Below are 109,897 nucleotides of genomic sequence, written 5' to 3' on the forward strand. Positions count from 1 at the left end.
AGGGCGAGGCTGAGCCCGACATGCAGATCGGCGGCCGGCCCGAGATGCAGGGCGCGACGAAAGGCGGTCTCGGCTTCGGTACCCGCGCCGGCGGCCAGGAGCAGGTGCGCCGCCTGGCCGATCGCGCCGATCACCTCGGCCGGCGCCGTGATCGCGAGGTCGTGGGCGACGGCGACCGCTTCCTCGCGCCGGCCCAGCGCGAGCAGGCGCTGGGCGCGATCGGCCCGCGCGCGCGCCCGTTCCTGGGCAAGGATCACATCGGGAATGCGCAGCGCGCGGGCGCGGTGCCACAGCGTCTCGGCCAGGGTGGCATGGCCGTGGCCATAGGCGGCGCGACCCATCAGCCGGAACCAATGGCCGGACCGGGCGCGGCGTTCGCGCAACAGGCCGCGCATCGCGGCGACATCGCCATCCAGGGCCGGTCCGAGCAGCTCGCCCAGCGCCTCGGCGCCGGTGACGAGCCAGATCGCCGAATGCCCGGCATGCGGGGTGCGCAGCAGATGGACGGGCCCGGCCTCGGCGGCGAGGCGCGCATGGTCCCAGTCGACCGCGTCATAGGGGTCGACCAGCACCGTCGCGAAGGGTGCCAGATCCTCCGGCGCCACGCGCATCCCGCGGTGCAGGGCCGGGCGGAAGAACCGATGGAAGCGGGGATCGGCCGGCACGTCGGCCGGCGCGATGCTGACCTGGGGGGCGACCGCGATGGCCGCATCCAGCCCGAGGCGCCGCCCGTGCTTCAGCGCGGCGTAGGCACCCATGCTGTAGCCATAGGCGACGCCCTGCGGCTTCAGCACGGCCCGCACCGCCGCCGCGGCGGCGTCGACCGAGGCCGTCGGGTACCAGTTCTCGCGCTTCGCGATGAAGCCGACCGCATCCAGGCCGAGGCGGTCGGCCGCCTCCCGCCCCCAGAAGGCGTCCCCCTTGGGCCGGAAGGTCAGGTCGGCGAAGGTCACGAGGCTGTGGGCGGACCGCCCCGGGCGGTGCAGGACGAGGATCTCGCGATCCTCGAAGATGATGCGCGTCGGCGCCTGGGGCATCAGGCCCGCGCCGCTTCCTCGGGCGTCAGCAGGCGCAGGGCGAGGGCGTGCAGGCCGCCCTGGAACTCGACATCGAGCACGGCATGGACGGCGCGCGACCGGGCGACGCGCGACTGCCCCGCGAAGGCGGGCGAGACGACGACGACGCTGTAATGCGTCTCCCCGCCCGGACGCGCGCCGGCATGGCCGGCATGCTTCGCGCTGTCGTCCTCGACGACGACCTGCGCGGGGGCGAAGGCGGTTTCCAGGGCGGTGCGGATGCGATCGGCGCGGGAGAGGGCCATGCGCGCTTTTCCGGCCTTTGGACGGGCCTGCCAAGGGGTGTTACGCGCCTTGCGGGATGCCCCCTCGACGCCCATAAACATCCGATGCCCCGATCTGGCAGCAAGGCCGCGCCGGAGGACGACAGCGACGGCGCGCCGGCCCGTCCCTGCGATCATCCGGGCTGCGCCGAACCCGGCGTGTTCCGCGCCCCGCGGGACCGCAGCCTCAAGGAATTCCTGTGGTTCTGCCTGCCGCATGTGCGCGACTACAACAAGGCGTGGGATTTCTACAAAGGCATGAGCGCGCATGAGATCGAAGCCGCGCTGCGTGCCGACACGTCCTGGCAGCGGCCGTCCTGGCCGCTCGGCCGGCTCGGCGGTGCGGGGCGGTTCGACCCGGAACTGCTGCGCGACCCCTTCAGCGTCCTGGGGCAGGAGGCGCCGACGCCGCGCCGGCGCCCGCGCAACGAGAACCAGGCGCCGCCGGAACTGCGCGCGGCCCTGGACCTGCTCGGCCTTGGCTGGCCGATCGACCAGGTGGAGCTGCGCGGCCGCTACAAGGACCTCGCCAAGCGCTATCACCCCGACGTCACCGGCGGCGATCGCGGGGCGGAAGAAAAGCTCAAGGACATCAATCGGGCCTACAGCCTGCTCAAGCGCCGGGTTCCGGCGCGCGGGCCGGCACGGGCCGAACCGGAAGCCGCCGCCGCCGGGTAGCCGGATCGGCGGTCCGGGCCTAGAATGATCAAGACAGTCACGGAACCGGACTTGCGATGAACAAGGTTGCCCAGATCTCCGAAATCCGCCCGACCTCGGCCATCGAGGCCCCGGACCTCAAGGTGAACGCGCGCGAAGTCTTCGGCGTGGACATCGACATGGAGGTGCCGGCCTTCTCGGTGCGCACCGAGCACGTCCCGGAGATCGACAACACCTACCGCTTCGACAAGGAGACGACGCTCGCCATCCTCGCGGGCTTCGCCTTCAACCGCCGCGTCATGATCCAGGGCTACCACGGCACCGGCAAGTCCACGCACATCGAGCAGGTGGCCGCGCGGCTCAACTGGCCGTGCATCCGCGTGAACCTCGACAGCCACATCTCGCGCATCGACCTGATCGGCAAGGACGCGATCGTCCTCAAGGACGGCAAGCAGGTCACCGAGTTCCGCGAAGGCATCCTCCCCTGGGCGCTGCAGCACCCCTGCGCGCTGGTGTTCGACGAATACGACGCCGGCCGTCCGGACGTGATGTTCGTGATCCAGCGCGTGCTGGAAGTCGAAGGCAAGCTGACGCTGCTCGACCAGAACAAGGTGATCCGGCCGAACCCCTGGTTCCGCCTGTTCTCGACGGCGAACACCGTCGGCCTCGGCGACACCACGGGCCTCTATCACGGCACGCAGCAGATCAATCAGGGCCAGATGGACCGCTGGTCGATCGTCGCGACGCTGAACTACCTGCCGCACAAGCAGGAGACGGACATCGTGCTCGCGAAGCTGAACGCCGAGAGCGACCCGAAGATCCGCAAGCAGGTCGAGGCGATGGTGGCACTGGCCGACCTGACCCGCGCCGGCTTCATCGCGGGCGACATCTCGACCGTCATGTCGCCGCGCACGGTCATCACCTGGGCCGACAATGCGCGCATCTTCGGCGATGTCGGCTTCGCCTTCCGGCTGACCTTCCTCAACAAGTGCGACGAGGCCGAGCGTTCGACGGTCGCCGAGTACTACCAGCGCTGCTTCAACGAGGAAGTCTCGACGGGGCTGCTGCGCAAGGCTGGGTGAGGCATGGCCTCGTCCCCACGCTTCCTGCTGCACCACGCCCCGCGATCGCGATCCGTCAGCGCCCTGTGGATGCTGGAGGAGGCCGGCGCGGCCTATGAGCTGCGCTGGCACGATCTGCAGGCAGGCACGCAGAAGGACCCGGCCTTCCTTGCGGTGAACCCCGCCGGCAAGTTGCCGGCGCTGGTGGATCGCGGGCCGGACGGGTCGTGGAGCGCGGTGGTGACGGAGGTGGCAGCGATCGCGGCCTATCTCGCGGACCTCCATCCCGGCGCCGACCTGGCGCCGCCGATCGGCACGCAGGACCGCGCGGACTACTGCTTCTGGATGGCCTACGGACCAGCCGTGGTGGAACCCGCCTTCGCCGATGCCGTCTTCCCGCGCGCGGCGGCCGCACCGGCCTCGGCGCTCGGCTGGCCATCGATGGACGACGTCGTCGCCCGGATCGAGGCCAGGCTGGCGGGCAGGAGCTGGCTGCTCGGCGAGCGCTTCAGCGCCGCCGATCTCGTGGTGGGCGGTCTGCTCGCCTTCATCAACCAGTTCGGCCGGCTGAAGGCCGGCTCCGAGGTCGCGCGCTACGTCGCCGCGATCGAGGCCCGGCCCGCGCGCCAGCGCGCCGCGGCCACCGAAGGACCCAAGCCATGAGCGGCAAGCAGGACCTCACCCGCCAGGAAGAATTCAAGCGCGCCACCGCGGGCGCGCTGCGCGCCATCGCGCATGCCGACCCCGAGGTGCAGGTCGCCTTCCAGCCCGGGCCCTCCGGCGTCGCCGGCAAGCGCGTGCGCCTGCCGCTGCCGACGCGCGCCCTGCCGGCGGCCGAGATGGCGAAACTGCGCGGCGCGGCCGACGCGGCGGCGCTGCGCCTGCGCCACCACGACGAATCGCTGCACGCCCAGCGCGTGCCCGGACGGCGCGAGGCGCGCGAGGTGTTCGACGCGCTGGAGCAGGTGCGCGTCGAGACGGTCGGGTCGAAGCACATGACTGGCGTGGCCGCGAACCTGCGCGCCAAGCTCGCCGAGGAATGCGAGGCCGAGGGCTACGACCGCATGACGCGCAAGGACCAGCTGCCGCTGACCGCGGCGCTGGGCCTGATCGCGCGCGAACGCATGACCGGCCAGCCGGCGCCCGAGATCGCGCATCGCGTGCTCGATCTCTGGCGCGACACGCTCGGCCCCGAGGCCGATGCCGCGCTGGCCGAGATGGCCGATGCCACCGACGACCAGGCCGCCTTCGCCAAGGCCGCGCGCAAGCTGCTGACCGCGCTCGACCTCGCGGAAGCCGAGGTCGAGGCGGAATCCGAGCAGCAGGACGAGGAAGGCGAGGAGGGCGGCGAGAGCAGCCCGCAGCAGGACCAGTCCGGCGAGGGCCAGTCACAGTCCGAGCAGGAAGAGCAGATGCTCGGCGCCCAGCCCGAGCAGATGCAGGGCGAGGCCTCGGACGAGGAAGGCGAGGAGACCGAGGAGGACGGCGCGGCTGCCGATGGCGACGACAAGCCGGGCGGACCGCAGCAGCGCCGCGAGGTGCCGCAGGTCGATGACACCACCCGCTACCATGCCTTCACGACCCAGTTCGACGAGATCGTGGAGGCCGAGGAGCTCTGCGACCCGGATGAGCTGACACGGCTGCGCCAGCAGCTCGACCAGCAACTGTCGCACCTGCAGGGCGTCGTCTCCAAGCTCGCGAACCGGCTGCAGCGGCGGCTGCTGGCGCAGCAGCAGCGCGCCTGGGAGTTCGACCTCGAGGAAGGCATCCTCGATGCCGCGCGGCTGACGCGCGTCATCACCAACCCGATGCATGCGCTGTCGTACAAGCACGAACGCGACACCGACTTCCGCGACACCGTGGTGTCGCTGCTGATCGACAATTCGGGCTCGATGCGCGGGCGGCCGATCACGGTGGCCGCGATGTGCTGCGATATCCTCGCGCGCACGCTGGAACGCTGCTCGGTGAAGACCGAGATCCTCGGCTTCACGACGCGGGCCTGGAAGGGCGGACAGTCGCGCGAGCGCTGGGTGCAGGACGGCAAGCCGCGCAACCCGGGGCGCCTCAACGACCTGCGCCACGTCGTCTACAAGGCGGCGGATGCCCCCTGGCGCCGCGCGCGCAAGAACCTCGGGCTGATGCTGCGCGAGGGGCTGCTCAAGGAGAACATCGACGGCGAGGCGCTGGAATGGGCCTACAAGCGGCTGCTGCCGCGGCCCGAGCATCGTCGCATCCTGATGGTGATCAGCGACGGCGCGCCGGTCGATGACAGCACGCTGTCGGTGAACCCCGGCAACTACCTCGAGCGCCACCTGCGCAAGGTGATCCACGAGATCGAGAACCGGAACCAGGTGGAACTGATCGCCATCGGCATCGGCCACGACGTCACGCGGTACTACCGTCGCGCGGTGACCATCGTGGATGCCGAGGAACTCGGCGGGACGATGATGAAGAAGCTCGCCGAGCTGTTCGACGAGGATGCGGCCGAGGCGTGGCAGCGCGCGGCGGCGGAACGCGGGCCGGTTCTCGTCTGACCACCCGGCGCGGTCTACTTGCCGCAGGGGCGCTGCTTGCCTCCTGCGGCAATGCGCCGCGGCCGGCGAGCGGTGCCGGCACGCCGTTGCCCCCGATGCCGCTGGACGGGCCGCTGCGCAGTCTCGGCGGTTTCGAGATCGATGCGCGGCGCCTCGGGGCGGGGAGCCTCTCAGGCATCCATCTCGATGGCGACCTCGTCGCCACCATGGTCGACGACCGGTCGCGCTGGGCGCGGGCGCGGATCGTGCTGCGCGACGGCGTCGCACAGGCGCTGGAACCGATCGCCTCAGGGCCGCTCGGGGACGGCGCCGGGCGGCCCCTGCCGCGGGGCTATGCCGGGGATGCGGAAGCCATCGCGCGGCTGCCGGACGGCACCTGGCTCGTCGCCTACGAACGCTGGCACCGCATCCGCGCCTATCGGCGGCTGGACGGTCCGGGCGCGTATGTCGAGGCGCCCCCCGGCCTCGATCGTGCGCCGGGCAATGGGGGGCTCGAAGCCCTCACCGTGCTGGCGGATGGCCGGCTGCTCGCGATCACGGAGGATCTGCAGGTGTCGGGCCGGCCGGAACTGCGGCGCGCCTGGATCGGGCGTCCCGGCGCCTGGCTGCCGATCGCCTGGCGGCCGGCGCAGCCCTACGTGCCGGTGGATGCCGCCGGCTTGCCGGATGGCGGGGCACTCGTGCTGGAACGCCGCTTCAGCCTTCTCGGCGGCTTCGGCGCGCGTCTGGTGCGGGTCACCCCGGCCGCGATCGCGGCGATCGGGCGGGAGGGCGTGCTGGAGGGGGCGGAGATCCTCCGCCTCGACGGCGCGCCGCTGCCCGCCGAGAACTGGGAAGGCGTCGGCGTGGCGCGGCATGAAGGGCGCACCATCGTCGCCCTCGTCACCGACGACAACGAGAGCGTGCTCCAGCGCCTGCTGATGCTGCTGTTCGAGCTGCGCGACTGACCGCGGCTCAGGCCGGCTCGCCTTCCACCGGCTGGCCGCCGCAGGCGCGCATGAAGACCAGCACCTCGCGGGCTGCCTGCTTCACCGCGTCCCCGTCCGTGCCCTTGGCGACGACCGCCACGCCACCGCCGCCGGCCCGGTAATAGGGGTAGGAGCCGATGTCGAGCTGCGGGTAGCGCTGCTGGATGTCCGCGAGGCCCTCGGCGATGCGGCCTTCCATCAGGCCGTTCGCGTGCACGGCGGCGGACACGATCGGCGGCCCGCCCTGCAGCGAGGGCGCCAGTGCTTCGAACATCGCCTGCATGATGCGCGGCACGCCGGCCATGACATGGACGTTGCCGATGGTGAAGCCGGGGGCGATGGAGATGATGTTGTCGATCAGTTCCGCCCCGCGCGGCATGGTCGCCATGCGCTGGCGCGCCGGGTTGAAGTCGCCGGGCGGATCCTGGCGCGCGTAGTGGGATTCGAGGCGTCGCCAGGCTTCGGGATGCGGTTCCCAGGGCACGCCGAAGGCCGCGGCGACGCATTCGCTGGTGATGTCGTCATGCGTCGGCCCGATGCCACCGGTGGTGAAGACGTGGTCGTACTTCGCCCGCACTTCGTTGACCGTGTCGATGATGGTCTCGGGCACGTCGGGGATGACGCGGACCTCGCGCAGCGGGATGCCGATCTCGCCAAGGCGCGTAGCGATGAACTTCAGGTTGGCGTCCTGGGTGCGGCCCGACAGCACCTCGTTGCCGATGATGAGCAGGCAGGCAGTCGGGTTGGGCATGGCGGCATCCTCCGGCGCCAGGATAGGCGGCCCGCGGGAAGGCACAATTGCCCGGGCGGAGAAACCTTCGGCTCGACGCGCTGGTGTGCGCATTCGGACCACCCGGGCATGACGGCGATGCGGCCCAAGGCTGGCCTTGGGCCGGGAGCGCAAAGCGCGACCGCGCCCAGACCATCAGCCGCCCCAGGCGCACCAGTCCACGGCGCGCGAGCCAAGCCCGCGGATGCGGGCGCCGGCGCCTGAGGCCTATGAAAGGCCTAAAGAAAATCCCTCAACAACGCGACGAGCGGCACGTCCGCCGGTGGCATCGCGTAGTCCGCCAGGCGCTGCGGCCGCACCCAGGCCAGCGCCTGGCCTTCCAGCGCCGTCACCTGCCCCTGCCAGCGGCGGCAGAGGAACAGCGGCATCAGCAGGTGGAAGGCCTCGTAGCCATGGGAGGCGAAGGCGAAGGGGGCGAGGCAGGCCTCGGTCACGTCGATGCCGAGTTCTTCCTTCAGCTCGCGGATCAGCGCGACTTCGGGGGTCTCCCCCGCGCGGACCTTGCCGCCGGGGAACTCCCAAAGGCCGGCGAGCGGCTTGCCCTCGGGTCGCCGGGCCAGGAGGACGCGGTTGTCCGGGTCGATCAGCCCCACCGCGGCGACGAGGAGGATCGGCTTGCCGCCGGCCACGGCGGCTTCGGGCGCAGGCGCGGGCGGCGCGACGGGCGGGGCGAGGTCGGCGCGCCCGGCCTCGAACAGCAGCACGGGCATGCCGCCGCCGCGCGAGAGGAAATCCCGCTGCCCCTTGCCCGCGTCGCGGAAGCCGATGCGCCGCAGCACGGCGGCCGAACGCGCGTTGTCGGTCAGCGCGCTGGCGGTGATGCGGTCGATGTTGAGATTGGCGATCGCCCAGCGCGCGAGGCGGCCCGCCGCCTCCGGCGCGATCCCCTGCCCCCAGTGGCGCCGCGCGACCCAGTAGCCGAGTTCGGCGGCCCGCTCGTCACGCTCGATCGTCAGGCCGACGCAGCCGAGCATGGCCCCGCCCTCGGCCTCGGGCTTGGCGATGGCGAGGTGATAGGCGGTGCCTTCGGCGATCTGCTCGAGCGTCGAGGCGATCCATTCGTCGGCCAGATGGCGCGGGTAGGGAAAGGGTACGCGCGCGAGCGTCTTGGCGACTTCCCAATCGTTCACCAGGCGATGCAGTTCGGCGGCGTCCTCGGCGCGCAGGGGGCGCAGGACGAAGCGCTCGGTGGCGAGCGGCGCGAAGGCGGGGGTGGAGTCGGGCATCCGGGGTTCAGGAACGGCCAGCACCGGCGCAGCGTCAAGGCTTCCGGGCGATCAGCATCACGAACATGGGGGCGGCGTTGCGCGGGAGTGGCAGCAGGACGGCCGCAAGGCGCCCCAGCAGGTAGGACAGCGCTAGCGAGGCGTACCAGGACCGCCGTGCCGCGAACCACGGCCCCCCGGGCGGCGCCTTGATCGGCGCGAGGCGGCCCATCCAGTGGATCAACGGCTGGGCGGCAACGGGCGGCAGCAGCCGGATCTCCTCGACGGCGAGGCCGAGGCGTCCGGCGAGCGCCGCCATCGCGGCCTCGCTCCACCAGGACAGGTGGTGCGGTGGGGCGTTGAAGGCGAAGTCCGGAATCGCCGTCATGGCCGAGGGCCAGACCGGCGCGCCCAGCATCAGCAGCCCGCCCGGCTTCAGGCAGCGCGCCATGTCGGCGGCCAGGCGCAGCGGATCGGCGACATGCTCGATGACCTGGAAGGCGCAGGCGGCGTCATAGGTGCCGGCATGGGCCTCGGCATGGGTAGCGAGGTCCTCGGCGCGGACGGTGCCGCTGGCCTCGGCGTAGGCGCCGGGATTGGGGTCGAGGCCGACATGGCGCGCGTCGGGGATGACCCGCGCGAAGGCACCGGCCCCGGCGCCGACCTCGAGCACCGCATCCCCGGAGTGGATGCGCGACGCGGCATGAGGATATTCGGCGCGGTCGCGGCCAGCCGCTCGCACCCGTCCACCCGCATCGAGCCGCCGGTAGAGCGCCTCGTAGAAGGCGCCGTCGCCTTCCTGCGCCGGCGCGAAGAAGATCAGGCCGCAAGGCGACCGCCAGACGCCGATCGGCACATCGGGCAAGGGCGACGGATCGACGCCGAAGGCTCGGCGCCAGAGGCCGCGGAGCAGACGTGGCGGGATCTCCTGCACCAGCGCGGCCGGCGCGCCGGTGATGGGGCAGATGCCCGGCGTCACGCCGTGGCGCCGGGGGTATGGCGGCGCAGCACGCGGACCTCGTCGGGGCCGAGCACCTCGTATTCCACGTGGCGCCAGCGGATGACGCGCGTGCGCGCGCTGGTCCAGAACAGCGCCGCGACGGTGGCGGCGGTCAGCGGCACGCAGGTGCCGATGGCGATCTGGAGCATCCGCGCGGGGGCGCCTTCCGCGATGCCGATCCGACGCGTGACATGGTCCTGCAGCACCGCGCGCGCGAAGCCCATCGCCATCAGCAGGGCAACGAAGCCCGCCGCGACGGCGTCGCCGGTCATCGCCAGCAATGCCAGCGGCAACGCCAGCGCCTCGGCATGCAGCACGGCGCCGAGCCAGGCCCAGAGGCGCGGGACATAGACATGCACGATCTGCAGCTGCCGCCTCTTGAAGGCGATGGCCTCGCGGTCGCCGCCCTCGGGTGGCGTCGGCAGCAGCACGGCGCGGCGCGTCAGCACGCGCAGCCCGAGCTGCCGCGCACGGCGGCTGATCGCGCCATCGGTCGAGAATGTGTGCGCCAGCGCGCCGGGCAGGTCCATGCGTGCCAGGGCATCCCGCGCGATCGCGACCGATCCGCCCCAGACCAGCCCCGAGGCGACGAAACGCGGCCCGAGCGCGAGCGCGCGATCGAGCCAGGCCACCACGTGCCGCGCCGGCCCCGCCCCGTCGAGCGCATGCCAGCGATACCCCGTCACGAGATCCGCCGCGCCGTTCAGCGCCGGGGTGGCGAGCCAGGACAGCCAGGTCGCCTGCGGCAGGATGTCGGCGTCGAGCAGCACCAGCGCGTCGTCATCCGCATCCACGCGCGCCAGCGCCGCGATCATGTTGGTCGCCTTCTGGCTACGCGTGGCGTCGAGGCCGGCGACGACGATCTCGACCGGGAAGGGCAGCAGGCGTTCGAGCTCACGGACCTGCGCGAAGGCGGGGTCCGCCTCCGCTTCCACGGCGACGAGCATGCGGCGCGGTTGCAGCGTCTGGGCGGCGAGCGCCGCGAAGAGGCGCGGCAGGCCGTCGGTGCGCCCCGTGACGGCCAGCAGCAACGTCACGCGCCCTTCGGCGGCGACGGCGGGCGGGCGGAAGTAGCGGAGGAACCAAAGCACGCCGAACAGCCAGGCGAGCGAGCCCGATAGCGCGAGGACGCCGAGAAGAAGGGTCACGCGGCGCCGCGGAGAGGGGCGCCGCCCCTCTCCGGACCTCTCCCCGCCAAAGGCCGAAAGGCCTTTGGAAACCAGGAACGGGTTGCGAGGGCCTTGAGCCCTCGGCGGGTGGGGTCCGGGGAGGGCAGCGCCCTCCCCGTCGTCACCTCAGCTCCGGTACGACCCGTTGATGTCGATGTAGCCATGCGTCAGGTCGCAGGTCCAAACCGTCGCCTTGCCCTTGCCGAGGCCGATGTCGACCGTGATCTCGACCTCGCGCCCCTTCATGTGCGCGACGACCGGCGTCTCGTCGTAGCCGTCGACCACGCCGCCGTCGCGCGCCATCCAGGTGCCGCCGACGGCGATCGAGAGCTTGTCGCGGTCGGCCGGCTCGCCCGCCTTGCCCACCGCCATGACGATGCGGCCCCAATTCGCGTCCTCGCCGGCGATGGCGGTCTTCACCAGCGGCGAGTTCGCGATGCACATGCCGATCCTGTGCGCCGAGCGCGCCGTGACGGCGCCGGTGACGTCGATGCGGATCAGCTTCTGCGCGCCCTCGCCATCCCGCGCGACCATCAGGGCGAGGTCCATCAGCACCTCGTTCACCGCGCGGGCGAAGTCCTTGAGCATCGGCCCGCCCTCGGCCGGCACGCGCGGATGCTTCGCGACGCCGGTGGCGAACAGCAGCACCGTGTCCGAGGTTGAGGTGTCGGAATCGACAGTGACGCAGTTGAACGACTTGTCGCAGCCCTTCTTGAGCAGCGCCTGCAGCGCGCCGGCCGGGACCTTCGCGTCGGTCGCGAGGAAGGACAGCATCGTCGCCATGTCGGGCGCGATCATGCCCGAGCCCTTGGCGATGCCCGCGACGGTCACGGTCGCATCGCCGATCTTCGCCGTCCGCACCGACGCCTTGGGGAAGGTGTCGGTGGTCATGATGGCGCGGGCGGCGGCGGCGAAGCCGGCCTCGGTGACGGCGTCGAAGACCTTGGGCAGGGCGCCGACCAGCTTCTCGGTCGGCAGGCGTTCCCCGATGACGCCGGTGGAGGCGAGGAAGATCTCCTTCGGCTTGCAGCCGAGGATCTTCGCGGCCGCCTCGGCGGTCTTGGTGCAGGTCTCCCGCCCGGCCTTGCCGGTGAAGACATTGGAATTGCCCGAGGTGACGACCAGGCCGCGCGCCTTCCCACCTTTCAGCGCGGCGCGGGACCATTCGACCGGCGCGCCGGGGCAGCGGTTCTTGGTGAAGACGCCCGCGACGGTGGTGCCGGCCGGGAAGGCCATGGCCATCACGTCCTCCCGCGCGCGGTAGCGGATCTCGGCCATGCCCGTGGCGACGCGCACGCCGGGCACCGGCGGCAGTTCGGGCATCGGCAGCGCGAGGGGGGAAACCGGATGGGCCATGGGCGTATCCCTGTTCTTGCTTGGAGTCAGATCAGCGCCGGATCGGCGCGCCGGGGCGAGCGGGCGGGGCGGCCGGAGCCGGCGGCTCGGCCGTGTCGGTCGGACGCGGCGCCGACCCGTCGAGGTTGAAGCGTTCGACCTGCGCGGCGCCACGGGCGCGCTCGACCGCTGCTTGGACCTCGGCCTCGAGAAGCTGCTGGCGGATCGCCTGGGCGACTTCCTCGAAGCGCGGGGCGGCGGCCTGGCGGCGCTCCTCGACCTTGATGACATGCCAGCCGAAGGGCGAGCGGACCGGGTTCTCGCTCACTTGCCCGGGCTGCAGGGCGAAGGCGGCCTCGGCGAATTCGGGGACCATGTCGCCGCGGCGGAAGAAGCCGAGGTCGCCGCCTTCCCGCGCACCGGGGCCGGAGGAACGGCGCTGCGCGACCGCGGTGAAGTCCGCGCCGCCGCGGACCTCGGCGAGCGCGGCCCGGGCCTCCGATTCGGTCGGCACCAGGATGTGGCGGGCGCGGACCTCCTCCTCGGCCGGGCGGTTCGCGATGTCGCGATCGTAGCGGGCGCGGATCGTCGCGTCCGTGATGCGGGACGCGATCTCACGCGACAGCCAGGCCTGCTGGAGTTCCTGCTCCTCGGCGCGGCGGATGCGGGCGCGGACCTCGGGTTCCTGGTCGAGCCGGGCGCGGCGGGCCGCGGCGGTCACGGCGCGGCCCGCGATCATCTGGTCGAGGATCAGCGGGTAGAGCATCTGCGGGGGTGCGCCGCGCAGTTCCTCCGGCAGGTCCTGCGCCGCGGCGGCCAGGTCGGACAGCAGGATCGGCTCCCCGTCCACCCGGGCGACCACCGGGTCCCCCGGCGGGGTGGCGGGGGCCGGGGCCTGGGCGCGCACGGCATCGGCACCGGCCAGGCAGAGCACAAGGGCGAGGCCCGCGCGGGAGGGAAGCGCGGGGCGGGGGCGGAGAATCATGGGGCCTCGGGGGCGGGAACCCGCGGAAGATGGCCGATGCGCGGGGGCCGGACAAGGCGAGGGCGGAGTCCCGTGGCGGGTCATTGCGCCAGGCCGGGCGGCAAACCGCCGGACGCGCCTCGGAAGCCAAGGTCCGGTCCGCGCCAAGCCCCGGGCGGCAAAGGGTTTTCGGGGGTGATCCGCGCCGATGATGGCCCCGGTTCGTTGACCCGCCCTCCCCGCCCGCCTATCTGTGCCTCGGCCGCGCCGCCTCCCGCCCGAACCGGGCCGGGTGCGGCGCGATCCGTGTCGCATGGCGGCACGCTCGACCGGGCCGCCCGCCCGACGGAGACTGAAGCCCCCGATGTTCGCCCGCCTCGCCGCCGCCATTTTCGGCACCTCGAACGACCGCGCCCTGAAGCGCTACCAGGGGCGCGTGCCCGCCATCAGCGCGCTCGAGCCAAAGATGGAGGCGCTGTCGGACGAGGCGCTGGCGAACCAGACCGTCCTGTTCCGCGAGCGGCTGGCCAAGGGCGAGGATCTCGACGACATCCTCCCCGAAGCCTTCGCCACGGTGCGCGAGGCCGCGCGCCGCGTGCTCGGCCTGCGCCACTTCGACGTGCAGATGATCGGCGGCATGGTCCTGCACGACGGCAAGATCGCCGAGATGAAGACCGGCGAAGGCAAGACGCTGGTCGCCACCCTGCCGGTCTACCTCAACGCCCTGCCCGCCAAGGGCGTGCATGTCGTGACGGTGAACGACTATCTCGCCCGCCGCGACGCGGAATGGATGGGCCGGCTCTACAGGTTCCTGGGCCTTTCGGTCGGCGTAATCGTGCATGGGCTGACCGACGACGAGCGCCGCGACGCCTATGCCTGCGACATCACCTACGGCACCAACAACGAGTTCGGCTTCGACTACCTGCGCGACAACATGAAGTACCGGCTGGACGACATGGTCCAGCGCGACTTCGCCTACGCCATCGTCGACGAGGTGGACTCCATCCTGGTCGACGAGGCGCGCACGCCGCTCATCATCTCCGGCCCGTCCGAGGATTCCTCCGACCTCTACCGCCGCGTGGACGAGGTGGTGAAGGAGCTCGTGAAGGACGCCGCGGTCTACGAGAAGGACGAGAAGCAGCGCACCGTCACGCTGACCGAGGACGGCGGCGAGCGCATCGAGCAGATGCTGAAGGAATCGGGGCTGCTCACCGAGGGCAACCTCTACGACATCCACAACGTCACGCTGGTGCACCACGTCAACCAGTCGGTGCGCGCGCACACGCTGTTCAAGCGCGACGTCGAATACGTCGTGCGCAACGACAAGATCGTCATCATCGACGAGTTCACCGGCCGCATGATGGAAGGCCGGCGCTACTCGGACGGGCTGCACCAGGCGCTCGAGGCGAAGGAACACGTCACCGTCCAGCCCGAGAACCAGACGCTGGCGTCCATCACCTTCCAGAACTACTTCCGCCTCTATCCCAAGCTGTCCGGCATGACCGGCACCGCGGCGACCGAGGCCGACGAGTTCGCCGAGATCTACAAGCTCGAGGTCGTGGAGATCCCGACCAACGTCCCCGTCGCGCGCAAGGACGAGGATGACGAGGTCTATCTCTCGGCCGCCGAGAAGTACGAGGCCGTCGCCGCGCTGATCGACGAAGCCCGCACCCGCGGCCAGCCCTGCCTGGTCGGCACGACGAGCATCGAGAAGTCGGAACTGATCTCCTCCCTGCTGCAGCGGAAGAAGATCCCGCACCAGGTGCTGAACGCCCGCTACCACGAGCAGGAGGCCGGCATCGTCGCCCAGGCCGGCCGCCCCGGCGCGGTGACCATCGCGACCAACATGGCCGGCCGCGGCACCGACATCCAGCTCGGCGGCAACTACGAGATGCTGGCGCGCCAGGAAGCCGGCACCAACGAGGGCGAGGCCTACGAGGCCGCGGTCGCGAAGCACAAGGCGGAGGTCGAGGCGCTGCGCCCGGCGGTGAAGGAGGCCGGCGGCCTTTTCGTCATCGGCACCGAGCGCCATGAATCGCGGCGCATCGACAACCAGCTGCGCGGCCGTTCGGGCCGCCAGGGCGACCCCGGCGCCTCGCGCTTCTTCCTCTCGCTCGAAGACGACCTGATGCGCATCTTCGGGTCGGACCGCATGGGCGGGATGCTGCAGAAGCTCGGCCTCAAGGAAGGCGAGGCGATCGTCCATCCCTGGATCAACAAGGCGCTGGAGAAGGCACAGAAGAAGGTCGAGGCGCGCAACTTCGACATGCGCAAGAACCTTCTCAAGTACGACGACGTCATGAACGACCAGCGCAAGGAAGTGTATTCCCAGCGCCGCGCCTTCATGATCGCCGACGACGTCGCCGAGACCATCCAGGAGATGCGCCGCGAGACCATCGCCGAGCTCGTCGCCCGCTGCATTCCCGAGAACGCCTACCCCGAGCAGTGGGACCTCGAGACCCTGCAGCGCCAGGTGCAGGAGGTGCTGAACCTCGACGTGCCGGTCGCCGAATGGGCGCGCGAGGAAGGCATCGACGACGACATCGTGCGCGAGCGGCTCGAGGAGGCGACCGACCTCGCCTACGCCTCGCGCGCGGCGAATGTCGGCCCGGACATCATGCGCCAGGTCGAGAAGTCGCTGCTGCTGCAGGTCTTCGACCAGGTGTGGAAGGAACACCTGCTCGCGCTCGATCACCTGCGCCAGGGCATCGGGCTGCGCGCCTATGGCCAGCGCGACCCGCTGAACGAGTACAAGTCGGAAGCCTTCGCGCTGTTCAACGCGATGCTGGTCGACCTGCGCGAGCGCGTGACCAGCCTGCTGCTGCGCATCGAACTCCGCCCCGAGGCGCCGCCTCCATCGCCCGATGGCATCGGCTTCCTCGACATGCGCCACCCGGACCCGGCGATGGCCGCCGCGGAGCTCGAGATGGCGGGCAACGGCACGACCTACGAGCAGGTGCCGATGTCGATCGGCAGCGCCGCGCCGCGTCCGATGGCCGACGGCGTGGATCCGAACGATCCCGCCACCTGGCACCGCACGCCGCGCAACGCGCCCTGCCCCTGCGGTTCGGGGAAGAAGTACAAGGCCTGCCACGGGCGGGCGTGATGCGGCGGGCAACGCTCGCCGCGGCGCTCGCGCTGCTCGCCTGGCCGGCCGAGGCGCATTGGGAGTTCACCCGCTGGGGCATGACCGAGCAGCAGGTGATCGCTGCCTCCCGCGGGCAGTTGCGCCTGTTGCCGCCGCAGGAACGACGGCCCGTGCCGTCCGCGCGCATGGAGTACCGCGTTGGCGGGGAATTCCGGTCCGGCGCGCTCCGGTTGACCGTGGCGCTGGCCTTCGATGCACGGAATGGCGGGCTGGTGTGCGTCTCGGCGCGGGGGGAAGCGTCGCAGGCGGCGGCGCTGCGTCAGCGCCTCATCCGGAATTTCGGCCAACCGCTCGAACGCGGTCAGGATCCGGGAACGGGGATGGAATCGTTTGTCTGGGACAGGCCGGACGAGATCAACCTGGATCTGACCCCAGGGCAGCCGGTGATCATGCTCCACTGCAGCCGCGGCACCTGAGCGCCGCGGTCGGCGTCAGTCGGTCGGCGACAGCGTCTTGATCAGGTCGAACACGCGCTTGCGCACCGACGGATCGGTGATGCGGTAGTAGGCGCGGACCAGTTCCAGCGTCTCGCGACGATGCAGCGTGTCGTCCTCGAAGCCGTCCTGCCCTTCCGCGAATCCGAAGGCGGCGGCGCGCGAACGGGTGGCGGCGTTGCCGCCGAGCTCGGGCGACATGTCGTCGAAGAAGAAGCCGATCGGAACGTCGAGAACGCGGGCGAGGTCGAACAGGCGGCTCGCGCCGATGCGATTCACGCCCCGTTCGTACTTCTGGATCTGCTGGAAAGTGAGGCCGAGGGCTTCGCCGAGCTTTTCCTGGCTCATGCCCAGAAGGGTGCGGCGCAGACGGACCCGCGAGCCGACATGGACATCGATCGGGCTCGCCCGGTGCTCGCGCTCAACCCGATCCAGACCGCCGTCGCTCGCCATCCGCTCCTCCGCGCCCCGAATTTCCACCGCCCGCCTCCTGCCCTGCGCCACGGATGCGTGCAGTCATCCCCTGCGCGCCTCTTCGGATAAGAGGCTATTCATTTTTCGTCAACTCTTTTTCTCAATCCCTAATTTTTAGACAATCCATCCGTCACCGGTCGTGCTGACTTTCAGCCGGAGCGCGCTTTTCCGGAACCTCTCCACCACCCAAAGGCGAACACCAGCCCGGCCAACAGGCCGGGCAGCACCAGGCCGAACCGCGCGAAAAGGGCCGGTTCTCCAGCCGCGGGCAGCGGTGCCATCAGGACGCCCGTTTCACCTAACCCCGTCCGAACCACCTCCCGCCCACGCGCATCGAACACGGCCGAAACACCCGTCTGCGCCGCACGCGCAAGTGGCAGGCCTTCCTCCACTGCACGCAGCCTTGCGGCAGCGAGATGCTGCCACGGGCCGGCGGAGATCCCAAACCAGGCATCGTTCGTCACGTTCACGAGCCAGGATGGCCGATCGGCCGGCACAACCGATGCGGGAAAGATCACTTCATAACAAATCAAGGCTCCGAAAGGCGGTACCCCGTCGGCGCGCACAGTTGCGAGAGCGCCACCAGGCGTGAAGTCCATCCCGCCCTGAACGATGCGGATCGGCAGCAATCCGGACAGCGGCATGTATTCGCCGAACGGAACAAGCGTGACCTTGTCGGACATGCCCAGCACCTGCCCGGCGGGGTCGATCGCGACGAGGCTGTTGAAGAGGCGCCGGGGACGGCCATCAGGGCCGAACTCTCCGCGGATCGTGCCGGACAGCAGGATGGCGCGCTGCGGCAGCGCACCGGCGACCAGCGTCCGCACCTCCGGGTCGTCGGCCAGCAGGAAGGGAACCGCCGTCTCCGGCCAGATGACGACCAGGCGGTCGCCCTCCGGCAAGTCCCGCAGGGCGGCGAGCGCGGCTTCCCGCGTCATGTCGATGTAGCGACGCAGGATCGAGATGCGCTGGTCGGCGCGCCATTTCAGCTCCTGCGCGATGTTCCCCTGCACGATCAGCAACCCGACCCGCTGGGGCGGCGGTTCGGCCGGCCAGAGCCGCGCCGCACCGACCACCGCCAGGAACCCCAGGGCCGCGACGCCGCCGAGCATCGCCCGCCGCCCGAGCAGCGGCGTGGCCGCCAGGACGATCGTCAGCAACGACAGGCCATGCACGCCGATCCAGGCGGCCGCCTGGATCGGCAGCGCGCCGAAGGCCCAGACGGACCCGATCAGGTTCCAGGGGAAACCGGTGAAGACCCAGCCGCGCAGCAGCTCGAACCCGACCCAGGCGCCGGCGAACACCAGCACCCGCGGCCAGCCGCTCCGCACCCGCCAGGCCAGCGCCGCTGGCCCCGCCACGAACAAGGCCAGCGGCAGGGCGAGGGCCGGCACGGCGATCGGCACCAGCCACCAGAAGCGCTCCACCTCCGTCAGGATGGCGTAGGTCACCCAGTAGAGACCGGCGGCGAAGAAGCCCCAGCCCCAGGTGTAGCCGATCCAGAAGGCACGCCATCCGCTCGGGGCGGCGCCGACCATCGCCAGCAGCCCGGGTATGGCCAGCAGCAGGACCGGCACGGCATGGACGGGCGGCAGGGCCAGGGCTGCCAGCAGGCCCAGGCCGGCCGCCGTGACGACGGCCCGCCAGCCTCGCCGGCCGGCGAGATGGCCGAGAAAACGATGCCACATGCGCGATGGTCCTAGTTGGGGAAGGTTGCGCCGGAACGGCCGAGGAAGGTCGCGGGAGGACCTTGCCCTCCCGAACCCGCCGGCCCAAGGGCCCCGGGCCGCCGGTACGCAAGTCGCACGTCAATGACGTCGGGACGGGAACAGGGTCCGCCGCGTCGCGAAGCCCGGCACTCTTGCCCACCCGCACCCCGGCTCCGGAGGCCGGAAGCGCAGGAGCGCATGGCGCCCCCGGGATGCCCTCCGTCGCCCGGCCGCACCCGCCTACTCGGCCGCCGCCCGTTGCGGCGCCGTTCCCGGCCGGCGAACCCGCAGCCGGCGGATCCGGCGCGGGTCGGAATCGAGAATGCGGAACTCGAGGCCCGAGGGATGCGACACGAGTTCCCCCTTGGCCGGCACGCGGCCCGCGAGGGTGAAGACCAGGCCGCCGACGGTGTCGATGTCGGTGGCGCGCTCCTCATCGGTCAGGATCGGGCCGAGATGCGCCTCGAAGGTCTCGATCGGCATCCGGGCGTCGATCTCGATGGTCCCGTCCGGCCGCTCGGTCATCTGCGGCGCCGCGTCCTCGTCGTGCTCGTCCGAGATGTCGCCGACGATGGTCTCGACCAGGTCCTCGATGGTGATGAGACCATCGATGCCCCCGTATTCGTCGACCACGAGCGCCATGTGGACGCGCTGCTGGCGCATCTGCAGCAGCAGGTCGAGCACCGGGATCGACGGCACCACGAAGAGCGGCTTGCGCAGGATCGACTTCAGGTCGAACGGCGTGTCGTGGCCGCCATGACCCACCGCGGCGAAGACATCCTTGATGTGGACCATGCCCACGATGTCGTCGAGGCTGCCGCGATAGACCGGATAGCGGCTGTGGCCATCCTTCTGGATGAGGTGGATCGCCTGATCGAGGCTGAAATCCTCCGGCATCGCCATGATGTCCGCGCGCGGCACCATGATGTCGTCGGCGGTGGTGCCCTGCAGACGCAGCACATTCGACAGCAACGCGCGTTCGTGGGTGTCGAGGTCGCTGTCGTCGGGCTCGGCGCCGTCGCGCTTCTCCTCGCCCCCGTCGAGCAGTTCGCCGACGCGGTCGCGGACCGATTCCGCCTCCTTGCGGCGGAGCAGGCCCTGCAGCTTCCAGAACAGCCCGGGTTTGGCGGACAGGTCGCTCATGTCACGCCCCGCCACGGATTGGGCAGGCCCAGGCGGCGCATGATGCGCGCCTCGGCGCGCTCCATGCGGCGGGCCTCGCCGGCGAGGAGGTGGTCATGCCCCGCGAGATGCAGGGCCCCATGCGCCACCAGATGGGCGAGATGCGCGGCCGTCTTGCGCCCGGCCTCGCGCGCCTCGCGCCGCACCACGCCGAGGGCGAGCGCGACGTCGCCGAGTTGGCCCGGCGCGCCGGCGGGGAATGACAATACGTTGGTCGGCTTGACCTTGGCGCGGTGCTGGCCGTTCAGCCGCTTGACCTCGCTGTCGTCGGTCAGCAGCACGGTCATGGCGCCGGCGGCACCCGCTTCGCGCAGGGCCGCTTCCGCGGCGCGGCGGGCGACCGCCTCGGGCCGCTTGACGGCGGCGCGCCAGCCTGGCGCCGCCAGGATCACGGAGATGCCGGGCATCTCCTGCGATCCGTTCCGAAGCCCAGCCTGATCGTCGGAAACACGACCACGGCCGGGACGGCTACTTCCCGGTTCCATACCTCTCCTTCTTCGCCCGGGACTGCTCGTCGGCCCGACCATAGGCGGCGACGATCCGGGCCACCAACGGATGCCTTACCACATCCCGCTCCGCGAATCTCGCGACTCCGATGCCCTCGACGCCCTCGAGGATCCGCAGCGCCTCGATCAGGCCGGAGGGCTGGCCGCTCGGCAGGTCGACCTGGGTCGGGTCGCCGGTGATGACCATGCGGCTGCCCTCTCCCATCCGGGTGAGGAACATCTTCATCTGGGCGGCCGTGGTGTTCTGGGCCTCGTCCAGGATGGCGTAGCAATGGGCGAGCGTCCGGCCGCGCATGAAGGCGAGCGGCGCGATCTCGATCTCGCCGCGCTCGATGCGCTTGGCCACCTGCTCGGGCGGCAGCATGTCGTTCAGCGCGTCGTAGAGCGGGCGGAGATAGGGATCGACCTTCTCCTTCATGTCGCCGGGCAGGAAGCCGAGGCGCTCCCCCGCCTCGACCGCCGGGCGCGAGAGCACGATGCGGTCGACCTGCCCCGACTGGAGCAGCGCGACGCCCTGCGCCACCGCGAGGTAGGTCTTCCCCGTGCCGGCCGGGCCGACGCCGAACACCATCTCGCGCGTCGCCAGCATCTCGATATAGGCGCCCTGCGCCGAGGAGCGCGGCGCGATCGCACCCTTGCGCGTGCGGATGGCCGGCAGGTCGCGCAGCGGCAGGCGCGGCTCGCCCTGCTCCGCCCCGCCCTCGGCCAATCTCAGCGCCGCTTCCACGTCCGCCGTTCCGACATGTTGTCCTTGTTCCAGCCGCTTCCACAGGGCGAGCAGCGCCGCCTCCGCCATCTCGGTCCTGTCCGCACCGCCTGAGATGGCGATGCGGTTGCCCCGGGACGAGACCCTGACGCCGAGCACCTGCTCGATCCGCGCCAGGTGCCGGTCGTGCTCGCCATGGAGCAGGGGCAGGAGGACGTTGTCGTCGAACTGCAGCGTGACGGAGCGTCGCTCGGCGTCGCTGCGGGGGTCGGCGGGGCGGATCGCGATGCTGTGCGGGGCGGTCAAGCGGCGGGTCTCTCCCTGGGCTGGGCGCGATGGGGCGCGGCGAGCGTCCCGGTGAGGGAATTGGGATGGCCGGCGAGGATCCGGACCGGGACGACCTGGCCGGCGAGCTCCGCCGGTCCCTCGAAATGGACCGGATTCAGCCAGGGGGTGCGCCCGGCCATCTGGCCCGGGTGACGGCCCGGACCGGTGACCAGCACCTCGGCGACCAGACCGGCGCGGGAGCGGTTGAAGGCGGTCTGCTGGTCGCGCAGCAGGGCCTGGACCTCGGCGAGGCGGGCATCCTTCACCGCTTCCTCCACCTGCCCCGCCATGGTCGAGGCCGGGGTGCCGGGGCGGGCGGAATACTTGAAGGAGAAGGCCTGGGCGAAGCCGACCTCGCGGATCAGCGCGAGCGTCGCGGCGTGGTCGGCGTCGGTCTCGCCGGGGTGGCCGGCGATGATGTCGGTGGACAGCGCCAGGTCCGGCCGCGCGGCGCGCAGGCGCTCGACCAGACGCAGGTAGTCGGCCGCCGTGTGCCCGCGGTTCATCATCCTGAGCACGCGGTCGGAGCCCGACTGCACCGGCAGGTGCAGGAAGGGCATCAACGCCGGCGTGTCGCCATGGGCGGCGATCAGGTCGTCATCCATGTCGCGGGGATGGGACGTCGTGTAGCGGATGCGAAGGAGACCCTCGATCTCCGCCAGCCGCCGCGCCAGCCGCCCGAGCGTCCAGGCGCCCCCGTCCGGCCCCTCCCCGTGCCAGGCATTCACGTTCTGGCCGAGCAGGGTGATCTCCCGCGCGCCCAGCGCAACCAGCCGTTCGGCTTCCGCGACGATCGCCGCGACGGGGCGGGAGTATTCCGACCCGCGCGTATAGGGCACGACGCAGAAGGAGCAGAACTTGTCGCAGCCCTCCTGGATGGTGAGGAAGGCCGTCGCCCCCTGGGGCGCCGTCGTCTCGGGCAGGTGGTCGAACTTGTCCTCCGTGGGGAACTCGGTCTCGATCACGGTGCCGGCGGCCCGGGCGGCGCGCGCGACCATCTCCGGCAGGCGGTGGTAGGATTGCGGGCCGAGCACCAGGTCGACCCAGGGCGCGCGGGCGGTGATCTCCGCACCCTCGGCCTGGGCGACGCAGCCCGCGACCGCGATAACCATCTCCCCGCCCCTGGCCTGCTTCGCCTCCCGCAGGCGGCCGAGGTCGGAGAAGACCTTCTCCGTCGCCTTTTCCCGGATGTGGCAGGTGTTGAGGATGACCATGTCGGCCTCCTCCACCTGCTCGGTGGGCGCATAGCCGAGCGGGGCGAGGACGTCCGCCATGCGGGCGCTGTCGTAGACGTTCATCTGACAGCCCCAGGTGCGGATCAGCAGGCGCTTCCGGGGTGCGGGGGTATCGGTCATTCGGGTCAGGCTCCGCCGGCCCCGCCGCGCAGGTCGCGGCGAAGGCAGGCGGGGGAGATGCGCACCTGGACGGCGCGGGTCAAGCGACCTCGGGCGCGGAGCGAATCAACATGTGCGAAAGCCTGAACGTCCGTTCCGAGCCGGGTCAAGCATTGCGCGTTCGCGGCTGCACAGGTGTTGCCCGCAGCCCACGCCGCCATGCCGGCGGTCAGGCGCCCCGCGGGCGCAGCCGCAGCGGCTCGACCGGGCGGTTCTGGCGCAGCAGGGCCGCGCCCTCGGCCACCACGTCGCTCGCCGCGGCCGTCAGGGTCTTGCGGTCGGGAAAGGTCGCGGGATCGGCGGGTTCGTGGAGCAGGACCGTCGCCCGCGCCCCCGGCCGGCGCGCGATGCGCCAGAAGTGGGAGGCGATGTCCATGTCCCCGTACCAGGCGAACAGCGGCCGGTCGCGGCGGCAGGCCGGCAGCCCGCCCAGCCGGTCATAGACGATCGAGACCGGCTGCACCCGCTGCGCGTTCTGCGCCACGGCGAGGAAGGAGGACCGGAAGGGCAGCACTCGCGTGCCGTCGTTCGAGGTTCCTTCCGGGAAGAGGATGATGTTGTCGCCGGTGGCGAGGCGCTGCTGGATCTCCTCCGCTTCGCGCCCCGTGTGGTTGCGCCTGCGGCTGACGAAGACGGTCCGGCCCAGGCGGGCCACCAGGCCGATGCCCGGCCATTGGCCGACCTCGGCCTTCGACACGAAGGCGGCGTCGATGACGCTGCCGAGCACCAGGATGTCGAGCCAGGAGGAATGGTTCGATACGTACAGCGTCGAAGGCACGCCCGACAGCGAGCCCACCACCTGCACCTTCATTCCGATCAGGCGGCACAGCACGGCGTGATAGGTCCGCGCGAAGGAGATCTTGGCGCGGCCCGGCAGGCGGATCAGCACCGCCTGGACGGGGATCGCGAGCATGGTCCAGATCATCGCCATCGTGATGCGCCGGACGGCGCGGAACCGCCCGCCCATGGGGCGCGCGTCCATCACGTCGCCCCAGGCCGCGCCGGGCAGCCAGGGCCGGAAGCGCAGCGGGCTGGCGCGGCGCAGGCGGCGCGGCCTCAAGGCTTCCTCGGTCGAGCGGATGACGGCTTCCATGGACTGCGGAGGTAGCGCGCGGATCGTGGCGGAGCAATGAAGGCTTGGCTGCAACATGATGAAGGCTGTGCAAGGCCCCCCCGTTGCTCCGTCGAGCCCCGCGGCCCAGCATGCCGGGACAACCGGAGTTCGCCGCATGTCCATCCGCCGTCGCGCGCTGCTCGGCAGCCTCGCCCTGCCCGCCATCGCCAAGGCGCAGGGCGGTTGGACGCCGGACCGTCCGGCGCGGCTCGTGGTGCCCTTCGCGCCCGGCGGGTCGCAGGACGTGCTCGGCCGGCTGTTCGCCCAGGCGGTCCAGGCGGTGACCGGCCAGCAGATGGTGGTCGAGAACCGCGCCGGCGCCGGCGGCATCCTGGGCGGCGAGGCGGTCGCGCGCGGCCCGGCCGACGGGCTGTCGATCCTGCTCGCCACGGCCGGGCAGACGACCATCCCGAAGGCGATCGGGCGGCGCATGCCCTACGACCCGCAGGCGGACCTCGCGCCACTGATGCAGGTGACGGACAGCCCTGTGGCGCTGCTCGCCGCGCCGAACCTGCCGGTGGCCGATGCGACGGCGCTGATCGCCCATGCCCGCGCGGCGCGCGAGCCGCTCTCCTATGCCTCGACCGGCATCGGCACCAACACGCACCTCATCATGGAGGACCTCAAGGCGCGCGAGCGGCTGAACGTCGAGCACGTGCCCTATCGCGGCGCGGCGGCGGCCTTCAACGACCTGCTCGCCGGACGGATCGCGCTGATGTTCGTCTCGGTGCCCTCGGTGCTCGGCTTCTCGGGCGGCGCGCTGAAGGTCGTCGCGACGACGGGCGCGCAGCGCTTCCCGAGCCTGCCCGACATACCCACCCTGACCGAGGCCGCCGTGCCGGGCTTCACCGCCAGCATCTGGACGGGCCTCGCGCTGCGCGCCGGGACGCCGCCGGCGGCGATGGCCTACTGGACCGATGCCTTCACCCGCGCCATGGCCGAGGCTTCCCTGCGCGAGCGGCTCGAGGGTCTCGGCGCGACGCCCGCGCCCGGCACGGCGGCCGCCTTCGCCGCGCTGATGCAGGACGACCTGGCGCGCTGGCAACGCGTCGTCGCGCCGCTCAACATCAGCCTCGACTGAGCGCGGCGGGGAGGTCGGACAAGTCGAGGCCCGCGATCAGCGGGTTGTCGCGCAGGTCCCTCCCCCAAAGAGATTCGACCACGCGGACCGTCGCCGCCGTGACCGGCATGTCGAGCCCAATCGCCCCGGCGACCGCGAGATAGAAGGCGAGGCCGTAGGGCACGTCCTCGGTGACGTAGCGCGTGCTCATCTCCGTCGGGCCGGCGATCACGCCGCGCCCCTGCTCGATCGCCGCCGTCATCTCGTGCAGCGGGCCGAGCGGCACGCCGTTGGTCCGGTGCAGCGACCAGGCGAGGCTCGGCGGCGTGTGGCCGAAGCGCGCGGCGAGCGCATCGCGCTCGGCCGCGAGATCCTCCATCAGGCGGCACACCGCCTCGGTCATCAGCCCGTACTGGCCCCAGGATTCGCGCTTCTCGATGCGCGTGACGTTGCCGAGCGCGAGCGCGGCATGGGCGATCGGGTTGGTGTTGATCAGCGCGGCGGCGAGCGCATCGGGCACGGTCGGCCAGCGATTGCCGAACAGTGCTTCCGCCATCGCGGCGAGTTCGGGGGCGGCGGGGCCGGGGACCGCGCCCATCTCGATCTCGGCGCGGATGGCCGCGACGCGCACGCGGTCGGGCGCGGTGCGCCGGCCGGTGACCGGCGTCGTCGCCATGGCGCCGACCGGCGCGCCAGGCCCGCGCAGCCGCGCGAAGGCGAGCGGCGCGAGCGAGGCCGCCGGCGTGATCATCAGCGGCAGGCCGCGCGGGATCGCCTCCGCGATGCGCGGCAGCAGGCCGGGCAGCGCGTAGGTCGGCACCGCCAGCATGGCGGCGTCGGCGCCGGCGACGGCGTCCGCGAGCGTTGCGGCGACCGTCACGGGGAAGGCCCCTTCGAGCACGCCTTCGGCATGCAGCGTAGCGCCCAGGCCGCGCGTGCCCGCACCGGAGGGCGACCAGATCGCCGCGTCGTGCCCGCGGCTCACGGCCAGGGCCGCCGAGGCCGGGCCGATCGCCCCGGCGCCGAGAATCGCGATGCGCATGCTGGTCATCCTCCGTTCCGCCGCGAACCTGCGGCCGCCCATGCGCGCTGTGCAAGCGCCCGCGCACTGCTACGCTGGCTGCCGGAGAACCGGGATCCTGCCGCCATGACGCATCGCCGCACCTTGCTCGCCACGGGGCTTGCCGCCCTCGCGCCGCTGCCGCTTCACGCCCAGGGCGCCTGGCCGGACAAGCCGGTACGGCTCGTCGTGCCGACCCTGGGCGGTGCCGGGACGGCCGATACGGTGGCGCGCATCCTGGCGCAGGAACTCGACAAGCGCCTGCCGCAGCGCGTGGTGGTGGAGAACCGCGCGGGGGCGAACGGCAATGTCGGCGCCGCGACGGCCGCGCGCAGCCCGGCGGATGGCTACACCTTCCTCTGGGGCTGGGCGGGGACGCTGGCGACCAATCCGGCGCTCTATCGCGAACTGCCCTTCGACCCGGTGCGCGACTTCGATCCCGTCGTGCTCGTCGGCAACGTGCCGAACATCCTGGTGGTGAACCGGCAACTCGGCCCGCGGACCCTGGCGGAGTTCACCGCCTATGCCCGCGCCAACCCCGGCAAGATCAACTTCGGTTCGACGGGCAACGGGTCCTCGATGCACCTCGCCGGCGAGCTCTATCGCCAGATGACGGGCACCGAGATGCAGCATGTCCCGTATTCGGGACCGGCACCGGCGGTGACCGACCTTCTGTCGAACCGCATCCAGGCGATGTTCAACCTGGTGACGGGCGCGCTGCCGCAGGTGCGCGCGGGCGAGGTCATCCCGCTCGCGCTGCTGGACGAACAGCGCGCGCCGCAGCTGCCTGACGTGCCGACGACGGCGGAGCTCGGCATGGCGGGGCTGACCTTCGGCACCTGGTTCATGGTGCTCGCGCCGAAGGGGACGCCGGGGCCGATCATCGACCGCATGAACGCGGTGGTGAACGAGGTGCTCGCCGACCCGGAGGCGAAGCAGCGGCTGCAGGGCGCGGGGCTCGCGCTGTGGGGCGGGACACGGCAGCGGGCGGCGGAGTTCCTCGCCGTGGAGATCCGGCGGCACGCGGAAATCGTGCGGGCAAGCGGAGCCAGGGTGGATTGAAGGCCGGGGGAGGAGAACCTCCCCCGATCCCCCTCCCTTCCTTGATACCTGGTGCCAAGGAAGGTTGAGGGGGGTACGGGGGGAGAAGTTCTCTTCTCCCCCCCGTCCTTCGGTCAGTAAGCGAGCCGCCCGCGCAGTTCCCCATACGGGACCATCACCGCCGACCGGTAGGCAGGCCGTTCCTGAAGGCGCGCATACCAGGCCTCGACATGCGGCGCCGGCGCGCGCGGGATCTCGAGGGTGAACCACCGATAGAGCGCTGTCCCCGCCGGGATATCCGCCAGCGACAGCTCATCGCCCCCCAGGAAGGGCCGCGTCGCCAGCGCCGCGTTCAGCAGCGCCATGTAGCCGTCGCAGTTCGCGATCATGCGGTTCACGGCCGTCATGTCGCGCTGCGCCTCGGGCGTGCGGTACCAGCCCCAGAAGACGCCGTTCAGGAAATGCGGCTGCAGGCTGGTCGCGGACCAGTCGATCCAGCGGTCGGCCTCGGAGCGGAGGCGCGGGTCGTCGTTCCAGAAGCGCGGCGCGCCGTGACGCGCGGCGAGGTAGCGCAGGATCGCGTGGGATTCCCACACGACATGCCCGTCCTCCTCGATGACCGGCACCTTGCGGTGGGGGTTCATCCGGCCGAATTCGGGTGTGCCGAGGCCGCCATGCGCGCCGCCGGCCTCGATGTGACGATGCGGCAGCCCGAGCTCCCCGAGCAGCCAGGCCACCTTCTGCACGTTGAAGGAGCTGCGGCGACCCCACAGCGTGAGCATCAGTCCCGCCCGCCGACCTTGCGTTCGAAGTGCTTGTAGTACTTGTCGGTCACCTGGTCGGTCTTCACCAGCACGGCGACGTCGGTGGTGTTGAACTGGTGGTCGAGCACCGCTCCGTCCCCGACGAAGCCACCCAGGCGCAGATAGCCCTTCACCAGCGGCGGCAGGTCGATCAGCGTCCGCTTCACGTCGATGGAGGCTGGGTCCTTGCGGACCATCTCGACATAGCGTTCGGGCAGCGCGCGAGGCCGGATCGCCTCCGGCGCCATGTGATTGGATGCGAGGTAGGTGAGCTGGTCGGCCAATGCATCGAGGTCGGTGCCCGGCAGCGAGGCGCAGCCGAACAGGATGCCGACCTTGTGCTTGAAGATGTACGCCGCGATCCCGCCCCAGAGCAGTTGCATCGATCCGCGCGTGCGGTAGGCCGCATCGACGCAGGACCGGCCGCATTCCAGGATCTCGCCGTCGAAGGCGATGATGGGCGCGATATCGTATTCGGCCGCCGAGTACCAACGGCCGAGCCGCGCCGCGGCATGACGCCGCGTCAGCCGGTAGCAGCCGATGACCGATTCGGGTCCCTCGCCGCGGTCATGGTCGACCACGATCAGATGGTCGGCCACCGCATCGAAATCGTCCCGGTCACGGCGGGAGGAGGCCGTGCCGGCATCCGCATGCGCGCCCATCTCCTCGTAGAAGACGCGGTAGCGCAGGGCCTGGACGGCATCCACCTCGGCCTCGCTGACGGCGAGACGCACGCCAAGATTGCCGGAGCGCAACTCCCCGAAGCCGGGATCGCTGTCGTTCACGAGGACCGGGCCTTGCTGCGGGCGGCGGGACGGACGGATTCGGCCTCGACCTTGCGGCCGAAGAGTTCGAGGCGCTGACCGACCAGGTCGAAGCCGAGCCGCCGCGCCATGGCCTGGGCGAGGGCTTCGAACTCCTCGTCGGCGAACTCGATCACCTTGCCGCTGTCGACGTCGATCAGATGGTGGTGATGACCGCGATCCGCCGGATCGTAGCGAGCACGCCCGCCGCCGAAGTCGCGGCGCTCGAGGATGCCGTTCTCCTCCAGCAGCCGGACGGTGCGATAGACGGTCGCGATCGAGACCTTGCTGTCGAGCGCAAGTGCGCGCCGGTACACATCCTCGACATCGGGATGGTCTTCCGCCTCGCTGAGGACGCGGGCGATCAGGCGGCGCTGGCCCGTCATCTTGAGGCCACGCTCGATGCAGAGCCGCTCGATTCGGGACGGCGGCGGATCGGTATTGGCCGCGCGCGGGCGGATGCGGCTCTCCATGCGGGCGTCAGGGTCCTCGGTCGCTCAAGCGCCGGAACCGGCGCGGGCGCGGACCATACTGCCCCCGGCGCCGCGCGGCCACTCCCGCCTGCCGGGCGAGCTCAGCCGCCCTTCCCCCGACCCTTCTCGCGGGCGCGCGGCGTGGTGCCGAGGCCGATCTTCTTCGCGAGCGAAGAGCGATGCTTGGCGTAGTCGGGAGCGACCATGGGGTAATCCGCGGGCAGGCCCCAGCGGTCCCGATACTGCTCGGGCGTGAGGTTGTAGGCCGTCTTCAGATGCCGCTTGAGCATCTTCAGCTTCTTCCCGTCCTCGAGGCAGATCAGGTAGCCCGGCGTGATGGACTTCTTGATCGGCACCGCGGGCTGCGGCCGCTCCGGCTCGGGCGCCGGGGCGGAGCCGACGCCGGACAGCGTGCGGAACACCTCCTGGATCAGCCCGGGCAATTCGGTGGCCGGAACCGGGTTGTGGGAAACATGCGCCGAGACAATCTGGGCAGTAAGCCCGAGAAGCTCGGCATTCGGATTTGCGTCAGCCACGACTTCAGCCCCCTGCTGTCGTTTAATGAAACGGTTCTAGCCACACCCTCCCCGGGCCGCAATATAGGTGGGCAGGACGAAAGCCTGCTGAAAGGATTAATTCGGTGAAATCCCCTATCGGGATCGTGTCCTCGCAAGAAATTCAACCGGATTCACGTCTGGATATCACCGGCGAGACTTGCCCCATGACGTTCGTGCATGTTCGCCTTGCGCTGGATCGGATGCCGCCTGGCGCCGTGCTGGAAGTCGTCATGAAGGGCGAGGAGCCGCGGCGGAACGTCCCCCGCACGGCGACCGAGCAGGGACACGCCATTATTGCGCAGGAGGATGCCGGAAACGGGATTACTCGTTTGTTGCTACGCCGCAAGATTTAATGTCGAGTCGCAATACCAGCGCGTCGGTGCCATCGGCGTAGTAGCGTCGGCGCCGGCCCGCTTCGACCGCCCCAAGCGCCGCATAGAGTTGGCGCGCCGGCCCGTTCGATTCCGAAACTTCGAGGAAGAGCGTTTCGGCGCCGGCCGCTGCGGCGGTTTCGACCAACGCCGTCAGCAGCGCACGTCCGACGCCGCTGCGGCGCAGGGCGGGGCGGACGGCGATCGTGAGCACCTCCGCTTCACCTGCCGCGACCCGTCCAAGCACGAATCCGAGCGGCTCGCCCCTGGTCTCGGCGATCAGGCCGAAATGCCCCGGCAGGTCGAGCAGAAGGCCGATGGCCTGGGCGGTCCAGCGTTCCGCGGGCGGGAAGCCCTCCGCATGCAGCGTGGCCAGCAACCCGGCCATCGCCGCACCCGCCGGGCGGATGACCGGCACGGTCAAGCCGGCGTCTTCACCGCCGGCGGCTCCGCGTAAAGCGGTGCACCAGTCCGCGGCGGCAAGGTGCCCGCCAGGCGGCGGGCGGCCACCCGCGCCACCGCCACGGCGTCCGGCAGGCCGGGACGCGCCGTGACGGCTGCGCGGCGGGCGAACAGGACCTCCGCCACCGCGGCCGCTGCATCGCCCAGGATCAACAGCGGGGTCGCGGCGGCCGGAAGGTCGTCCAGCGATGCGACCAGCGGCGGCTGGGGCTCCTCCGCCCCGGGCGGAAAGCATTCGAGGACGACGCGCCCCCGGCGATTGTCGACGGCGGCCCAGACCTCCCCTCCCCGCAGATCGCTGTCGGGCAGCGCCGCGGCCAGCGCTTCCCCCGTGGTGACCCCGATGAGCGGAAGGCCGGCGCCGCGCGCGATTCCCTCGGCCAGCGCGATCGCCGCGCGCAGACCCGTGAAACCGCCAGGTCCAACACCGACGGCGACAGCGTCGAGCGCCGTCGCCCGCAGCGTCGCGCGGGCCAGGACGGCCTGCGCCATCGACGGCAGCAGCGACGGATGGCCGCGGGCCGCGTCTTCCATGGCGCTGGCGGCGACCGCGCCATCCACCAGCACGGCGGCGGAGCAGCGGGCGAGCGCGCCCTCGATGGCCAGGATCTTCATCCACCGGGCTTTACGCCGGTTTGAGACGCCGCGGAATGGACCGCCATCGCCGCAACGGCCAGGATGACCCTCGCCGGGCCCGAGAAGCCCCGGGAGGAAGGAAACACCATGTCCATCACCCGCCGCGGCCTCGGCGCCGCTTCGCTCGCCTTGCCCGGGCTGATTGCCGCCGGCCGGGCGCGCGCGCAGGCCCCCTGGCCCAGCCGCGCCGTCCGCATCATCGTGCCCTACACGCCGGGCGGCGTGTCGGACATCACGGCGCGGCTGCTGTCCGACCCGCTGGCCACCGCCTGGGGCCAGCCGGTGCCGGTCGAGAACCGCGCCGGCGCGGACGGCGTCATCGGCACCGAGGCCGTCGCCCGCAGCCCGGCCGATGGCTACACGCTCGGCCTGGTGTCGGTCGGGCATCCGGTGAACGCGGCCTTCTATCGCCTGCCCTTCGACACGATGCGCGACTTCACCTTCGTCACGCAGACGACCTCGACGCCGCTGGTGCTCTGCGCGCCGCGCGCCTTCGCGCCGAACACGCCGGCGGAGCTGGTCGACTACGCGAAGCGCAACCCGGGCGTGACCTTCGCCGGCACCGGGGGCGTGGTGCGCCTGGCCCCGGTGCTCTTTGCGCAGCGGACGGGGATCACGCTGGAATACGTGCCCTATCGAGGGTCGACCCAGGCGCATCCGGACCTCATGGCCAACCGCGTGAACATCATGTTCGACACGGTCCCGGCCGCCCTGCCCCATATCCAGTCGGGCGCGCTCAAGGCCATCGCGACGACGGGCGCGCGACGCAGCGCGCAGTTGCCGGACGTGCCGACGATCGGCGAATCCTTCCTGCCGGGCTTCGAGGCCTCGACCTGGGGGATGATCATCGCGCCGGCCAACCTTCCGGCGCCGGTGCTGGCGAAGCTCAACACCGACATCCGGGCGGCGCTGCAGAACGCGACGGTGGTCGACCGGCACAAGACGCTGGGGGCCGAGATCGTGTCGAACTCGCCGGACGAGATGCGGGCCTTCGTCCAGGCGGAGATGGAGAAGTGGGGGGCGGCCGCGCGGGCCGCGGGGATTCAGCCGCAGTGAAGTAAGGAACGGGGGGAGAAGGGAACTTCTCCCCCCGTGCCCCCCTCAACCTTCTTTGGAATTTGGGGACTGACCGCGGAGGTCAGTGCCAAGTGACCAGAAAAGGGAGGGGGTTCGGGGGAGGTTCACCCTCCCCCGACCTTCATTCGTACGGCGGCACGACGCCCGGCTTCGGATCGACCGGCAGCATCCTGTCGAGGCCGGTCAGTTGCTCGAACAGCGCCGCGACCTGCAGCGCCCTGGCATCCCGCCGCGGCGGTGCGACCACCTGCAGCCCGACCGGGCGACCGTACCGGTCGAACCCGCAGGGCACCGCGACGGCGGGGCAACTCGCCAGCGTTGCGAAGGCGTTGATCAGCGACCCGCCCATGTAGTTGTCGAGCACCTGGCCCGCGATCTTCTCCGGCGCGCGCAGCATCACATCGAAGGCCGGCGTCGATGCGCCGGGCGTGACCAGCACGTCGCAGGTCGCGAAGGTGTCGCGCATGGCGCGGAAGAAGCGCGCGCGCTCATGCTCGGCCCAGGCGAGGCGGGATGGCGTCTCGGCAAGGCCGCGCTCGGTCTGCCAGACAATGTCGGGCTTCAGCTTGTCCCGCTTGGTCGCGAGCAGTTCCTCCCGGTCCACCACGAAATGCTGGCTGCGCAGGACGAGGAAGGCCTCGTTCAGCGCGCCGAGGTCGGGATGGATTTCCTCGACGGCGATGCCGAGGCTCTCGAAGCGGCGCACTTCCCGCGCGCAGATCTCGCGCATCTCGCGGTCCATCGGCAGCGCGCCGCCGAAATCGGTCGTGAAGGCGATGCGCAGGGGCTTCTCGCGCTCGGCGGCCGCGACGGCGTCGGCATAGGAGCGCGCCGGCGCGTCGTAGGTCATCGGGTCGTCGATGTCCCAGCCCGCCATGGTGTCGAGGAACAGCGCCAGATCGGGGATGTTGCGCGCCATCGGCCCCTGGACCGACAGCGGCGACCAGAGGTCCTCCTGCGCGCCGCGCGTCACGCGCCCGGGCGAGGGGCGGAGACCGACGACGGAGCAGTAGGTGGCCGGCCGCCGCAGCGATCCGCCGTGATCGGAGCCATGGGCGAGCCAGACCTCGCCCGTCGCCAGCGCCACCGCGCCGCCGCCCGTCGATCCGCCGCAGGTCAGCGAGGTGTTCCAGGGGTTGCGCGTGCGGCCGAACACCTCGTTGAAGGTCGATCCGCCGGCGCCGAATTCGGGCGTGTTCGACTTCGCGATGACGACGCCCCCCTTGCGCTCGATGCGCTCGACGATCGGGTGGCTGCGGTCGGGGACATGGTCGGCGAAGATCGGGCTGCCGAAGGTGGTGCGCACGCCGGCGACTTCGGTCAGGTCCTTGATCGCGACGGGCAGGCCGGCGAGCCAGCCGGGCTCTCCCTCCGCCTCGTGCCGCTCGCCGCGCATCAGGGCCTTCGCGTGGTCGCGCGCGCGGTCGAGGCAGAGTGTCGGCAGCGCGTTCACCGCGGGCTCCACCTCGGCGATGCGCGCGGCGGCGGCGTCGATCATCTCGAGCGGCGTGATGTCCTTCGCACGCAGCCGCGCGACCGCCTCGCGTGCCGTGAGGCGGATCAGGTCGTTCGGCATGATGCGGTCAGTCCAGCGGGATCTCGGCTTCCACGACATGCTGCAGCCCCGGGGCATCGGGCGAGGTCAGCGACATGCGCAGCCGCAGCGACTTGCCCTTGCCCGCGCCTTCGCGCGCCACGCGCTCGATCTCGCGCTGGGAGGTGACACCCACCTGCTTGAGGAACTTCCGCAGTTCCATGTTGAAACGATCCTCGTCCATGGCATGTCTCCTCCGCGGCCCGCGCCGGTTCCCGGCAGGGGCGGCACGCGGCTAGCCTGCACCCGAAAGGAGCATCGCGCCATGTACAACCCGCCCGCCTTCCGTGAGGACCGGCCCGAGGTTCTGCGGGAGATCATGCGCGCGGCGCGCCTGGCGCTGATCGTGTCCGCCGCCGCGGATGGCGGCGTGCCGGAGGCGACGCACCTTCCGCTGTTCCTGGTGCCGGAGGAAGGTCCGCACGGCACGCTCTACGGCCATGTCGCGAAGGCGAACCCGCAGTGGAAGGGCCTCGCCGCCGCCGGCGCCGCGCGGGCGATCTTCCAGGGGCCGGAGGCCTATGTCTCGCCGTCGCACTATGCGTCGAAGCAGGAACATGGGCGCGTGGTGCCGACCTGGAACTACGTCGCCGTGCACGCCATTGGCCCGGTCGAGGTGTTCGAGGATGCGGACCGACTGCACGCGGTCGTCTCGCGCCTGACCGACCGGCACGAGGCGCCGCGCGCCGATCCCTGGGCGGTGACGGATGCGCCCGAGCCCTTCGTCGCAGGGCAGCTGAAGGGCATCGTCGGCCTCGCGTTGCGCATCGAGACGCTGATCGGCAAGCGCAAGCTCAGCCAGAACCGCAGCGAGGCCGACCAGGCCGGTGTCCTCGCGGGTCTTTCCGCCAGCGAGGATACGGCGGACCGCGCGGTGGCCGAGGCGATGCGCGCGGGGTCGTGACAGCGCGCCGCGGCGCGCCGACAATGCCGGCCAAGATTCACGGGAGAACGCCATGACCGGCCTGCGCTTCGACCTGCGCGACCCGCCGCCCGGCGCGGCGGCGCTGCGCGCCGAGGTCCGCGCCTTCATCGCCGAGCACGAGCATCGCTGGACGCCCGAAGTGCGCGCCCGGTCCTGGATGGGCTTCGACCGCGACTTCACCCGCGCGGTCGGCGCCCGCGGCTGGATCGGCATGTGCTGGCCGAAGCAGTATGGCGGCGCGGAGCGCAGCTTCCTCGAGCGCATCATCGTGCTGGAGGAGATGCTCGCCGCCGGCGCGCCGGTCGGGGCGCACTGGATCGGCGACCGTCAGTCGGGGCCGCTGATCCTGCGCCTGGGCACGGAAGCGCAGCGGCAGAAGTTCCTGCCGAAGATCGTCTCCGGCGACTACGCCTTCTGCATCGGGCTGTCGGAGCCGGATTCAGGGTCCGACCTCGCCTCCCTGCGCACGCGCGCCGACAAGGTCGATGGCGGGTGGAAGCTGAACGGCCGGAAGATCTGGACCACCTTTGGCCATCTCTGTGACTGGATGATCGCGCTGGTGCGCACCTCGCCGCCGCCCGAGGGCGAGTCGAAGCACCAGGGCCTGTCGCAGGTGCTGGTGGACCTGAAGGCGCCGGGTGTGACCATCCGCCCGATCCGCGACCTGGTCGGCGAGGAAGGCTTCAACGAGATCACCTTCGACGAGGTGATGCTGCCCGAGGACGCGCTGATCGGCCAGGAAGGCGCGGGCTGGGCTCAGGCGACGAGCGAGCTCGCCTTCGAGCGCAGCGGGCCGGATCGGTATTTGTCATCGCACCCGCTGCTGGAAACCGGGATCGAGGCGCTGCGCAGCGACGCGGCGGCCGCCCCCGCGCTGGGCCGCGAGGTCGCGCGGCTCTGGACGCTGCGCTCCATGTCCACCGCCATCGCCGGCATGCTGCAGGATGGCGACGACCCGGTGCGGCAGGCGGCGCTGGTGAAGGACCTCGGCAACGATTTCGAACAGGCGCTGCCCGGCGCGATGCGCGCGCTGCGCGACGTGGAGGAGATGCCCGAGGCGATGCGCCGCATGCACGACTACCTGACGCAGATCAATCCGACCTTCTCGCTGCGCGGCGGCACGCGGGAGATCATGCGCGGCATCATCGCGCGCGAGCTGGGGCTGCGCTGATGGACAACGGGATCGCGGCGGAACTCGCCGAACAGGTCGCGCGTGCGCTGGCGGATGCCGCCGACGTCACGACGCTGCGCGCCGTGGAAGGCGGGGATTTCCCGGCTTCGGCATGGGAGGCTTTGTCGGGCCTCGGCCTCGCCACCGCGCTGGTGCCGGAAGCGCAGGGCGGCGCGGGGCTGGGCTTCGCGGATGCCGTGCCGCTGCTGGAAGCGCTCGGCCGCGCCGGCGCGCCGGTGCCGATGGCGGAAGGGATCGGCGCGGCCGCGCTGCTCGGCGCCGCGGGGATCGAGGCGCCGGAGGGCGTGCTGACCTTCGCCGCCGCGGGCGCCCCCGTGCCATGGGGACGCCATGCGGGCCACGTCGTGCTGGTGGATGGCGCGCGCGTCGCGCTCTACGCCGCGGATGCGCTGCGCTGGACGGAAAGTGCCAACATCGGGCGCGAGCCGCGCGACATGCCGGCGGTGACCGGCGCCCCCCTCGCGGAGGGCACGCTGCCTAATGCCTGGGGGCCGGACGCCGCCCGGTCCGTCACCGCCCTGCTGCGCAGCGCGCAGATGGCCGGCGCGCTGCAGGCCGCGCTGGCGCTCGCCGTCGAGCACGCCAATACCCGCAAGCAGTTCGGCCGCCCGATCGGCCGCTTCCAGGCAGTGCAGCAGCAGCTCGCGGTCTTCGCGGCGGAGACGTCCGCGGCCTCGGTCGCCGCGGCCGCCGCGGCGCGCGCGGCCGATGCCCGCGGCATCGCCGACGCCGCCTTCGAGATCGGCTGCGCCAAGGTCACCGCCGGCGAGGCCGCGGCCCGCTGCGCGGCGATCGCGCACCAGGTCCTCGCCGCCATGGGCATCACCGAGGAGCACGCGCTGCACCACTTCACCCGCCGCCTCTGGTCGTGGCGGGAGGAAGGCGGGTCCGAGCGCTTCTGGACCGCACGCATCGGCGCGACGGTGCAGGCCGCACCCGGCCCGCTCTGGTCCTTCCTCACTTCCCGCGATCAGGAACCCGCTGCATGACCGACTTCCTCAAGATCGAGCGCGACGGCCACGTCGTCACCCTCACGCTGAACCGGCCGGAGAAGCGCAACGCCATCTCCACGCCCGAGGAATGCGCCGAGGTCGCCGATGCCTGCCGCGCGTTGAACAAGGACGGGGCGGTGCGGGTGGTGATCGTCACCGGCGCGGGCACGGCCTTCTGCGCCGGCGGCGACCTCAAGGGCATGCGCGACCGCACCGGCATCACGCGCGGCGAGACCGGCGCGGAGATGCGGGATTCCTACCGCTTCGGCATCCAGATGATCCCCCTCGCGCTCTATGAGATGGACATCCCGACCATCGCGGCGATCAACGGGCCGGCGATCGGCGCGGGGCTTGATCTCGCCTGCATGTGCGACATCCGCATCGCTTCCGAGACGGCGCGCTTCGCGGAATCCTTCGTCAAGGTCGGCATCGTGCCCGGCGACGGCGGCGCCTACCTGCTGCCGAAGGTGGTCGGCATGTCGAAGGCGCTCGAGATGTCGCTGACCGGCGACGTCATCAATCCGGCCGAGGCGCTTGCCTGCGGGCTGGTGTCGAAGGTCGTGGCACCCGGCGACCTGCTGGCCGCCGCGCGCGACATGGCGAACCGCATCGCCGTGAACCCGCCCCAGGCCGTGCGCATGACCAAGCGCCTGCTGCGCGAGAGCCAGCACATGCGCCTGTCCACGCTGCTCGAGATGTCGGCGGCCTACCAGGCGCTCGCGCATGGCACGCGCGACCATCGCGAGGCGGTGGATTCGATGCTGGAAAAGCGCGCCCCGAACTTCGAGGGGCGCTGATCCTCAGCCGTACTCCTCGTCGAGCCGCTGAAAGCGGGGCAGGTCGACCACCTCGCTGAACTCGGCATAGGTCATCATGGCGCCGGCGGAAGCCGCCGGCGTCCCGTCGCGCTTCAGCACGGCGAGCGCATCGGCCATCGCCTTGGCCGCCGAGAACAGCGTGGTCACGGCATAGAGCACGACGGCAAAGCCCATCTGCTCCAGCGTCTTCGCGTCGAGCGCCGTGGTCTCGTTGCCGTCGACGATGGAGACCACCTTCGGCCCTGGCACCTGGCGGGCGACGGTCTCGACCTCGGCGATCTTCTTGAGGCCATCGACGAAGACGAGGTCGACACCCGCATCGCGGATCATCAACGCGCGGCGCACGGCTTCCTCGGGGCCGATGGCGGGCATCGCATCGGTGCGGCCGATCACCAGCGGCCCGCCCGCAGCGCGCGAAGCAACGGCGCATTTCAGCCGGCGGACATGCTCCTCGATCGGGATCAGGCGGACGCCGGCAAGCTGCCCGCAACGCTTGGGTGCGACCTGGTCCTCGAGGTGGATCGCGGCGACCCCGGCCTGGGCGTATTCCTCGACCGTGCGGGCGATGTTGGCGGGGCCGCCATAGCCGGTGTCGGCATCGGCGATGATCGGGATCGACACCGCGCGCACCATGTCGCGCGCATGGGTCGTCATCTCCGTCTGCGTCAGCAGCCCGATGTCCGGACGGCCGAGCCGCGAGGCCGTGGCGCCGAGGCCCGTCATGTAGATCGCCTCGAAGCCCGCGCGCTCGATCAGCCGCGCGGCGAAGGCATCCGGCGCGCCGGGCGCGGAGACGATCCCGCCCTGGGCAAGGCGTTGGCGAAGGCGATCTGCGGCAGTCATGCGGGCGTTTCCGGTCTGGCGTCGTTGGCGCCAGCCTCCGCGATCCGCGCCGCCCTGCAAAGCCCCGTCAGGCGGGATCGAGGCGGAGGATCCGGCCCTCGTTCTCATCCGTCAGCAGATAGAGCCGGCCATCCGGCCCGACGACCTGGTGGCGGAAGGCGATCTTGCCCCAGAACAGCCGCTCCTCGCCGGTCACACGGTCGCCATCGGTCGTCAGGCGCACCAGGCCGGGCGTGCTCTGCGCCGCGGCGAACAGGCTGCCGCGCCAACCTGGGAAGGCCGCGCCGTCGTAGAAGGTGATGCCCGAGGGACTGACCGAGGGCACCCAGACATGGATCGGGTCCTCCATGCCGGGCGCGCTGACCTCGCGCGAGATGCGCGGGCCCCAGTATTCCCGGCCGTGGCTGACGACCGGCCAGCCGTAATTCGCGCCGCGGCGGATGACGTTGATCTCATCCCCGCCGCGCGGGCCGAACTCGGCCTCCCACAGGCTGCCGGTCCAGGGATTGAAGGCGAGGCCCTGCGGATGGCGATGGCCGTAGGACCAGATCTCGGGCCGGGCGCCGGCGTGGCCGACGAAGGGATTGTCCGGCGGCACGCGCCCGTCGCGCGTCAGGCGCAGCACCTTGCCCGCGAGGTCATCGAGGCGTTGGGCGCGGGCGCGCTCGTTGCGCTCGCCGGTGGAGAGGAAGATGTGCCCCTCCGGGCCGAAGGCGATGCGGCAGCCATAGTGCAGGCGACCGGATTCCTGCGGCGGGCCGGCATCGATGATGCGCCGCACGCCGGTCAGCGTATCGGCGGAGGGCGACAGCCGCGCGACGACGAGGCGCGTGAGGGACCCGCCCTCGACCAGCGCGGACTGGCAGAGGAAGACCTCCCGCGTGCGTGCGAAATCCGGCGCCAGCGCGATGTCGAGCAATCCCCCCTGCCCGTTCGCATCGACCTGCGGCACGCCGCCGAGCGGGGCCGAGACCCGCCCATCCGTGCCGATCCGCCGCAGCCGGCCCGGCCGCTCGGTGACCAGCATCGTTCCGTCCGGCAGGAACACCGCGCCCCAGGGCCGTTCGAGGCCGGTCGCAAAGGTCGTCACGCGGAAGGTCGCGCGTTCGGAGGTGACGGGGCCTTCCTGCGCCGCGGCAGGCGCGGCGAGGAGCGCGAGGGCAAGGAGGGCGCGACGCAGCATGGCACCGAGGTGGGCCCGCCATGCCGGCCGCGCAACCACCCGGGCTTCACCGCCCCGCCATGCGGGTGCAGGCTTCCGCTCCGGAGGAAACACCATGCAGGACAACACCCGCTTCGATGGCCGCGTCGCCATCGTCACCGGCGCCGGTTCGCGCGATCCGGGCACCGGCACCACGACGATCGGCAACGGCCGCGCCATCGCGACGTTGCTCGCCCGGCGCGGGGCGCGCGTGCTCCTGCTGGACGTCGCGCAGGACTGGCTCCAGGGCACGGAGGCGATGATCCACGCCGAGGGCGGCACCTGCGCAAGCGCGGTCTGCGACGTCGCGAAGGCCGAGGATTGCGCACGTTCCGTCGCGGAAGCGGTGCGGCTGTGGGGGCGGCTCGATATCCTGGTCAACAATGTCGGCATCAGCGGCCCGCCGGGCGATGCGACCGTGGTGGACCCGGAGGCCTGGGACCACGGCATGCAGGTCAACGTGAAGTCGATGATGCTGATGGCGAAGTATGCGGTGCCCGAGATGCGCCGGCAGGGCGGCGGGGCGATCGTGAACCTCGCCTCGGTCGCGGGTCTGCAAGGCGGGCATCCGGGCCTGCTCTACGCGACGACCAAGGGGGCGATCGTGCAGATGACGCGCGCCATGGCCGCGCATCACGGCGGCGACCTGATCCGCGTGAATGCGGTCGCCCCCGGCTATGTCTACACGCCGATGGTCGCCTCCCGCGGCATGTCGGACGCGCTGCGCCAGCACCGCGCGACGGCGGGGCTGCTGAAGGTGGAGGGCAGCGCCTGGGACGTGGCGGAAGCGGCATGCTTCCTCGCCTCCCCCGCCGCGCGCTGGATCACCGGCGCGACGCTGCCGGTCGATGCGGGCCGCTCGGCCGGCAATGTCGGCGCGACGCCGAAGCCGAGCGGCCTGCAGAGCTGACGCGCGCTACGCCCCCTGTGCCGCCCGGGGGCGTTGCAGCAGGAGGAGCAGCACGGCGAGCGCCAGGCCGATCAGGTGCGGATAGGGCACCAGGTCGGCCGCGACGTGCTCGATCAGCGCGGGGAACACCATGAGCAGACCGGCCAGCGCGAAGGCGACGCGCTCCCAGCCGGCCAGCAGGCGCCGTGCATAGCCCTGCGCCGCGCAGGACAGCGCGGCGAGGCCGCCCGCCGCCAGCACGAACTGCCAGACGATATCGACCCAGGTCATGCCCTCCCGCAGGTTGAGCAGCAGGCCGACGCCTTCGGGATCGGTGACGAAGACGAAGGGCAGCAGGAAGGCGGGCAGCGTGTACTTCCACGCCTGCAGCGTCGTCCTGTACGGCCCCGCGCCGGTGATCGCCGCCGCCGCGAAGGGCGACAGCGCGGTCGGCGGCGAAACCTCGGACAGCACGGCGTAGTAGAAGACGAACATGTGCGCCGCGTAGTCCGGCACGCCGAGCTTGGTCAGCGCCGGCGCCGCGACGACGGCGCAGATGATGTAGGAAGCGGTGACCGGCACCGCGAGCCCGACCACCCAGACGATCAGCGCGGTGTAGAGCGCGGTGACGACGACGGATCCGCCGGCGGCCTGGATCGCGATGTCGCTGAACTTCAGCCCCAGCCCGGTCAGCGTGATGACGCCCACGATGATGCCGGCCGAGGCACAGGTCGCCGCGATGCCGACCGCCTGGATCGCGCCGCTCGCCAACGCCTCGATCAGGCGCTTCGGCCACAGCGCCTGTTCCGGCCGCAGGAAGGACAGCAGGACCGCGACGCCCATGGCGTAGAGCACGGCGAGCGTCGCCGAATACCCCATCACCATGAAGACGACGATCGCGACCAGCGAGGAGAAGTGGAAGCCGTACTTGCGCAGCAGGACCGGAATCGGCTCGACCTCGATCCCCTCACCCGGGTCGATGCCGCCGCGCTCGGCGCGGATGCGCGCCTGGTCGAGCTCCACCATGAACAGCAGCGACGCGTAGTAGAGGATGGTCGGGATGATCGCCATCTTCAGCACGTCGAGGTAGCCGATCTTCAGGTACTCGGCGATCAGGAAGGCCGCCGCGCCGAGCACGGGCGGGGAGATGATCGCCCCGAGGCCGCCGGCCGCGAGCAGCCCGCCGGCATCGTCCGGCCGGTAGCCCACGCGCTTCATCATCGGCCAGGCGACGGTGCCCAGGGTGACGGTGGTGGCGACGCCGGACCCGGAAGGACCGCCGAGCAGGAAGGAGGACAGCACCACCGTCCGGCCGGCGCTCGCCGCCTTGCCGCCGGTGGCGGCGAAAGAAAAGTCGACGAAGAACTTCCCCGCCCCGCTCGCCTGCAGGATGGCGCCGTAGATGGTGAACAGGATGATCAGCGTCGCCGAGACGTCGACCGCCGTGCCGAAGATGCCGTCCAGCCCGATCGAGATGTGCGGGATCATCCGGATGGAATCGTAGCCCTGGTGCTGCCAGGGCGGCGGCAGGTGGTTGCCGTAGAAGCCGTAGAGCAGGAACAGGATCGCGACGACCGGCATGACCGGCCCGGTGGTCCGCCGCGTGGCCTCGAGCACAAGGGCGATCAGCATCCAGCCGACGGCGATGTCCATCGGCTCGGGAAAGATCGCGCGATCCTGCAGGTCGTCCCCGCCCGAGATCAGGTACCAGATGACGTAGGCGCCGGCGGCGGCCAGCGCGATGTCCCAGGGCATCAGGCGGTTGCGGAAGCGCCGCAGCATGGGGAACAGGACGAAGCCCAGCACCAGCGCGAAGCCGACATGCACGAAGCGCAGCGTCGTCGTCGGCACGATGTCCCAGGCCGCCCAGAGGTGGAACAGCGACATCGCGAGCGCGAGCATCGTCGCGCCATAGCCGATCCAGCCGGAGAAGCGGTTCTGTGCGCCCTCCTCCTCCTCGATCAGGGCCTCGACCCGCGCGGCGGTCTTCTCGTCCAGGGTTCCGGCCGCGGCTTCGGGCGGGAGGTGGTGGGTGCTGCTCACGAACTATGCTCCGGAAGGCCGGCGGCGGGGGCGGCCGTGACGGACCGTCCCCGCCGCAATCGCGTCAGAGGGTGGCGCCTTGCGCCTTCCAGAAGGTCTCGGCCGCCGGGTGCCAGGGCACGCCGGCCGCGGCCGAGGTCTGTCCGGCGAGCGTGAAGTCCCGCGCGGCGGAATGGACGCGCGCCCACTCCTCGCGATTGGACCACATCACCTGCATGATCTGGGTGACGAGCGCGGCCGGCATGTCTTCCCGCACCGCGACGATATTCGCGACCGACATCTGCTTGTTCGGCGTCGACTGACCCGGATAGGTGTTCGCCGGAATCGTCTCGGCGAAGTAGACGGGGCCGTACTTCTCGACGATGCGCGGCACGTACTGGTCATGGTCGACCATCACCAGCTGGACGCCGGGCGAGGCGCCAAGGTCGGTGATCGCGCTGGTCGGCACGCCCGAGACGAAGAAATACGCGTCGAGCTTGCCATCCTTGATCGCGTTGGTGCTCTCGGCCGGGGAGAGACGCTCCCGCGCGCGGAAATCCTTGTCGCGGTCGAGGCCCGCGGCCTCGATGAGGCGAAAGGCCATGACCTCGGTCGCCGAACCGGGCGCCCCGGTCGACACGCGCTTGCCCTTGAGGTCCGCCATGGACCGGATGCCCGTCGACGCGACGGTCACCACCTGCATGCGGTTGGTGTAGAGCACGGCGATCGCGCGGACCGGCACCGGGCGGCCCCGGAAGCGGTCATTGCCGCGGATCGCGTCCACCGAGGCATCGACCTGCGTCAGCACCATGCCGACGCGGTTCGCGCCGAGAAGCTGAAGATTCGCGACGGACCCGCCCGTCACTTCCACGGTCGCGCTCATCCCCGGGATGCCGCGCGAGAGATAGTTCGCGAGGGCGCCGCCGAGGGGATAGTAGACGCCGCCCGTCGTGCCCGTGGCGATGGCGAGCTGTTGGGCCGCCTGCGCGCGCGCGAGAGTCGGCAGCGCAACGGCACCGCCTGCGGCGGCCAGAATCGTACGTCGTGACAGTCCCGGCATGACATCTCCTCCATGATCTTCTTGGTAATCGTTCCGTGATACCCGCCTACGGCGCGGCTTTGAAGCCCGCCCCGTTGATCTGGCGCAAGGCAGGCGCATCATCGCTCCGGCACCGTGTGCCTACCGAGCCCCGGAGGATTTCCCATGAGCGCCCCCCTCGCCAAAGACCTGATGACCCCAGACGTCGTGACCGTGCCGCCGGAAACGCCGGTGCTGGCGATGGCGCGCCTGCTCGCCGATCGCGGCATTTCGGCCGTGCCGGTGGTGGATGCAGCCGGCAAGGTGCTCGGCATCGTCACCGAGGCCGACCTCATCCGCCGCCTGGCGGGCGAGGAGGACAAGCCGGCGTCGTGGTTCGGCTCGCTGTTCTCCGACCCGGCGAGCCAGGCGGAGCGCTACGCGCGCACCCATGGCGTGACGGCGAAGGACCTGATGACCGAAGCCGTGGTCAACGTCGCGCCCGATGCGACGGCCGCGCACGTCGCCCATGTCATGGAGGACAAGAAGGTCCGCCGCGTCATCGTGACGGAGAACGACAAGCTCAAGGGCATCGTCAGCCGCGCCGACCTGCTGCGCGCGCTGGTGGCCCCGACGCATGAGGACGCCGACCTGTCGGATGAGCGCCTGCGTCGCGCCGTGATGGCTGCCATGAAGAAGGAGCCCTGGACCGATACCTTCTACACGATGGTCGAGGTCAAGGACGGCACCGTCACCTTCCACGGCTTCCGCCGGAGCGAGGCGGTGCAGAAGGCGCTGCGCGTGCTGGCCGAGAACATCCCGGGCGTGAAGGCCGTGGTGGACGACACCCAGCCCATGCCCGTGTTCATCTACGGCGCCGCCTGATCCGTCGCACCGGGCGCCTCGCCGGGTACGGCGAGGCGCCGCGGCGCGAGCATCGCCAGGCCGCCATCCGCCGCGGGGCGGAAGGCGTGCAGCCAGAAGTGCCGCTCCTCGCTGTCCGGCCCGCCCATCACGGGCGATGGCGCGGACAGGATGCGCAGGCCCCCGCAGCACCCCATCCAGTCGAAATGCCGGTGCCCGTGCAGCACGACGATGCGCGGCGCGATCCGCCGCAGCCGCTGCAGCACCCAATGCCCGTTCACCAGTGCCGTGCCGATGCGATCAGCCAGCGGCGCGCCGGGGCGCGGATACTCGACCAGGTGATGATGCAGCGCGACGAGCCAGCGCGCCGCGGGCCACGCTGCCATGGCGCGTTCGGCGCTGCGCAGCTGGTCCATCGCCACGATGCCGAGGGCATTGGTGAAGGAGAAATGCGTCTCCGCATTGGAATCGAGCAGCACCACCCCAATCCCGTCCGGCGTCGCGGGCGGGACGATCATCGGGAAGGACGCGTTCCAGACGTGTCGCGCGGCCAAGCCGGCCCGCAGGCCCCCGCGATCCATGAACCGCGCCAGCGCGGCGGCGCGACCACCTGCGGCGAGCCAGGCGTTGAGCGTCGGCCCGGCGCGGCGCGTGGCGCGGTCCACCACCTGCACGCGATCGCCCTGGACCCGCGCCATGGCGGCGAGCATCCGCAGCCGCCGCAGCGACCCGCCGGGCGCCGTGGGCAGTTCGAGCCGTGACGGGTTGGCGCGGTCCACGATGTTCACGTCGTGGTTGCCGGGCAGGATCAGCACGCGGCGCGCGAGGCCCGGATGGCGTGCCAACACGCTTTCGAAGGCGATGAATTCCGCGTTGCGGCCGGCATCGGTGATGTCGCCGGTGACGAGGATCCAGTCGAGCGGCCGGGCCGCGTCTTCCTGCGCGATCAGGTCGAAGACGCGGTCGAGCCGATGGTTGCCGCGCGGCCCGTCGCGGCCGCATTCGAGGCGGAAGCCATAGGTCTCGCCGACCACGTGGATGTCCGATAGATGGGCGATGCGCCAGGTGGCCTCGCCATCCTCGGTCGGGCCGAGTTCCTCCGGCGTGCCGGCCAGGGCTTCCGCGATCGACCAGGCGGGCGCGCCGACCATCAGGTAGACGGCGACGACCCAGATGCCGTTGCGGATCGCATCGCCCGCCGAGGCCAGCAGACCCGTGCGGGAGAAGTCGGTGACGGTCAGGCTCGGCAGCGGCCCGACGGTCCAGGCGACGCAGCCTGCCAGCAGGGCGAGCACGCCGCCCGCCGCGAGCCCCGCGATGCGCCGCGTCGTCGCCAGGTCCCGCCGCGGCGCCAGGCTTTCCAGCGCCAGCCGCGCGCCCTCGCGCAACGCGGTGTAGAGCGGTTGCACCAGGCCGGCGTTGAGCGCCCAGAAGTTCCGCTCGACGATCAGGAACAGGTCACGGCCCCAGGCCCAGGCGACGCCCGCCGCCACCGCCGCGAAGGCCAGCAGGGAAAGCCCCCGCCAGGCCTGTTCCGTCACCCACAGCACCAGCTTGGGCGCGGCGCCCAGCAGCAACGCGGGGATCACCAGCAGCATCGTCGCCGCCAGCGCGAGCTTCGGCAGGCTGATCTCGAGCAGCATGTGCGAGGCATGCCCGAGCAGCGAGTGGCGCGAGGTGCTCGAGGCATCGTCCTCGAGGTCACCATCGCGTGGATCGGCGAAGCTCACGCGCCGTCGCGCAGGATGCGACGGCAGTGCTGCAGCGAGGCCTCGATCAGGTTGTCCGTCGCCTCCGGGGTGCGGAAGGCGGAATGGGAGGCGAGCACGACGGTGTCGAGCCCGGCGAGCGCATGCCCGGCGGGCAGCGGTTCCTCGACGAAGACATCGAGGCCCGCGGCGGCGATGCGGCCCGATCGCAGCGCCTCGGTCAGCGCGGCCTCGTCCACGATCGCCCCGCGCGCGGTGTTCACGAACAGCGCGCCGGGACGCATCTTCGCCAGCCGCGCCGCATTCAGGAAGCCCCGCGTCTCGTCGTTCAGCAGCAGGTGCAGGCTGACGACATGGCTTTCGCCGAGCAGCGTGTCGATGTCGGTGAAGGTCACGCCCGGATGGGACTTCGGCGTGCGGTTCCAGGCCAGCACCTTCATCCCCGCACCGTTGCACAGGCGCGCCATCTCCGCCCCGATGCCGCCGAAGCCGATGATGCCGACGGTCTTGCCGGTGAGCTGCATCCCATCCGTGCGCGGCCAGCCGCCAGCCTTGATGGCGTGGTGCATCAGCCCAATGCCGCGTGCGGCGCCCCACATCAGGGCGAAGGCCATCTCGGCCACCGCCGTGTCGCCATAGCCCTTGATGATGTGGACCTTGACGCCGCATTCGACTTCCAGCGCCTCGGGGTCCATGTAGGACCGCGCGCCGGTGCCGAGGAAGACGATGTGCTTCAGGTCCGGACAGCGCTTCACCACATCGACGGGGAAATGCGTGTGGTCGTCGATGGCGATCTGCACACCCTTCAGCAGGCCGGGCAGCGCCTCGGGCGTGATGTCGGGGTCCTCGTGGATCGCGACCGGCAGGTCATCGGCGCGGTGCAGGCGCCGCATGACGTCGGCGAGGGAGGCGTTGGCATCGACGAAGGCAGCGCGCATCGAGGTCTCCTCAAGCATCCGCGGCGTGCTTCGCGAGCGCCGCTTCGTCCCACACAATGCCCATTCCCGGCCGATCCGGCACCAGGGCCGTGCCATCCTTCACCGCGAGGGGTTCCGCCAGCAGCGGCGCCGCGATGTCGAGGTGTTCCAGCAGATGCGCCGTCGGCGTCGCCTGCAGCAGGTGGACGCTGGCCTCGACGAAGATGTGGGAGGACATCGGCACGCGATGCGCCGCGGCCATCGCCGCCGCGCGCAGCCAGCCCGTCACGCCGCCGATCTTCATCGCATCGGGCATGCAGAGATCGACGGCCCCGGCCATCAGCGCCTTGTGCATCGCGGCGGGGCCCCACCAGTTCTCCCCGCCCTGGACCGGGATCGCGAGGCGCCGCGACAGTTCCGCGAGCCCCGCATCGTCCTGCACCGGCAGCGGTTCCTCGAGCCATCGCACGTCGAGGTCCTGCAGCGCGCGGCCCCGGCGTTCGGCCTCGGGCAGGCTCAGCGCCTGGTTGTAGTCGACCAGGATGCCGACCTCTCCGCCCACCGCAGCGCGGACGGCGCGCACGGTGTCGAGGTCGTCCTCGAGCCGCTTCTGCCCGACCTTGAACTTCACCCATCGCGCGCCGAGCGTCGCGACCGCCTGGCCGGCTTCCTCGGCCAGCATGGCCGCGCCCCAGCCGCGCAGGGAGGCATAGATCGGCACCGGCTTCGGCTCGGCGCCCAGCATCACGCACAACGGCACGCCGGCGCGGACGGCCAGCGCATCCCACATCGCCATGTCGAGCGCGGAGAGCGCGATCTGCACCAGCCCCTCGGTGCCGAGGATGCGCCCCGCATCGTGCAGTTCCCGCCAGAGCGTCGCCGGCGCCAGCGTCCGGCCGACCAGTCCGGCGCCGAGGCTGCGCGCCAGCGCTGCGGTCGGCCCGAGCGCCGCCGGCGTATAGGGGAAGACATAGGCCGTGCCGGCGGCGCCATCCGCCGTCCGCACGTCGACGATGACCAGCGGCGCGCGCGGGATCACGTTCAGGCTGTTGCGCAGCGGCGGGTCGATCGGCGCATCCACCGCGCGCACGCGGATGTCTGCGATCACCGGCGTGGTCATGGGCGGGTCCTCCGGGCGCGATCCTGCCCGCGCGTCAGCCGCTCGTCGAGCCAGCCACCCGGAAGAGCGCGACGTTGAGCTCCGCGCCGAGGAGGACGACATAGACGCTGACCCAGAACCACATCAGCAGGCCGACCGTCGCGCCGAGCGGCCCGTACATCAGGTCATAGGTCGCGAAGTTCGACACGTAGAGCGAGAAGGCCGCCGACGCGACGGCCCAGAGCAGCGTCGCCACGACCGCGCCCGGCAGCGTCCAGACCAGGCCCGGATGGCGTCCCGAAGGACCGAGCCGATAGACCAGGATCAGCCCGACGAAAACAAGGCCGAGCAGCGTGCCCATCGACATCCCGCGCAGCGCCCAGGCATGGGGCGGCGGCAGGCCGAGCAGCGCGACGACGGAGGGCAGCGCGACGAGCGAGGCGATCGCGAGCGTCGCCGCGACGGTCAGTGCCAGCGTCATGCCGATCGCCAGGGAATGGTAGCGAAAGAAGCCCCGCGATTCCTCGACGCCATGCGCCATGTTGAGCGCGCCGATCATCGCCCGCGTGCCCGCCGAAGCGGACCAGATCGCGACCGCGCCGGAGACGATCGCCCCCCACTCGAGGCGCGGCCGCGGCTGGGCGACGAGTTCGTGCAGCCGCTGGGCGATGAGCTGGTAGGTCTCGTCCGGCACCAGTTCGCGCAGCACCTCGAGCTGCGGTTCGACCGAGGCGCTGTCGAAGGCCATCCCGTAGAACAGCACCAGCAGCGTGATGCCGGGGAACAGCGCCAGCATGGCGTAGAAGGCGCAGCCCGCGGCGGTCAGGGAAATGCGGTCGGACGCAGCGCTGCCCATCACGCGGCGCGCGATGGCGATGGCGCCTTCGCGGCGCGAGGGCCGGCTGTGGAGCGGCGGCATGACGTCCATGCCGCATCACCTAGGGTGTTGTGGCCGGAAGTGGAACAGCCTCAGCGAGTCGTGTCCGGGCGCGCGGTTTCGGGAGGCTTCTGGCGATCGGTCGCCGCCCCGAGCTCCAGCGGCGTGATCCGTCCGTCCTGGTCGGTATCGAGCCGCTGGAGCAGGGTGGTGAGCGTGTTGCCCGTGGGTGTCCCCGGCCCTGCCATGCTGGCGGGGCCTGGCCGCAATCCTTGCAGCGTGGCGGCGAAATCCTGTCGCGCGCCGGCAGCCTGAAGCCGAGCCGCATCCTGCTGGCTCTGCATGCGGAAGGCCCGGATGGCCTGGGGGGCCGTGAGAGAGCGGTCCGGGACGATCTGCATGGCTGCGTCACTCCGTGATGGTCGGGCCCGCCTTTGTGGCGGGCGGCCCCGTGTTGGGGGTGACGGGGGCATTGCAGGGGGCGTGCCAGAAGGTCGGGGGAGGAGAACCTCCCTCGTATGTCCATTGGTTCCAAAGAAGGTTGAGGGAGGTTCGGGGGGAGAAGTTCCCTTCTCCCCCCGCCTACGCGAGCCGCGCGAAAGTCAGCTCATGCTTGTTGTGGAACCCATGGAAGACCTGGGCTCCCGGTATCGCGGCGAAGGCCGCGGCGGCGTCGTGGTCGGTGTCCCCCTGGAACTTCAGCGTGCAGACAAAGTTCCGCGCCGCTCCCGCTTCCATCCACTTCTGCACCAGCCCGAGCAGCCGGGCCGGGTAGCAGATGATGTCCGAGAACAGCCAATCGACCGGCACTTCCTGCCGGGGATCCAGGGCAAAGGCGCTCTCCTGCCGGCAGGAAACGCCGGGCATGGCAGCGATCGCCGGGTCGAGCGGTGCCTTGTCCACCGCCGTGACGCGCGCGCCGAGGCGCGCCAGCGCCCAGGTCCAGCCGCCGGGGGAAGCGCCGAGGTCGAGGCAGGTCTCGCCGGGCTGCGGATGGTGGCCGATCCGGGTCAGCGCTTCCCACAGCTTCAGGTAGGCGCGCGACGGGGGTCCCTCGCGGTCTTCGGCGAAGCGGACTTCCCCGTTCACGAAGGGGCTCGTCTTGGTGGGGCTCGCAAGCATCCGGTCCGGCGCGAGCAAGGTCCAGGCCCCGAGATGGCCGCCCGGCGCGGGTTCCGGGAAGACCAGCGGGCGGGCCTTCACGGGCGGCAGGCGCTCGGCGAGGAGTGCCGAGCGGCGGTGGTGCAGCAGCGGGTAGTGTGCCCAGTTGCGCTGGATGGCGCGCAGCGCATCGGCGCCGGCCTTCACCGAGGGGACCGCGATCTCCCGCGGATCGGTCCAGACATCGAGGGCCCAGGCGGCGGTGACCGGCGCATCGGGCGTCAGCGCCAGCCGGCCGTGCCAGGCCTCCACCCGAACGCCGGCGCGGCGAAGCTCCTCGCCGAGGTCGCCCTCGAAGCCCTCTGCCGCCAGGTAGGCGCTGCGGATCACCGCTTCAGCGCCGCGGCCGCGAGCAAGGCCCAGCCGATCATCAGCGTGGTCCCGCCGATCGGCGCGACGGAGCCCAGCGACGGGTTCCCCAGTGCGCTCCACCACACCGCGCCGCAGAACATCACGGTCCCGATCGCGAAGGCCGCGCCGGCCAGCTGCGCGAGCCAGCGGCCGCGCTCGGCCATCAGCCCCGCGGCGATCAATGCCAGCGCGTGCCAGCCCTGGATCATCAGCGCGCTGTCCACGCCACGGCGCTGCGCGCCCTCGAACCCCGCCGGCGCGCCATGCGCGGCCCAGGCCGACAGACCGACGACAACGAGCCCGGCGATGGCGCCGAGAAACAGCCAGAGACGATGCATGGCCCGCTGCTTACGCGCGCCGGCCGCGAAGGGCCAGGGCCTCAGCCGCCGGTGAACAACCGCCGGGCGCGTTCCCCGGCCGCCACGAGCCGGCGGCCGAAGCTGGCCTCCATCTCCTCGACGCGGCCCACATGCTGCGGCCAGCGGCCCTGCACCCAGCCCCAGCGCCGCGCGGCCCAGATGTGCTGGTCCCGCAGGACGAAGACGCCAAGCGCGAGGAAGAGGAAGCCCTGGAGGAAGGGCAGGACCAGGCCGAGCAGGCCGAGGACCAGCAAGGCCCAGCCGACGCATTTGCGGGAGAGCGAGGGTCGCAGGATCACCATGGGCAGCGAGATAGGGGCGCCGATCGTGGAATTGGAGGGGCGCCGCCCCTCCAAGCCTCCCCGCCAAAGGCCGAAGGTCCTTTGGAAACCATCACTTAGAAAGTGACGCGACCGGTGATGCAGGTGCGGGTGGCGCCGCCGATCCAGATGCCGTCCGGTTCGCGCGCGACCGTCACGCGACCGGCCCGGCCGAGCGTGGTGCCCTGGGCGGCGACGTAGCGGTCGGGGGCCAGGCCCTCCCCGGTCAGCCACTGGGCCAGGCTGGCATTCAGGCTGCCGGTCACCGGATCCTCATAGGCGCCGCGGCCGATGAAGGCGCGGACCTCGAACTGCGCCTCGCCGCCGGGCTCCCACGGCCCGACCAGGCCCACCACCATGCCGTCGATCGCCGCATAGGCCGGCCGCGCCGCGAGCACCGCCGAGCGCGAGGGCAACATCAGCGCCAGCCAGCCGGGACCGTTGTCGACCCAGGCGGAGGCGACGATGTCCTCGGCCGCCAGTCCGAAAGCGCCCCGGACGCGGGACAACACCCCGGGCTCGAGCGGGCCGGAGCGCACCAGCGGGGGCGCGGCGAAGGCCAGGCCGCCATCCGCGCCGCGCCGGACCGTCACCAGCCCGGCCTGGCATTCCTGCACGATGTCGGCGCCGCGGGGGACACCGCCCGCCTTGAGCCAGGCATGGCAGGACCCCAGCGTCGGATGCCCGGCGAAGGGCAGTTCCTGCTGCGGGGTGAAGATGCGCAGCCGGTAATCCGCCTCGGGTCGCGTCGGGCGCAGCAGGAAGGTCGTCTCGCTGAGGTTCGTCCAGTTGGCGAAGGCCGCCATCTCAGTGTCGGACAGCCCGTCGGCGCCGAGCACCACCGCGACCGGGTTCCCCTTGAAGGCAGCCGAGCAGAAGACGTCGACCTGCTGGAAGTCGAAGACGGGCATGGGGTCTGCTCTCCGGTTCAGGGAATGCCGTTGCGGCCATGGGCACGAAAGCCCGGCCGCGCATCGAGCCGTTCGACATAGGCCGCGACGGCCGGTAGCGCGGGCCGTTCGATCGGCGTCATCAGCCATCGGTTCACCGACACGCCCAGCACGACATCGGCCAGCGTGAAGTCCGGCCCCGCCGCATAGGCCCCGGTGCGCGCGAGCTGCGCGTCGAGGATCGCCATCTTCGCGTTCCAGGCCCGCGCGCCCGCGGCGATCTGTGCAGGATTGGCGAAGGCGGGATCGCGGCGCACCAGTCCCAGGAAGGCATGCCGCCAGGACGGGTTCAGCTCCGTCGCCTGCCAGTCCATCCACATCTCGACCCGCGCGCGGGCGAGCGGGTCCCGCGGCAGCAGGTCATCGCGGCCGGCCAGGCCCGCGAGGCAGCGGCAGATGGTGTTCGACTCCCACAGCACGGCCTCGCCGATGCGCACGACCGGCACCAGCCCGTTCGGGTTCAGGGCGAGGAAGTCCGGCGTGTCGGTCGGCGCGAAGCCGCTCCCGTAATCCTCGCGTTCATGGGCGATGCCGGCCTCCTCGCAGGTCCACAGCACCTTGCGGACATTGATGGAGGAGGCCTTGCCGAGGATCCGGACCGGCGGCGTCATGCGGCGAGGCCGACCCCCGCCGCTTCCAGCGCCGCGAGGTGGATGCAGAGCGCGATGCCCTCCGCCGCCGCGCGCACCTCGTCCACCGTCGGATAGGTGGGCGCGAGGCGCAGCACGCTGTCCGTCGGATCCTTGCCATAGGGGGAGGTCGCGCCCGCCGGCGTCAGCGCGATGCCGAGGCCGCGGGCGAGCTCCACCACGCGCTTCGCGGAGCCCTGCACCATCTCCACGGTGATGAAGTAGCCGCCCTCGGGCCGCGTCCACCGCGCGAGGCCGAGACCGCCGAGGCGCGTGTCGAGCGCTTCCAGCACCGCGTCGAACTTGGGCGCGAGCAGGCGGCGATGGGCGGCCATGTGGCGGTGGATGCCGTCGAGGTCGCGCAGGAAGCGCGTGTGCCGCAGCTGGTTGAGCTTGTCCGGCCCGATCGTCCGCCGCCCCGCCTGCTCGAGATACCAGGCGACATTCGCCTTCGACCCCGCGAAGAAGGCGAGGCCCGCGCCGGCCAGCGTGATCTTGGACGTCGAGGCGAAGATGAAGGCGCGATCCGGGTTCCCGGCCTCGGCGGTGAGGCCGAGGATGTCGTGCGGCGCGGGCCGGTTCTCGGTCAGGTGGTGCACGCCATAGGCGTTGTCCCAGAACAGCCGGAAGTCCGGCGCGGCCGTCTTCATCGCCGCGAGTCGCCGCATCGTCGCGTCGGAGTAGGTCACGCCGGTCGGGTTCGAGTAGGTCGGCACGCACCACATGCCGCGCACGGCCGGATCGGCGACCAGGCGCTCGACCTCCTCCATCACCGGGCCTTCGTCATCCATCGCGACGGGGATGAGGCGGATGCCGAAGCCCTCGCACAGCGCGAAGTGGCGGTCGTAGCCGGGCACGGGGCAGAGGAAGGCGACGTCCTTCCCGACCCAGGAGCTGCCGCCCGGCACGCCCTTCAGCAGCGCCCAGACGATGCAGTCATGCATGACCGCGAGGGAGGAATTCTCGTTCACCACCAGCAGGTCGGGCGGCACGCCGAGCATGGCGCCGAACAGCCGCCGCGCCTCCGGCAGCCCCTGCAGCCCGCCATAGTTGCGGGCGTCCTCGCCGGTCTCGGTCACGACATCCCGATTGCCGGGCAGCGCGAGCATGCCCTCGGCGAGGTCGAGCTGCGCGGGCGAGGGCTTGCCCCGCGTCATGTCGAGCTTCAGCCCCGCCGCGGCGAGGCGGGCATAGGTGGCGCGGGCTTCCGCGGCCTGGGCGACGAGGGCTTCGGGGGACAGGGCAGGCACGTGGGCGTCTCCGCAGCGGGAACAGGCGACAGCGCGCGGAGAGTGTGCGAGACAATATCTCGGATCAATCGCGATATTGTTCTGAGATCAATATGCCTGAAACGGACTATCGTCGCCTGGCCGATGCGCTGGCCGAGGACATCGCCGCCGGCCGGCTGCGGCCGGGGATGCGGCTCGATCCGGTGCGGGTCTTTGCCTATGCGCGCGGGATCGCGGTCTCCACCGCGAACCGCGTCTATGCGGAGCTCGGCCGGCGCGGTCTGGTGAGCGGGGAGGTCGGCCGCGGAACCTATGTGCGCGCCGGGCTGACGCCGCCGCCGCTGGCCGAGCCCGGCCGTCCTGGCGTCATCGACTTCGAGTTCAATTTCCCCGCCGTGCCCGGCCAGACCGAGGCGCTGGCGGAGATGCTGCGCGAGGCGCTGGCCCCGGAGCGTGCGGCCGAGGCGATGCGCCCGGTCGGCGCCCAGGGCCATGCGGCCGCGCGGGCCGCCGCGGCGCGGCACCTCGCCCGCGGTGGCTGGGCGCCGGCGCCGGAGGATTTTCTGTTCACCGGCGGCGGGCGGCAGGCGATCGCCGCGGCACTCTCGGCCTGCGCCAATGCCGGCGACCGCATCGGCATCGAAGCGATGACCTATCCGGCGGTGAAGGCGGGGGCGACGCGGCTGGGGCTGACGCTGGTCCCGCTCGCGATGGATGCGGAGGGTGTCGCGCCCGAGGCGATCGAGGCCGCGCTGCGTGGCGGGCCGCTGCGCGCGGTCTACCTGCAGCCGGTGCTGCAGAACCCGCTCGGTGCGACGATGTCCGAGGCGCGTCGGCGCGCCATCGCGGCGATCGCGGCGCGCGAGGATCTCGTGCTGATCGAGGATGCCGTGTTCGGCTTCCTCGACGAATCCGGCGTGCCGCCGCTGATCGCGCTCGCACCGGGGCGGACGCTGCTGGTGGACGGGATGTCGAAGCGGGCGTCCCCGGGGTTGAGCAGCGGCTTCATCGCGACATCCGAGGCGGCGCTGCGGCGGCGCGTGACGGCGGCGATCCGCGCGGGGGCCTGGCATGCCTCGCCCGTCGGCCTCGCCGCGGCGACGGCGTGGATGGAGAGCGGGCTGCTGCGGCGGCTCGAGGCGCAGAAGCGCGAGGAGGCGCATGCCCGCCAGGCGGTGGTGCGGTCGGGCCTGGCCGGGCATGCCTTGCAGGGCGATGCGCGCGCCTATCACCTGTGGCTCGACCTGCCGGAGCCGTGGCGGTCGGACGCCTTCACCACGGCGGCGGCACGGCGGGGCGTGGCGGTCACGCCCGGCAGTGCCTTCGCGACCCAGCCGGGCCATGCGCCGAACGGCGTGCGGATTGCCTTCTCCTCGCCGCCCATGGCCGCGCTGGAGGACGGTGTCCGGATCCTGGCGGAGTTGCTCGCCCAGGGGCCGGACAGCCTGTCGGAGTAGCGTCAGGCCGTCAGCGGGCGGGCGAGGAAGCGTGTACCGGCGACCGGCGTGGCGTAGTAGGGCGCGATGTCGACGAAGCCCATGCGGGCATAGAGCGCCTGCGCGTCGGCCATGGTCGGCAGGGTGTCGAGGCAGATCTCGCGATAGCCGAGGCGCGTGGCCTCGGCGCAGATCGCCTCGGCCATGGCGCGCCCCAGGCCGAGGCCGCGGCCGGACGGGGCGACGTAGAGGCGCTTCATCTCGCAGCGGCCGGGCTCGGCCATCGCGCGCAGCGCGACGCAGGCGAGCGCGGTGCCCTGCCCGTCCCGCGCGACCAGCAGGGCGCCGGCGGGCGGAGCGTATTTGCCCGGAAGGCCGGCGAGTTCGGTCTCGAAATCCTGGTAGCCGAGGTCGACCGGCAGCGACGCCGCGTATTCGCCGAACAGGCGCGCGACGGCGGCGATGTCGTCCGCCGTGCGAGCAGGGCCGATGCGATACGGAAGGTCAGCCATGGCGACACCATACGGCCCAGCCCGCGACGCCGCACCTCCCGGCGAGGCGGCCCGAGGGCCTGCCTCAGGCCGGGATCAGCGATCGCCGCCGGAACGCCCCGATTGCGAGCGCCGCCCGCAGTTCAGGCCCAGCTGCCGTCGCCCTGCTTCGTCTTGATCGCCCCGGCCGTCGCACTGAACCAGGTGGTGGAGTCATCGGTGGCGCGGCAGAACATGCAGTAGAAGGTCTTCACCGACGGCACGGCCTCGCGCACCGCCTTGATGCAGTCCTTCAGCGACACCCCCGCGTGGAACCAGCGGTTGCGCACCACCACGAACAGGTGGTTCCCCGGCGCGGCGAGAGCCTGCAGGTCCTGGTAGTTCTCATTCGCGCCATGCCGGCCATGGAACTTGTTGAGGATGTAGTTCTCGCAGTTCTCGCCGCCGGTATAGACCTTCTTGCCGTCGGAGGCCTTCACGACTGGCAGATCGCTGGCATCTCCGGACGCAAATCTATTGTAGGAATAGCTGAAAATATCGCCATGATCGTGGAAGAACGACACCGTTACGCCCGCTGGTACCTTGAATGACATGTTGTCGAGCCAGTAATCCTTACGATGCTGGCCGCCATGCGAAATAATATAGCAAGAATCTTTTCCGGTCGTATTTCCAATGAGATAGTAATTCGTAAGCGTGGTGACGGGCGAACTGCCCTTGGAAAATGTCATGCTCGCATTCGCATTGACATCCGAGAGATGCGAAAAGAACTGCTCGATGACCGATCCAGCCGACATGACGGACGTCCTCCTGCCTTCGCGCCAGCCAGCCGTGACCTGCGCAGCCGGAATGATCGGATCGGACGGTCGCGAAGGGAAGCTCTTATCGACGCGTCGTCGGCGCCGTGGATGCGTCCCCGCGACGCACCCACGCCCCCCGGCCGGTCAGATGTGCAGCGGCTTGTTCCAGGCGGCCATCGCGGCTTCCTTCACCGCTTCGTTCAGCGACGGATGCGCGTGGCTCACCCGCGCGATGTCCTCCGCCGAGGCCCCGAACTCGATCGCGATGGCGATCTCGGCGATCAGCGTGCCGGCATCCGGCCCGATGATGTGCGCGCCGAGCACCTTGTCCGTCGCCTTGTCCGACAGGACCTTCACGAAGCCGTCCGTCGCGCCCATGGCGCGCGCGCGGCCGTTCGCCATGAAGGGGAACTTGCCGACCTTGTAGGCGGTGCCCGCGGCCTTCAGCGCTTCCTCGGTCGCGCCGACGGCGGCGACTTCCGGCCACGTGTACACCACACCCGGGATGGCGTCGTAGTTGATGTGGGGCTTCTGGCCGGCGAGCATCTCGGCGAGCGCATAGCCCTCGTCCTCGGCCTTGTGGGCGAGCATCGCGCCGGCGATGGCATCCCCGATGGCGTAGATGCCGGGCACGCTGGTCGCGAAATGCGCGTCGGTCTTCACGCGGCCGCGCTCGTCGAGCGCCACGCCCACCGCATCGAGGCCGAGGCCCGCGACATAGGGACGGCGGCCGATCGCGAGCAGCACGACGTCGGCGCGGATCTCCTCGGCCGCGCCGCCGGCGGCGGGCTCGACCTTCAGCGTGACGCCGGTCGCGTCGGCGGCGGCGCCGGTGACCTTCGACTTCAGGCGGAACTTCATGCCCTGCTTGGTCAGGATCCGCTCGAACTGCTTGCGCACCTCGCCGTCCATGCCGGGCAGGATGCCGTCGAGGAACTCGATCACCGTGACCTCGGCGCCGAGGCGGCGCCAGACGGAGCCGAGCTCGAGGCCGATCACGCCGCCGCCGATGACGACCAGGTGCTTCGGCACGGCGTCCAGTTCCAGCGCGCCGGTCGAGGTGACGATGCGCTTCTCGTCCACCTCGACGCCGCGCAGCGGGGTGCTCTCGCTGCCGGTCGCGATGACGATGTGCTTCGCGGCGTAGTCGGTGCCGTTCACCTGCACGGTGCCGGGCGCGGTGATGCGGCCCTCGCCCTTCAGCCAGGTGACCTTGTTCTTCTTGAACAGGAACTCGACGCCGTTGACGTTGGCCTTCACGACGTCGGCCTTGCGGGCCTGCATCTTCGCGAGGTCGAGGCTGACGCCGGTGACGTTGATGCCCTGCTCGGCGAGGTGATGCGCCGTCTCGTCGAACACCTCGGAGGAATGCAGCAGCGCCTTGGAGGGGATGCAGCCGACATTGAGGCAGGTGCCGCCGAGCGTCTCGCGCTTCTCGACGCAGGCGACCTTCATGCCGAGCTGCGCCGCGCGGATGGCGCAGACATAGCCGCCGGGGCCGGCGCCGATCACGATGACGTCGAAGGTTTCGGGCATGGTTCGGTCGTCCTGATCTCGGGCCGCGGAAAGGCGGGCGGAAGGGCCAGGCCCCCACCCACCGGATCAAGGCGCGGAGAACCCCTTGGGGACCGCCGCGTCAAGGGCTTATCCTCGCAAGGCAGGCAGGCGCCGTCAGATGCGCCGCCCCGAGGAGAGGATCGTTCGTATGCCCGTCCGGGATGATACCCCCATTGTGCCCACGCGCCGCCTGCTTCTGGCAGCCGGAGCGGCAAGCCTGGCCGCCCCGGGCCTGGCCCGCGCCCAGGCCCGTTTCCCGGACCGGCCGATCCAGCTCGTCGTACCCTGGCCGGCCGGCGGGTCGGCGGATGTGCAGCTGCGCTCGATCGGGGACATCGCCTCCCGCACCCTCGGCCAGCCCGTGGTGATCCAGAACCGGCCCGGCGCCGGCGGGACGCTGGGGCCCATGACGGTCGCCCAGCAGGCCCGGCCAGACGGCTACACGCTGACGCAGATGCACCTGTCGGTGCTGCGCCGGCCCTGGATGATGCGTACCCCGCAATGGGACCCGGTGGCGGACTTCACGCACATCATCGGCATGACCGGCTGGCTGTTCGGCTGCGCCGTGAAGGCGAACAGCCCCTTCCAGACCTGGCAGGAGATGATCGCCTATGCCCGGGCCAATCCGGGCAAGCTGACCTACACCACCTCCGGCATCGGGACGACCAACCACCTGGCGATGGAGACCATCCAGGAGAAGGAGAACGTCCAGCTCACCCACGTGCCCTATCGCGGGTCGAACGAGGCGGTCACCGCGGTGATCGGCGGCCAGGTCGACATGGTCTGCGACAGCAGCACCTGGGCGCCCTTCGTGGAGAATGCCCAGATGCGCGCGCTGTCGGTCTGGACGGCGGAGCGCGTGCCGCGCTTCGCCAATGTCCCGACGCTGAAGGAGCTCGGCTACGACCTCGTGGTGACCTCCCCCTACGGCGTGTCCGGGCCCAAGGGCATGGATGAGGGCGTGGTGCGCGTCCTGCACGACGTCATGAAGACCGCGCTGATGACGCCGGAGAACACCGAGGTGCGCTCCCGCTTCGACATGCCACTCGTCTACCTCGACACCCCGTCCTACCGCGCCTTCGTCGCCGAGCGCGTGGAATACGAGAAGGCGATGGTCCGTCGCCTGGGCCTCACCCTCGACGGCTGAGGAGCGCGCCACGATGACCCGGATCGCACGACGCATCCTCCTCGCCGGCGCGGCGGTGCCGCTGCTGGCGCGGCCCTCGCTCGGCCAGGGGCGCTTCCCCAACCGGCCCGTCCGCTTCCTGATCCCCTGGGCGCCGGGGGGCGCGCTGGACGGCTTCATGCGGCTGCAGGCCGAGATGTTCCAGCGCGAATACGGCCAGCCGCTGATCATCGAGAACAGGCCCGGCGCGCGCGGCACACTTGCGGCCATCCAGCTCGTCAGCCAGACGCGGCCAGACGGCTACACCATCGCGCACCATCATCTCTCGGTCATCCGGCATCCCTACCTGACGCGGCGGCCGACCTGGGACCCGGTCAACGACTTCACCTACGTCATGCAGCAGACGGGCTTCGTCTTCGGGCATGTGGTGCACCCGGCCTCGGGCTGGAACACGCTGGCGGACATGTGGGCGGCGGCGCGGGCGCGGCCGGGGCAGATCAGCTACGGCACCTCCGGCATCGCGACGTCCAACCACCTCGCGCAGGAGGAGCTGTGCGAGAAGGAGGGCGTGCAGATGCTGCACGTCCCCTATCGGGGCACCAGCGAGAACATCACGGCGATGCTGGCGCGGCAGCTCGACGTCATCGCCAATTCCAACGCCTGGATGCCGAATGTCGAGGCCGGGCAGCTGAAACTGCTCGCGGTCTGGACCCGCGATCGCCTGCGCGCCTTCCCCGACGTGCCGACGTTGCAGGACCTCGGCTACGGGATGGTCGTCACCTCCCCCTACGGCATCGCCGGACCGAAGGGCATGGATCCGGAGGTGACGGAGTTCCTGCACCAGGCCTTCAAGAAGATGCAGTACAGCGACCCGATCCAGGCCTACATGCAGCGCAACGACATGCCGGACGAATATCTGGGTCCGGCGGCCTACACGGCCTTTGCGCGGGAACGCGCCTCCTATGAGGAGCGGATGGTGAAGCGGCTGAACCTCAGCATCGATTGAGGCGGCCGCCTCAGACCGGCAGGCGGATGCGCGCGCGCAATCCGCCGAGCGGGCTTTCCTCCAGCACGATGTCCCCGCCATGCGCACGGGCGATGTCGCGCGCGATGGCAAGGCCCAGCCCCGTCCCGCCGGCGGAGAAGGAGGCGAAGGGCTTGAACGCTTCCTCCCGCGATTCCACCGGAATGCCCGGGCCGTCGTCATCGACGGTCACCTGCGCCCAGGCGCCGGCCTCCCCGCGCGGGACGCGGGCGACCGCCACCGCGATCCGCTGGGCGTGCCTGCGCGCATTGTCGAGCAGGTTGCCCAGGCACCGCTTCAGGGCATCGGCGCGCAGCGGAAGCACGAGGTCCGGCGTATCGGCCGTGAGGTCCACCCTGGCGCCGTCGCGCCGCGCCTTGGCCGCGACTTCGCCCACCAGCTCCACGAGGTCGGTCGGCTGCGATTGCTCGATCCCCTCCCCCCGCGCGAAGGACAGGTAGGCGGCGATCAGCCGCTCCATCTCCTCGACGTCCTGGGTCATCGCCTGGGCGTCTTCCTGCGCCGCGTCGGGCAGCATGGCGAGGCCGAGGCGCAGGCGCGTCAGCGGCGTGCGCAGGTCGTGGCTGATGCCGGCCAGCATCTCGGTCCGGCTTTCGACGAAGCGGCGGATGCGGCCCTGCATGGAATTGAAGGCAACCGCGGCCTGTCGTGTCTCGGTCGCGCCCTCGGGCTTCATCGGCCCGATGTCGCGGCCACGGCCGAAGGCCTCGGCGGCCTCGGCCAGCCGCCGCACCGCGCGCACCTGGTTCTTCATGAACAGCGCGGCCGCCGCGAAGAGCAGGAGCGAGGAGCCCACTACCCAGATGACGAAGAGGTACAGCGTGCCGCTGAACAGGCGCTTGCGCGGCGCTTCCACGTGCAGCACGCCGTCGGGCAGCTGCACGCGGATGATCACGCTGCGTGGGTCGGACTGCCAGTCGGCGTCGAAAGGCAGGCGCACGCGCTCGTTGATCGCGGCTTCCAGGTCCTCCTCGAGCGGCAGCAGCGGCAGGGAGGCGCCGCGATTCGCCGAAGGCCCGAGCGACGCGCCGGTCTCGAATGCGAGGGACAGGTCGAGGCGCCAGGCTGCCTCGCGGAAGATCCAGCCGCGGTCGTCCGGCTTGGGATTGCGCGCCAGGAGCTCCACCACCATCGCGACGTCGCCCGCCACGCCGGCGGCAAGCCGCCGCGAGATCACGTCGAGGTGGTTCCCGTAGAACAGATACAGGGCGATGACCTGCAGGACGACCAGCGGCACCAGGATGATGAGCAAGGTGCGGCCGAGCAGCCCCCGCGGGACCAGGCTCCGCCCGACGCGCTCGATCCACCCCACGGCGCTGCTACGGCCCCGGCCGCAGGACGTAGCCGCGATGGCGGATCGTCTGGATGAACCGCGGCTCGCGCGGGTCCACCTCCACCTTGCGGCGCAGGCGCGTCACCTGCACGTCGATGGCACGTTCGCCGGCCTCGGGCGTGCCCAGCGCCTCGCCGATGTCCTCGCGGCTCAGGACGTCGCCCGCCCGGCGCGCGAGGGCCTGCAGCAGGGCGGCCTCGCCCCCGGTCAGCCGCACGACGCCGTCGGGACCGCGCAGCTCCGCCCGCTCGATATCGAACCACCGCGCGCCGAGCTGCACCGGCGCGGCGGCCAGGGGCTGCGGCGTGGCGGACGGCGCAGCGCGGCGAAGGATGGTGCGGATGCGGAGCGCGAGTTCACGCGGGTCGAAGGGCTTCGCGAGGTAGTCGTCGACGCCGTGCTCGAAGCCGCTGATGCGGTCTTCGGGCGCGCCGCGTGCCGTCAGCATCACGATCGGCACCTCGTTGCCTTCCGTCCGCAGGCTCTCGGTCAGGTCGAGGCCCGATTCGCCGGGCATCATCACGTCGAGGACCAGCAGGTCGTAGGTCATCGAGGACAGGGCCCGGCGGGCCGCCGCCGCGTCGGGGGCCGAGGTCACGCGAAAGCCCTGCTCGGTCAGGTAGCGCTGCAGCAGCGACCGCAGGCGGGCATCGTCGTCCACCACCAGCAGATGCGCGGTCTCGGCGGCGGCAGCGGTGGTCATCGGCTCGTTCCCGGCTCGGCGGCCGGTCCCTCCAGCAACTCGAAGGCGGCGGTCGCCTGTTCGCCCATCAGGCCGCGCATCACGCGGCGGAAGCCTTCGACGGCGACCGGCCCGGCCTCGCGGTAGGCGCGCATGATCGTCTCGCGCTGCCGCTCGAACAAGCGGCGCTCGAGGGCCGCGCCCTTCTCGGTCAGGGTCAGCAGGCGCTGCCGGCGGTCGCTGCGGCCCGGGGTCTGGGTGACGTAGCCGTCCTCGACCATCGGCTGCAGCACCCGCCCCAGGCTCTGCTTGGTGATGGCGAGGATGCCGAGGAGATCCCCGACCGTGATCCCCGGCCGGCGGCCGACGAAATGCAGCACGCGGTGATGGGCGCGGCCCATGCCGAGCTCGACCAGGATCTCGTCCGCCCCGGCGGTGAAATCCCGGTAGCCGAAGAACAGCAGGTCCTGGGCAAGACGCAGCTCCTCCTCCCGCAGGAAGAGAAGGTTGCGCCCGGCCGGCAGGGGGCTGCGTTCCGGGACCTCGGCGCTCTGCGCGCTGATCTTGGCTGGCATGACCTGGCGTGGGCCTCCGCTTGGGTCAGTATCATTGACGCATCGGACGTGTCATTCTAACTTCCGACCATCACAAGCAACATTCTTTCGTCTTGCTACCCAGATCCGAACGCACAAGAACCCGGAAGGATACGCAGCATGGGCCAGTTCCCGATCGCGCGCACCACCGCGCCGAAGCAGAAGCCTGCCGACGACCAGCTCACCTTCGGCAAGGCCATGACGGACCACATGTTCCTCATGAACTACGAGGAGGGGAAGGGTTGGCACAATCCGCGCATCGAGCCGTACGGGCCGCTGACCCTCGATCCCGCCACCTCGGTGCTGCATTACGGCCAGGCGATCTTCGACGGACTCAAGGCCTTCCGCGGCGATGACGGGCAGATCCGCCTGTTCCGCGCCCAACGCCATGCCGAGCGCTTCAACCGCTCCGCCCAGCTGATGTGCATGCCGGAGCTGCCGGTGGACATCATCCGCCAGTCCTTCGACGCGCTGGTGGGCGTGGATGCGGATTGGGTGCCGCGCAAGGCGGGCACCTCGCTCTACCTGCGTCCGACCATCATCGCGACGGACGTCATGCTGGGCGTGCATCCGGCGCACAGCCTGCTGTACTTCCTCATCCTCTCGCCGGTCGGCTCCTACTACAAGGAAGGGGTGAAGCCGGTGCGCATCCTGGCGTCCGACAAGCACGTCCGCGCGGTGAAGGGCGGCACGGGCGAGGCCAAGACGGCGGCGAACTACGCGCAGTCCCTCTCGGGCCAGGTCGATGCGGCGGCGGCAGGCTACACGCAGGTGCTCTACCTCGATGGCGTGCACCGCAAGTACCTCGACGAGGTCGGCACCATGAACATCATGCTGCGGATCGGCGACGAGGTGATCACGCCCCCACTCGCGGGCACCATCCTCGACGGCGTGACGCGCGCCTCCACGCTGCAGCTGATGCGCGACTGGGGCCTGAGGGTGAGCGAGCGGGCGATCACGATCGACGAGGTGATGGAAGCCGGCCGCAACGGCTCGCTGAAGGAGATGTGGGGCACGGGCACGGCCGCGGTCGTCTCCCCGGTCGGCACGCTCGGCTACAAGGGCGAGGACATCCTGATCAACAACGGCGAGACCGGCGAGCTGACGCAGCGGCTGTACGACGCGATCGTGGGCATCCAGTACGGGCGCACCAACGACCCGCACAACTGGACGACCATCGTCCCGCCCGCCGTCTGAGGTGGCCGCGACCGACGGCATGTTCCGCGAGGCGCGGGCGGCCGACGCCCCCGCCATCGCGGCGCTGCTGACGGAGTGCTGGCAGGACGCCTATGCCGGGCTGCTGCCGGCGGCCCTGCTGCGGCACCGGCTGCCGGCGCTGCACCGGGAAGCCTGGGCCGCGCATTTCGGCGCCCCGCGCCCGGGAATCGTGCTGCTCGCCGAGGGGTCGGACGGACTGCGGGGCTTCTGCGCCGCCTGGCTCGAGGGCGACGAAGCCTATGTCGACAACCTGCACCTGCGGCCCGGCTTGCGTGGCGGCGGCGTCGGACGGGGCCTGCTCGGCCGGGCGGTCGCCGCGCTTGCCGCGCGGGGCGCGACACGGGCGGCGCTGACCATCATCGACGGCAACGAGGGCGCGCTGCGGTTCTACCAGCGCCTCGGCGGCGTCGCCGGCGCGCCCTACCCGGACCTGCTGCACGGCGAGGCGGTCACCTACCGCCGCATCGCCTGGGCCGACGCGGCGGTGCTGGTCGCCGCCTGCGCGGCGTGATCAATCCTCGAGGCTGAAGGCGTCGCGCGGGGACGGCGTCTTCCGCGAATACTCGATCGCGGTGTATCCGCCGCCCTGGTAGCGCTCGGTGACCGGATCGGCGGTGATGCCGCCGACTTCGGAACGCCAGGGCTCCGCGGAATCCTGCGGCGCCCAGCCGATGCGATCCCGGTGATCCTTGCCCCAAAAGGTCGCCGGATTGTTCGAGCAGGCCCAGATGACGGCATGGCCGGTGCGCGGCGTGTGCACGCAGCGTTCGATCAGCCGCGTCAGGTCGGCATAGGACAGCCAGGTCGAGAGCATCCGCCGGTCGATCGGCTGCGGGAAGCAGGACCCGATGCGCAGGTTGACGTTCTCGATCCCATGCTTGTCCCAGTACATGCGGCCCATCAGCTCGCCATAGGCCTTGGACAGGCCGTAATAGCCATCGGGGCGGAAGGCGCAGTCGTAGTCCAGCCGTTCATTGTTGCCGGTCGGCCGTTCGTGGAAGCCGATGGAGTGGTTGCTGCTCGCGAAGACGACGCGCGCACCCTCCCGCCGGGCGGCCTCGTAGACGTGATAGAGGCCGCGGATGTTGGGGCCGAGCACCTCCTCGAAGGGGCGCTCCACGGAGACGCCGCCGAAATGCAGGATGGCGCCGCAGCCTTCGGCCTGGCGCAGCAGCGCGACGCCGTCGTTGAGGTCCGACTTCACGAAACTCGCGCCCGACGGCAGCGGGTCCGGGAAGGGCACGATGTCCGTGAGGCGCAGGCGCCAGCCCTGCTCGCCCAGCGCCTTCGCCAGGTGGCGGCCGAGATTGCCGGAGGCACCGGTGAGGAGGACGGGCTTCGAGGGTGCGGTCATGGCGTCAGGCTCCGTAGCCGAGCAACAGGCGCGGCAGGGTGAGGGATATCGCCGGCCAATAGGTGGTCAGCGCCAGGGCGACGAGGATCGCACCCCAGAAGGGGATGATGGTCCGCATGATGTGCTCGATGCGGATCTGCCCGATGGCGCAGCCGACGAAGAGCACCGCGCCCACCGGTGGTGTCGTCAGCCCGAGGCCGAGGTTCATCATCATCACCATGCCGAACTGCACCGGGTCCATGCCGATGGCGACGACCACCGGCAGGAAGATCGGCGTGGTGATCAGGATCAGCGCCGCCATGTCCATCACGCAGCCGAGCAGCAGCAGGCAGACGTTGATCAGCAGCAGGATGACGATCGGGTTGTCGCTGATCGCGAGCATGCCCTCGGTCAGGATGTCCGGCAGGCGGTACATCGCGAGCAGCCAGGCGAAGGCCGTCGCCGTGCCGACCAGCAGGAAGACGACGGCGGTGGTGCGCACCGACGCCCGCACGGCGACGAGGAAGTTCTGCCAGGACAGCGCGCGATACACGACGAGCGTCACGGCCAGCGCCCAGATCGCGCCGAACGCCGCGCTTTCCGTCACCGTGAAGACGCCGGTCAGCACGCCGCCCAGGATGATGAAGGCGGTGAAGAGGCCGGGCAGCGCGTCGACGAAGGCCCAGGCCAGGTGCCGGAAGCCCTTCCAGCCATCGGCCGGGTAGCCGCGCCGCACCGCCATCACATAGGCCGCGATGCCGAGGAAGAGGCACATCAGCACCCCCGGCACGATGCCCGCGATGAACAGCGCCGAGACCGAGATGCCCCCGCCCGCCGCCAGCGAATAGAGAATCATGTTGTGGCTGGGCGGGATGAGGATGCCGGCGATGGAGGAGGTCACGGTCAGCGACACCGCGTAGTCCACGCCGTAGCCCTTGGCCTTCATCGCCGGGATCAGGATCACGCCGGTCGCCGAGGTGTCGGCCACCGCCGAGCCCGAGATGCCGCCGAACAGCATCGAGGTGGAGACGTCCACCATGCCGAGCCCGCCGCGCATCCAGCCCACGCAGGCCGAGGCGAGGGCGATCAGCCGTCGCGCAATGCCGCCATGGAGCATGATCTCGCCGGCGAAGATGAAGAAGGGGATGGCGAGGAGGGCGAAGATGCTCATCCCCGAAGCCATCTGCTGGAACACGACGGCGGGGTTGAGCCCTTCGTAGATGAAGCCCACCGCCGCCGCGATGCCGAGGCAGAAGGCCACCGGCACGCCCGCGACGACGAGGCCGCCGAAGACCAGGAAGATCAGGATCAGTCCGAATTCCACGACGCTACTCCAGGAAGGCTGCCGCGACGCCGCGCTTCTCGGGTGCGTCGGTGGAAAGGATGTCCCTGAGCACCTGCTCGATGGCGTAGAGCGTCATGAGCGCGCCCCCCACCACCATCGGAACGTAGGTCCAGCCCTGGCTGATGCCGAGCAGCGGGATCTTGAAGTTCGCCACCGTGCCGACGAGTTCCCAGGACCACCAGGCCATGCCGGCGCCGAAGACGCCCATCAGCGCGTCGCAGCCGATGGCGACGATGCGCTGCAGCCCGCCCGGCAGCATCTCCCGCACGCCCAGGACCGAGAGGTGGAAGCGTTCCCGCACCCCCACCGCCGCGACGGGCATCGCGATGGCGAGGATGCAGAGCGTTGCCGCGCGCTCGATCCAGGTCGGCGTGTCGTTCAGCACGTAGCGGCCGAAGACGAGCCATCCCATCATGGCGAGGAGGCCGACGAGCGCTGCGCCGGCCACCGTCACCGTCAGCGCCGACAGGATGTCGAGCGCGCGGCTGAATGCCTTCACGGCAGGGCGCGGATCTGCTGCACCAGGGCCGCGAGGCGGGCGTCCGCGGCGTATTTCGCGTAGACCGGCTCCATCAGGGTCGCCCAGGGGGCCCGGTCCTGGATCTCGATCACGGTCACGCCCGCGGCGACGACACGCTCGCGCGAGACGCGCTCGCGATCGGCCCAGGCGGCGCGCTGGATGCGGGCGGATTCACGCGCCGCATCGCGCAGGATGGCACGCTCCTGCTCGTTCAGCCGACGCCAGCGCTGCTGGGAGACGGCGAGGACCTCCGGCACGTTGGAGTGCTCGGTGGTGGAATAGTAGCGCGCGACCTCGAAGTGGCGGGTCGATTCGTAGGACGGCCAGTTGTTCTCCGCCCCGTCGATGACGCCCGACTGCAGCGAGGTGAAGACCTCGCCGAAGGGCAGCGGCGTCGGGTTGGCGTTGAGCGCCCGCATCAGATCGATCCAGAGGTCCGAGGTCTGGACGCGGATCTTCATCCCCCGCAGGTCGGCCGGCGTGCGCACGGGCCGCGTCGTGTAGATGCTGCGCGCGCCGGCGTCGTACCAGGCGAGCGCGATGATGCCGATGCGCTCGAGGTCGGCCGAGATCGCCTCGCCCGCCGGCCCGTCGATCGCACGCTGCATGTGCCCGACGTCGCGGAACAGGAAGGGCAGCGTCACGACGTTGGTCGTGGGGGCCAGGTTGTTGAAGGGCGAGAGGTTGAAGTTCGCGAAGTCGATGGTCCCCAGCCGCATCTGCTGGATGGCCTCGTCCTGCTGGCCCAGCTGCGCCGAATGGAAGGTGCGCATGCGGATGCGGTTGCTGGTCCGCTCGCCGACGATGCGGGTGAAGGCATCCATGCCGATGCCGTTCGGGTAGTCGGCGGCATGGATGTTCCAGCCGCGCCATTCCTGCGCGGAGGCCGGCGCCGCGGCGAGGCCGACCACGCCGAGCGCGGCGGCCGCGACGGCGGCCAGCAGGGAGCGGCGAGGCCGCTGAGGCTTCGTTGTCATGGACCCATCCTCCTGGCTCGGGGGCGTGGGCCGCCCCTCGAATGCATCAACTGCAATAGCAGATAGCAGTCTGGCGCGCCGCGGCGCCGGCCGTCAACGGCCGTCCCGGACGAGTCCCCAGCCTGCCATGAGCGTTCCGAGCCGCGCGAGCGAATCCGGGGCGAGCGGCCAGGCGGCGGGCGGGCGCGTCGGCCCGGCATCCTCGCCCATCAGCGCGAGGGCGGCCTTGACCACCGAGACATTGGCACCGTTCTGCTCCTCGGCGCGCAGCGCCTCGAAGGCGGCGATCGCGGCAATGCGCGCATTCGCATCTGCGAGATCACCCGCCCGCAGCGCCTTCAGGATGGCGACCGAACGGTCCGGCGCGACATTGATCAGCCCCGAGGTGAAGCCCTGCGCGCCGAGTCCCGTCATGGCCGGCGCCCAGGGTTCGGCCAGACCGCAGACGAACAGCACGCCAGGCGCGGCGCGCATGGCGCGCGCCAGCGCCATCATGTCGGGACTGGCCCATTTCACCGCGACGACGGACGGCAGCGCACACAGCGCCGCGACCGCGCCATCTCCGATGCCGGGATTGCGGAGGTACAGCACGACGGGCAGCCCGGCTGCTTCCCCGGCGCGTCGGACGTAGTCGACCACGCCACGCGGGCTGACGAAGGGATCGGGCGGCTGGTGCACCATGATCGCATCCGCGCCGTCGGCCTTGGCCCGTGCCGCGAGGCGCACCGCCTCCTTCACCGACCGCCCGATGCCCGCGACGACGCGCGCGCGGCCCGCGACGATGGCCGGTACCTCGGCCTGCATCCGCTCCGCCTCGGCGTAGGATAGGCCATAGAACTCCGAGGTGTTGCCGTTGACCGTCAGCGCATCGACGCCCGCCGCGGCGCAGCGCGCGACGATGGGCGCGAGACGCGCCGGCGCGATCTCGTCCGCCGCATCGAAGGGGGTGACCAGGATGCCGGAGATGCCGGCCAGCGCCGCCCGCACGGTCATGGCCGGCGCATCGGACGCGGCGGTGGCGGCAGCACGCCATTGGTGACCAGCGATCGCAGGATGTGATGCCGCATGCGGGCCTCCGCGAGGGCGGGATCGTGGCGCCGCAGCGCGGCCACGATCCCCCTGTGCTCGGCGAGCGCCTTGGGCAGGTCGCGCGGCGTGCTGCCGATCGCGCGATGGCGGCCGAGATGGTCATAGGCCCTGAGAGAGCCGAGGGAGCGGATCAGGAACAGGTTGCCGGTCGCCCGGTGGATCAGGGCGTGGAATTCCTCGTTCGCCTCGTCCAGCGCCTCGGTGTCGCCCGCCTCGGTGCCGGCGGTCATGCGCTTGAGGATGACCGCGAGCGACGCCAGGCTGTCGGCATCGATCCGTTCCGCCGCAAGCGCGCAGGCCACCCCTTCCAGGGCGGCGCGGATGCGGCCGAGCTCGCCGAGCTGCGCGGGCCCGACCTCGGCCACCACCGTGCCGCGGCGTGGCAGGGTGACGACCATGCCGTCCTGCTCGAGCCGACGCAGCGCCTCCCGCACCGGCTGGGCGGAGATGCCGAGTTCCGTTGCGATGGAGCGTTCGGAGATCTTGCGGCCGGCGGGCAGCATCCCCTGCACGATGGATTCGCGCAGGCGCCGGTAGGCGCGTTCGCCGAGGGAAAGCGTGTCCTCCTCGGCCAGCGGGGCGAGCCTCTGTCGGGCTGTCTCGGCGGCCATGGACAACTGCCATAGCAGTTGGCAGCGTGGCGGGGAAGCAGGAGGAGGAAACCATGCCCCGCAAGCGCCCAGAGGAACTGCGCAGCCATCGCTGGTTCGGCGTCGAGGACCTGCGCGCCTTCGGCCATCGCAGCCGCATGCTGCAGGCCGGGTATTCCGAGAGCGATTTCCGCGGCAAGCCGGTCATCGGCATCATCAACACCTGGTCGGAACTTTCCCCCTGCCACTTCCACTTCCGCACCCGGGCGGAGGAAGTGAAGCGCGGCGTCTGGCAGGCCGGCGGCTTCCCGGTGGAGCTGCCCGCGCATCCGGTGACCGAGCAGTACCAGAAGCCGACCTCGATGCTGTATCGCAACCTGCTCGCGATGGAGACGGAGGAACTCGCGCGGTCCCATCCCTGCGACGGGCTCGTGCTGCTCGGCGGCTGCGACAAGACGCCGCCGGGGCTGATGATGGGCGCGATCAGCTCGGGCCTGCCCTGCATCTTCGTGCCCGCCGGACCGATGCTGCGCGGCAACTGGCGCGGCAAGACGCTCGGGTCCGGGTCCGACGTGTGGAAGTACCATGCGGAACTGCGCGCGGGGAACATCACGCAGGAGCAGTGGAAGGACATGGAAGGCGGCATCGCCCGGTCCTTCGGTACCTGCATGACCGCGGGCACCGCGGCGACGATGATGCTGGCGGTGGAAGCGCTCGGCTTCACGCTGCCCGGCGCGTCGTCGATCCCGGCGGCGGATTCCGCCCATCCGCGCATGGCGACGGAATCCGGCAAGCGTATCGTCGAGATGGTGTGGGAGGATTTGACCCCGCAGGCCATCATCACCGAGGGCAGCGTGGACAACGCCGTGACCACGACGATGGCCTTCGGCGGATCGACCAACGCCATCCCGCACCTGATCGCCATGGCGCGGCGCGCGGGCGTGATGCTCGACCTCGAACGCTTCGACCGGCTGTCGGCGCGCGTGCCGCTGCTCGCGAACCTCCGCCCGAATGCGGGCGAGAAGCTGATGGAGGATTTCTTCTACGCCGGCGGCGCGCGCGCCTTCATGAAGCGCATCTCGGCCTATCTCGACCTGTCGGCGAAGACGGTCACCGGGAAGACCGTAGGCGAGACCATCGCGACCGCCGAGATCTTCGACGAGACCGTCATCCTCCCGCTCGACAAGCCGCTGCAGGCCGAAGGCGGGCTGGCGGTGCTGAAGGGGTCGCTCGCGCCGAACGGCGCGGTGATCAAGACCAGCGCGTCGGAACAGCGCCTGCTGCAGCACACCGGCCCCGCGGTGGTGTTCGAGGATTATGCCGACCTCAAGAAGCGGCTCGATGATCCGGACCTCGATGTCACCGCGGACAGCGTGCTGGTGCTGAAGCAGGCGGGGCCGCAGGGCGGGCCCGGCATGCCGGAATGGGGCATGCTGCCGCTGCCGCAGAAGCTGCTGAAGCAGGGCGTGCGCGACATGGTGCGCATCAGCGACGCGCGCATGTCCGGCACCTCCTACGGCACCTGCGTGCTGCACGTCGCGCCGGAATCCCATGTCGGCGGGCCGCTCGCCTTCGTGAAGGATGGCGACCTGATCCGCCTCGACGTCGCGAACCGCCGGCTCGACCTGCTGGTGGACGAGGAGGAGATGGCTCGCCGCCGCGCCGCCTGGACGCCACCGAAGCGGCGCTATGCGCGCGGCTGGACCTCGCTCTACCTCGACAACGTGACGCAGGCGGACGAGGGATGCGACCTCCGATTCCTCGAAGGCACGCTGCCGACGCCCGAGCCCGACATCTACTGAGCGCGCGCGATCGCCGCGTTCGAATCCTCGAACAGGCGGATCGCCGCGGCGACGTCGTAGGGCTGTTCGTGCAGCGTCTCGGGGTCCCATTCGCTGCGCCCTTCGGCGAAGAAGTCGCCGCCATAGACGTGCAGCGCGCCGGTCAGGCGCGGGATCGGGTTGGTGACGGAGTGGATGATGTCCCGCCCGAGCGCGGCGCAATCGCCCACGCCCATCGCCTTGGCGCCCGCAGCCTCGAGCCGGTCCTCCTCGGGGATCCGGCGCCAGAAGATGTTGTCCTCGCGCCCGGTATAGATGCCGATCACCGCCCACATGTTGTGGTTGTGCGGCATGATCGTCATCCGCGGCCCCCAGACGAGGTTCAGGATCGTCAGGCCAGGGGAGCGGAGGATCGGGAAGACGCCGGCGCGGGTCGGCTCGCCCAGGGCGGCGAGCACGGCACCGGGGTCCGACACGGCGCGCGCGACGACCTCCCGCATGGCCTTGTGGGTCCGGTCTTCGGCGATCGCGGTCTGGCAATCGGCGACGAAGCGTTCGATGTCCAACATCGGGGCTCTCCCTGCTGGCGGGCCATGGCCATCCCTACGCCGGGCCTTCGGGAGAAGTTACGCCCCGGCGATGGCGCCGCACACGCCAAATCCTCATCCTTGCCCCGCCTTGCCGGGATCCGGGGGCGGCGGGACAATGCGCCGACGTCAGGAGGAGCCGGATGAAGACCATTGCCGAGGCCGCCGCCGCCCTTGGGGCCGGCCACACCACCGCCGCCGCGCTGACCGAGGCCGCGCTGGCGCGCATCGCGGATCCCGCCGGCGAAGGGTCGCGCGCCTTCATGACCGTGCATGCGGACACCGCCCGCGCCTCCGCCGCCGCGATGGATGCGCTGCGCGCGGCCGGCCGAGCCCCCTCCCCCTTCGCGGGCATCCCGATCAGCATCAAGGACCTCTACGACGAGGCCGGGGTGACGACGCGCTCGGGCTCGGTCGTGCTGAAGGGCGCGCCGCGGGCCAAGGCGACGGCGCCGTCCGTGCAGCGCCTGATCCGCGCCGGCTTCGTCATCCTCGGCCGGACCAACATGGTGGAGTTCGCCTTCTCCGGCCTCGGCGTGAACCCGCATTACGGCACGCCGAAGAGCCCTTGGGACCGCGCGACGGGACGTCTGCCGGGTGGGTCCTCCTCAGGCGCCGGCGTGGCGGTGGCGGACGGGATGGGCTTCGCGGGGCTCGGCACCGATACGGGCGGGTCCTGCCGCATCCCGGCCGCGCTCTGCGGCGTGGTCGGATGGAAGCCGACGGCCAGGCGCGTGACCATCGAGGGCATCCTGCCGCTCTCGCCCTCGCTCGATTCCGCCGGTCCGCTGGCGCGCAGCGTCGCCGATTGCGCGATCGTCGACGGCTTCATGGCGGGCGAGGAGAACCCCGCGCCGCCGAAGCCTGTTCCGCTCAAGGGCCTGCGCCTCGGCGTGCCGCGCGGCACCTTCCTGACCGACGGCATGGATGCGACGGTCGGCGCGGTGTTCGGGCGCACCCTGACGCGGCTGTCGGCCGCCGGCGCGCATGTCATCGAATTCGACCTGCCGGAACTCGCCGAGATTCCGGTGGTCAATGCCGGCGGCGGCTTCGCGGCGAGCGAATCCTGGGCCTGGCACCACCGGCTGATCGCCGAGAAGGGCGACGCCTACGATCCGCGCGTCGTCTCCCGCATCCGGCGCGGCGCGCAGATGACCGCGGCGGACTACATCGAACTCGTGGAGGCACGCGCGCGCATCAATGCCGCCGCCGCGGCGCGCACCGCGTCCTTCGACGCCATGGTCTGCCCGACCGTGCCGCTGGTGCCCCCGCGCATCGCGGATGTGGCGGAGGACGCGGACTACGCCCGCATTAACCTCCTGCTGCTGCGCAACACCAGCGTCGGCAACTTCCTCGATCGCTGCTCCATCTCCATCCCCTGCCATGCCGAGGGCGAGGCACCGGTCGGGCTGATGCTGACCGGCGAGCACATGGGCGATGCCCGCCTGTTCCAGGTCGCGGCGGCGGTGGAGGCGGCGCTGGCGGCGTGACCGCGCCCCGCTTCGGCAAGCTGCGCGACGGCACGACGCCCGCCGCGCCGGGCGGCGAGACCTTCGCGGACCTCGCCGCCGCGGGTGGGGCGCGCATCGAGCGCATCGCCTCGCGCGCCGTCCGCGACGGCGCGTGGTACGAGCAGGGCTGGGACGAATTCGTCCTGCTGGTCGAAGGCGCGGCGACGCTTGCCTTCGCGGACGGGTCTCGGCGCGACCTCGGACCCGGCGACTGGTGCCTGCTGCCGGCCGGCTGCCGCCATCGCGTCGTCGCCACGGACCCCGCGGCGGTGACGCTGTGGCTCGCCATTCACCTGCCGCCGGTCACTCCCCCGGCAGCTTGATCCCGGTCATCGCCTGCCAGACGCGGATGACGAAGCCGTCGTCCTTGCCGCCCTGCCCGATGGCGCGCGCCGCGGTGAACAGCTGCTGCGCCTGGGAGGCGAGCGGCACCGGGAAGTTCAGCGAACGCGCCATCTCGGTCACCAGGCCGAGATCCTTGACGAAGATGTCCACCGCCGAGCGCGGCGCGTCGTCGCCGGCCAGTACGCGCGCCATGCGGTTCTCGAACATCCAGGAATTGCCGGCGGCGCTCGTCACCACGTCGTAGAGCGCCTGCGGATCGGCGCCGGCCCGGATGCCGAGCGCCATCGCCTCGGCCGCCACCGCGATGTGCACGCCGGCGAGCAGCTGGTGCACCACCTTCACCGTCGCGCCGATGCCCGGCTCCTCGCCGAGATGCCACACCTTCGTCGCGATGGCGCCGAGCACGGGTTCCGCTGCGCCGAAGGCGGCCACGCTGCCCGAGGCCATGACGGTCATCTCGCCGGCGCGCGCCTTCACCGCGCCGCCGGAGACGGGCGCGTCGAGGAACAGCAACTGCCGCTCCTGCGCCTGTTCGGCCAGTGCGCGCGCCGCGTCGGGGCCCATGGTCGCGGAACTCACGATGACCGCGCCGGGGGCAAGGCGCGACGCGGCGCCACCCTCGCCGAACAGGGCGGCTTCGGTCTGCGCGGCGTTGACCACCAGGACGACGACGGCCTCGGTGCCCAGGGGCAGTTCCGCGGCGGTCGCGGCGACGCCGCCGCCGGCCGCGGCGAATTCGTCCCGCGCCGAGACGCGCATGTCGCAGCCGGTCACCTCATGGCCGGCGCGAAGCAGGCTCAGCGCCGCGCCCATGCCCATGCTGCCCAGACCGATGACGCCGACCTTCATGCGCGCTGCCCCCCTTGCGATACGCCGCGCGAACAGACGATGCCGGGGCGGCCGCGTCAACGCGTCAGCGCGACCACCGCCTGCACCACGGCGAACACCACCATCAGCAGCAGCACGATCCGCTGCAGAACGCGCATCGGCGGCATGGGGTCAGGCGCCGCGCGCCCGCGGCCGACGCCCCTGGCGCGAGATCAACGCCCGCAGCAGGTCCTTCATGGCCCCCGCATCGGGGTGGCGCGCGACGACCTCGGCCTCATGCGCGCGCGCGGCGGCGAGCAAGTCCGCGACCATGGTTTCGCCACGCGGCGCGAGGTGCACGCGCACGAGGCGGCGGTCTCGACCATCCTGCTGGCGCCGCACCAGGCCGTCACGTTCCATGCGGTCGAGCACCTTGGTCATGGTCGGCTGCTGCAGCAGGCAGGCCTCGGCCAATGCGGTCACCGTCTCCGGCCCGCCCGACAGGGTGGCGAGAACGCGCCACACCGGCACCGAGACGCCGCGCGCCCGCAACCGGTCGTGGAACTCCGACGAAACGACGAAGGACGCCCGCGCGAGCAGCGACAACAGATAGTCGTCGACGAAGCGGGGCGCAGCATCGTGCGTGTCCATGGCCTGCCTGCAGAGCTGGTCGCCCCAGACTAGCGAAGCGACGGCGCGGGAGTCTTGCCTCGCGTGCATCATGTTGCATCGCAACATGACTCAGGCACCCGGCAGGCGGCGTCGCTCCCGGCGCTGCTCATACGCCTTCGCGTGCAGGAACGCCGCGTCATGCAACTCGGCGGAGATGCCCGCGCGATGCGCGGCGGCGGCCAGGAAGCCCAGGATGTGATCGGCCTCGATGCGTCCCCCCGCCTCGATGTCGCGCAGCATGGAGGTCGCGTAGGCGCTCTTCGGATCGGCGAACAGCGTGCGATATTCGGCCAGGAATGCCTCGCGCATCGGATGCCCGTTGGCGGCCGCGATCGCGGCGTTGCGATCGAGCATGCGGTGCAGGAAGGCGACGCCGCCGGGGCTCGCGGCGATCTCGCCGACATTGGCCCGCATCAGCACCGTGCCGATCGCGCTGGTGCCGAGATGCACGAGCTTTTCCCACATGCGCGCCATGATGTCGGGCACGGCCTGCGCAACGACGCCGCGCGTCCGCGCGAAGGCGGCCTCGATCGCCGCGACGCGCGGGCTCATGGTGCCGTCGCGCTCGCCGAAGGTGAGCCAGCGCCAATCGTTCAGCTGGCGGACCGTGCCGTCGGGCGCCAGCGTCGCCTGGATCTTCGCCAGGCCGCCCAACACGCGCGCCGGGCCGAACGCGTCGGCGAGGCGATCGACGTGCGACAACCCGTTCAGCACCGGCAGGATGGCGGTACCTTCATCGACCGCGGGCGCGATCGCGGCCATCGCGTCGTCGAGGTCATAGGCCTTGCAGGACAGCAGGATCACATCCCAGCCGGGGCGGGCCTCCCCGGCGGCGACGGTCTCGACCGCGCCCTGCCAGGCGCCGAAGGGGCTTTCGATGCGCAGGCCGTCCCGCTGCAGCATCGCCCGGCGGGCAGGCCGGACCAGGAACGCGACCTCGGCGCTGCCGGCTTCGACCAGGCGGCCGCCGAAATACCCGCCGAGCGCTCCGGCGCCCAGGACCAGCACGCGCATGGTTTCCTCCGTCTCTTCGCGGCCGACCCTAGGCGCCCATGCCAAGGCCGTGAAGGTCAGCGGCTTTCGCGCAGTTCGTCCACCGTGCGCGCAGCGTCCGCGGGCGGCACGCCGAGCCGCGCCATCGCATAGTCCGCCATGCCGAGCGCGATCTCGCGTTCGCCCATCACCACGAGGCCGACGCCCTGTTCGCGTTCCAGGAAGGCCGCCTCCTCCTCGTCATGCGCGCGGGCGGCGGCGATGATCGCAGGGTTCGCGGCACGCGCCATGTCCATCACCCGGCGGCAGCCGGCGGCATCGGGCATGCCCAGCACGATCAGCCGCGCAACCTCGGGCCGCGCCGCCTTCAGCACCTCCGGCCGCGTCGCGTCACCCCAGACGACGGGCACGCCGGCGGCACGCAGGGCCTCCGCGGCCTGGTGGTCGGTCTCGATCACCACATGCGTCAGACCGTGGCGGCGCAGCGCGGCGGCGACGATACGCCCGACGCGGCCGTGCCCGACCAGGATCGCGTGGCCGGCGAGCCCTCCGGGCGGCAGGTGCGACAGCCGCGCGCCGCCGCGGCGCTGCAGCCAGGCGCGCATCCGCCGCGTGCCCTCGATCGCGACGGCGAGCCGATCCGCGAGCGCCTGGGTCAGCGGCGTCGCGAGGATGGTCAGCGTCGCCGCGACCAGGATCGGCCCGCGCACCTCGTTGGGCACGATGCCGGCGCCGATCGCCAGCGCGCCGAGCAGGAAGGAGAATTCCCCGATCTGGGTCATCGCGCCGGCGGCCGAGGCGGCCGCGGGCACCGGCACGCGGAGCAGGATCAGCAAGCCGAAGATCGCCCCGCCGGTGCCGAGCATCACCGCGATCAGGGTGAGGGCCGACGCAAAGGGCATGGCGAACATCGCATCGGGTTCGACGAGCATCCCGACCGAGACGAAGAACAGGGCGACGAAGACACGTTGGAGGGGCACCGTCTCCGCCGCCGCCTGGTGGCCGAGGGGGCTTTCGCCGAGCAGCACGCCGGCGAAGAAGGCACCGAGCGCCGGCGAGACGCCGAACACGGCCGAGGCGCCGAAGGCAATGCCGAGGGCCGTCGCGATCACCGCCAGCGTGAAGAGTTCCCGCGACCCGGTGCTGGCGACGAGCGCCAGCAGCCGGGGCAGCAGCACCCGACCGCCCAGCGCCATCGCGAGAAGAAAGGCGAGCAGTTCGCCCGCCGCCGCCGCGAGGCGCGCGCCGAGTCCGTCGGTCGCCGCGCCGCCGGCGAGGGCCGGCAGCAGGACCAGAGCCCCCACCGCGATCAGGTCCTGCATGACCAGCCAGCCCAGGGCGATCCGCCCTGCCTCGCCGCCCAGCCGGCCCTTGTCCTCGAGTGCACGGGTCGACACCGCGGTCGACGAGATGGCAAGCGCGAGACCGAAGACCAGCGCCGACACCCAGCCAAGGCCAAGCGCCACGATCCCGACCCCCGCACCCAGCAGCGTGCCGGCGGCGACCTGGGCCAGCGCGCCCGGCACGGCGATGCGCCAGACCGCGGCCAGGTCCCGTGGCCGGAAATGCAGCCCCACGGCGAACAGCAGCAGCGCCACCCCGATTTCGGCCAGCGCGCCGGTGACCGCCGGGTCCGCGACGAAGCCCGGCGTATGCGGGCCGACGGCAATGCCGGCGGCGATGTAGCCGAGCAGCGGCGGCAGCCTCAGCAGCCGGGCCGCGAGGCCGCAGGCGAAGGCAAGGGCGAGCGCGACGACGAGCGTCGCGACCAGCGGTCCGGCATGGGTCATTGCCGCCAGGATAGACGCCCTGGCGCGGCCGTCAGCCTTCCGGCGGAGTCGTCGCCCCCTTACCGAGCGCGAGCGTCATCAGCACGCTGTCCACCCAGCGCCCGTGTTTCCAGCCGACGGCCGGCAACAGCCCCGCGCGGGCGAAGCCGGCCCGCTCATGCAGGCCGATCGAGGCGTCGTTGGCCGAATCCCCGATCACCGCGACCATCAGCCGGAAGCCACGCCGGGTGCAGTCCTCGATCAGCGCACCGAGCAGCAGTCGGCCCGTCCCGCCCCGCGTGCCGCCGGGGGCGACGTAGACCGAGTTCTCGACGGCGAAACGGTAGGCCGGCCGCGGGCGATAGGCTGAGGCGTAGGTGTAGCCGACGACCCGGCCATCCCGCTCGGCAACCATGTGCGGGTAGCCGCCGGCGAGCACGGCAGCGCGACGGCGGGCCATCTCGGCCTGGTCCGGGGGCTCGAGTTCGAAGCTCGCCAGGCCATGGGCGACCCAGTGGCCGTAGATGGCGGTGATGGCCGGAAGATCGTCCTCGCGGCTGGCGCGGATGGCGAGTGTGGTCATGCCGGCAGGGTGGCGGCGTGGCAGCGCATCGGGAAGCCGGATGACCCGTGGGGTGGTGGGCCGGGCGCCGGGGCTTCCGTCCGGCCGCACGGTGGGCTATGGCTGCGCCGCACGGACCCGTAGCTCAGCTGGATAGAGCGCTGCCCTCCGAAGGCAGAGGTCGTACGTTCGAATCGTATCGGGTCCGCCACGCCTCCCCCGCATCCTGTTCCGGAACGCGCCATGGCGCCGGAGCAGCCGCGCACCCCCGATCGGTCGAGAAGTTTTCCCGCCCTCGCCTGCCGTTGGCGGGATCGCCGCGTGATTGTTCCGTTCCCCATCGTCGGGACGGAGTGCGGCAAGATGGCGTTCGGGACGTCGTTCAGCGTGTGGGTTCTTCAGGCCCTGCTGATGTTGGCCGGAATTGCAGGTGTGGCGCTTGCCGCAACGATCCTCTATCGCGGGCGCCAGCGCACCATCGATCAACCCAAAGTTGTCCTATCCGGACAGTATCCCCGCAACGCGGGTGGCTACGGCCGCCGTCGCGGCTGAGGGGGGAAGCGCGTTAAGGAAACGCACCGCAATATCACCTCTCCGTGATACTTTTCACGGAGGATTCGCGGCGAGTTTCACGCGAGTTGATCTACCCAGGGAGCGGCGATGACGGGTCCTTCGGGTCCCCATCGCGTCACCTGTTCCAGGGGGCTCGCCATGAACCACGTCCCGGCGAAGAGCACCGTTTCCGATCTCTCGCTGACCGCCGCCAGGCACGGCGCAGACAGCATCGTGCGCGCCAGAACGGCGATCGACGAGATCATCGTCGACGCCTACGAGCACGGTGACGTCGACGCCGTCCGAACACTCCACGCCGTCGCGGCACTCCTCGCAGCCGTCAAACACTAGGCGGACGCGCTGTCCCGGCGCGCTCGGGGGGGCGCGCCCGGGGGCCACGGGGGCGCGGATGCGATGGGCCGGGGGGTCGGCCCCGAGCGCCGCGCCCCTCGCCCGCCCCCTTCGGCACCCATGGCGCGACCGGCGCCGCCGGGCGATGCTCGGGCCGAAGGGGACACCGCGCATGACCGATCTCTGGCGCCTCGCCGCCACCGACCTCGCCCACCGCATCCGCTCGAAGCAGGTTTCCGCGACCGAGGCCGCGCGCGACGCGCTCGCCCGGCTCGACGCCGTGAATCCGCGGATCAATGCCGTGGTGGACCACCGGCCGGAGGAGGTGCTGGCCCAGGCGGCCGCCATCGACGCTGCCATCGCGCGCGGGGATGACCCCGGGCCGCTCGCCGGCGTGCCGGTGACCATCAAGGTCAATGTCGACCAGGCCGGCTTCGCGACCACCAACGGGCTGCGGCTGCAGCAGGATCTCATGGCCTCGGCGGACAATCCGGTGGTGGCGAACCTGCGCAAGGCGGGGGCGGTGCTGCTGGGGCGGACCAACACGCCGGCCTTCTCGCTGCGCTGGTTCACCCGCAATTCCCTGCATGGGCACACGAAGAACCCGCGGGATCCGTCGATCACGCCAGGCGGTTCCTCGGGCGGGGCGGCGGCAGCCGTCGCGGCCGGGATCGGGGCGATCGGCCATGGCACCGATATCGGCGGATCGGTCCGCTATCCGGCCTATGCCTGCGGGGTGCACGGCATCCGCCCGACGCTGGGACGTATCCCCGCCTGGAACCCCTCCTCGGCCGAACGGCACATCGGCGGGCAGGTGATGGCGGTGTCGGGACCCATCGCGCGCACCATCAACGACCTGCGGGTGGCGCTGGCGGCGATGTCCGCCCGCGACATCCGCGACCCGTGGTGGGTGGGCGCGCCGCTCGAGGGCCCGCCGGCACCCAAGCGCGCCGCGCTGTGCATCCGCCCCGAGGGCATGGAGGTCCAGCCCGCGGTCGAGGCGGCGCTGCGCGACGCGGCGAAGCGCCTCGAGGCCGCCGGCTGGCGCATCGAGGAAGCCGAGACCCCGCCGCTGCGCGAACCCGCGGCCCTGCAGGCCATGCTGTGGCTGGCGGAATCCCGCCGCGGCCTCAACGCCGCCCTGCACAGGGAAGCCGACCCCGACGCGACCTTCGTCTTCGCCCAGATGGAGGAGCTCTGCCCGCAGCCGGACCTCAACGCCTTCATGGACGCGCTGCAGAAGCGGTCCTTCTTCGTCCGGCAGTGGATGGAATTCTTCGAACGCTTCCCGGTCGCGATCACCCCCGTCTCGGGCGAGCTGCCCTTCCGCGACCAGGAGGATGTCGAGAGCCCCGCCGCATTCCGCCGCATCATGGAAGCGCAGCTCACCCAGGTCGGCCTGCCTCTGATGGGGCTGCCGGGGCTGACGGTCACCACCGGGCTGGTCGGCACCGTGCCGGTCGGCGTCCAGCTGGTCGCCGGGCGCTACCGGGAGGACCTGCTGCTCGCCGCCGGCGCGGCGATCGAGGCCGCCGGCGTCCCGCCCGCCCCCGTCGACCCCGCCTGATCCCTGCCCTTGCCAGCCCGGACGCAGGGGGATAGTGCCGAACCCCCTGCATTCGACCCGGCGGACAGAGGCACATGAGCGGCACCAACCAGCGCATCGACGGCAAGCGTCTCTGGGACAGCCTGATGGCGATGGCCGAGATCGGCGCCACGCCGAAGGGCGGCGTCAAGCGCCTGACCCTGTCCGACGTCGACAAGAAGGGCCGCGACACCTTCAAGGGCTGGTGCGAAGCGCTCGGCCTCACGGTCCGCGTCGACGCCATCGGCAACATGTTCGCCCGGCGCGAGGGCCGCGACCCCAAGCGGCTGCCGGTCCTGCTGGGCAGCCACCTCGACAGCCAGCCGACCGGCGGCAAGTTCGACGGCGCGCTCGGCGTCATCGCCGGGCTCGAGGTCATGCGCACGCTGCACGACCTCAATATCGTCACCGAGGCGCCGATCGAGCTGATCAACTGGACCGACGAGGAAGGCTCCCGCTTCGGCCATTCGCTGATGGGGTCGGGCACCTGGGCCGGGATCTACACGCTCGATAAGACCTACGGTCTGAAGGACGTCGACGGCGTCTCGGTCTCCGAGGCGCTGGACCAGATCGGCTACAAGGGCCCGAACCCCGCCAAGCCCTTCCCGGCCGATGCCTATTTCGAGCTGCATATCGAGCAGGGGCCGATCCTCGAGAAGGAAGGCAAGCAGATCGGCGTCGTGACCGGCGCCCAGGCGCAGGTCTGGTACGACGCGGTCATCACCGGGCAGGACAGCCATGCCGGCACCACGCCGCCTTCCGCGCGCAAGGACGCGCTGGTCGCGGCGGCGAAGGTCATCACGCTGGTCGATGACCTGATGCGCGCGCGCGGCGAGGACGGCCGCGGCACCGTCGGCTTCCTGCAGATCGCCGCCCCCTCCCGCAACGTGGTGCCCGGCGAGGTGCGCTTCAGCGTGGAGTTCCGCCACCCCGACGACGCGCAGATCCAGGGCCTGGCGAAGACCTTCCCCGAACAGGCCAAGGCGCTGGTCGAGGCGACGGGCTGCAAGCTGGACCTGACGGAGCTCTTCGTCATCCCGGCCCAGCCCTTCGACCCCGCCTGCGTCGACCTGGTGCGCCAGGCGGCGAAGCGGCTCGGCTTCTCGTCGCGCGAGATCATCTCCGGCGCCGGCCACGATGCGGTCTATGTCGCGCGCTCGGTGCCGACGGCGATGATCTTCACCCCCTGCAAGGATGGGCTCAGCCACAACGAGGCCGAGAGCATCCTCCCCGAGGAAGCCGAGGCCGGCTGCCAGGTGCTGTTCGAGGCGGTGGTGGCGCGCGCCAACCGCGCGCTCTGACCCTCACCCGGTCGCGGAGACCAGCACCTCGCCCCGCGTCACGCTGGGCGGGGTGGGCAGCAGCTCCGCGAGGTTCGACGAGACGATGCTGCGCACCTGCTCGTTCGCGGCATCCATCTCGGCCTCGCTCTCGAACAGGCTGACCGAGAAGACGCCGGTCTCCGACCGCCCGGCCCAGTAGCCCCGGAAGCCCGGCCGCGCCTGGAGCAGCGGCAGGATCATCGCCTCGACCCGTCGCGCGATCTCGGCGGTGGAGGCGCTGGTTTCGTAGGTGCGGATCATCGCGTGCATGATGGCCTCCCTGGTGGCGCGGCTGCGCCGGCAGGATTGCGCGCCCCGAGGGAGGTCCAAGTCAAACGGCCGCTTCGCAGGTGCGGCAGGCCTGATCCGCGCCGGCAGGTCAGCCGGCGGCCATCCCGGCCAGAAGGGCTGCCCCCGCCGCGATCCCGCCGATGAGAAGGCGATTCAGCGCACCGGCCAGAGGCGCCTGCCCTTCGCCGCGTGCCTTGAGCCAGCCGAAGCCGAGCAGGCCTGCGACGGTCAGGAGCGCTGACGTCGTCAACGCGGCGCCGGGTGGACTTCCCATCGCGAAGGGCAGCAGCGGGACCAGCCCTGCGGCCGTCGACGCAAGACCCGCGACGGCGGCTCCGCGGGCGGCACGGATGGGCTCGGGCTCCTTCAGGTCGAGTTCGAAACGCATCATGAAGTCGACCCAGCGTTTCGTGTCCGAGCAGATCGAGTCGACCGCGAGCCGCAGCGCATCCCCGCGCACGCCGTAGCGGTGCAGGATCGCGGCGACCTCCCACCGCTCGCGGTCCGCGTACTCGACCGTCTCCTCCTCCTCGCGGCGCCGCTCCAGGGCGTAGTGCGCCGTCTCGCCGCGTGCCGCGACATAGCGCCCGAGGCCGAGGGCGATGCCGCCCGCCACGGCCGCGGCCGCGCCGCCGGGCAGCACGGCCGGCGCCGCGACGCCGGAGAGCACCGCGGCGATGGCGAAGGGCACGATCATCCCGCCTGCGGCGCCGTCGACCACGTCGCGCACCACCTCATGCGCGGCGATGTGGCTCTCCTCATGGGGCGGGCCTGGCGGCATGGGCCACAGGCCGTCGCGGTTCAGAGCATCAGGTTTCGGAGGGTGGGCGGCGGAATCCATGGGCGGCACGCTAGCCTATCGATGCGACCGCGACAGGTTCGCAACACGGCACGTCCTGCGGCCGCTGCGCCGCAAGCCGGCGGCTTCCGCGCGATACCTGGAATTCCGCGGCACGCCGTCGGGCCTTCACACCAACGTGCTGCCGGTCCGACGCGGCGGCACCACCCTTCGCGCAAGGCGGAACCACACCCGTCCACGACGTGCGCCGCAAACGGCCCGCGCCCCGCCGATCGGCGGCCTGCCCTGCAGTCGCGCGGAGGCCGGGCTGCACCCCGCGAGGTTGCCCCGAGGCCCCCCCGCCTCTATAGCGGCCCCGCCCCCAGCAGCAGCCGCAGGTGCCTTCTCTTGGCCAGCATCGCCCCCACGCCCGACGCCTCCCAGAACCCGGCGCTTGCCGCCCAGGCCGAGATCCTCGCCCGGCCGGTGACCGAGGCACGGCGGCTCGCGGATGCCATCCGCGCCCTCGCGATCGACGGCGTCGAGGCCGCGAAGTCCGGCCATCCCGGCATGCCGATGGGCATGGCCGATGTCGCGACGGTGCTGTTCACGAAGTTCCTGAAGTACGACGCGGCCGATCCCCGCTGGGCCGACCGCGACCGCTTCGTGCTCTCGGCCGGCCACGGCTCGATGCTGCTCTACAGCCTGCTGCACCTGACCGGCCATGCGGGCATGGGCATCGAGGAGCTGAAGCGCTTCCGCCAGCTCCATTCCCCCGCCGCCGGCCACCCCGAATTCGGCGAGCATCCGGGCATCGAGACCACCACCGGCCCGCTCGGCCAGGGCATCGCGACCGCGGTCGGCATGGCGCTGGCCGAGCGGATGCTCCAGGCGCGCTTCGGCACCTCGCTGGTCGACCACCGCACCTGGGTCATCGCCTCGGATGGCGACCTGCAGGAAGGCGTCTCGCACGAAGCCGCCTCGCTCGCCGGCCATTACGGGCTGTCGAAGCTCTGCGTGCTGTGGGACGACAACCACATCTCGATCGACGGCGACACCGCGCTGTCCTTCACCGACGACACGCTGAAGCGCTTCCAGGCCTATGGCTGGGCGACGCGCCGCGTCGACGGCCACAACCCCGAGGAACTCGCGAGCGCGATGGCCTGGGCCACGCGCAACCGCAAGCCGACGCTGATCGCCTGCCGCACCATCATCGGCCTCGGCGCACCGACCAAGGCGGGCACGGCCGGTTCGCACGGCTCCCCGCTCGGCGCGGCGGAAGCGGCGGCGGCGAAGGAACTGCTCGGCTGGACGGCGCCCGCCTTCACGGTGCCCGAGGACATCAAGGCCGCCTGGGAGGCCGCCGGCCGTCGCAGCGCCGGCACCCGCCGGTCCTGGCTGAAGCGCCTGGCCAAGCACCCGCAGAAGGCCGATTTCGACCGCGCCATGGCCGGCAAGCTGCCGGAAGCCTGGCACGAGGCGCTCGCCGCGCTGCGCGCGAAGCATGCCGAGGAGAAGCCCAAGCTCGCCACCCGCGTGTCGAGCCAGAAGGCGCTCGAGGCCCTGGTGCCATCGGTGCCCGAGATGGTCGGCGGCTCGGCCGACCTCACCGGGTCGAACAACACCAATGTGAAGGGCATCCCGGCGATCGCGCCGGGCAACTTCGCCGGCCGCTTCGTCCATTGGGGCGTGCGCGAGCACGGCATGGCGGCCGCCATGAACGGCATGGCGCTGCATGGCGGCATCATCCCCTACTCCGGCACCTTCCTGGTGTTCTCGGACTACATGCGCCCGGCGATCCGCCTCGCGGCGCTGATGCACCAGCGCGTCATCCATGTGCTGACGCATGACAGCATCGGCCTCGGCGAGGATGGGCCGACCCATCAGCCGGTCGAGCACATCGCCTCCTTCCGCGCCATGCCCAACGTCTTCGTCTTCCGCCCGGCGGATGCGATGGAGACGGCGGAATGCTGGGAACTCGCGGTCAAGCGCGCCGACGGGCCCTCGCTGCTCGCGCTGTCGCGCCAGAACCTGCCGGCGCTGCGCAGCGATGCGGGCGAGAACCGCTGCGCCCGCGGCGGCTACGTGCTGGCCGAGGCCTCCGCGGCGCGCAAGGCGACGCTGATCGCGACGGGGTCGGAGGTGCACCTCGCCCTGGCCGCGCGCGATGCCCTCGAAGCGGACGGCATTCCGACCGCCGTCGTCTCCCTGCCCTGCTGGGAGATCTTCGCCGCGCAGGATGCCTCCTATCGCGAGCAGGTGCTCGGCACCGGCCTGCGCGTGGGTATCGAGGCCGCGATCGGCTTCGGCTGGGAACGCTGGCTCGGCGCCGATGGGATCTTCATCGGCATGGGCGGCTTCGGCGCCTCGGCGCCGGCGGACGAGCTCTACAAGCATTTCGGCATCACGGCCGATGCCGTGACGGCGGCGGTGAAGAAGCGCCTCGCCTGATCGACTCATTCTCCTGACGGGAAGGATACGAACGCCATGGCGGTGAAGGTTTCCATCAACGGGTTCGGGCGCATCGGTCGCCTGGTGCTGCGCGCCGCCTGCGAGGCCGGCCGCGACGACCTGGAATTCGTCACCATCAACGACCTCGGCTCGGTCGAGGCGAATGCCCACCTGTTCCGCTACGACAGCGTGCATGGCCGCTTCCCCGGCGAGGTGATCGTCGAGGGCGACACCATCACCATCAAGAACGCCGGCAAGACCTGGGGCCCGATCAAGATCACGGCCGAGCGCGACCCGACGAAGCTGCCGCTCAAGGGCGTCGACGTCGCGATGGAATGCACCGGCATCTTCACCAGCAAGGAGAAGGCCTCCGCGCTGCTGACCGCCGGCGCGCGCAAGGTCGTCATCTCCGCCCCCGGCGACAACGCCGACGCGACCATCGTCTACGGCGTGAACCACCAGACGCTGACGAAGGAGATGACGGTCATCTCCAACGCCTCCTGCACCACCAACTGCCTCGCGCCGGTCGCGAAGGTGCTGCACGACAATTTCGGCATCGTCCGCGGCTACATGGTGACGATCCACGCCTACACCGGCGACCAGAACACGGTCGACACGCTACACAAGGACCTGCACCGCGCGCGCGCGGCCGCCGTGTCCGCCATCCCGACCTCGACCGGCGCGGCCAAGGCCGTGGGCCTGGTGATGCCGGAACTGAAGGGCAAGCTGGACGGCACCGCCATCCGCATCCCGACGCCGAACGTCTCCCTCGTCTCGCTCGACTTCGTGCCGGCCAAGGAAGGTGTGACGAAGGAGGCGGTGAACGCGGCGATGAAGGCGGCCTCCGAGAGCGGTCCGCTCAAGGGGATCCTCGGCTACAACACCGCGCCGCTGGTCAGCATCGACTTCAACCACAACCCGATGTCGTCCACCTTCGACGCGACGCAGACCCAGGTGGTCGATGGCGGCCTGGTGCGCGTGCTGTCCTGGTACGACAACGAGTGGGGCTTCTCGAACCGCATGAGCGACACCGCGGCGCTGTTCGGCAAGCTGTGATATGAAACCGGAGGGGCCCCGCCCCTCCGGACCTCCCCGCCAGAGGCCGAAGGGCCTCTGGACACCGGGACATGAGGACGCTCGCGCTCGCGAAGGTCTACCAGCTCATCGAACCGGGGCCGGTGGTGCTCTTGACCACCAGCCACCGCGGCATCCCGAACGTCATGGCCATGTCCTGGCACATGATGGTCGAGTTCACCCCGCCGCAGGTCGCCTGCATCGTCAGCAACCGGAACCATTCCTTCAAGGCGCTGCGGCGCAGCAAGGAATGCGTCATCGCGATCCCGCCGGCCGGATTCCTGAAGACCGTGGTGGCGATCGGCAATTGCTCCGGCGCCGATACCGACAAGTTCGCGACGCTCGGCATCGGGACGAAGCCCGCACGCCACGTCGCCGCGCCGCTGCTGCCGGACTGCATCGCCAACCTCGAATGCCACGTGATCGACACGCGGATGGTCGACGCCTACTGCATGTTCATCCTCGAGGTCGTGCAGGCCTGGATCGATCCCAAGCGACGCGACGCGAAGACCGTCCATCACCAGGGCTGGGGGATCTTCGCCCTCGACGGGCGCACCATCACCCTGCCCTCGGACAAGGCCTGACGCGTCAGGACGCTGCGCAGACCGCGAGGTCCCGGCGGACATCCTCGGCCAGCCGCCAGCCAGAGGCCATCACCCCCCGGCCGCCCGCAGCCCTCCGCGCGGGAGGCGGTTGCGGAGAGCCGACTCACCACGGCGGTGTCGGCGTCGGGCAGCATCGCCGTCAGCGGGTGCATGCCCGCGAGCGTCAGGTGGCTGGGGAGGACCTCCATGGCCAGGCACTCCGCCCCCGCACGCCCATCGTGCCACCACCGGGATCGGCAAGCCATCACTGGCCGCGGGCGAGCCGCAGGACCGTCGCGCCGCGGTCGTCCGTCAGATGCAGGATGCCGTTCTCGATCCGCCAGCCGCGCACGGCGCCGAGCGCCTGGTGGAAGCGCTGCTCCTGGTCCATCGCCGCCTCCACGCAGGCCATGTTGGTCTGCGCCATCTGCCCGATCCGCAGCGAGGTGCCATCGAGCGTGTAGCCGCCGGTGAAGCGGTTGCACCCGCCCGAACCATAGGCGCGGCCATCGGCGCCGAAGGTGATCGTGGACTGCAGGCGATCGACCACGCCGCGACCGGTGATGTCCTCGGCGACCCAGACCGGTCCGACCAGGCCGGCATCGCCGGATGCCTCCGGGCGCGCGCGGACCAGCAGGATATCGACCTCCCGCCCCGCACCGCGGGTCAGCACCGGGTTCACGCGGTCGCTGCGGAAGACGACCTGGTCCCGCACCGACAGCCGCGCCGAGACCGAATACCGATGCCGTTCGTCGATCCGTGCGGGATCGAACGGCAGGCTGAAGCGGATCGGCACCTGGCCCTGCACCTCGATCCGCGCGACGGCGATGCGATCGGCCGGGGCTTCGGCGCGGGAGATGTCGAGCAGTTCGACCTCCAGCACCGCGCCCGGCGGCAGGGCCATACGCTCGCGATAGGTCGCGGCGCCGGTGATGGCCGATGCCTGCGCCAGGACACGGCGCGGCACGGCGAGGGCGAGGCTGGCGGCCGCAAGGGCCGCGCGACGGGTGGCGATCATGGCCGCTGGATTATACAGGGTGGACGGCGCCGGCGCGGCGGGATCGGTACGGAAAGATGGCGGCGGATGCAGTGCCGGCCCGATCGCCATGCAGGCTCGTCAGGTCCCGAGCAGCAGGTCCCGCGCCGCGTTCAACCGCGCCGCCAGCCATGCGCTCCCGCCATGGTCCGGATGGGCGCCGCGCATCAGGCGGCGATGGGCAGCGCGGATCTCGGCCTCGCTCGCACCCTCGGCAAGGCCGAGGATCGCCAGGGCATCAGCACGGGTCATCGGCCCCTCGGCGACCGGGGGCGGGACGTCCCGCCAGTCCGGGTGGCTGCGATCCAGCCAGGCTTCGAGCAACGGCACGCTCTCCGCATCCTCCACCGCGCAATCGGCGAGCAGCTCGCGCAGCGCCGGCAGGTCCAGCTCCCCCAGATCCGCGCCGGCGAAGCGGCCACCGATCACGCGGCCCGTCATGCGACCGCTGTCGTGGTGCAGCACCATCTCGAGTGTCGCGGTGGCGACGCGGCTTTCCTGCCCGGGCGTCGCCTGGCCGCCGCGCGAGAAGGTCCGGGCCGTTCGCCAGGATCGCCAGGCCTGGACCAGCAGCGGTGCGAACAGGGTCAGGGACCAGATCGCCTGCAGCCCACGGCCGCTGAACAGCAGGGCGACCAGCAGCACCGCGCCGAGGCCGCCCGCGACCCAGGCGAGCCCCTTCTTCACGCTGGAGACCGGGGCATTGGCGAAGGCGCGCAGCAGCGCCATGAGCAGGACAAGCGCCAGCGCGCCGAGGGCCAGCCAGGTCATCGCGCCGCCTTCGGCCCCGGCAACTGCCCGGCAATGCGGGCGGCCGCGGCGCCCGGCAGCGCCGCAAGCGCCGCCCGCCCGCCCGCCGCGAAGACGGCCACCGCGCGCAGCAGGTCGCGCAGGGTCCCCGCCGCCGCGGAATCGAAGGGCGCATAGGCCCCGCCCGAGACCTTCGCCATCTGCCGGAAGGCATTCCCGGCGACGGTGTCGCTGCCCTCGTGGAAGCAGAAGACCGGGGTGCCGAACAGGCCGAGTTCGCCCGCCGCGTGGCACAGCGCGTCGACATCCTCCTCCACCGCGTCGCCCACCAGCACCAGGGCGCCGACCTTGTCCTGGCGCGTCTCGTTCATCGCGTGGCGCAGGGCGCGCAGGATCTGGGTCTGCCCGCCGAGGCAGGAGACCGTCGCCATGCGCCGCGCCAGCTCCGCGCCGTCGGTCAGGAAGGGCGTCGCGGCGAATTCCAGGAAGCCCCGCCAATAGGCGAGCGACACGGCGAGCCCGCCGAGGTCGCGCGTCGCCAGGAACATCTCGCCCGTCAGGGCGCAGGCCCGGTCCCAGGCGGGCTGGCGCGAGGCCGTGGCATCCACCGCGAAGACGAGGCGCCCGGGCCGTCCCCGCTCGGGCCGTGCGGCCGGCATCCGGGCCACCTTCTCGAGGAAGGCGGCCACCTCCGTGCTCGGCGCAGGGCGGGCGGGCGGCTGGGCCATGTCGTGCATGTTCTCCTGACTGGCACTCATGTGAAATGCCTCACACGCCACGCCAAGGGGTCGGCCGCTATGCTGGCGGGGCACGCCATGGCGGGCTTTACTGCGCCGCCGCAAGAGGAGGACGGGTCGGGATGGACGCTGCAGGGAGAACGGGGTTCAAGGCCCTTGCGCTCGCGACCGTCGCGGGCATCGCCGTGGCGGGCGTGGCCCTCGCGCAGCCCAAGCCGTCGCCCCAGGGAGCGCCGCAGCAAGCGCTGCCGACCACCAAGCCGGCACCGCTCGGCGGGCCGGCTCAGCAGGCCCAGCCGGCTCGTCCCGCCCCCGCGCCGCAGGCCCAGGCGCCGGTCCAGGTGCCGCCGCCGCCCGCGGTGAACCCGGGCCTGCCACCGAACGAAGCGCCCGCCATCACGCGGCTGCGCGGGCTGCTCGGTGCCGATGTCCGGCTGAGCTACGCCAATGCCGAGACGCTGGACGGCCTCGGCGAACAGGTGCGGATGACGGGCGTCGTCCTCGAGCAGACCGGCAAGCGCGCCACCGCGGACGAGGTCCTGATCAACGGCCTGCGGCAGGACGGCGTCGCCGAGCTCGTCGCCCGCAACCTCGCGACCACGGAGGACAACAACACCGTCCGCATCGCGCAGCTGCGCATCGCCGGGCTGACCGTGCCGCGCGACGCCAGCGGCAAGCCGCCCGAGCCCGACCAGGTCCGCCTTGACCAGCTGCACGTCGAGGGCGTCGAAACCACGGGCGAATCCACCATTCGGCTGCGCCTCGCGACGCTCGAGAACTGGGTGGCGGGCCAGCCCGCGCGCCTCGCGATCGAGGGGCTCGAAGTCGGCGCGATCGATGCCGGCGTCTTCGACACGATGCGCCTCGCGCGCTTCGCGCTGAGCGGCGTCGACCTCGGCGGCACGCTGGCCGCGGTGATGCGCAACGAACAGCCGCCGAACCTGGTGGGCCGCGCGTCGATCGATCTCGACGGCCTCGACGTCCTCGGCGGCGGTCGTTCGGTCGGTCGCCTGGCCGAGATGCGCATCGCGGCGGACATCCAGCGGACCGACGGTTCGGGCACCGGCACCGTCGCCTTCCGCGGGATCCGCGTGGAACCGATGCCGATGATCGCCGACTGGCTGACGCGCTTCGGCTACCAGGCGGTCGAAGGCGAGATCACCGCCCAGACCGCCTATGACGCGCCGAGCGGGCGGATCGACATCCGCGACCTGTCGGTGTCGGGCCGCGACGTCGGCACGTTGTCGCTCGCCCTGGTGATGGATGGCGTGACGCAGCAGGCCGCGCAGACGGGCGACGTGTCGAACGTCCGGCTGATCTCGGCCGGGCTGCGCTATGCCGATGCCTCGCTGTTCCGCCGCTTCGTCGCGCTGCAGGCGCGCGAAAGCCGCACGCCGGAAGCGCAGCTGCGCGAGCAGTTCGCGGCGATGGCCGGCGGCGCGCTGTCGCAGCCCGGCGCGGCCGGGCTCGACCCGATCCGCGACGCGGTGCAGCGCTTCATCCGCGGCCAGGCCCAGACGGTCGAGGTGCGGGTGAACCCGCCGCAGCCGGTCAAGCTCGTCGACGCCCAGCAGCCGCCGGCCAATGCCGCCGAGGCCCAGCGCCGCTTCGGAATCACCGCCCAGGCGCAGTGATCCCGCGCCGGACGGCGCGGGGGATCAGCCCCCCGCGTTCGCCTGGGCGACGGCGAGCGCCGTCAGGTTGAGGATGCCGCGCGCCGTGACGCTCGGCACCAGCACGTGGATCGGCTTGTTCATGCCGAGCAGCAGCGGGCCGAGCTGCAGCCCGTCCGTCGCCGCCTTCACCAGGTTGAAGGCGATGTTGGCGGCATCGATCCCCGGCATCACGAGAAGGTTCGCCGCCCCCTCCAGCCGGCTGTCGGGCACCGCCCGGGCGCGGATCGCCGGGATCAGCGCGGCGTCGGCATGCATCTCGCCATCCACCTCGAGCCCCGGGTCCATCTTCCGCACCATCCCCAGCGCCTGGCGCATCCGCCGCGCCGAAGGCGCGTGCGAGGCCCCGAAGGAGGAATGCGACAGCAGCGCGACCTTGGGCGTGATGCCGAAGGCCCGCACCTGCTCGGCCGCCAGCAGCGTCATCTCGGCGATCTGCTCCGCCGTCGGCTCGAGGCAGAGATGGGTGTCGACGACGAACAGGTGTTCGCCCGCACGGGTCACGACGCCCGACAGCGCATAGACCCGGCCGACATCGTCGCGCTTGCCGATGATGTCGAGAACGTGCTTCCACTGCCCCATCCAGTCGCCGAGGCCGCCGCAGATGGCGGCATCCGCATGCCCGGCCTCGAGCAGCAGGGACGCCGCAACGGCCGATCGCGTCGCGACGCGCTTGGCCGCGGCATCCGGCGGCGTACCGCGGCGGCCGACCTTGATCCGGTAGAGCTCCGTCAGCGGGCCGAACAGGTCGGCATCCGCGGTCGGATCGACGACGCGCACGCTCTCCCCGAGGTCCATGCGCAGGCCGAGCGCCTTGACCTTCGCCTCGATGACGGGCCGACGGCCGACCAGGATGGGCTCGGCGATCCCCTCGTCCACCACCGACTGTACGGCGCGCAGCGTGCGCTCGTCCTCGCCCTCGGCGTAGGCGACGCGGCGCGGGCGCTTGCGTGCAGCCTCGAAGACGGGCCGCATCAGGTTGCCGGAACGGAAGACGTTCCGCTCCAGCTCCCGGCGATAGGCGGCGAAATCGGCGATGGGCCGCATCGCGACGCCGGAATCCATCGCCGCCCGCGCGACCGCGGGCGCGATCTCGAGGATCAACCGCGGGTCGAAGGGCTTGGGGATGATGTAGTCCGGCCCGAAGACCGGCGCCTGGCCGCCATAGGCGGCGGCGACGACCTCGGAGGCCTCGACGCGCGCGAGCGCGGCGATGGAGTCCGCCGCCGCGATCTTCATCTCCTCGTTGATCGTCGTCGCGCCGACATCGAGCGCGCCGCGGAAGATGAAGGGGAAGCAGAGGACGTTGTTGACCTGGTTGGGGTAGTCGGTGCGGCCGGTGGCGACGATCGCGTCCGGGCGGGCGGCGCGCACGGCCTCGGGCAGGATCTCGGGTTCGGGGTTTGCCAGTGCGAGGACCAGCGGCTTCGGCGCCAGGTACTTCAGCCATTCGGGCTTCAGCACGCGGGGAGCCGACAGGCCGAGGAAGACGTCCGCGCCGGGCAGCACCTCCTCCAGCGTGCGCGCGTCCGTCACCTGCGCATAGCGCGCGCGATAGGGATCGAGGTCGTTGCGCCCGCTGTGCACCACGCCGCCGATGTCGCAGATCGTGACGTTCTCACGCTTCAGTCCCATCGAGACGAGCAGGTCGAGGCAGGCGAGCGCGGCCGCGCCGCCGCCGGTGTTCACCAGCTTCACGTCCTCGATGCGCTTGCCCTGCAGCAGCAGGCCGTTGCGCACCGCGGCGGCGACAATGATGGCCGTGCCGTGCTGGTCGTCGTGGAAGACCGGGATCTTCATCCGCTCGCGCAGGGTGCGCTCGATGACGAAGCACTCGGGAGCCTTGATGTCCTCGAGGTTGATGGCGCCGAAGGAGGGTTCCAGCGCCGCGACCACCTCGATGAACCTGGCGGGGTCGCGCTCCTCGACCTCGATGTCGATGGAGTCGATGCCGGCGAACTTCTTGAAGAGGACCGCCTTGCCTTCCATCACCGGCTTCGACGCCAGCGCCCCGATCGCCCCGAGGCCGAGGACGGCCGTGCCGTTGGTGATGACGGCGACCATGTTGCCGCGGGTGGTGTAGTCGTAGGCCGTGGCGGGGTCGGCCGCGATCGCCTCGCAGGCGGCGGCGACGCCGGGCGAATAGGCCAGGCCCAGGTCGCGCTGCGTCGCCATGCGCTTGGTCGGCTCGACCGCCAGCTTTCCGGGTCGCGGCAGCCGGTGGTAGTCGAGCGCGGCGCGGCGGAAATCCTCGTCCATCAGGGTACCTCCGCAGCCAGGGTAGAGGGTTTCGCGCCGGCCGGGCAGGGGCGATGGCGCCCCCCCGACCGCGTCGCTGCGGGCAAGGATTCCCCCCGCGGGCCGTCCGGGCCTATCGTGGTCACGGGGCCGGGATCGCCCGGACGGGCGGCTGTGGGATGGACGACAGGCGACAGGTCGCAGGGATCGTCAGGGACTACCTCGCCCGCGAGCGCATCTCGCGGGAGGAATTCGCGCATCGCACGCGGCTCGGCCGTTCGACCGTCGACAAGCTGCTGGTGGGGCTGTTCTCGGACCGCACGCTGGCGGTCGTCGAGGGCACCACGGGGCTGACGCTGCGCGGGCCGGTCGCTGCCCCTGCCCTGCCCGACGCCGGCCCGGGCGTCGTCCCGGCGGCCGAGGAGGACAGCGCGCCGTCGATCGCCGTGCTGCCCTTCACCTTCATGGGCGACGCGCCGGGCCAGGACTGGCTGGCCGACGGCATCACCGAGGACATCACCACCGACCTCGCGCGGCTGCGCTGGCTCTTCGTCATCGCGCGCAACTCGACCTTCGCCTTCAAGGGCCGCGCGGTGGACGTGCGGGACGTCGCGCGCGACCTCGGCGTCCGCTACGTGCTGGAAGGCAGCGTGCGCGTCGCGGGCGGGCGCATCCGCGTCACCGGGCAGCTGGTCGATGCCGGGACGGGGCGGCACATCTGGGCCGAGCGCTACGATCGCGAGCTGTCCGACATCTTCGCGGTGCAGGACGAGATCACCCGCAACGTGGTCGCCGCGATCGAGCCGCATCTCTACGCCGAGGAAGGCTACCGCGCGGCGTCGCGACCGACCGCGAACCTCTCCGCCTGGGGCCTCGCCGTCCGCGCCATGGGCCTGATCCGCAAGGTCGGGCGCAAGCAGAACGAGGAAGCCCGGCTGCTGCTCGAACAGGCGATAGCGCTCGAGCCCGGCTACGCGCGGGCCCATGCGCTGCATGCCTGGGCGGCCTGGTGGGCAGCGCTCTGCTACTGGTGGCCGGACAATGCCGCGGGTTACCGCGTCGCGGCGCAACAGGCGGCCGCCGCGGTGTCCCTCGATCCCCTGGAGCCCTGGGCGCGGATGACGCACGGCATCTGCCTGTCCTCCGCGCGGCAGCACGGAACCGGGCTGGTGGAGCTGCGCGCCGCGCTCGACCTCAATCCCTGCTTCGCGCTCGGGCGCACGCTGCACGGCTGGGGGCTGCTGCGCGCGGGGCGGATGGAGGAAGCGATCGCCGAGACGGGCCTCGCGCTGCGCATGAGTCCGATGGACAGTTTCGCGGGCATCTACACGGCGATCCACGGGCTCGCGCTACTCGGCGGGCGGCGCTTCGAGGACGCACTGCCGCATCTGCGCTCCTCGGTCGCGGCCTTCGCCGAGTATCTCGGCCACTACAACACGCTGATCTCCTGCTGCGGCCATCTCGGCCGCATCGAGGAGGCGCAGGGCTACATGGCCGCGCGCAACCGGATGGGCCCGCCGATCCGCGTGGGGCTGCTGCGCAGGAACCTCTCGGGCTTCGCCCATGGCGAGGTGTTCTGCGAGGGCCTGGTGAAGGCCGGCGTGCCGGAGTAGCCGCAGCAAGGTTGTTCGCGCCGAGGCTGCGGTGCGATGCTCCCGGCACAACAGGGAGAAGAAGAATGCCCTCTCGCAGAAGCGTCCTGGCCGCTCCGCTGGCAGGCCTCGCGGCCCCTGCCTTTGCCCAGCCCGCCCGCGCCCGCACCCTCCGCTTCGTGCCGCAGGCGAACCTCACCTCGCTGGACCCGATCTGGACGACGGCCGCGGTCACCGAGAGCCATGGCTGGACGGTGTTCGACACGCTCTATGGCATGACCGACGACCTCAAGGTCCAGCCGCAGATGGCCGAAGGCCATACCGTCTCCGACGACGGCCGCACCTGGCTGATCCGGCTGCGCGAGGGCCTGCGCTGGCACGATGGCGAACCGGTCCGCGCGCAGGATTGCGCGCCGAGCCTCGCGCGCTGGAGCCGCCGCGACACCTTCGGCCAGTCGCTCGCCGCCGTCGTCGACGCCTGGGAGGCCGCGGACGACCGGACCATCCGCATCCGGCTGAAGTCGAAGTTCCCGATGCTGGTCGACGCGCTGGCGAAACCCGCCGCCGTCGTTCCCTTCATGATGCCCGAGCGCATCGCGCGCACCGATCCCTTCCAGCAGATGAGCGAGGTGATCGGCTCCGGGCCCTATCGCTTCCTCAAGGACGAGTACATTTCGGGCAGCCGCGCCGCCTATGCGAAGTTCGATGGCTATGTCCCGCGGCAGGAAGCCGCCTCGCGCACCGCGGGCGGCAAGGTCGCCCATTTCGAGCGCGTGGAATGGACCATCATCCCCGACAGCGCCACGGCCTCGGCCGCGCTGCAATCGGGCGAGATCGACTGGTGGGAGCAGGTGAACGCCGACCTCGCGCCGCTGCTGCGACGGTCGCGTGGCGTGCAGGTCGAGGTGCTGAACACCCTCGGCTATATCGGCGTCGCGCGCTTCAACTGCCTGCACCCGCCCTTCAACAATCCCGCGATCCGCCGCGCGCTGCTCCTTGCCCTCAACCAGGAGGACTATCTGCGCGGCGTGACCGGCAACGATCCCTCGGCCTATCGCGTTTGCGCCTCGATGTGGCCCTGCGGGACGCCCTATGAGAGCACGACCGGCAACGCGTCGCTGACCGGCCCGCGCGACCTCGAGCGCGTGAAGGGGATGATCCGCGATGCCGGCTACCGCGGCGAGAAGATCGTCATCATCAACCCGACGGACTTCCCCACCATCGGGCCCTTCGGCCAGGTGACCGCCGACCTGCTCCGCCGGCTCAGCATGAATGTCGACCTGGTCGAGACCGACTGGGGTTCCGTCGTGCAGCGCCGCGCGAGCAAGTCTCCGCCCGAACAGGGCGGCTGGAGCATCTTCCACACCTGGTGGCCGAGCCTGTCGATCATCAACCCGGCGGTGAGCGCGACGCTGCGCGGCCAGGGCGACAGCGGCTGGTTCGGCTGGTACGCGAACCCGCGCGTCGAGGACCTCGCGCGGCAATGGCTGGTCGCGGAGACCGAGGCCGAGCAGAAGCGCCTCGCCGACGGCATTCAGCAGGAATCCTTCGAGAACGTCCCGGTGCTGCCGCTCGGCCAGTTCTTCATCAACACGGCCTACCGCAGCGGGTTGTCGGGCTTCGTGAAGGGCACCGCGGCCTATCCCTGGAACATCCGCAGGGGATAGGCGCGGCGGCCGTCCAGCCGGCCCCGCCGTGTGACATCGGTCACCGGCGGGAAAGCTTCCGGAAAGTCCCGGAAAACTCCGGAGATGGCTCCGGAAGGCTGCGCTGACGAAAGTGGCTTCGAAACGAGGGCGCGATCTTCCGCCCCCAGGAGCCCCGACGATGATGACCTTCTTCCGGCGCGCCGCCATGTTCGCGGCGCTGGTCGCCACCACCCCGGCCGCCGCCCAGCAGGCGGCCGCGGGGCCGAACGCCCGCGGCGAATACCTCTCCCGAATCATGGATTGCGGCGGCTGCCACACCGGCGGCGCACTCGCCGGCCAGCCCGATCCACGGCTGCACCTGGCGGGATCGGGCATCGGGTTCGGCATCCCCGACGTCGGGGTCTTCTACCCGCCCAACCTGACGCCGGACCGCGAGACCGGCCTCGGGACCTGGAGCGAGGCCGACATCGTCCGCGCGGTGCGCACCGGCGTGCGGCCGGACGGGCGGATCCTGGCCCCGGTGATGCCCTGGCATTCCTATGCGGCGCTGAACGATGCGGATGCCCGCGCGCTGGCCCGCTACCTGCGCAGCCTGCCGCCCGTCCGCAACGAGGTGCCCCGCATGACCGGCGCCGGCGAGACCGCGCCCGCGCCCTACCTGACCGTCGTCGTTCCCGGGCGCTGACCGCGTCCCAACCGAGGGAGGATCCCGATGAGCAGCACCCATGGGACCACGCGCGACTTCCTCCGCAAGGGGGTGATCCTGCTGGGTTCGATCCTGGCGGCCGGGCTGGCGACGAGCACGCTCAGCAGCGCCCTGGGCCACGAGGGCCATCGTGCGCGGCATCGGACCTCCGTCCCGATCCGCGCGCCGAACCTGCCGCCCGAGCTGGTGACGGTGCGCGATGCGCTGGCGAAGTATCAGGACCCGCGCGCGGCGATCCGGGATGGCTACCTCTCGACGCTGGGCTGCGTGGAATACCCGGTCGGCGGGATGGGGGTGCATTTCCTCAACCCCGCGCTGATCGGCCCGACCGTCGACCCGATGCGTCCGCAGATCCTGGTCTACGAACCCGGTCCGCGCGGCACGCTGCGCCTGGTCGCGGCCGAGTGGTTCGTCCCGCTCGCGACGGGAGTGACGGAGCGTCCGACGCTGTTCGGCCGGCCCTTCGACGGGCCGATGGCGGGGCACGAGCCGCTGATGCCGGCCGCGCTGCACCACTACGACCTGCATGTCTGGTTGTGGAAGGAGAACCCCGCCGGCCTGTTCAACGCGACCAATCCGGGGGTGGGCTGCGCGGGACATCCCTATGCCGAGATGGAACAGCCGCCGCCGACCGTGGCGCACACGCATCCGGCCGCGCCGAGCCGCTCGGGAGGGCACGCGCCATGAAGCTCCACCATGTCGACGGGTCGACCACCTGCCGCCCGATCGTGATGCTCGCGCACAAGGCCGGCGTCGCGCTCGAGCCCGGGCCGGTGAGGCCTGGCAGCGGCGCGGCGGCCGCAAGACGGTCCCGCGCGGTTCCGGGGAGGAACCCATGCTGACGATGAACGACAACCGCCGCATCCCGACACGGGACGATCTCTTCGGCCCGGCGCCTGGCTGGGCGGCGGATCGCCGCACGCCGGTCCATGCCGGGCTGCGCCGCGCCCTGGCGCGGCTGCTGGTGTCCCTCGGCACGCGCGGATGGCAGGCATCGGAGACCTTCGACGGCCTGATCGCCGCGCTGCGCGCGGAGATCGACGCGGCAGGCGCGGGCCTGCGCCAGCAGGCGGCCGTGCATCCGGATACGTCCGTCTCGGTCGCCGAACTCGCGTTGCTCGTCGAAAGCCTCGCGACCGCGCGCACCGAGGACCGGCCGGCCTGGGCACGGCGGCTGTTCAGTCGCTACGGGCGACTCGCCGCCGAGGAACTGGTGGTCCTGGCCGAGGCCGAGGACGCGCTGCAGCCCCTGCTCGCGACGGTGATGACGGCGGCGGACATGCGCGCCGTCACCGCGCGGATGATGGCGATGGTGCCGCCGGCGCGCGTACAGGCAGTCCTCGCTCTGGCGCTGCCGCCGATGGATGACGACGAGCGCACCGCCCTTCTCGCCGCGGCGGCGGCGGCGATCGACGGTACGGGGATGATCGGCCTGGCGCCGGAGGCATGGAGCCGTTTGCGCCGGCAGGTGGCGCTGGCGGCCTGAACGATCAGGTCACGGCGCGGCCGGGTCGGCTGCGCCCTGGTCGATCAACGCCTGGTTTTCGGGTGTTTCCGTCCTCGGCGGAGGACTGGTGCGGTCGAGAAGATTCGAACTTCCACGGGGTTGCCCCCACTAGCACCTCAAGCTAGCGCGTCTACCATTCCGCCACGACCGCAAATCCGGTAGAGGGCGCGGCGTATAACCGATGACCGCGCCATCCGCAAACCCCCCCCTCGAATGGATCGTCTCCGAGGGGCGTACCCCCTACGCCGAAGCCTTGTCCGCCATGGAATCCCGCGTCGCGGCGATCCGGGCCGGGACGGCGGCCGAACGCGTCTGGCTGGTCGAACACGACCCGACCTACACGGCCGGCACCTCGGCCCGGCCGGAGGATCTGCGGGAGGCCCGCTTCCCGACCTTCGCGGCCGGCCGCGGCGGGCAGTGGACCTATCACGGCCCCGGCCAGCGGACCGGCTATGTCATGCTGGACCTGACGCGTCCGCACGGCAGCGTCGCGGCGCGGGACGTGCGGGCCTATGTCCATGGCCTCGAGGAATGGCTGATCAGGGCCATCGACCGCTTCAACATCAGGGCGGAGCGGCGGGAGGGCCGGGTCGGCCTGTGGGTCTCGAACCGGGCCACGGGCGGCGAGGACAAGATCGCCGCCATCGGCGTGCGGGTGACGCGTTGGGTGTCCTGGCACGGCGTCGCGCTGAACGTCGATCCGGACCTGACGCATTTCGGCGGCATCGTGCCCTGCGGCATCAGCGAATACGGGGTGACGAGCCTGCACGCGCAGGGCGTGCCCGCGACGATGGAGGAAGCCGATTCGGCGCTCCGCGCCGCCTGGAGCGAGGTGTTCGGATAGGACGCCGCCGCGGCGGGGCTGCCCCGCCGCGGCATGCGCCGTCATTCCGGATACAGGCCCATTCCGGCGGTGAAGCCGAAACTCGCCTTCGACATGCCGGGCAGGAAGACGCAGGGGTTGAAGACGGTGGCGCCGAACATCTGCGCGGCATCGAGATAGGGCGTCGGGTCCATCAGGTCGCTGCGGCGCTGGTAGGGCGGGTTGCCCTTCTGCGTCAGCGCACCCTTGGCGGTGCCGGCATACATCTCGAAATGCAGCATCGACAGCTTGAGGCCCTGCAGCACGCCGACATTGGCGATGTGCTGGCCGGCGAAGATCTTCGCACCCTTCTTCACGCCGGCGGGCAGCGTCTTCTTCACCTCGCCGTAGCGCGCGACGAAGTCGCCGTGGTCGACTTCGAGCGCCCAGCTCTCGAGATAGAATTCGTAGAAATCGAGCACCACGCCGTTGGCCACCGCGAAGATCGGGGTGCCCACGGGCGCGTAGAGGTCGCAGCCGGCGTGCTTGCGCTTCCCCTTGCTGCGACGGGCGCCGAAATGGCGCGGCGCCTCCTTGTAGGATTCCTTCGGAAGAAACTTCAGCGGGAAGAGCATCGAACCTCCAGGATCACGTGCCGGCATCGCAACGCCGGCGCGGATACCTAGAGGATGGCGAGGCGGTGCGCGGTGAAACGGATCACACGCGCACCTCACGGCGGCGTCAGCGTCCGCGGCGCAGGAAGGCCGGGGCCGGCGCGCCGTCGCGGAAATCACCCTCGCGCCAGGACCGGTCGCGCCGCGGCGCGTCCTGCGACGCGGCGGCCGGACGACGGCGTGCGGAATCGCCACCCTGCGGGCGCGGGCCGTCGCCCTGGCGCTTCGGTTCGGCCGGCGCCGCATGGCCGCCGGGGCGATGCTGCGGCTGGCGCTGCGGCTTGTGCGCGCCGCGCGGCGGCTTCTGCTGCTGCTGCTGCGGCTGGCGCGGCGCGGGCGCGCGCGCGGGTTCGGGCGCAGCCGCACCGGCGCGCGTCTCCGCCGGGATCTGCTGGCGGATCAGGCGCTCGATCGCGCGCAACTTGTCGCGGTCCTCATGCGAGCAGAGCGCGATCGCCTCGCCCGTCGCGCCGGCGCGCGCCGTGCGGCCGATGCGGTGGACGTAGGTCTCGGGCACTTCCGGCAGGTCGAACTGGATGACATGCGTCACGCCGTCCACGTCGATGCCGCGCGCGGCGATGTCGGTCGCGACCAGCACCGGCGCCGAGCCGTCGCGGAAGGCGGCGAGCGCACGCTCGCGCGCGTTCTGCGCCTTGTTGCCATGGATAGCGTTCGCCGTGATGCCGTCCTGGCCGAGCTGCTTCACGATGCGGTCCGCACCGTGCTTGGTGCGGCTGAACACCAGCGTGCGGCCGATGCCATCCATGCGCAGCAGGTCCGCGAGCGCCTCGCGCTTGCCGTTCGCGGGCAGGTGGATGACGCGCTGGGCGACCTTCTCGGCCGTCGTCGCCACGGGGGCGACGGCGACGCGCACGGGGTCGGTCAGCATCTCCGCGGCGAGCTTGTTGATCTCGGCCGGCATGGTGGCGCTGAAGAACAGCGTCTGGCGCTGCTGCGGGATCGCCTTCAGCAGGCGACGGATGGCCGGCAGGAAGCCCTTGTCGAGCATCTGGTCGGCCTCATCGAGCACCAGCGTCGTGACGTGGTCGAGCCGCGCCGCGCCCTGGTCGATCAGGTCCTGCAGCCGGCCCGGCGTGGCGACGAGGATGTCGACGCCGCGCGCGAGCGCGCTCTTCTGCCCGCCGAAGCCGACGCCGCCGAAGACCACGGTGGTGGACAGGCCGAGATGCCGCCCATAGGCGCGCACGCTGTCGGCGATCTGGGAGGCGAGCTCGCGCGTCGGGCTCAGCACCAGCACGCGGCAGCCATAGCGCGGCGGCCGGCCGGTCTGCTGCGCCAGGCGATGCAGGATCGGCAGGCTGAAGGCCGCGGTCTTGCCGGTGCCGGTCTGCGCGATGCCGAGCAGGTCGCGCCCTTCCATCACGGAAGGAATGGACTGCGCCTGGATGGGGGTGGGCGAGGAATAGCCCTCCTCGGCAAGCGCCTGGAGGATACGGGTGTCGAGGCCAAGCGCCTCGAAGGTCGTGGTCAAGATGCGTCCTGTCACGCGCGCGCCGGGGTTCGCATGGCGCGCGTCGCTGCGGTGAGAAAGCCCCGCGGGATTGGGACCGTCCGGTGAGTGGCGCGCCTGCCCCGGCCCGGGCCCGCACCGCGCTTCACGCCTTCTGCGAAGGGAAGCGGCGGGGACCGATCACGCGGCCGGGCTGGCGCGTGGCGCGCAGATCATCCGCGCGATGCGCCGCATATGCGCTTTCGCAGTCGCAAAAACAAGGAGAATCAGCGGGGCGGCCGTGAATGCGGCCGCGCTACGTCATTCCACGCGGATATTGGCGGTGCGGATCACCTCACCCCAGCGGGCGACCTCGGCGCGGAGGAATTCGCCGGTCGGCGCCGGCGCACGGCCCTCGGCGACGAAGCCGAGATCCTCGAGCCGCTTCTTCATCGTCGGTTCCATCACGATGGCGCGGACCTCGCGCGCGATGCGTTCGTTGATCGCATCCGGCGTGCGAGCGGGCGCGAGCAGCATGCACCAGGAGGAGGCGGCGAAGTCGGGCAGCCCGGCCTCGATGATGGTCGGCAGGTTCGGCGCGAAGTCGGGGCGCGTGACGGTCGCGATGCCGAGAGGGCGGACATTGCCCGCCTCGAATTGCGGCTTCAGCGTCGAATAGGTGTCGAACATCAGCCCGATATTGCCGGCCATGAGATCCTGCAGCGCCGGCTGCGTGCCGCGATAGGGCACGTGTTCCATGCGCAGGTTCAGCCGCAGGGCGAGCTGTTCCATCGCGAGATGCGCCGTCGCGCCGATGCCGCTCGACCCGTAGTTCACGCGGCCTGGACGGGCGCGGATGTAGTCGACGAAGCCGCGGAAATCCTCCGCCGGGACGTGCCTGCTGCCGGCGAGGACGAGCGGCGCCTGCACCACCAGCGACACCGGCGCGAAGGACGTCAGGGCGTCGAAGGGCATCTTGCCCGCCTGCAGCGTCGCATTGGCGGCATGCGCGGGCAGCACCATGACCAGCGTGTAGCCGTCGGGCGCGGAGGTCGCCGCCGCCGCGGCGCCGACGATGCTGTTCGCGCCGGGGCGGTTCTCGACGACCACGGGCTGGCCGAGCACGCGGGAGAGCGGTTCCGCGACCAGGCGCGTCGCGATGTCGGTGGTGCCGCCCGGCGTGTAGGGCACGATGATGCGCAGCGGACGCGTCGGCCATTCCTGCGCGAACGCCGGCCGCGCGAGCGCGGCCCCCGCGGCGGCGGCGATCAGGGCGCGGCGGGAGGCACCGCGGCGCGGCGTGGTGGCGATGGTCATGGCGTTTCCCCGGTCTCGTTCGTCCGTTCCGCGCCAGTCTGGCGGTCGCCCGCCCGAGCGGCAAGCCGCGGCCCGATCGGATCAACCCTGCAACCGCGCCGCATTGGCCGCGTCATGCGCGGCGCGGATCGGCGTCGCGAGACGGCGGCCGCGCGTCACGGCGAGCACGAGGCGCGTCGCGGTCGCGAGCGAGACCCGATGTCCGACGGACACATACAGCGGCCGCGCGCCGCGACGGGTGCGCAGGGCGGTGCCGATGCATCGTCCCTTCCACATCAGCGGCGTCGCATCGCCAGGATCGGGGCCAGGCTCGCCTTCCCCCACCAGGCGCGACTTCGCCACCCCGATCGTCGGGACGCCCAGCACCAGGCCCAGATGGCATGCGAGGCCGAGGCCGCGCGGATGGGCCATCCCCTGCCCGTCCACCAGGATGATGTCGGGCCGGACGGACAGGCGATCCCAGCAGGCCCGCAAGGCGGGAACCTCACGGAAGCCGAGGTAGCCGGGGACGTAGGGAAAGTCGGCCTTGCGGGATTCGCCGCTGCTGGCCAGCACCGCATCCGTCGCGGCGTCGAGCGTCACGAGCGCCGCATGGACGCGCTTCGCCGGATCGAAGCGCGTGTTGCTGACATCCGCGCCGCCGAGGCGCGCGATGCAGTCCGGCAGGTCATCCTCGGGCAGGATGCGCGCGGCCATCTCGGCCTGTGCCGCGCGCGCCGTGGCGATGTCGGGTGGATGGAGCCAGTGCGGCGGCAGGTCCGGAACCATGGTCCGATCCTGCCACGCGCAGGACGCGCCTATAACCCGCCGCGATATCCCAGCCGCGCGAGGATCGCATGCGCGGTGCCGCGCTCCGGCCCCTCATCGATGAACTGCCGCGCGTACTGGTAGCCGACATCGATGCTGAAGCCGGACCCGATCTCCCGCCCGAAGGAGACCTCGATCCAGTTCTCGTTCGGCACGGGATCGACGCTGCGCTTCCGTTGCCATTGCTGCCAGGCGACGCTGCCGCGCCAGGGGCCGACGCGGTGCTGGATGCCGAGGGTGAAGAAGGTCTCCCGCTCGGCCAGCGTGGTGGCGATGCTGTCGGATACGCCGGTGTCGGGATCGCTGGTGCCGGTCGGCACGTCGATGCGCGGGCGGCCGCCCGCGTTGCGGAACTGCACGCCCTCGGCGAACAGCAACGTCGACTGCTCGCGATTCCATTCGTGGCGGTAGCGCAGGCTGACCGCATAGCCCCATTCCCGCGCCGTGCCGTCCGATCCGGGCGCCTGGGACAGTAGCGCGAGATGATAGGAGAAGCCCGGCAGCCAGGGCATGCGGTCGCCGTCGAAGGCGAGCGCGAAATTGTCGAAGGTCCCGTCGTTGCCGGGCCCGCCCTGCGCCGCGGTGTTCCGGTTGTAGCGCTCGTAACGCGGGTCGCAGCAGGACGGCCGCGTGATCAGCGTCGAGGAGAGGAAGGAGCGGTCCAGCGTGTAGACCATCCCCGTGACCTCGTGCTGTCCGAAGCGCACGTCGTCCAGCCAGGTCCAGGCCGCCGAGGCGCCGAGGAGCTGGTTGAACAGATACGCCTCATGCGCGCGGACCGGGATGAGGATGCCAGGGAAGTCCAGGTAGCCGCGCCCGAAGGGCGCCACGAAGGTGCCGGCGCTGAGGGTGAGATCCTCGACCGGCTTCCAGTCGGCGTGGAACTGCTCGATGAACAGGGCCTGGCGGCGGAAGCCGATCACCCCGCCATCCGGGAAGCCGCCCGTGGAATCCCCCTCCCCGATCGGTTCAGTCGCCAGGCCGAGCTGGATCGAGAAGGTCTCGGTCAGGTGCAGGCCGAAATCGATGTCGCCGAAAAGGAAGACGCTGGTGCCGCGGCGGCGCGGATAGGTCGCGCGCGTGGTACCGACGCCGATCAGCCCCATGTCGATCTCGGTCTCGAGCTGCGGGAAGCGGACCTGGGCTTCCGCGGGTGGCGCGCCGGGGTCCTGCGCCAGGGCCGGCGCGGCGAGTGCCAGCGCGGCGCAGAGCAGCAGCGCGCGCTTCACGACGGGTCCTGCCGCATGGCCGGGACGATGAGGCCGACATTGTGCCGGAACATCGCCTCGTAGGTCGGGGCCGGGCCACCCGGGGACGACAGCGCATCGGCGTAGAGCCGGCCGCCGACGCGCACGCGCGCCTCCTCGGCGACGCGGCGCAGGGTCGCGGGATTGGCCATGTTCTCCATGAAGACGGCGGTGATGCGTTCGTCGCGGATCTGGCGGATCAGGCGGGCGACCTCGGCGGCGGAGGGCTCGGCCTCGGTCGAGACGCCCTGCGGCGCGAGAAAGGCGATGCCATAGGCCGCGGCGAAATAGCCGAAGGCGTCGTGGCTGGTGACGACGCGGCGCCGGGCTTCGGGCACGGTGCCGATCTCCGCGCGCACCCAGGCGTCGAGTGCGGCGAGGCGCGCGCCATAGGCCGCGGCGTTGGCGCGGTAGGTCTCCGCGCCCGCAGGATCGGCGGCGGCCAGCGCCGCCCCGATGGTCCGCACATAGGACTGTCCGAGACGCAGGTCCTGCCAGGCGTGGGGGTCGGGCACGCTGCCCGGCCCGACCGCATGCGCCTGCCGCCGCCCACCACCGCCGTGGTCGTGGTTGTGCGCGCGGGCCGACATGGCGCGGGGGGTGACGCCCTCGGTCGCGGTGGCGACCGGGCCTCGGAAGCCGGCGGAGCGGATCAGTCGATCCATCCACGCATCGAAGCCGAGCCCGTTGCGGACCACCAGCCCCGCATCGCGAAGCGCCGCCACATCCGATGGCCGCGGCTGGAACCCATGCGCGTCCACATCCGGCCCGGCGATGGTGCGGATCGCGACGCGATCCCCGCCGATCTGCGCCGTCATGTCGGCGAGGATCGAGAAGGAGGCGACCACCGGGAAGCGCCCGCTCCCCTGCGCGCGCGCGCGGCCGGCGAGCAACAGGGCGGGCATGGGCAACAGGGAACGTCGGAGCACGGCGGCGATCTCGTGTGATGTTATATTGTATCTTTATCGGCCGCGGTTCATGCCCGCAAGTGGGTCCTCGCGCGATCACTCCCTGCGGAACAGGCGCTTCAACCAGCCGAACAGGCCGCCACCGCCGGGGTCGCGGCGCTGGTGCGTGGCATGCGGCCGGCGGGAGGGCGGCGGCAGCGCGCTCGCCACCGTGTGCCGCCCGGTGTCGTGCGCGGCGATCAGGCGCCGTTCCAGCGCGACGACCTGCGCCACCGCCTCGGGCGGGGACAGGCGGGCGAGCTCGGCGGCGGTCGCGTCGGCGTCGTCCCAGGCTTCGGCGCGGCGCAGGGCGTCGATGATGCGCACGGTCTGCTCGGCATCGAGCGGCGGGCCGCTGCGCCATAGCGCCACCGCGTCCTGGCGCAGCGCCTGGGCCAGATGCGGCTTGAAGGCGTCGTCGGCCACCCAGGCGGCGTGCAGCGTGGCCTCGGCTGCGGCATGCAGCGCGCCGGTCTCCTCGAGGACATGGGCCCAGGCGAGGAAGCGGCGGACCAGCGGCGGCTGGCTGGAATCCTGGATCAGGGCACGGAAGGGCGCGGCGGAGACCGCCGCGGCCGCGGCCGGATGCGCCTTGGCGATCGACGGCGCCGCATAGCCGCAATGCGGGCATTGCTGCAGCCAGCGCGCCATGGTCGAGCGCACCGGTTCGCCTGGGCGCAGATCGAGGTCCGGCGCCTGTTCAGGCGGCGGCGGACGGAACGGGGCTTGGCGGCTCTCGCGCCCGCAGACGCCGCAGGTGGTCTGTCCCGCAGCAGCCGAACGGGAGGAGGCGGAGGGCGTTTCGGCCATGGAAACGTCATCCTAGACCAGAACCTGCGGTGCCGGGAATCCGACAACGTTCTGCCATTGCACGCATGCGCGCGGGCGGGCACATGTCTCCCCATGCCGCGCGGCGACCTCTTCCCCGATATCGCACCCTATGAGACCGGATTGCTGCCGCTGTCCGGCGGGCACGTCATGTACTGGGAGCAGGTCGGCAACCCACGGGGCCAACCGGTGCTGTTCCTGCATGGCGGCCCAGGCGCGGGCGCCGGCGCGGTGCACCGCCGGTTCTTCGACCCCGCCCATTGGCGCGTCGTGATCTTCGACCAGCGTGGCGCCGGCCGGTCCCGACCGCTGGGGGAATTGCGGGACAACACGACGCCGCACCTGGTCGGCGACATCGAGATGCTGCGCCGTTTCCTCGGCATCGAGAAGTGGCTGCTGTTCGGCGGATCCTGGGGGTCGACCCTCGCCCTGGCCTATGCCCAGGAGCATCCGGAGCGGGTGACGGGCTGCGTGCTGCGCGGTGTCTTCCTCGGCCGGCGGGACGAGGTGGACTGGTTCCTCACCGGGTTGAAGCGCGTCTTCCCCGATGCCTGGGCATCCTTCGCGGAGCATCTGCCCGAGGCCGAGCGCGGGGACTTGCTCGGCGCCTACCTGAAGCGGCTGTGCCATCCCGACCCGTCGGTGCACCTGCCGGCGGCGCGGGCCTGGAGCCAGTACGAGGGGTCCTGCTCGACCCTGCTGCCCTCGCCCGAGACGGTGGCGTCCTTCGCGCAGGACCGCACGGCGCTGGGCCTGGCGCGGATCGAGGCGCACTATTTCGCGCACGACCTGTTCCTGCCGCCGGAGGGGCTGCTCGGTCGCATCGACCGGATCGCCAATATTCCGGCGGAGATCGTGCAAGGCCGCTACGACATGGTCTGCCCGCCCGAGACCGCCTTTGAACTGGCGGCGGCCTGGCCCGGGGCCCGGCTGACCATCGTGCCCGATGCCGGCCATTCGGCCCTGGAGCCGGGGGTGCGGACAGCGCTCGTCTCGGCGGTCGAGCGGTTCCGGCGGCGCTGAGGGCGTGGTAAGAACGCCCTGCGTGGGTCCCCGTAGCTCAGCAGGATAGAGCACAGGATTCCTAATCCTGGGGCCGTGAGTTCGAATCTCGCCGGGGACACCACTGATTTTTCAAATACTTATGGGCGCAATCGTCGCTCCCTCAATCGAGCCAAATCGACTTCGCGGACCCCCTGCGGACCCCTTTTCGTGTCCGAACCTGCCGCTGACTGGCGGTGAGTTTGGTCGCGATCCGCAGACCGCTCCTTCGGTCGTAAGCACGAGCGCCATACCTTCAATCCTGGGGTGTCAGAAAGTAAATCGGCGTTAGTGGAAAGCGTCGCCGCGCAACCTCCGCAAGCTTGTCGTAGAAGCGAATCCACAGCTCGACCAAGCGCTGCAGATCGATCAGCGTAATGCGGCGTTTTGCATGGCTTCGAGCGTACTCCTCGGCATCCTTCGTGAAGCCT

General features: G+C 71.3%; 110 protein-coding genes, 3 tRNA genes and 2 pseudogenes (2 of these 115 cut by a window edge). 43 read left to right on the top strand and 72 right to left on the bottom strand.

Translation table 11 applies throughout. The features are described from left to right. On the bottom strand, window positions 1–1,037 hold the 5' portion of the coding sequence (locus tag GWK16_RS15715) for a tetratricopeptide repeat protein (RefSeq protein WP_170054924.1). It extends 589 nt beyond the left edge of the window; 1,037 of the gene's 1,626 nt are visible here — the first part of the coding sequence; the start codon lies at window positions 1,035–1,037; its stop codon lies beyond the left edge, outside the window. Beyond that, window positions 1,037–1,321, bottom strand: coding sequence for a BolA family protein (locus GWK16_RS15720; RefSeq protein WP_170054925.1), 285 nt, complete (start codon window positions 1,319–1,321; stop codon window positions 1,037–1,039). The genes GWK16_RS15715 and GWK16_RS15720 overlap by 1 nt, the downstream gene beginning before the upstream one ends. A gap of 84 nt (window positions 1,322–1,405) precedes the next feature. Between GWK16_RS15720 and GWK16_RS15725 the strand changes: the two genes are divergently transcribed. The 5 genes from GWK16_RS15725 to GWK16_RS15745 are packed head-to-tail and all read left to right on the top strand — an operon-like array spanning window position 1,406 to window position 6,538. Beyond that, window positions 1,406–2,017, top strand: a complete 612-nt coding sequence (locus tag GWK16_RS15725) for a J domain-containing protein (RefSeq protein ID WP_170054926.1) — start codon at window positions 1,406–1,408, stop codon at window positions 2,015–2,017. A 56-nt stretch (window positions 2,018–2,073) separates the two neighbouring features. Next, the gene (cobS, locus tag GWK16_RS15730; RefSeq protein WP_170054927.1) at window positions 2,074–3,078 is read left to right on the top strand and encodes a cobaltochelatase subunit CobS; all 1,005 of its coding nucleotides are present in this window, start codon (window positions 2,074–2,076) and stop codon (window positions 3,076–3,078) included. Window positions 3,079–3,081: 3 nt separating this feature from the next. Continuing rightward, window positions 3,082–3,720 carry a glutathione S-transferase family protein gene (locus tag GWK16_RS15735; RefSeq protein ID WP_170054928.1) on the top strand — a complete coding sequence of 213 codons (639 nt, stop codon included), beginning with the start codon at window positions 3,082–3,084 and terminating at the stop codon, window positions 3,718–3,720. Continuing rightward, a complete protein-coding gene (gene cobT / locus GWK16_RS15740; RefSeq protein WP_170054929.1) occupies window positions 3,717–5,591 on the top strand; it encodes a cobaltochelatase subunit CobT in 1,875 nt (624 codons plus the stop codon). Before GWK16_RS15735 ends, cobT begins: the two co-directional genes overlap by 4 nt. Next, entirely contained in the window at window positions 5,549–6,538 is a 990-nt protein-coding gene (locus tag GWK16_RS15745) for an esterase-like activity of phytase family protein (RefSeq protein WP_170054930.1), read from the top strand. Before cobT ends, GWK16_RS15745 begins: the two co-directional genes overlap by 43 nt. A gap of 7 nt (window positions 6,539–6,545) precedes the next feature. On the opposite strand, the gene GWK16_RS15750 is transcribed toward GWK16_RS15745, so the two are convergent. From GWK16_RS15750 to GWK16_RS15775, 6 genes are all read right to left on the bottom strand, one after another. Then, window positions 6,546–7,310, bottom strand: coding sequence for a competence/damage-inducible protein A (locus GWK16_RS15750; RefSeq protein ID WP_170054931.1), 765 nt, complete (start codon window positions 7,308–7,310; stop codon window positions 6,546–6,548). A gap of 257 nt (window positions 7,311–7,567) precedes the next feature. Beyond that, on the bottom strand, window positions 7,568–8,575 hold the full coding sequence (locus GWK16_RS15755) for a bifunctional GNAT family N-acetyltransferase/(deoxy)nucleoside triphosphate pyrophosphohydrolase (RefSeq protein WP_170054932.1): 1,008 nt from the start codon (window positions 8,573–8,575) through the stop codon (window positions 7,568–7,570). 34 nt (window positions 8,576–8,609) lie between these two features. Continuing rightward, window positions 8,610–9,533, bottom strand: coding sequence for a methyltransferase domain-containing protein (locus tag GWK16_RS15760; protein WP_170054933.1), 924 nt, complete (start codon window positions 9,531–9,533; stop codon window positions 8,610–8,612). Continuing rightward, window positions 9,530–10,702: a glycosyltransferase gene (locus tag GWK16_RS15765; protein WP_170054934.1), complete on the bottom strand. Its 1,173-nt coding sequence runs from the start codon at window positions 10,700–10,702 to the stop codon at window positions 9,530–9,532. Before GWK16_RS15765 ends, GWK16_RS15760 begins: the two co-directional genes overlap by 4 nt. Before the next feature lie 147 nt (window positions 10,703–10,849). Continuing rightward, window positions 10,850–12,079, bottom strand: a complete 1,230-nt coding sequence (argJ, locus tag GWK16_RS15770; RefSeq protein ID WP_170054935.1) for a bifunctional glutamate N-acetyltransferase/amino-acid acetyltransferase ArgJ — start codon at window positions 12,077–12,079, stop codon at window positions 10,850–10,852. Window positions 12,080–12,110: 31 nt separating this feature from the next. Next, window positions 12,111–13,043: a peptidylprolyl isomerase gene (locus tag GWK16_RS15775; RefSeq protein WP_170054936.1), complete on the bottom strand. Its 933-nt coding sequence runs from the start codon at window positions 13,041–13,043 to the stop codon at window positions 12,111–12,113. A gap of 343 nt (window positions 13,044–13,386) precedes the next feature. Here GWK16_RS15775 and secA point away from each other — a divergent pair. The 3 genes and pseudogenes from secA to GWK16_RS15785 all read left to right on the top strand — a co-directional run. Further along, window positions 13,387–15,844: pseudogene (secA, locus tag GWK16_RS15780) on the top strand (preprotein translocase subunit SecA); the annotation flags it as partial. 173 nt (window positions 15,845–16,017) lie between these two features. Further along, window positions 16,018–16,128, top strand: a pseudogene (locus GWK16_RS25915) (SEC-C metal-binding domain-containing protein); the annotation flags it as partial. After that, window positions 16,128–16,586 carry a hypothetical protein gene (locus GWK16_RS15785; RefSeq protein WP_170054938.1) on the top strand — a complete coding sequence of 153 codons (459 nt, stop codon included), beginning with the start codon at window positions 16,128–16,130 and terminating at the stop codon, window positions 16,584–16,586. The pseudogene GWK16_RS25915 and the gene GWK16_RS15785, both read left to right, overlap by 1 nt. Window positions 16,587–16,601: 15 nt before the next feature. On the opposite strand, the gene GWK16_RS15790 is transcribed toward GWK16_RS15785, so the two are convergent. From GWK16_RS15790 to GWK16_RS15820, 7 genes are all read right to left on the bottom strand, one after another. Continuing rightward, entirely contained in the window at window positions 16,602–17,057 is a 456-nt protein-coding gene (locus GWK16_RS15790) for a helix-turn-helix domain-containing protein (RefSeq protein ID WP_170055083.1), read from the bottom strand. Between the two features lie 170 nt (window positions 17,058–17,227). Next, complete coding sequence (gene lnt / locus GWK16_RS15795; protein WP_170054939.1) at window positions 17,228–18,766, bottom strand: apolipoprotein N-acyltransferase; 1,539 nt, start codon at window positions 18,764–18,766, stop codon at window positions 17,228–17,230. A 261-nt stretch (window positions 18,767–19,027) separates the two neighbouring features. Continuing rightward, a complete protein-coding gene (locus GWK16_RS15800) occupies window positions 19,028–19,930 on the bottom strand; it encodes a hemolysin family protein (protein WP_170054940.1) in 903 nt (300 codons plus the stop codon). Continuing rightward, window positions 19,927–20,376 carry an rRNA maturation RNase YbeY gene (ybeY, locus tag GWK16_RS15805; protein ID WP_170054941.1) on the bottom strand — a complete coding sequence of 150 codons (450 nt, stop codon included), beginning with the start codon at window positions 20,374–20,376 and terminating at the stop codon, window positions 19,927–19,929. Before ybeY ends, GWK16_RS15800 begins: the two co-directional genes overlap by 4 nt. 61 nt (window positions 20,377–20,437) lie before the next feature. Beyond that, a complete protein-coding gene (locus tag GWK16_RS15810; protein WP_170054942.1) occupies window positions 20,438–21,487 on the bottom strand; it encodes a PhoH family protein in 1,050 nt (349 codons plus the stop codon). Further along, a complete protein-coding gene (miaB, locus tag GWK16_RS15815) occupies window positions 21,484–22,863 on the bottom strand; it encodes a tRNA (N6-isopentenyl adenosine(37)-C2)-methylthiotransferase MiaB (protein WP_170054943.1) in 1,380 nt (459 codons plus the stop codon). Before miaB ends, GWK16_RS15810 begins: the two co-directional genes overlap by 4 nt. A 208-nt stretch (window positions 22,864–23,071) precedes the next feature. Then, window positions 23,072–23,995, bottom strand: a complete 924-nt coding sequence (locus GWK16_RS15820; RefSeq protein WP_170054944.1) for a lysophospholipid acyltransferase family protein — start codon at window positions 23,993–23,995, stop codon at window positions 23,072–23,074. A 136-nt stretch (window positions 23,996–24,131) separates the two neighbouring features. Here GWK16_RS15820 and GWK16_RS15825 point away from each other — a divergent pair, with 136 nt between their 5' ends. Next, window positions 24,132–25,097: a Bug family tripartite tricarboxylate transporter substrate binding protein gene (locus GWK16_RS15825; protein WP_170054945.1), complete on the top strand. Its 966-nt coding sequence runs from the start codon at window positions 24,132–24,134 to the stop codon at window positions 25,095–25,097. On the opposite strand, the gene GWK16_RS15830 is transcribed toward GWK16_RS15825, so the two are convergent. Next, window positions 25,084–26,118 carry an NAD/NADP octopine/nopaline dehydrogenase family protein gene (locus tag GWK16_RS15830; protein WP_170054946.1) on the bottom strand — a complete coding sequence of 345 codons (1,035 nt, stop codon included), beginning with the start codon at window positions 26,116–26,118 and terminating at the stop codon, window positions 25,084–25,086. The two genes, GWK16_RS15825 and GWK16_RS15830, sit on opposite strands and share 14 nt — an antisense overlap. A 105-nt stretch (window positions 26,119–26,223) precedes the next feature. On the opposite strand from GWK16_RS15830, the gene GWK16_RS15835 reads away from it, so the two are divergent. Continuing rightward, window positions 26,224–27,198: a Bug family tripartite tricarboxylate transporter substrate binding protein gene (locus GWK16_RS15835; protein ID WP_170054947.1), complete on the top strand. Its 975-nt coding sequence runs from the start codon at window positions 26,224–26,226 to the stop codon at window positions 27,196–27,198. A gap of 113 nt (window positions 27,199–27,311) precedes the next feature. Here GWK16_RS15835 and GWK16_RS15840 read toward each other — a convergent pair whose 3' ends face one another. From GWK16_RS15840 to GWK16_RS15855, 4 genes are all read right to left on the bottom strand, one after another. Then, on the bottom strand, window positions 27,312–27,959 hold the full coding sequence (locus tag GWK16_RS15840; RefSeq protein WP_170054948.1) for a glutathione S-transferase family protein: 648 nt from the start codon (window positions 27,957–27,959) through the stop codon (window positions 27,312–27,314). Then, window positions 27,959–28,804: a GNAT family N-acetyltransferase gene (locus GWK16_RS15845; RefSeq protein ID WP_408903924.1), complete on the bottom strand. Its 846-nt coding sequence runs from the start codon at window positions 28,802–28,804 to the stop codon at window positions 27,959–27,961. Before GWK16_RS15845 ends, GWK16_RS15840 begins: the two co-directional genes overlap by 1 nt. Further along, window positions 28,762–29,256 (bottom strand): Fur family transcriptional regulator, encoded by a 495-nt coding sequence (locus GWK16_RS15850; protein ID WP_248291417.1) that lies wholly within the window; start codon window positions 29,254–29,256, stop codon window positions 28,762–28,764. Before GWK16_RS15850 ends, GWK16_RS15845 begins: the two co-directional genes overlap by 43 nt. A gap of 101 nt (window positions 29,257–29,357) precedes the next feature. After that, a complete protein-coding gene (locus GWK16_RS15855; protein ID WP_170054950.1) occupies window positions 29,358–29,792 on the bottom strand; it encodes a MucR family transcriptional regulator in 435 nt (144 codons plus the stop codon). Between the two features lie 185 nt (window positions 29,793–29,977). Here GWK16_RS15855 and GWK16_RS15860 point away from each other — a divergent pair, with 185 nt between their 5' ends. Further along, on the top strand, window positions 29,978–30,166 hold the full coding sequence (locus GWK16_RS15860) for a sulfurtransferase TusA family protein (protein WP_211187489.1): 189 nt from the start codon (window positions 29,978–29,980) through the stop codon (window positions 30,164–30,166). Here GWK16_RS15860 and GWK16_RS15865 read toward each other — a convergent pair. Together GWK16_RS15865 and tsaB are read right to left on the bottom strand one after the other, a co-directional pair. Further along, window positions 30,135–30,602 (bottom strand): GNAT family N-acetyltransferase, encoded by a 468-nt coding sequence (locus GWK16_RS15865; protein WP_338144494.1) that lies wholly within the window; start codon window positions 30,600–30,602, stop codon window positions 30,135–30,137. The two genes, GWK16_RS15860 and GWK16_RS15865, sit on opposite strands and share 32 nt — an antisense overlap. A 2-nt stretch (window positions 30,603–30,604) precedes the next feature. Continuing rightward, entirely contained in the window at window positions 30,605–31,261 is a 657-nt protein-coding gene (gene tsaB, locus GWK16_RS15870; RefSeq protein ID WP_170054951.1) for a tRNA (adenosine(37)-N6)-threonylcarbamoyltransferase complex dimerization subunit type 1 TsaB, read from the bottom strand. Window positions 31,262–31,369: 108 nt separating this feature from the next. Here tsaB and GWK16_RS15875 point away from each other — a divergent pair, with 108 nt between their 5' ends. Beyond that, complete coding sequence (locus tag GWK16_RS15875) at window positions 31,370–32,338, top strand: Bug family tripartite tricarboxylate transporter substrate binding protein (protein WP_170054952.1); 969 nt, start codon at window positions 31,370–31,372, stop codon at window positions 32,336–32,338. 142 nt (window positions 32,339–32,480) lie between these two features. Here GWK16_RS15875 and GWK16_RS15880 read toward each other — a convergent pair whose 3' ends face one another. Both GWK16_RS15880 and GWK16_RS15885 read right to left on the bottom strand, forming a co-directional pair. Further along, entirely contained in the window at window positions 32,481–33,935 is a 1,455-nt protein-coding gene (locus GWK16_RS15880; protein WP_170054953.1) for an amidase, read from the bottom strand. Between the two features lie 7 nt (window positions 33,936–33,942). Beyond that, window positions 33,943–34,137 carry a DUF6494 family protein gene (locus GWK16_RS15885; RefSeq protein ID WP_168040753.1) on the bottom strand — a complete coding sequence of 65 codons (195 nt, stop codon included), beginning with the start codon at window positions 34,135–34,137 and terminating at the stop codon, window positions 33,943–33,945. Between the two features lie 81 nt (window positions 34,138–34,218). Between GWK16_RS15885 and GWK16_RS15890 the strand changes: the two genes are divergently transcribed. Genes GWK16_RS15890 through GWK16_RS15905 form a run of 4 tightly spaced genes read left to right on the top strand, consistent with a single transcriptional unit; the run spans window position 34,219 to window position 37,859 of the window. Further along, on the top strand, window positions 34,219–34,857 hold the full coding sequence (locus tag GWK16_RS15890) for an FMN-binding negative transcriptional regulator (protein ID WP_170054954.1): 639 nt from the start codon (window positions 34,219–34,221) through the stop codon (window positions 34,855–34,857). Window positions 34,858–34,909: 52 nt separating this feature from the next. After that, complete coding sequence (locus GWK16_RS15895) at window positions 34,910–36,049, top strand: acyl-CoA dehydrogenase family protein (protein ID WP_170054955.1); 1,140 nt, start codon at window positions 34,910–34,912, stop codon at window positions 36,047–36,049. Further along, complete coding sequence (locus GWK16_RS15900) at window positions 36,049–37,059, top strand: acyl-CoA dehydrogenase family protein (RefSeq protein ID WP_170054956.1); 1,011 nt, start codon at window positions 36,049–36,051, stop codon at window positions 37,057–37,059. Before GWK16_RS15895 ends, GWK16_RS15900 begins: the two co-directional genes overlap by 1 nt. After that, a complete protein-coding gene (locus tag GWK16_RS15905) occupies window positions 37,056–37,859 on the top strand; it encodes a crotonase/enoyl-CoA hydratase family protein (protein WP_170054957.1) in 804 nt (267 codons plus the stop codon). Before GWK16_RS15900 ends, GWK16_RS15905 begins: the two co-directional genes overlap by 4 nt. 3 nt (window positions 37,860–37,862) lie before the next feature. On the opposite strand, the gene GWK16_RS15910 is transcribed toward GWK16_RS15905, so the two are convergent. Both GWK16_RS15910 and GWK16_RS15915 read right to left on the bottom strand, forming a co-directional pair. Then, complete coding sequence (locus GWK16_RS15910) at window positions 37,863–38,723, bottom strand: isocitrate lyase/PEP mutase family protein (protein WP_170054958.1); 861 nt, start codon at window positions 38,721–38,723, stop codon at window positions 37,863–37,865. Between the two features lie 67 nt (window positions 38,724–38,790). After that, window positions 38,791–39,906 (bottom strand): PQQ-dependent sugar dehydrogenase, encoded by a 1,116-nt coding sequence (locus GWK16_RS15915; protein ID WP_170054959.1) that lies wholly within the window; start codon window positions 39,904–39,906, stop codon window positions 38,791–38,793. A 94-nt stretch (window positions 39,907–40,000) separates the two neighbouring features. Between GWK16_RS15915 and GWK16_RS15920 the strand changes: the two genes are divergently transcribed. Beyond that, entirely contained in the window at window positions 40,001–40,834 is an 834-nt protein-coding gene (locus tag GWK16_RS15920; RefSeq protein ID WP_170054960.1) for an SDR family NAD(P)-dependent oxidoreductase, read from the top strand. A 6-nt stretch (window positions 40,835–40,840) separates the two neighbouring features. Here GWK16_RS15920 and GWK16_RS15925 read toward each other — a convergent pair whose 3' ends face one another. Further along, entirely contained in the window at window positions 40,841–42,856 is a 2,016-nt protein-coding gene (locus GWK16_RS15925) for a TRAP transporter permease (protein WP_338144490.1), read from the bottom strand. Between the two features lie 64 nt (window positions 42,857–42,920). Further along, window positions 42,921–43,895, bottom strand: coding sequence for a TAXI family TRAP transporter solute-binding subunit (locus tag GWK16_RS15930; protein ID WP_170054961.1), 975 nt, complete (start codon window positions 43,893–43,895; stop codon window positions 42,921–42,923). Window positions 43,896–44,039: 144 nt separating this feature from the next. Between GWK16_RS15930 and GWK16_RS15935 the strand changes: the two genes are divergently transcribed. Continuing rightward, the gene (locus GWK16_RS15935) at window positions 44,040–44,738 is read left to right on the top strand and encodes a CBS domain-containing protein (RefSeq protein ID WP_248291419.1); all 699 of its coding nucleotides are present in this window, start codon (window positions 44,040–44,042) and stop codon (window positions 44,736–44,738) included. Here GWK16_RS15935 and GWK16_RS15940 read toward each other — a convergent pair. The 11 genes from GWK16_RS15940 to GWK16_RS15990 form a co-directional block, all read right to left on the bottom strand. Then, a complete protein-coding gene (locus GWK16_RS15940) occupies window positions 44,723–46,447 on the bottom strand; it encodes a metallophosphoesterase (protein ID WP_170054962.1) in 1,725 nt (574 codons plus the stop codon). The genes GWK16_RS15935 and GWK16_RS15940 overlap by 16 nt on opposite strands. Continuing rightward, window positions 46,444–47,364, bottom strand: coding sequence for an NAD(P)-dependent oxidoreductase (locus GWK16_RS15945; RefSeq protein WP_170054963.1), 921 nt, complete (start codon window positions 47,362–47,364; stop codon window positions 46,444–46,446). The genes GWK16_RS15940 and GWK16_RS15945 overlap by 4 nt, the downstream gene beginning before the upstream one ends. Window positions 47,365–47,374: 10 nt before the next feature. Next, window positions 47,375–48,463: an enolase C-terminal domain-like protein gene (locus GWK16_RS15950; protein WP_170054964.1), complete on the bottom strand. Its 1,089-nt coding sequence runs from the start codon at window positions 48,461–48,463 to the stop codon at window positions 47,375–47,377. Window positions 48,464–48,497: 34 nt separating this feature from the next. Continuing rightward, a complete protein-coding gene (locus GWK16_RS15955; protein WP_170054965.1) occupies window positions 48,498–49,370 on the bottom strand; it encodes a YihY/virulence factor BrkB family protein in 873 nt (290 codons plus the stop codon). Window positions 49,371–49,411: 41 nt separating this feature from the next. Beyond that, on the bottom strand, window positions 49,412–49,720 hold the full coding sequence (locus GWK16_RS15960; protein ID WP_170054966.1) for a hypothetical protein: 309 nt from the start codon (window positions 49,718–49,720) through the stop codon (window positions 49,412–49,414). A 181-nt stretch (window positions 49,721–49,901) separates the two neighbouring features. After that, window positions 49,902–50,810 (bottom strand): SAM-dependent methyltransferase, encoded by a 909-nt coding sequence (locus GWK16_RS15965; protein WP_170054967.1) that lies wholly within the window; start codon window positions 50,808–50,810, stop codon window positions 49,902–49,904. Beyond that, complete coding sequence (locus GWK16_RS15970; protein ID WP_170054968.1) at window positions 50,807–51,169, bottom strand: DUF423 domain-containing protein; 363 nt, start codon at window positions 51,167–51,169, stop codon at window positions 50,807–50,809. Before GWK16_RS15970 ends, GWK16_RS15965 begins: the two co-directional genes overlap by 4 nt. 41 nt (window positions 51,170–51,210) lie before the next feature. Beyond that, window positions 51,211–51,492, bottom strand: a complete 282-nt coding sequence (locus tag GWK16_RS15975) for a PGPGW domain-containing protein (RefSeq protein WP_170054969.1) — start codon at window positions 51,490–51,492, stop codon at window positions 51,211–51,213. A gap of 95 nt (window positions 51,493–51,587) precedes the next feature. After that, window positions 51,588–52,421 (bottom strand): PhzF family phenazine biosynthesis protein, encoded by an 834-nt coding sequence (locus GWK16_RS15980; RefSeq protein ID WP_170054970.1) that lies wholly within the window; start codon window positions 52,419–52,421, stop codon window positions 51,588–51,590. Window positions 52,422–52,438: 17 nt separating this feature from the next. Further along, complete coding sequence (locus GWK16_RS15985) at window positions 52,439–53,071, bottom strand: glutathione S-transferase family protein (RefSeq protein ID WP_170054971.1); 633 nt, start codon at window positions 53,069–53,071, stop codon at window positions 52,439–52,441. Beyond that, window positions 53,068–54,339 carry an aminotransferase class I/II-fold pyridoxal phosphate-dependent enzyme gene (locus tag GWK16_RS15990; protein WP_170054972.1) on the bottom strand — a complete coding sequence of 424 codons (1,272 nt, stop codon included), beginning with the start codon at window positions 54,337–54,339 and terminating at the stop codon, window positions 53,068–53,070. The genes GWK16_RS15985 and GWK16_RS15990 overlap by 4 nt, the downstream gene beginning before the upstream one ends. 92 nt (window positions 54,340–54,431) lie before the next feature. Here GWK16_RS15990 and GWK16_RS15995 point away from each other — a divergent pair, with 92 nt between their 5' ends. Then, a complete protein-coding gene (locus tag GWK16_RS15995) occupies window positions 54,432–55,775 on the top strand; it encodes an aminotransferase-like domain-containing protein (protein ID WP_170054973.1) in 1,344 nt (447 codons plus the stop codon). Window positions 55,776–55,777: 2 nt separating this feature from the next. Here GWK16_RS15995 and GWK16_RS16000 read toward each other — a convergent pair whose 3' ends face one another. The 3 genes from GWK16_RS16000 to lpdA form a co-directional block, all read right to left on the bottom strand. Continuing rightward, entirely contained in the window at window positions 55,778–56,266 is a 489-nt protein-coding gene (locus tag GWK16_RS16000) for a GNAT family N-acetyltransferase (protein ID WP_170054974.1), read from the bottom strand. 122 nt (window positions 56,267–56,388) lie between these two features. Beyond that, window positions 56,389–57,039, bottom strand: coding sequence for a putative adhesin (locus GWK16_RS16005; protein WP_170054975.1), 651 nt, complete (start codon window positions 57,037–57,039; stop codon window positions 56,389–56,391). A gap of 147 nt (window positions 57,040–57,186) precedes the next feature. Then, a complete protein-coding gene (gene lpdA, locus GWK16_RS16010; RefSeq protein ID WP_170054976.1) occupies window positions 57,187–58,578 on the bottom strand; it encodes a dihydrolipoyl dehydrogenase in 1,392 nt (463 codons plus the stop codon). 196 nt (window positions 58,579–58,774) lie between these two features. On the opposite strand from lpdA, the gene GWK16_RS16015 reads away from it, so the two are divergent. Both GWK16_RS16015 and GWK16_RS16020 read left to right on the top strand, forming a co-directional pair. Continuing rightward, window positions 58,775–59,746 carry a tripartite tricarboxylate transporter substrate binding protein gene (locus GWK16_RS16015; RefSeq protein ID WP_338144491.1) on the top strand — a complete coding sequence of 324 codons (972 nt, stop codon included), beginning with the start codon at window positions 58,775–58,777 and terminating at the stop codon, window positions 59,744–59,746. A 13-nt stretch (window positions 59,747–59,759) separates the two neighbouring features. Then, window positions 59,760–60,731: a Bug family tripartite tricarboxylate transporter substrate binding protein gene (locus tag GWK16_RS16020; protein ID WP_170054978.1), complete on the top strand. Its 972-nt coding sequence runs from the start codon at window positions 59,760–59,762 to the stop codon at window positions 60,729–60,731. A 10-nt stretch (window positions 60,732–60,741) separates the two neighbouring features. Here the strand turns inward: GWK16_RS16020 and GWK16_RS16025 are convergent, their stop codons facing one another. Genes GWK16_RS16025 through GWK16_RS16035 form a run of 3 tightly spaced genes read right to left on the bottom strand, consistent with a single transcriptional unit; the run spans window position 60,742 to window position 63,360 of the window. Then, window positions 60,742–62,082 carry an ATP-binding protein gene (locus GWK16_RS16025; RefSeq protein ID WP_170054979.1) on the bottom strand — a complete coding sequence of 447 codons (1,341 nt, stop codon included), beginning with the start codon at window positions 62,080–62,082 and terminating at the stop codon, window positions 60,742–60,744. A 7-nt stretch (window positions 62,083–62,089) separates the two neighbouring features. Beyond that, window positions 62,090–62,806 (bottom strand): response regulator, encoded by a 717-nt coding sequence (locus tag GWK16_RS16030; protein ID WP_170054980.1) that lies wholly within the window; start codon window positions 62,804–62,806, stop codon window positions 62,090–62,092. Next, window positions 62,803–63,360 carry a MarR family winged helix-turn-helix transcriptional regulator gene (locus GWK16_RS16035; RefSeq protein WP_170054981.1) on the bottom strand — a complete coding sequence of 186 codons (558 nt, stop codon included), beginning with the start codon at window positions 63,358–63,360 and terminating at the stop codon, window positions 62,803–62,805. The genes GWK16_RS16030 and GWK16_RS16035 overlap by 4 nt, the downstream gene beginning before the upstream one ends. A gap of 138 nt (window positions 63,361–63,498) precedes the next feature. Between GWK16_RS16035 and GWK16_RS16040 the strand changes: the two genes are divergently transcribed. Both GWK16_RS16040 and GWK16_RS16045 read left to right on the top strand, forming a co-directional pair. Further along, window positions 63,499–64,575: a branched-chain amino acid aminotransferase gene (locus tag GWK16_RS16040; RefSeq protein WP_170054982.1), complete on the top strand. Its 1,077-nt coding sequence runs from the start codon at window positions 63,499–63,501 to the stop codon at window positions 64,573–64,575. 1 nt (window position 64,576) lies between these two features. Beyond that, window positions 64,577–65,107, top strand: a complete 531-nt coding sequence (locus tag GWK16_RS16045; RefSeq protein WP_170054983.1) for a GNAT family N-acetyltransferase — start codon at window positions 64,577–64,579, stop codon at window positions 65,105–65,107. Here GWK16_RS16045 and GWK16_RS16050 read toward each other — a convergent pair whose 3' ends face one another. The 6 genes from GWK16_RS16050 to GWK16_RS16075 all read right to left on the bottom strand — a co-directional run bounded on the left by GWK16_RS16050 (window position 65,108) and on the right by GWK16_RS16075 (window position 70,471). After that, complete coding sequence (locus GWK16_RS16050; protein WP_170054984.1) at window positions 65,108–65,950, bottom strand: NAD-dependent epimerase/dehydratase family protein; 843 nt, start codon at window positions 65,948–65,950, stop codon at window positions 65,108–65,110. It lies immediately after the preceding gene. A 4-nt stretch (window positions 65,951–65,954) separates the two neighbouring features. Beyond that, the gene (locus GWK16_RS16055; protein WP_170054985.1) at window positions 65,955–67,253 is read right to left on the bottom strand and encodes a TRAP transporter large permease subunit; all 1,299 of its coding nucleotides are present in this window, start codon (window positions 67,251–67,253) and stop codon (window positions 65,955–65,957) included. 4 nt (window positions 67,254–67,257) lie between these two features. Then, window positions 67,258–67,773, bottom strand: coding sequence for a TRAP transporter small permease subunit (locus GWK16_RS16060; RefSeq protein WP_170054986.1), 516 nt, complete (start codon window positions 67,771–67,773; stop codon window positions 67,258–67,260). Further along, a complete protein-coding gene (locus GWK16_RS16065) occupies window positions 67,770–68,771 on the bottom strand; it encodes a TRAP transporter substrate-binding protein (RefSeq protein ID WP_170054987.1) in 1,002 nt (333 codons plus the stop codon). Before GWK16_RS16065 ends, GWK16_RS16060 begins: the two co-directional genes overlap by 4 nt. Window positions 68,772–68,864: 93 nt before the next feature. Beyond that, window positions 68,865–69,764 carry a dihydrodipicolinate synthase family protein gene (locus GWK16_RS16070; RefSeq protein WP_170054988.1) on the bottom strand — a complete coding sequence of 300 codons (900 nt, stop codon included), beginning with the start codon at window positions 69,762–69,764 and terminating at the stop codon, window positions 68,865–68,867. Next, window positions 69,761–70,471, bottom strand: coding sequence for a GntR family transcriptional regulator (locus GWK16_RS16075; protein WP_170054989.1), 711 nt, complete (start codon window positions 70,469–70,471; stop codon window positions 69,761–69,763). The genes GWK16_RS16070 and GWK16_RS16075 overlap by 4 nt, the downstream gene beginning before the upstream one ends. 53 nt (window positions 70,472–70,524) lie before the next feature. Here GWK16_RS16075 and araD point away from each other — a divergent pair, with 53 nt between their 5' ends. Further along, window positions 70,525–72,252 (top strand): L-arabinonate dehydratase, encoded by a 1,728-nt coding sequence (araD, locus tag GWK16_RS16080; protein ID WP_170054990.1) that lies wholly within the window; start codon window positions 70,525–70,527, stop codon window positions 72,250–72,252. Here the strand turns inward: araD and GWK16_RS16085 are convergent. Further along, window positions 72,246–72,800: a hypothetical protein gene (locus tag GWK16_RS16085; protein WP_168040716.1), complete on the bottom strand. Its 555-nt coding sequence runs from the start codon at window positions 72,798–72,800 to the stop codon at window positions 72,246–72,248. The two genes, araD and GWK16_RS16085, sit on opposite strands and share 7 nt — an antisense overlap. A gap of 161 nt (window positions 72,801–72,961) precedes the next feature. On the opposite strand from GWK16_RS16085, the gene GWK16_RS16090 reads away from it, so the two are divergent. Next, a complete protein-coding gene (locus GWK16_RS16090; RefSeq protein ID WP_170054991.1) occupies window positions 72,962–74,308 on the top strand; it encodes an amidase in 1,347 nt (448 codons plus the stop codon). Next, a complete protein-coding gene (locus GWK16_RS25595; RefSeq protein ID WP_211187473.1) occupies window positions 74,305–74,652 on the top strand; it encodes a cupin domain-containing protein in 348 nt (115 codons plus the stop codon). Before GWK16_RS16090 ends, GWK16_RS25595 begins: the two co-directional genes overlap by 4 nt. On the opposite strand, the gene ltnD is transcribed toward GWK16_RS25595, so the two are convergent. The 5 genes from ltnD to GWK16_RS16120 all read right to left on the bottom strand — a co-directional run bounded on the left by ltnD (window position 74,633) and on the right by GWK16_RS16120 (window position 79,498). Then, the gene (ltnD, locus tag GWK16_RS16100) at window positions 74,633–75,523 is read right to left on the bottom strand and encodes an L-threonate dehydrogenase (RefSeq protein ID WP_170054992.1); all 891 of its coding nucleotides are present in this window, start codon (window positions 75,521–75,523) and stop codon (window positions 74,633–74,635) included. The genes GWK16_RS25595 and ltnD overlap by 20 nt on opposite strands. A 150-nt stretch (window positions 75,524–75,673) precedes the next feature. Further along, the gene (locus GWK16_RS16105; RefSeq protein WP_170054993.1) at window positions 75,674–76,132 is read right to left on the bottom strand and encodes a MarR family winged helix-turn-helix transcriptional regulator; all 459 of its coding nucleotides are present in this window, start codon (window positions 76,130–76,132) and stop codon (window positions 75,674–75,676) included. A 90-nt stretch (window positions 76,133–76,222) separates the two neighbouring features. Beyond that, window positions 76,223–77,167 (bottom strand): ketopantoate reductase family protein, encoded by a 945-nt coding sequence (locus tag GWK16_RS16110; protein WP_170054994.1) that lies wholly within the window; start codon window positions 77,165–77,167, stop codon window positions 76,223–76,225. Window positions 77,168–77,223: 56 nt separating this feature from the next. Then, on the bottom strand, window positions 77,224–78,936 hold the full coding sequence (locus tag GWK16_RS16115; RefSeq protein ID WP_170054995.1) for a cation:proton antiporter: 1,713 nt from the start codon (window positions 78,934–78,936) through the stop codon (window positions 77,224–77,226). Between the two features lie 31 nt (window positions 78,937–78,967). Further along, a complete protein-coding gene (locus GWK16_RS16120; protein WP_170054996.1) occupies window positions 78,968–79,498 on the bottom strand; it encodes a GNAT family N-acetyltransferase in 531 nt (176 codons plus the stop codon). Between the two features lie 113 nt (window positions 79,499–79,611). On the opposite strand from GWK16_RS16120, the gene GWK16_RS16125 reads away from it, so the two are divergent. The 5 genes from GWK16_RS16125 to GWK16_RS16145 all read left to right on the top strand — a co-directional run bounded on the left by GWK16_RS16125 (window position 79,612) and on the right by GWK16_RS16145 (window position 83,266). Further along, window positions 79,612–79,688: transfer RNA gene (locus GWK16_RS16125), tRNA-Arg, on the top strand. 32 nt (window positions 79,689–79,720) lie between these two features. Continuing rightward, window positions 79,721–80,029, top strand: coding sequence for a hypothetical protein (locus tag GWK16_RS16130; protein WP_170054997.1), 309 nt, complete (start codon window positions 79,721–79,723; stop codon window positions 80,027–80,029). A gap of 159 nt (window positions 80,030–80,188) precedes the next feature. Further along, complete coding sequence (locus GWK16_RS16135) at window positions 80,189–80,380, top strand: hypothetical protein (RefSeq protein WP_170054998.1); 192 nt, start codon at window positions 80,189–80,191, stop codon at window positions 80,378–80,380. Window positions 80,381–80,552: 172 nt separating this feature from the next. Next, on the top strand, window positions 80,553–81,947 hold the full coding sequence (locus GWK16_RS16140) for an amidase family protein (RefSeq protein WP_170054999.1): 1,395 nt from the start codon (window positions 80,553–80,555) through the stop codon (window positions 81,945–81,947). 74 nt (window positions 81,948–82,021) lie between these two features. Next, window positions 82,022–83,266 (top strand): Zn-dependent hydrolase, encoded by a 1,245-nt coding sequence (locus tag GWK16_RS16145; protein ID WP_170055000.1) that lies wholly within the window; start codon window positions 82,022–82,024, stop codon window positions 83,264–83,266. Between the two features lie 3 nt (window positions 83,267–83,269). Here GWK16_RS16145 and GWK16_RS16150 read toward each other — a convergent pair whose 3' ends face one another. Together GWK16_RS16150 and GWK16_RS16155 are read right to left on the bottom strand one after the other, a co-directional pair. Beyond that, window positions 83,270–83,557: a hypothetical protein gene (locus GWK16_RS16150; protein ID WP_170055001.1), complete on the bottom strand. Its 288-nt coding sequence runs from the start codon at window positions 83,555–83,557 to the stop codon at window positions 83,270–83,272. Between the two features lie 109 nt (window positions 83,558–83,666). Beyond that, window positions 83,667–84,359 (bottom strand): VIT1/CCC1 transporter family protein, encoded by a 693-nt coding sequence (locus GWK16_RS16155; RefSeq protein ID WP_248291420.1) that lies wholly within the window; start codon window positions 84,357–84,359, stop codon window positions 83,667–83,669. Window positions 84,360–84,773: 414 nt separating this feature from the next. Here GWK16_RS16155 and tkt point away from each other — a divergent pair, with 414 nt between their 5' ends. The 3 genes from tkt to GWK16_RS16170 all read left to right on the top strand — a co-directional run bounded on the left by tkt (window position 84,774) and on the right by GWK16_RS16170 (window position 88,465). Continuing rightward, window positions 84,774–86,807 (top strand): transketolase, encoded by a 2,034-nt coding sequence (tkt, locus tag GWK16_RS16160; protein WP_338144495.1) that lies wholly within the window; start codon window positions 84,774–84,776, stop codon window positions 86,805–86,807. Window positions 86,808–86,843: 36 nt separating this feature from the next. Beyond that, the gene (gene gap, locus GWK16_RS16165) at window positions 86,844–87,863 is read left to right on the top strand and encodes a type I glyceraldehyde-3-phosphate dehydrogenase (protein WP_170055004.1); all 1,020 of its coding nucleotides are present in this window, start codon (window positions 86,844–86,846) and stop codon (window positions 87,861–87,863) included. A 71-nt stretch (window positions 87,864–87,934) separates the two neighbouring features. Further along, window positions 87,935–88,465 carry a flavin reductase family protein gene (locus GWK16_RS16170; protein ID WP_170055005.1) on the top strand — a complete coding sequence of 177 codons (531 nt, stop codon included), beginning with the start codon at window positions 87,935–87,937 and terminating at the stop codon, window positions 88,463–88,465. A 265-nt stretch (window positions 88,466–88,730) separates the two neighbouring features. Here the strand turns inward: GWK16_RS16170 and GWK16_RS16175 are convergent, their stop codons facing one another. The 3 genes from GWK16_RS16175 to GWK16_RS16185 all read right to left on the bottom strand — a co-directional run bounded on the left by GWK16_RS16175 (window position 88,731) and on the right by GWK16_RS16185 (window position 91,009). Then, a complete protein-coding gene (locus GWK16_RS16175) occupies window positions 88,731–89,483 on the bottom strand; it encodes a YbaY family lipoprotein (RefSeq protein ID WP_170055006.1) in 753 nt (250 codons plus the stop codon). 99 nt (window positions 89,484–89,582) lie between these two features. Continuing rightward, the gene (locus GWK16_RS16180; protein ID WP_170055007.1) at window positions 89,583–90,272 is read right to left on the bottom strand and encodes a J domain-containing protein; all 690 of its coding nucleotides are present in this window, start codon (window positions 90,270–90,272) and stop codon (window positions 89,583–89,585) included. Beyond that, window positions 90,269–91,009 carry a vWA domain-containing protein gene (locus GWK16_RS16185; RefSeq protein ID WP_248291422.1) on the bottom strand — a complete coding sequence of 247 codons (741 nt, stop codon included), beginning with the start codon at window positions 91,007–91,009 and terminating at the stop codon, window positions 90,269–90,271. Before GWK16_RS16185 ends, GWK16_RS16180 begins: the two co-directional genes overlap by 4 nt. Window positions 91,010–91,110: 101 nt before the next feature. Here GWK16_RS16185 and GWK16_RS16190 point away from each other — a divergent pair, with 101 nt between their 5' ends. Further along, window positions 91,111–92,622, top strand: a complete 1,512-nt coding sequence (locus GWK16_RS16190) for a hypothetical protein (protein ID WP_170055008.1) — start codon at window positions 91,111–91,113, stop codon at window positions 92,620–92,622. A gap of 24 nt (window positions 92,623–92,646) precedes the next feature. On the opposite strand, the gene GWK16_RS16195 is transcribed toward GWK16_RS16190, so the two are convergent. Then, window positions 92,647–94,920, bottom strand: a complete 2,274-nt coding sequence (locus GWK16_RS16195) for an NADP-dependent malic enzyme (protein ID WP_170055009.1) — start codon at window positions 94,918–94,920, stop codon at window positions 92,647–92,649. Window positions 94,921–95,078: 158 nt separating this feature from the next. Between GWK16_RS16195 and GWK16_RS16200 the strand changes: the two genes are divergently transcribed. The 5 genes from GWK16_RS16200 (at window position 95,079) to GWK16_RS16220 (ending at window position 100,332) form a co-directional block, all read left to right on the top strand. Next, on the top strand, window positions 95,079–96,512 hold the full coding sequence (locus GWK16_RS16200) for a tetratricopeptide repeat protein (RefSeq protein ID WP_170055010.1): 1,434 nt from the start codon (window positions 95,079–95,081) through the stop codon (window positions 96,510–96,512). Window positions 96,513–96,577: 65 nt separating this feature from the next. Continuing rightward, window positions 96,578–98,158: an ABC transporter substrate-binding protein gene (locus GWK16_RS16205; RefSeq protein WP_170055011.1), complete on the top strand. Its 1,581-nt coding sequence runs from the start codon at window positions 96,578–96,580 to the stop codon at window positions 98,156–98,158. Between the two features lie 160 nt (window positions 98,159–98,318). After that, window positions 98,319–98,825 carry a c-type cytochrome gene (locus tag GWK16_RS16210; protein WP_211187474.1) on the top strand — a complete coding sequence of 169 codons (507 nt, stop codon included), beginning with the start codon at window positions 98,319–98,321 and terminating at the stop codon, window positions 98,823–98,825. A gap of 27 nt (window positions 98,826–98,852) precedes the next feature. Then, a complete protein-coding gene (locus GWK16_RS16215) occupies window positions 98,853–99,533 on the top strand; it encodes a hypothetical protein (protein ID WP_211187475.1) in 681 nt (226 codons plus the stop codon). A 148-nt stretch (window positions 99,534–99,681) separates the two neighbouring features. Then, window positions 99,682–100,332: a hemerythrin domain-containing protein gene (locus GWK16_RS16220; RefSeq protein ID WP_170055012.1), complete on the top strand. Its 651-nt coding sequence runs from the start codon at window positions 99,682–99,684 to the stop codon at window positions 100,330–100,332. 86 nt (window positions 100,333–100,418) lie between these two features. On the opposite strand, the gene GWK16_RS16225 is transcribed toward GWK16_RS16220, so the two are convergent. After that, window positions 100,419–100,504 (bottom strand) — tRNA-Leu (locus tag GWK16_RS16225). 30 nt (window positions 100,505–100,534) lie between these two features. Here GWK16_RS16225 and lipB point away from each other — a divergent pair. Beyond that, window positions 100,535–101,197, top strand: coding sequence for a lipoyl(octanoyl) transferase LipB (gene lipB, locus GWK16_RS16230; RefSeq protein ID WP_170055013.1), 663 nt, complete (start codon window positions 100,535–100,537; stop codon window positions 101,195–101,197). 41 nt (window positions 101,198–101,238) lie between these two features. Here lipB and GWK16_RS16235 read toward each other — a convergent pair whose 3' ends face one another. The 7 genes from GWK16_RS16235 to GWK16_RS16265 form a co-directional block, all read right to left on the bottom strand. After that, window positions 101,239–101,790: a M23 family metallopeptidase gene (locus GWK16_RS16235; protein WP_170055014.1), complete on the bottom strand. Its 552-nt coding sequence runs from the start codon at window positions 101,788–101,790 to the stop codon at window positions 101,239–101,241. A gap of 106 nt (window positions 101,791–101,896) precedes the next feature. Next, the gene (locus tag GWK16_RS16240) at window positions 101,897–103,321 is read right to left on the bottom strand and encodes a DEAD/DEAH box helicase (RefSeq protein WP_170055015.1); all 1,425 of its coding nucleotides are present in this window, start codon (window positions 103,319–103,321) and stop codon (window positions 101,897–101,899) included. A 279-nt stretch (window positions 103,322–103,600) separates the two neighbouring features. Then, complete coding sequence (locus GWK16_RS16245) at window positions 103,601–104,596, bottom strand: Bug family tripartite tricarboxylate transporter substrate binding protein (RefSeq protein WP_170055016.1); 996 nt, start codon at window positions 104,594–104,596, stop codon at window positions 103,601–103,603. Between the two features lie 81 nt (window positions 104,597–104,677). Then, a complete protein-coding gene (locus GWK16_RS16250; protein WP_170055017.1) occupies window positions 104,678–105,364 on the bottom strand; it encodes an endonuclease V in 687 nt (228 codons plus the stop codon). Window positions 105,365–105,393: 29 nt separating this feature from the next. Continuing rightward, complete coding sequence (locus tag GWK16_RS16255; protein ID WP_170055018.1) at window positions 105,394–106,632, bottom strand: hypothetical protein; 1,239 nt, start codon at window positions 106,630–106,632, stop codon at window positions 105,394–105,396. After that, window positions 106,629–107,579, bottom strand: a complete 951-nt coding sequence (locus tag GWK16_RS16260; RefSeq protein ID WP_338144492.1) for a metal ABC transporter solute-binding protein, Zn/Mn family — start codon at window positions 107,577–107,579, stop codon at window positions 106,629–106,631. Before GWK16_RS16260 ends, GWK16_RS16255 begins: the two co-directional genes overlap by 4 nt. A 75-nt stretch (window positions 107,580–107,654) precedes the next feature. After that, a complete protein-coding gene (locus tag GWK16_RS16265; RefSeq protein ID WP_170055019.1) occupies window positions 107,655–108,407 on the bottom strand; it encodes a hypothetical protein in 753 nt (250 codons plus the stop codon). Window positions 108,408–108,500: 93 nt separating this feature from the next. Between GWK16_RS16265 and pip the strand changes: the two genes are divergently transcribed. Together pip and GWK16_RS16275 are read left to right on the top strand one after the other, a co-directional pair. Then, on the top strand, window positions 108,501–109,448 hold the full coding sequence (gene pip, locus GWK16_RS16270; RefSeq protein ID WP_170055020.1) for a prolyl aminopeptidase: 948 nt from the start codon (window positions 108,501–108,503) through the stop codon (window positions 109,446–109,448). A 26-nt stretch (window positions 109,449–109,474) separates the two neighbouring features. After that, window positions 109,475–109,551 (top strand) — tRNA-Arg (locus tag GWK16_RS16275). Between the two features lie 171 nt (window positions 109,552–109,722). Here GWK16_RS16275 and GWK16_RS16280 read toward each other — a convergent pair. Then, on the bottom strand, window positions 109,723–109,897 hold the 3' end of the coding sequence (locus GWK16_RS16280) for a restriction endonuclease (protein ID WP_170055021.1). It continues 746 nt past the right edge of the window; 175 of the gene's 921 nt are visible here — the last part of the coding sequence; its start codon lies off the right edge, out of view; its stop codon occupies window positions 109,723–109,725.

Source organism: Neoroseomonas marina (genome assembly GCF_012927745.1).
GTDB lineage: Bacteria > Pseudomonadota > Alphaproteobacteria > Acetobacterales > Acetobacteraceae > Neoroseomonas > Neoroseomonas marina.

Coding starts and splice junctions, on each gene's coding strand:
- GWK16_RS16155 (WP_248291420.1), bottom strand. CDS start 84,359: ATGCCGCCAGGCCCGCCCCATGAGGAGAGCCACATCGCCGCGCATGAG.
- GWK16_RS15835 (WP_170054947.1), top strand. CDS start 26,224: ATGACGCATCGCCGCACCTTGCTCGCCACGGGGCTTGCCGCCCTCGCG.
- GWK16_RS16000 (WP_170054974.1), bottom strand. CDS start 56,266: ATGGCTGACCTTCCGTATCGCATCGGCCCTGCTCGCACGGCGGACGAC.
- GWK16_RS15915 (WP_170054959.1), bottom strand. CDS start 39,906: ATGCTGCGTCGCGCCCTCCTTGCCCTCGCGCTCCTCGCCGCGCCTGCC.
- GWK16_RS16090 (WP_170054991.1), top strand. CDS start 72,962: ATGAAGACCATTGCCGAGGCCGCCGCCGCCCTTGGGGCCGGCCACACC.
- GWK16_RS15995 (WP_170054973.1), top strand. CDS start 54,432: ATGCCTGAAACGGACTATCGTCGCCTGGCCGATGCGCTGGCCGAGGAC.
- GWK16_RS15935 (WP_248291419.1), top strand. CDS start 44,040: ATGAGCGCCCCCCTCGCCAAAGACCTGATGACCCCAGACGTCGTGACC.
- GWK16_RS15985 (WP_170054971.1), bottom strand. CDS start 53,071: ATGACGCCGCCGGTCCGGATCCTCGGCAAGGCCTCCTCCATCAATGTC.
- GWK16_RS15890 (WP_170054954.1), top strand. CDS start 34,219: ATGTACAACCCGCCCGCCTTCCGTGAGGACCGGCCCGAGGTTCTGCGG.
- GWK16_RS15750 (WP_170054931.1), bottom strand. CDS start 7,310: ATGCCCAACCCGACTGCCTGCCTGCTCATCATCGGCAACGAGGTGCTG.
- GWK16_RS15850 (WP_248291417.1), bottom strand. CDS start 29,256: ATGGAGAGCCGCATCCGCCCGCGCGCGGCCAATACCGATCCGCCGCCG.
- GWK16_RS15910 (WP_170054958.1), bottom strand. CDS start 38,723: ATGACTGCCGCAGATCGCCTTCGCCAACGCCTTGCCCAGGGCGGGATC.
- gap (WP_170055004.1), top strand. CDS start 86,844: ATGGCGGTGAAGGTTTCCATCAACGGGTTCGGGCGCATCGGTCGCCTG.
- ybeY (WP_170054941.1), bottom strand. CDS start 20,376: ATGCCCGGCATCTCCGTGATCCTGGCGGCGCCAGGCTGGCGCGCCGCC.
- GWK16_RS16205 (WP_170055011.1), top strand. CDS start 96,578: ATGCCCTCTCGCAGAAGCGTCCTGGCCGCTCCGCTGGCAGGCCTCGCG.
- lnt (WP_170054939.1), bottom strand. CDS start 18,766: ATGTGGCATCGTTTTCTCGGCCATCTCGCCGGCCGGCGAGGCTGGCGG.
- GWK16_RS15785 (WP_170054938.1), top strand. CDS start 16,128: ATGCGGCGGGCAACGCTCGCCGCGGCGCTCGCGCTGCTCGCCTGGCCG.
- GWK16_RS16020 (WP_170054978.1), top strand. CDS start 59,760: ATGACCCGGATCGCACGACGCATCCTCCTCGCCGGCGCGGCGGTGCCG.
- GWK16_RS15875 (WP_170054952.1), top strand. CDS start 31,370: ATGTCCATCACCCGCCGCGGCCTCGGCGCCGCTTCGCTCGCCTTGCCC.
- GWK16_RS16085 (WP_168040716.1), bottom strand. CDS start 72,800: ATGTTGGACATCGAACGCTTCGTCGCCGATTGCCAGACCGCGATCGCC.
- GWK16_RS16210 (WP_211187474.1), top strand. CDS start 98,319: ATGATGACCTTCTTCCGGCGCGCCGCCATGTTCGCGGCGCTGGTCGCC.
- GWK16_RS16140 (WP_170054999.1), top strand. CDS start 80,553: ATGACCGATCTCTGGCGCCTCGCCGCCACCGACCTCGCCCACCGCATC.
- GWK16_RS15975 (WP_170054969.1), bottom strand. CDS start 51,492: ATGGTGATCCTGCGACCCTCGCTCTCCCGCAAATGCGTCGGCTGGGCC.
- GWK16_RS15775 (WP_170054936.1), bottom strand. CDS start 13,043: ATGATTCTCCGCCCCCGCCCCGCGCTTCCCTCCCGCGCGGGCCTCGCC.
- GWK16_RS15830 (WP_170054946.1), bottom strand. CDS start 26,118: ATGCGCATCGCGATTCTCGGCGCCGGGGCGATCGGCCCGGCCTCGGCG.
- GWK16_RS16180 (WP_170055007.1), bottom strand. CDS start 90,272: ATGACCTGGCTGGCCCTCGGCGCGCTGGCGCTTGTCCTGCTCATGGCG.
- GWK16_RS16215 (WP_211187475.1), top strand. CDS start 98,853: ATGAGCAGCACCCATGGGACCACGCGCGACTTCCTCCGCAAGGGGGTG.
- GWK16_RS16030 (WP_170054980.1), bottom strand. CDS start 62,806: ATGACCACCGCTGCCGCCGCCGAGACCGCGCATCTGCTGGTGGTGGAC.
- GWK16_RS16070 (WP_170054988.1), bottom strand. CDS start 69,764: ATGACCGTGCGGGCGGCGCTGGCCGGCATCTCCGGCATCCTGGTCACC.
- GWK16_RS16065 (WP_170054987.1), bottom strand. CDS start 68,771: ATGACAACGAAGCCTCAGCGGCCTCGCCGCTCCCTGCTGGCCGCCGTC.
- araD (WP_170054990.1), top strand. CDS start 70,525: ATGCCCCGCAAGCGCCCAGAGGAACTGCGCAGCCATCGCTGGTTCGGC.
- GWK16_RS16135 (WP_170054998.1), top strand. CDS start 80,189: ATGAACCACGTCCCGGCGAAGAGCACCGTTTCCGATCTCTCGCTGACC.
- GWK16_RS15820 (WP_170054944.1), bottom strand. CDS start 23,995: ATGGAAGCCGTCATCCGCTCGACCGAGGAAGCCTTGAGGCCGCGCCGC.
- GWK16_RS15755 (WP_170054932.1), bottom strand. CDS start 8,575: ATGCCCGACTCCACCCCCGCCTTCGCGCCGCTCGCCACCGAGCGCTTC.
- GWK16_RS15920 (WP_170054960.1), top strand. CDS start 40,001: ATGCAGGACAACACCCGCTTCGATGGCCGCGTCGCCATCGTCACCGGC.
- GWK16_RS16120 (WP_170054996.1), bottom strand. CDS start 79,498: ATGACCACACTCGCCATCCGCGCCAGCCGCGAGGACGATCTTCCGGCC.
- GWK16_RS16200 (WP_170055010.1), top strand. CDS start 95,079: ATGGACGACAGGCGACAGGTCGCAGGGATCGTCAGGGACTACCTCGCC.
- GWK16_RS15945 (WP_170054963.1), bottom strand. CDS start 47,364: ATGCGCGCTGCCTTCGTCGATGCCAACGCCTCCCTCGCCGACGTCATG.
- GWK16_RS15860 (WP_211187489.1), top strand. CDS start 29,978: ATGACGTTCGTGCATGTTCGCCTTGCGCTGGATCGGATGCCGCCTGGC.
- GWK16_RS16040 (WP_170054982.1), top strand. CDS start 63,499: ATGGGCCAGTTCCCGATCGCGCGCACCACCGCGCCGAAGCAGAAGCCT.
- GWK16_RS16265 (WP_170055019.1), bottom strand. CDS start 108,407: ATGGCCGAAACGCCCTCCGCCTCCTCCCGTTCGGCTGCTGCGGGACAG.
- GWK16_RS15930 (WP_170054961.1), bottom strand. CDS start 43,895: ATGCCGGGACTGTCACGACGTACGATTCTGGCCGCCGCAGGCGGTGCC.
- GWK16_RS16250 (WP_170055017.1), bottom strand. CDS start 105,364: ATGGTTCCGGACCTGCCGCCGCACTGGCTCCATCCACCCGACATCGCC.
- lpdA (WP_170054976.1), bottom strand. CDS start 58,578: ATGCCCGAAACCTTCGACGTCATCGTGATCGGCGCCGGCCCCGGCGGC.
- GWK16_RS16075 (WP_170054989.1), bottom strand. CDS start 70,471: ATGGCCGCCGAGACAGCCCGACAGAGGCTCGCCCCGCTGGCCGAGGAG.
- GWK16_RS15800 (WP_170054940.1), bottom strand. CDS start 19,930: ATGAGCGACCTGTCCGCCAAACCCGGGCTGTTCTGGAAGCTGCAGGGC.
- GWK16_RS15960 (WP_170054966.1), bottom strand. CDS start 49,720: ATGCAGATCGTCCCGGACCGCTCTCTCACGGCCCCCCAGGCCATCCGG.
- miaB (WP_170054943.1), bottom strand. CDS start 22,863: ATGACCGATACCCCCGCACCCCGGAAGCGCCTGCTGATCCGCACCTGG.
- GWK16_RS16235 (WP_170055014.1), bottom strand. CDS start 101,790: ATGCTCTTCCCGCTGAAGTTTCTTCCGAAGGAATCCTACAAGGAGGCG.
- GWK16_RS16035 (WP_170054981.1), bottom strand. CDS start 63,360: ATGCCAGCCAAGATCAGCGCGCAGAGCGCCGAGGTCCCGGAACGCAGC.
- GWK16_RS15720 (WP_170054925.1), bottom strand. CDS start 1,321: ATGGCCCTCTCCCGCGCCGATCGCATCCGCACCGCCCTGGAAACCGCC.
- argJ (WP_170054935.1), bottom strand. CDS start 12,079: ATGGCCCATCCGGTTTCCCCCCTCGCGCTGCCGATGCCCGAACTGCCG.
- GWK16_RS16245 (WP_170055016.1), bottom strand. CDS start 104,596: ATGACCATCGCCACCACGCCGCGCCGCGGTGCCTCCCGCCGCGCCCTG.
- GWK16_RS16170 (WP_170055005.1), top strand. CDS start 87,935: ATGAGGACGCTCGCGCTCGCGAAGGTCTACCAGCTCATCGAACCGGGG.
- GWK16_RS16195 (WP_170055009.1), bottom strand. CDS start 94,920: ATGGACGAGGATTTCCGCCGCGCCGCGCTCGACTACCACCGGCTGCCG.
- GWK16_RS15980 (WP_170054970.1), bottom strand. CDS start 52,421: ATGCCCGTCTTCGACTTCCAGCAGGTCGACGTCTTCTGCTCGGCTGCC.
- GWK16_RS15790 (WP_170055083.1), bottom strand. CDS start 17,057: ATGGCGAGCGACGGCGGTCTGGATCGGGTTGAGCGCGAGCACCGGGCG.
- GWK16_RS16185 (WP_248291422.1), bottom strand. CDS start 91,009: ATGAGTGCCAGTCAGGAGAACATGCACGACATGGCCCAGCCGCCCGCC.
- GWK16_RS16105 (WP_170054993.1), bottom strand. CDS start 76,132: ATGGACACGCACGATGCTGCGCCCCGCTTCGTCGACGACTATCTGTTG.
- pip (WP_170055020.1), top strand. CDS start 108,501: ATGCCGCGCGGCGACCTCTTCCCCGATATCGCACCCTATGAGACCGGA.
- GWK16_RS15905 (WP_170054957.1), top strand. CDS start 37,056: ATGACCGACTTCCTCAAGATCGAGCGCGACGGCCACGTCGTCACCCTC.
- ltnD (WP_170054992.1), bottom strand. CDS start 75,523: ATGAAGGTCGGCGTCATCGGTCTGGGCAGCATGGGCATGGGCGCGGCG.
- GWK16_RS15880 (WP_170054953.1), bottom strand. CDS start 33,935: ATGCCGAACGACCTGATCCGCCTCACGGCACGCGAGGCGGTCGCGCGG.
- GWK16_RS15725 (WP_170054926.1), top strand. CDS start 1,406: ATGCCCCGATCTGGCAGCAAGGCCGCGCCGGAGGACGACAGCGACGGC.
- GWK16_RS16145 (WP_170055000.1), top strand. CDS start 82,022: ATGAGCGGCACCAACCAGCGCATCGACGGCAAGCGTCTCTGGGACAGC.
- GWK16_RS15840 (WP_170054948.1), bottom strand. CDS start 27,959: ATGCTCACGCTGTGGGGTCGCCGCAGCTCCTTCAACGTGCAGAAGGTG.
- GWK16_RS15900 (WP_170054956.1), top strand. CDS start 36,049: ATGGACAACGGGATCGCGGCGGAACTCGCCGAACAGGTCGCGCGTGCG.
- GWK16_RS16005 (WP_170054975.1), bottom strand. CDS start 57,039: ATGTCGGCTGGATCGGTCATCGAGCAGTTCTTTTCGCATCTCTCGGAT.
- GWK16_RS15735 (WP_170054928.1), top strand. CDS start 3,082: ATGGCCTCGTCCCCACGCTTCCTGCTGCACCACGCCCCGCGATCGCGA.
- tsaB (WP_170054951.1), bottom strand. CDS start 31,261: ATGAAGATCCTGGCCATCGAGGGCGCGCTCGCCCGCTGCTCCGCCGCC.
- GWK16_RS16175 (WP_170055006.1), bottom strand. CDS start 89,483: ATGATCGCCACCCGTCGCGCGGCCCTTGCGGCCGCCAGCCTCGCCCTC.
- GWK16_RS16115 (WP_170054995.1), bottom strand. CDS start 78,936: ATGACCCATGCCGGACCGCTGGTCGCGACGCTCGTCGTCGCGCTCGCC.
- GWK16_RS15955 (WP_170054965.1), bottom strand. CDS start 49,370: ATGGACGTCATGCCGCCGCTCCACAGCCGGCCCTCGCGCCGCGAAGGC.
- GWK16_RS16130 (WP_170054997.1), top strand. CDS start 79,721: ATGGCGCCGGAGCAGCCGCGCACCCCCGATCGGTCGAGAAGTTTTCCC.
- lipB (WP_170055013.1), top strand. CDS start 100,535: ATGACCGCGCCATCCGCAAACCCCCCCCTCGAATGGATCGTCTCCGAG.
- GWK16_RS16110 (WP_170054994.1), bottom strand. CDS start 77,167: ATGCGCGTGCTGGTCCTGGGCGCCGGAGCGCTCGGCGGGTATTTCGGC.
- GWK16_RS15895 (WP_170054955.1), top strand. CDS start 34,910: ATGACCGGCCTGCGCTTCGACCTGCGCGACCCGCCGCCCGGCGCGGCG.
- GWK16_RS15950 (WP_170054964.1), bottom strand. CDS start 48,463: ATGACCACGCCGGTGATCGCAGACATCCGCGTGCGCGCGGTGGATGCG.
- GWK16_RS15885 (WP_168040753.1), bottom strand. CDS start 34,137: ATGGACGAGGATCGTTTCAACATGGAACTGCGGAAGTTCCTCAAGCAG.
- GWK16_RS15825 (WP_170054945.1), top strand. CDS start 24,132: ATGTCCATCCGCCGTCGCGCGCTGCTCGGCAGCCTCGCCCTGCCCGCC.
- cobT (WP_170054929.1), top strand. CDS start 3,717: ATGAGCGGCAAGCAGGACCTCACCCGCCAGGAAGAATTCAAGCGCGCC.
- GWK16_RS15970 (WP_170054968.1), bottom strand. CDS start 51,169: ATGCATCGTCTCTGGCTGTTTCTCGGCGCCATCGCCGGGCTCGTTGTC.
- cobS (WP_170054927.1), top strand. CDS start 2,074: ATGAACAAGGTTGCCCAGATCTCCGAAATCCGCCCGACCTCGGCCATC.
- GWK16_RS16220 (WP_170055012.1), top strand. CDS start 99,682: ATGCTGACGATGAACGACAACCGCCGCATCCCGACACGGGACGATCTC.
- GWK16_RS16190 (WP_170055008.1), top strand. CDS start 91,111: ATGGACGCTGCAGGGAGAACGGGGTTCAAGGCCCTTGCGCTCGCGACC.
- GWK16_RS16050 (WP_170054984.1), bottom strand. CDS start 65,950: ATGACCGCACCCTCGAAGCCCGTCCTCCTCACCGGTGCCTCCGGCAAT.
- GWK16_RS16150 (WP_170055001.1), bottom strand. CDS start 83,557: ATGCACGCGATGATCCGCACCTACGAAACCAGCGCCTCCACCGCCGAG.